General features: G+C 61.0%; 112 protein-coding genes, 2 tRNA genes and 2 riboswitches (1 of these 116 cut by a window edge). Of the genes, 56 read left to right on the forward strand and 58 right to left on the reverse strand.

Annotated features, from left to right (window positions below; genetic code table 11):
* A protein-coding gene (locus ACFSDX_RS15400; protein ID WP_382315066.1) for an NAD(P)/FAD-dependent oxidoreductase crosses the window boundary here: on the forward strand, positions 1-796 show its 3' portion. 533 nt of this gene lie to the left of the window's left edge; the window shows 796 of its 1,329 coding nt (coding positions 534-1,329); its start codon lies off the left edge, out of view; it ends in the stop codon at positions 794-796.
* A 67-nt stretch (positions 797-863) separates the two neighbouring features.
* On the opposite strand, the gene ACFSDX_RS15405 is transcribed toward ACFSDX_RS15400, so the two are convergent.
* The 13 genes from ACFSDX_RS15405 to ACFSDX_RS15465 form a co-directional block, all read right to left on the reverse strand.
* The gene (locus ACFSDX_RS15405; protein WP_382315068.1) at positions 864-3,764 is read right to left on the reverse strand and encodes a TolB family protein; all 2,901 of its coding nucleotides are present in this window, start codon (positions 3,762-3,764) and stop codon (positions 864-866) included.
* A 66-nt stretch (positions 3,765-3,830) separates the two neighbouring features.
* Positions 3,831-4,586: a DUF2490 domain-containing protein gene (locus tag ACFSDX_RS15410; RefSeq protein WP_382315070.1), complete on the reverse strand. Its 756-nt coding sequence runs from the start codon at positions 4,584-4,586 to the stop codon at positions 3,831-3,833.
* Between the two features lie 55 nt (positions 4,587-4,641).
* The gene (locus ACFSDX_RS15415) at positions 4,642-5,025 is read right to left on the reverse strand and encodes a DMT family transporter (RefSeq protein WP_382315072.1); all 384 of its coding nucleotides are present in this window, start codon (positions 5,023-5,025) and stop codon (positions 4,642-4,644) included.
* Positions 5,022-6,065 (reverse strand): sterol desaturase family protein, encoded by a 1,044-nt coding sequence (locus tag ACFSDX_RS15420; RefSeq protein ID WP_382315074.1) that lies wholly within the window; start codon positions 6,063-6,065, stop codon positions 5,022-5,024. Before ACFSDX_RS15420 ends, ACFSDX_RS15415 begins: the two co-directional genes overlap by 4 nt.
* Before the next feature lie 216 nt (positions 6,066-6,281).
* Positions 6,282-7,166 (reverse strand): N-acetylneuraminate synthase family protein, encoded by an 885-nt coding sequence (locus ACFSDX_RS15425; protein WP_382315076.1) that lies wholly within the window; start codon positions 7,164-7,166, stop codon positions 6,282-6,284.
* A gap of 131 nt (positions 7,167-7,297) precedes the next feature.
* Positions 7,298-7,825: a KdsC family phosphatase gene (locus tag ACFSDX_RS15430; protein ID WP_382315078.1), complete on the reverse strand. Its 528-nt coding sequence runs from the start codon at positions 7,823-7,825 to the stop codon at positions 7,298-7,300.
* Positions 7,826-7,959: 134 nt separating this feature from the next.
* Positions 7,960-8,766 carry an SDR family oxidoreductase gene (locus ACFSDX_RS15435; RefSeq protein ID WP_382315080.1) on the reverse strand — a complete coding sequence of 269 codons (807 nt, stop codon included), beginning with the start codon at positions 8,764-8,766 and terminating at the stop codon, positions 7,960-7,962.
* Positions 8,767-9,010: 244 nt separating this feature from the next.
* Positions 9,011-10,309 carry an aminotransferase class III-fold pyridoxal phosphate-dependent enzyme gene (locus tag ACFSDX_RS15440; protein ID WP_382315082.1) on the reverse strand — a complete coding sequence of 433 codons (1,299 nt, stop codon included), beginning with the start codon at positions 10,307-10,309 and terminating at the stop codon, positions 9,011-9,013.
* Positions 10,310-10,477: 168 nt separating this feature from the next.
* Complete coding sequence (locus tag ACFSDX_RS15445) at positions 10,478-11,431, reverse strand: transketolase family protein (protein WP_382315084.1); 954 nt, start codon at positions 11,429-11,431, stop codon at positions 10,478-10,480.
* Positions 11,432-11,725: 294 nt separating this feature from the next.
* Entirely contained in the window at positions 11,726-12,583 is an 858-nt protein-coding gene (locus ACFSDX_RS15450; protein WP_382315086.1) for a transketolase, read from the reverse strand.
* A 98-nt stretch (positions 12,584-12,681) separates the two neighbouring features.
* Entirely contained in the window at positions 12,682-13,476 is a 795-nt protein-coding gene (locus ACFSDX_RS15455) for a cytidylyltransferase domain-containing protein (protein WP_382315088.1), read from the reverse strand.
* A gap of 66 nt (positions 13,477-13,542) precedes the next feature.
* A complete protein-coding gene (locus ACFSDX_RS15460; protein WP_382315090.1) occupies positions 13,543-14,604 on the reverse strand; it encodes a hypothetical protein in 1,062 nt (353 codons plus the stop codon).
* 93 nt (positions 14,605-14,697) lie between these two features.
* Entirely contained in the window at positions 14,698-15,174 is a 477-nt protein-coding gene (locus ACFSDX_RS15465) for a hypothetical protein (RefSeq protein ID WP_382315092.1), read from the reverse strand.
* Between the two features lie 130 nt (positions 15,175-15,304).
* A riboswitch (SAM riboswitch) is annotated at positions 15,305-15,398 on the forward strand.
* A 300-nt stretch (positions 15,399-15,698) separates the two neighbouring features.
* Here ACFSDX_RS15465 and ACFSDX_RS15470 point away from each other — a divergent pair.
* The 7 genes from ACFSDX_RS15470 to ACFSDX_RS15500 all read left to right on the forward strand — a co-directional run bounded on the left by ACFSDX_RS15470 (position 15,699) and on the right by ACFSDX_RS15500 (position 27,217).
* Positions 15,699-16,460 carry a phosphoadenylyl-sulfate reductase gene (locus ACFSDX_RS15470; protein WP_382315094.1) on the forward strand — a complete coding sequence of 254 codons (762 nt, stop codon included), beginning with the start codon at positions 15,699-15,701 and terminating at the stop codon, positions 16,458-16,460.
* A gap of 9 nt (positions 16,461-16,469) precedes the next feature.
* On the forward strand, positions 16,470-17,366 hold the full coding sequence (gene cysD / locus ACFSDX_RS15475; protein WP_382315096.1) for a sulfate adenylyltransferase subunit CysD: 897 nt from the start codon (positions 16,470-16,472) through the stop codon (positions 17,364-17,366).
* Positions 17,367-17,457: 91 nt separating this feature from the next.
* Complete coding sequence (locus ACFSDX_RS15480) at positions 17,458-18,753, forward strand: sulfate adenylyltransferase subunit 1 (RefSeq protein WP_382315098.1); 1,296 nt, start codon at positions 17,458-17,460, stop codon at positions 18,751-18,753.
* 160 nt (positions 18,754-18,913) lie between these two features.
* The gene (locus ACFSDX_RS15485; RefSeq protein WP_382315100.1) at positions 18,914-20,728 is read left to right on the forward strand and encodes an assimilatory sulfite reductase (NADPH) flavoprotein subunit; all 1,815 of its coding nucleotides are present in this window, start codon (positions 18,914-18,916) and stop codon (positions 20,726-20,728) included.
* A gap of 298 nt (positions 20,729-21,026) precedes the next feature.
* Positions 21,027-23,930, forward strand: a complete 2,904-nt coding sequence (locus ACFSDX_RS15490; protein WP_382315102.1) for a TonB-dependent receptor domain-containing protein — start codon at positions 21,027-21,029, stop codon at positions 23,928-23,930.
* Between the two features lie 166 nt (positions 23,931-24,096).
* On the forward strand, positions 24,097-25,803 hold the full coding sequence (locus ACFSDX_RS15495; RefSeq protein ID WP_382315104.1) for an NADPH-dependent assimilatory sulfite reductase hemoprotein subunit: 1,707 nt from the start codon (positions 24,097-24,099) through the stop codon (positions 25,801-25,803).
* A gap of 154 nt (positions 25,804-25,957) precedes the next feature.
* Positions 25,958-27,217, forward strand: a complete 1,260-nt coding sequence (locus tag ACFSDX_RS15500; RefSeq protein ID WP_382315106.1) for a TSUP family transporter — start codon at positions 25,958-25,960, stop codon at positions 27,215-27,217.
* 102 nt (positions 27,218-27,319) lie between these two features.
* Here the strand turns inward: ACFSDX_RS15500 and ACFSDX_RS15505 are convergent, their stop codons facing one another.
* The 11 genes from ACFSDX_RS15505 to ACFSDX_RS15555 form a co-directional block, all read right to left on the reverse strand.
* The gene (locus ACFSDX_RS15505) at positions 27,320-28,468 is read right to left on the reverse strand and encodes a T9SS type A sorting domain-containing protein (RefSeq protein ID WP_382315108.1); all 1,149 of its coding nucleotides are present in this window, start codon (positions 28,466-28,468) and stop codon (positions 27,320-27,322) included.
* A 135-nt stretch (positions 28,469-28,603) separates the two neighbouring features.
* A complete protein-coding gene (locus ACFSDX_RS15510; RefSeq protein WP_382315110.1) occupies positions 28,604-29,128 on the reverse strand; it encodes an XrtX-associated membrane protein in 525 nt (174 codons plus the stop codon).
* Positions 29,115-29,684, reverse strand: coding sequence for an exosortase X (xrtX, locus tag ACFSDX_RS15515; RefSeq protein ID WP_382315112.1), 570 nt, complete (start codon positions 29,682-29,684; stop codon positions 29,115-29,117). The genes ACFSDX_RS15510 and xrtX overlap by 14 nt, the downstream gene beginning before the upstream one ends.
* Before the next feature lie 108 nt (positions 29,685-29,792).
* Positions 29,793-30,032: a PID-CTERM protein-sorting domain-containing protein gene (locus ACFSDX_RS15520; protein WP_382315114.1), complete on the reverse strand. Its 240-nt coding sequence runs from the start codon at positions 30,030-30,032 to the stop codon at positions 29,793-29,795.
* A 769-nt stretch (positions 30,033-30,801) separates the two neighbouring features.
* Positions 30,802-30,875, reverse strand: a tRNA-Asn gene (locus tag ACFSDX_RS15525).
* A 91-nt stretch (positions 30,876-30,966) separates the two neighbouring features.
* Positions 30,967-31,398, reverse strand: a complete 432-nt coding sequence (locus ACFSDX_RS15530) for a hypothetical protein (RefSeq protein WP_382315116.1) — start codon at positions 31,396-31,398, stop codon at positions 30,967-30,969.
* Positions 31,399-31,480: 82 nt separating this feature from the next.
* Positions 31,481-32,458, reverse strand: coding sequence for a signal recognition particle-docking protein FtsY (ftsY, locus tag ACFSDX_RS15535; protein WP_382315118.1), 978 nt, complete (start codon positions 32,456-32,458; stop codon positions 31,481-31,483).
* A gap of 154 nt (positions 32,459-32,612) precedes the next feature.
* Positions 32,613-32,768: a DUF4295 domain-containing protein gene (locus tag ACFSDX_RS15540; protein ID WP_173116529.1), complete on the reverse strand. Its 156-nt coding sequence runs from the start codon at positions 32,766-32,768 to the stop codon at positions 32,613-32,615.
* Between the two features lie 8 nt (positions 32,769-32,776).
* Entirely contained in the window at positions 32,777-32,959 is a 183-nt protein-coding gene (rpmG, locus tag ACFSDX_RS15545; protein ID WP_208133098.1) for a 50S ribosomal protein L33, read from the reverse strand.
* Between the two features lie 212 nt (positions 32,960-33,171).
* Complete coding sequence (gene rpmB / locus ACFSDX_RS15550) at positions 33,172-33,411, reverse strand: 50S ribosomal protein L28 (protein ID WP_382315120.1); 240 nt, start codon at positions 33,409-33,411, stop codon at positions 33,172-33,174.
* A 174-nt stretch (positions 33,412-33,585) separates the two neighbouring features.
* Positions 33,586-33,762 carry a DUF5522 domain-containing protein gene (locus tag ACFSDX_RS15555; RefSeq protein WP_382315122.1) on the reverse strand — a complete coding sequence of 59 codons (177 nt, stop codon included), beginning with the start codon at positions 33,760-33,762 and terminating at the stop codon, positions 33,586-33,588.
* 302 nt (positions 33,763-34,064) lie between these two features.
* Here ACFSDX_RS15555 and ACFSDX_RS15560 point away from each other — a divergent pair, with 302 nt between their 5' ends.
* The 5 genes from ACFSDX_RS15560 to ACFSDX_RS15580 all read left to right on the forward strand — a co-directional run bounded on the left by ACFSDX_RS15560 (position 34,065) and on the right by ACFSDX_RS15580 (position 37,902).
* Positions 34,065-34,457, forward strand: coding sequence for a DUF2314 domain-containing protein (locus ACFSDX_RS15560; RefSeq protein WP_382315124.1), 393 nt, complete (start codon positions 34,065-34,067; stop codon positions 34,455-34,457).
* A gap of 36 nt (positions 34,458-34,493) precedes the next feature.
* Positions 34,494-35,747, forward strand: coding sequence for an ornithine--oxo-acid transaminase (gene rocD, locus ACFSDX_RS15565; protein ID WP_382315126.1), 1,254 nt, complete (start codon positions 34,494-34,496; stop codon positions 35,745-35,747).
* Positions 35,748-35,759: 12 nt separating this feature from the next.
* Positions 35,760-36,308, forward strand: coding sequence for a hypothetical protein (locus ACFSDX_RS15570; RefSeq protein ID WP_382315128.1), 549 nt, complete (start codon positions 35,760-35,762; stop codon positions 36,306-36,308).
* An 83-nt stretch (positions 36,309-36,391) separates the two neighbouring features.
* Positions 36,392-37,384, forward strand: coding sequence for a porphobilinogen synthase (gene hemB / locus ACFSDX_RS15575; RefSeq protein WP_382315130.1), 993 nt, complete (start codon positions 36,392-36,394; stop codon positions 37,382-37,384).
* A 2-nt stretch (positions 37,385-37,386) separates the two neighbouring features.
* A complete protein-coding gene (locus ACFSDX_RS15580; protein WP_382315132.1) occupies positions 37,387-37,902 on the forward strand; it encodes a GNAT family N-acetyltransferase in 516 nt (171 codons plus the stop codon).
* A gap of 86 nt (positions 37,903-37,988) precedes the next feature.
* Here ACFSDX_RS15580 and ACFSDX_RS15585 read toward each other — a convergent pair whose 3' ends face one another.
* The 3 genes from ACFSDX_RS15585 to ACFSDX_RS15595 form a co-directional block, all read right to left on the reverse strand.
* The gene (locus ACFSDX_RS15585; RefSeq protein ID WP_382315134.1) at positions 37,989-39,401 is read right to left on the reverse strand and encodes an APC family permease; all 1,413 of its coding nucleotides are present in this window, start codon (positions 39,399-39,401) and stop codon (positions 37,989-37,991) included.
* 123 nt (positions 39,402-39,524) lie between these two features.
* Positions 39,525-41,564 carry a vWA domain-containing protein gene (locus ACFSDX_RS15590; protein ID WP_382315136.1) on the reverse strand — a complete coding sequence of 680 codons (2,040 nt, stop codon included), beginning with the start codon at positions 41,562-41,564 and terminating at the stop codon, positions 39,525-39,527.
* Positions 41,565-41,648: 84 nt separating this feature from the next.
* Complete coding sequence (locus ACFSDX_RS15595) at positions 41,649-42,008, reverse strand: DoxX family protein (RefSeq protein WP_382315138.1); 360 nt, start codon at positions 42,006-42,008, stop codon at positions 41,649-41,651.
* A gap of 72 nt (positions 42,009-42,080) precedes the next feature.
* Here ACFSDX_RS15595 and lptB point away from each other — a divergent pair, with 72 nt between their 5' ends.
* A complete protein-coding gene (gene lptB, locus ACFSDX_RS15600) occupies positions 42,081-42,818 on the forward strand; it encodes an LPS export ABC transporter ATP-binding protein (protein ID WP_382315140.1) in 738 nt (245 codons plus the stop codon).
* Between the two features lie 137 nt (positions 42,819-42,955).
* Positions 42,956-44,485: a GH3 auxin-responsive promoter family protein gene (locus tag ACFSDX_RS15605; protein ID WP_382315142.1), complete on the forward strand. Its 1,530-nt coding sequence runs from the start codon at positions 42,956-42,958 to the stop codon at positions 44,483-44,485.
* 174 nt (positions 44,486-44,659) lie between these two features.
* Here the strand turns inward: ACFSDX_RS15605 and tal are convergent, their stop codons facing one another.
* On the reverse strand, positions 44,660-45,811 hold the full coding sequence (tal, locus tag ACFSDX_RS15610) for a transaldolase (protein WP_382315144.1): 1,152 nt from the start codon (positions 45,809-45,811) through the stop codon (positions 44,660-44,662).
* A gap of 194 nt (positions 45,812-46,005) precedes the next feature.
* Here tal and ACFSDX_RS15615 point away from each other — a divergent pair, with 194 nt between their 5' ends.
* On the forward strand, positions 46,006-46,311 hold the full coding sequence (locus ACFSDX_RS15615) for a hypothetical protein (protein ID WP_382315146.1): 306 nt from the start codon (positions 46,006-46,008) through the stop codon (positions 46,309-46,311).
* 286 nt (positions 46,312-46,597) lie between these two features.
* Positions 46,598-47,113 carry a DUF2306 domain-containing protein gene (locus ACFSDX_RS15620; RefSeq protein ID WP_382315148.1) on the forward strand — a complete coding sequence of 172 codons (516 nt, stop codon included), beginning with the start codon at positions 46,598-46,600 and terminating at the stop codon, positions 47,111-47,113.
* Between the two features lie 217 nt (positions 47,114-47,330).
* Here ACFSDX_RS15620 and ACFSDX_RS15625 read toward each other — a convergent pair whose 3' ends face one another.
* Genes ACFSDX_RS15625 through ACFSDX_RS15635 form a run of 3 tightly spaced genes read right to left on the reverse strand, consistent with a single transcriptional unit; the run spans position 47,331 to position 49,453 of the window.
* Positions 47,331-47,663 carry a hypothetical protein gene (locus ACFSDX_RS15625; protein WP_382315150.1) on the reverse strand — a complete coding sequence of 111 codons (333 nt, stop codon included), beginning with the start codon at positions 47,661-47,663 and terminating at the stop codon, positions 47,331-47,333.
* A 50-nt stretch (positions 47,664-47,713) separates the two neighbouring features.
* Positions 47,714-49,027, reverse strand: coding sequence for a site-specific integrase (locus ACFSDX_RS15630; protein ID WP_382315152.1), 1,314 nt, complete (start codon positions 49,025-49,027; stop codon positions 47,714-47,716).
* Positions 49,028-49,039: 12 nt separating this feature from the next.
* Complete coding sequence (locus tag ACFSDX_RS15635; RefSeq protein ID WP_382315154.1) at positions 49,040-49,453, reverse strand: hypothetical protein; 414 nt, start codon at positions 49,451-49,453, stop codon at positions 49,040-49,042.
* 27 nt (positions 49,454-49,480) lie between these two features.
* Here ACFSDX_RS15635 and ACFSDX_RS15640 point away from each other — a divergent pair, with 27 nt between their 5' ends.
* The 11 genes from ACFSDX_RS15640 to ACFSDX_RS15690 all read left to right on the forward strand — a co-directional run bounded on the left by ACFSDX_RS15640 (position 49,481) and on the right by ACFSDX_RS15690 (position 60,651).
* Positions 49,481-49,759, forward strand: coding sequence for a helix-turn-helix domain-containing protein (locus tag ACFSDX_RS15640; RefSeq protein WP_382315156.1), 279 nt, complete (start codon positions 49,481-49,483; stop codon positions 49,757-49,759).
* Positions 49,760-49,763: 4 nt separating this feature from the next.
* Positions 49,764-50,168, forward strand: coding sequence for a hypothetical protein (locus ACFSDX_RS15645; protein WP_382315158.1), 405 nt, complete (start codon positions 49,764-49,766; stop codon positions 50,166-50,168).
* A 94-nt stretch (positions 50,169-50,262) separates the two neighbouring features.
* Positions 50,263-50,742, forward strand: coding sequence for a hypothetical protein (locus ACFSDX_RS15650; RefSeq protein ID WP_382315159.1), 480 nt, complete (start codon positions 50,263-50,265; stop codon positions 50,740-50,742).
* 23 nt (positions 50,743-50,765) lie between these two features.
* On the forward strand, positions 50,766-51,716 hold the full coding sequence (locus ACFSDX_RS15655; protein ID WP_382315161.1) for a hypothetical protein: 951 nt from the start codon (positions 50,766-50,768) through the stop codon (positions 51,714-51,716).
* Between the two features lie 22 nt (positions 51,717-51,738).
* Positions 51,739-52,269 carry a hypothetical protein gene (locus tag ACFSDX_RS15660; RefSeq protein WP_382315163.1) on the forward strand — a complete coding sequence of 177 codons (531 nt, stop codon included), beginning with the start codon at positions 51,739-51,741 and terminating at the stop codon, positions 52,267-52,269.
* Positions 52,256-53,464, forward strand: coding sequence for a hypothetical protein (locus ACFSDX_RS15665; protein ID WP_382315165.1), 1,209 nt, complete (start codon positions 52,256-52,258; stop codon positions 53,462-53,464). Before ACFSDX_RS15660 ends, ACFSDX_RS15665 begins: the two co-directional genes overlap by 14 nt.
* Positions 53,465-53,617: 153 nt before the next feature.
* Positions 53,618-54,301 (forward strand): hypothetical protein, encoded by a 684-nt coding sequence (locus ACFSDX_RS15670; protein ID WP_382315167.1) that lies wholly within the window; start codon positions 53,618-53,620, stop codon positions 54,299-54,301.
* 709 nt (positions 54,302-55,010) lie between these two features.
* Positions 55,011-55,250: a hypothetical protein gene (locus tag ACFSDX_RS15675; RefSeq protein WP_382315169.1), complete on the forward strand. Its 240-nt coding sequence runs from the start codon at positions 55,011-55,013 to the stop codon at positions 55,248-55,250.
* 400 nt (positions 55,251-55,650) lie between these two features.
* Positions 55,651-56,202: a hypothetical protein gene (locus ACFSDX_RS15680; protein WP_382315171.1), complete on the forward strand. Its 552-nt coding sequence runs from the start codon at positions 55,651-55,653 to the stop codon at positions 56,200-56,202.
* A gap of 53 nt (positions 56,203-56,255) precedes the next feature.
* Positions 56,256-57,074 (forward strand): hypothetical protein, encoded by an 819-nt coding sequence (locus ACFSDX_RS15685; protein WP_382315172.1) that lies wholly within the window; start codon positions 56,256-56,258, stop codon positions 57,072-57,074.
* 118 nt (positions 57,075-57,192) lie between these two features.
* Entirely contained in the window at positions 57,193-60,651 is a 3,459-nt protein-coding gene (locus tag ACFSDX_RS15690; protein ID WP_382315174.1) for a coiled-coil domain-containing protein, read from the forward strand.
* A 201-nt stretch (positions 60,652-60,852) separates the two neighbouring features.
* Here ACFSDX_RS15690 and ACFSDX_RS15695 read toward each other — a convergent pair whose 3' ends face one another.
* Positions 60,853-61,665 carry a hypothetical protein gene (locus ACFSDX_RS15695; RefSeq protein ID WP_382315175.1) on the reverse strand — a complete coding sequence of 271 codons (813 nt, stop codon included), beginning with the start codon at positions 61,663-61,665 and terminating at the stop codon, positions 60,853-60,855.
* An 86-nt stretch (positions 61,666-61,751) separates the two neighbouring features.
* On the opposite strand from ACFSDX_RS15695, the gene ACFSDX_RS15700 reads away from it, so the two are divergent.
* A complete protein-coding gene (locus ACFSDX_RS15700; RefSeq protein WP_382315177.1) occupies positions 61,752-62,015 on the forward strand; it encodes a helix-turn-helix domain-containing protein in 264 nt (87 codons plus the stop codon).
* Between the two features lie 5 nt (positions 62,016-62,020).
* Here the strand turns inward: ACFSDX_RS15700 and ACFSDX_RS15705 are convergent, their stop codons facing one another.
* The 4 genes from ACFSDX_RS15705 to ACFSDX_RS15720 all read right to left on the reverse strand — a co-directional run bounded on the left by ACFSDX_RS15705 (position 62,021) and on the right by ACFSDX_RS15720 (position 64,141).
* Positions 62,021-62,329: a hypothetical protein gene (locus tag ACFSDX_RS15705; RefSeq protein WP_382315179.1), complete on the reverse strand. Its 309-nt coding sequence runs from the start codon at positions 62,327-62,329 to the stop codon at positions 62,021-62,023.
* 167 nt (positions 62,330-62,496) lie between these two features.
* Positions 62,497-63,429, reverse strand: coding sequence for a hypothetical protein (locus tag ACFSDX_RS15710; RefSeq protein ID WP_382315181.1), 933 nt, complete (start codon positions 63,427-63,429; stop codon positions 62,497-62,499).
* A gap of 5 nt (positions 63,430-63,434) precedes the next feature.
* Positions 63,435-63,932, reverse strand: coding sequence for a hypothetical protein (locus ACFSDX_RS15715; protein WP_382315183.1), 498 nt, complete (start codon positions 63,930-63,932; stop codon positions 63,435-63,437).
* A gap of 135 nt (positions 63,933-64,067) precedes the next feature.
* Positions 64,068-64,141: transfer RNA gene (locus tag ACFSDX_RS15720), tRNA-Val, on the reverse strand.
* 139 nt (positions 64,142-64,280) lie between these two features.
* Between ACFSDX_RS15720 and ACFSDX_RS15725 the strand changes: the two genes are divergently transcribed.
* Entirely contained in the window at positions 64,281-64,796 is a 516-nt protein-coding gene (locus tag ACFSDX_RS15725; protein WP_382315185.1) for a DUF6992 family protein, read from the forward strand.
* Between the two features lie 82 nt (positions 64,797-64,878).
* Here ACFSDX_RS15725 and ACFSDX_RS15730 read toward each other — a convergent pair whose 3' ends face one another.
* The 6 genes from ACFSDX_RS15730 to ACFSDX_RS15755 form a co-directional block, all read right to left on the reverse strand.
* The gene (locus ACFSDX_RS15730; protein WP_382315187.1) at positions 64,879-65,403 is read right to left on the reverse strand and encodes an acyl-CoA thioesterase; all 525 of its coding nucleotides are present in this window, start codon (positions 65,401-65,403) and stop codon (positions 64,879-64,881) included.
* 67 nt (positions 65,404-65,470) lie between these two features.
* Entirely contained in the window at positions 65,471-65,836 is a 366-nt protein-coding gene (locus tag ACFSDX_RS15735) for an STAS domain-containing protein (RefSeq protein WP_382315189.1), read from the reverse strand.
* A gap of 404 nt (positions 65,837-66,240) precedes the next feature.
* Complete coding sequence (locus ACFSDX_RS15740) at positions 66,241-66,891, reverse strand: response regulator (protein WP_382315190.1); 651 nt, start codon at positions 66,889-66,891, stop codon at positions 66,241-66,243.
* 160 nt (positions 66,892-67,051) lie between these two features.
* Entirely contained in the window at positions 67,052-68,305 is a 1,254-nt protein-coding gene (gene kbl / locus ACFSDX_RS15745; protein ID WP_382315192.1) for a glycine C-acetyltransferase, read from the reverse strand.
* 162 nt (positions 68,306-68,467) lie between these two features.
* The gene (locus ACFSDX_RS15750) at positions 68,468-68,665 is read right to left on the reverse strand and encodes a hypothetical protein (protein WP_382315194.1); all 198 of its coding nucleotides are present in this window, start codon (positions 68,663-68,665) and stop codon (positions 68,468-68,470) included.
* Positions 68,666-68,854: 189 nt separating this feature from the next.
* Entirely contained in the window at positions 68,855-69,031 is a 177-nt protein-coding gene (locus ACFSDX_RS15755) for a patatin-like phospholipase family protein (protein ID WP_382315196.1), read from the reverse strand.
* A gap of 165 nt (positions 69,032-69,196) precedes the next feature.
* Here ACFSDX_RS15755 and ACFSDX_RS15760 point away from each other — a divergent pair, with 165 nt between their 5' ends.
* From ACFSDX_RS15760 to ACFSDX_RS15775, 4 genes are all read left to right on the forward strand, one after another.
* Positions 69,197-70,180 (forward strand): NAD-dependent epimerase/dehydratase family protein, encoded by a 984-nt coding sequence (locus ACFSDX_RS15760; RefSeq protein ID WP_382315198.1) that lies wholly within the window; start codon positions 69,197-69,199, stop codon positions 70,178-70,180.
* Between the two features lie 43 nt (positions 70,181-70,223).
* Positions 70,224-71,492: an AAA family ATPase gene (locus ACFSDX_RS15765; protein ID WP_382315200.1), complete on the forward strand. Its 1,269-nt coding sequence runs from the start codon at positions 70,224-70,226 to the stop codon at positions 71,490-71,492.
* Positions 71,493-71,496: 4 nt separating this feature from the next.
* Positions 71,497-72,090: a hypothetical protein gene (locus ACFSDX_RS15770; RefSeq protein ID WP_382315202.1), complete on the forward strand. Its 594-nt coding sequence runs from the start codon at positions 71,497-71,499 to the stop codon at positions 72,088-72,090.
* Between the two features lie 90 nt (positions 72,091-72,180).
* Positions 72,181-73,911, forward strand: a complete 1,731-nt coding sequence (locus tag ACFSDX_RS15775; RefSeq protein WP_382315204.1) for an alkaline phosphatase D family protein — start codon at positions 72,181-72,183, stop codon at positions 73,909-73,911.
* A gap of 149 nt (positions 73,912-74,060) precedes the next feature.
* Here ACFSDX_RS15775 and ACFSDX_RS15780 read toward each other — a convergent pair whose 3' ends face one another.
* The 3 genes from ACFSDX_RS15780 to ACFSDX_RS15790 form a co-directional block, all read right to left on the reverse strand.
* Entirely contained in the window at positions 74,061-74,825 is a 765-nt protein-coding gene (locus tag ACFSDX_RS15780) for a DUF475 domain-containing protein (RefSeq protein ID WP_382315205.1), read from the reverse strand.
* Between the two features lie 24 nt (positions 74,826-74,849).
* Positions 74,850-75,572 (reverse strand): DUF2490 domain-containing protein, encoded by a 723-nt coding sequence (locus ACFSDX_RS15785; protein ID WP_382315207.1) that lies wholly within the window; start codon positions 75,570-75,572, stop codon positions 74,850-74,852.
* Positions 75,573-75,689: 117 nt separating this feature from the next.
* On the reverse strand, positions 75,690-77,147 hold the full coding sequence (locus ACFSDX_RS15790; protein ID WP_382315209.1) for a CitMHS family transporter: 1,458 nt from the start codon (positions 77,145-77,147) through the stop codon (positions 75,690-75,692).
* A 138-nt stretch (positions 77,148-77,285) separates the two neighbouring features.
* Between ACFSDX_RS15790 and ACFSDX_RS15795 the strand changes: the two genes are divergently transcribed.
* From ACFSDX_RS15795 to ACFSDX_RS15820, 6 genes are all read left to right on the forward strand, one after another.
* On the forward strand, positions 77,286-77,966 hold the full coding sequence (locus tag ACFSDX_RS15795; RefSeq protein ID WP_382315211.1) for a response regulator transcription factor: 681 nt from the start codon (positions 77,286-77,288) through the stop codon (positions 77,964-77,966).
* A gap of 101 nt (positions 77,967-78,067) precedes the next feature.
* On the forward strand, positions 78,068-79,354 hold the full coding sequence (locus ACFSDX_RS15800) for a sensor histidine kinase (RefSeq protein ID WP_382315213.1): 1,287 nt from the start codon (positions 78,068-78,070) through the stop codon (positions 79,352-79,354).
* A gap of 206 nt (positions 79,355-79,560) precedes the next feature.
* Positions 79,561-80,316, forward strand: a complete 756-nt coding sequence (locus ACFSDX_RS15805; RefSeq protein WP_382315215.1) for a DUF3891 family protein — start codon at positions 79,561-79,563, stop codon at positions 80,314-80,316.
* A 173-nt stretch (positions 80,317-80,489) separates the two neighbouring features.
* Positions 80,490-81,458 (forward strand): YihY/virulence factor BrkB family protein, encoded by a 969-nt coding sequence (locus ACFSDX_RS15810; protein WP_382315217.1) that lies wholly within the window; start codon positions 80,490-80,492, stop codon positions 81,456-81,458.
* 193 nt (positions 81,459-81,651) lie between these two features.
* On the forward strand, positions 81,652-82,620 hold the full coding sequence (locus tag ACFSDX_RS15815; RefSeq protein ID WP_382315218.1) for a hypothetical protein: 969 nt from the start codon (positions 81,652-81,654) through the stop codon (positions 82,618-82,620).
* A gap of 155 nt (positions 82,621-82,775) precedes the next feature.
* Entirely contained in the window at positions 82,776-83,240 is a 465-nt protein-coding gene (locus ACFSDX_RS15820; RefSeq protein ID WP_382315220.1) for a hypothetical protein, read from the forward strand.
* Between the two features lie 80 nt (positions 83,241-83,320).
* Here the strand turns inward: ACFSDX_RS15820 and rlmN are convergent, their stop codons facing one another.
* Complete coding sequence (gene rlmN, locus ACFSDX_RS15825; RefSeq protein ID WP_382315222.1) at positions 83,321-84,394, reverse strand: dual-specificity RNA methyltransferase RlmN; 1,074 nt, start codon at positions 84,392-84,394, stop codon at positions 83,321-83,323.
* A 693-nt stretch (positions 84,395-85,087) separates the two neighbouring features.
* Positions 85,088-85,185: riboswitch (TPP riboswitch) on the forward strand.
* 82 nt (positions 85,186-85,267) lie between these two features.
* On the opposite strand from rlmN, the gene thiS reads away from it, so the two are divergent.
* From thiS to thiH, 6 genes are all read left to right on the forward strand, one after another.
* Positions 85,268-85,471 (forward strand): sulfur carrier protein ThiS, encoded by a 204-nt coding sequence (thiS, locus tag ACFSDX_RS15830; protein WP_382315224.1) that lies wholly within the window; start codon positions 85,268-85,270, stop codon positions 85,469-85,471.
* Positions 85,472-85,576: 105 nt separating this feature from the next.
* Positions 85,577-87,454, forward strand: a complete 1,878-nt coding sequence (thiC, locus tag ACFSDX_RS15835; RefSeq protein WP_382315226.1) for a phosphomethylpyrimidine synthase ThiC — start codon at positions 85,577-85,579, stop codon at positions 87,452-87,454.
* An 89-nt stretch (positions 87,455-87,543) separates the two neighbouring features.
* Entirely contained in the window at positions 87,544-88,308 is a 765-nt protein-coding gene (gene thiD, locus ACFSDX_RS15840; RefSeq protein WP_382315228.1) for a bifunctional hydroxymethylpyrimidine kinase/phosphomethylpyrimidine kinase, read from the forward strand.
* Positions 88,295-88,927 (forward strand): thiamine phosphate synthase, encoded by a 633-nt coding sequence (locus ACFSDX_RS15845; RefSeq protein WP_382315230.1) that lies wholly within the window; start codon positions 88,295-88,297, stop codon positions 88,925-88,927. The genes thiD and ACFSDX_RS15845 overlap by 14 nt, the downstream gene beginning before the upstream one ends.
* Entirely contained in the window at positions 88,924-89,706 is a 783-nt protein-coding gene (locus ACFSDX_RS15850; protein WP_382315232.1) for a thiazole synthase, read from the forward strand. The genes ACFSDX_RS15845 and ACFSDX_RS15850 overlap by 4 nt, the downstream gene beginning before the upstream one ends.
* Positions 89,707-89,779: 73 nt before the next feature.
* A complete protein-coding gene (gene thiH / locus ACFSDX_RS15855) occupies positions 89,780-90,889 on the forward strand; it encodes a 2-iminoacetate synthase ThiH (protein ID WP_382315234.1) in 1,110 nt (369 codons plus the stop codon).
* An 8-nt stretch (positions 90,890-90,897) separates the two neighbouring features.
* On the opposite strand, the gene ACFSDX_RS15860 is transcribed toward thiH, so the two are convergent.
* The 3 genes from ACFSDX_RS15860 to ACFSDX_RS15870 form a co-directional block, all read right to left on the reverse strand.
* Positions 90,898-91,911 (reverse strand): hypothetical protein, encoded by a 1,014-nt coding sequence (locus ACFSDX_RS15860; protein WP_382315236.1) that lies wholly within the window; start codon positions 91,909-91,911, stop codon positions 90,898-90,900.
* Between the two features lie 178 nt (positions 91,912-92,089).
* Positions 92,090-92,704, reverse strand: coding sequence for a thiamine phosphate synthase (locus ACFSDX_RS15865; RefSeq protein WP_382315238.1), 615 nt, complete (start codon positions 92,702-92,704; stop codon positions 92,090-92,092).
* A complete protein-coding gene (locus tag ACFSDX_RS15870) occupies positions 92,701-93,135 on the reverse strand; it encodes a thioesterase family protein (RefSeq protein WP_382315240.1) in 435 nt (144 codons plus the stop codon). Before ACFSDX_RS15870 ends, ACFSDX_RS15865 begins: the two co-directional genes overlap by 4 nt.
* 14 nt (positions 93,136-93,149) lie before the next feature.
* On the opposite strand from ACFSDX_RS15870, the gene mnmC2 reads away from it, so the two are divergent.
* From mnmC2 to ACFSDX_RS15890, 4 genes are all read left to right on the forward strand, one after another.
* On the forward strand, positions 93,150-93,881 hold the full coding sequence (gene mnmC2 / locus ACFSDX_RS15875) for a tRNA (5-methylaminomethyl-2-thiouridine)(34)-methyltransferase MnmC2 (protein WP_382315242.1): 732 nt from the start codon (positions 93,150-93,152) through the stop codon (positions 93,879-93,881).
* A 187-nt stretch (positions 93,882-94,068) separates the two neighbouring features.
* Positions 94,069-94,371, forward strand: a complete 303-nt coding sequence (locus ACFSDX_RS15880; protein WP_382315244.1) for a hypothetical protein — start codon at positions 94,069-94,071, stop codon at positions 94,369-94,371.
* Positions 94,361-95,626, forward strand: coding sequence for a DUF2157 domain-containing protein (locus tag ACFSDX_RS15885; protein ID WP_382315246.1), 1,266 nt, complete (start codon positions 94,361-94,363; stop codon positions 95,624-95,626). Before ACFSDX_RS15880 ends, ACFSDX_RS15885 begins: the two co-directional genes overlap by 11 nt.
* Entirely contained in the window at positions 95,626-96,168 is a 543-nt protein-coding gene (locus tag ACFSDX_RS15890; protein ID WP_382315247.1) for a GDYXXLXY domain-containing protein, read from the forward strand. Before ACFSDX_RS15885 ends, ACFSDX_RS15890 begins: the two co-directional genes overlap by 1 nt.
* Here the strand turns inward: ACFSDX_RS15890 and ACFSDX_RS15895 are convergent.
* The 3 genes from ACFSDX_RS15895 to galK are packed head-to-tail and all read right to left on the reverse strand — an operon-like array spanning position 96,152 to position 98,487.
* Positions 96,152-96,688 (reverse strand): biopolymer transporter ExbD, encoded by a 537-nt coding sequence (locus tag ACFSDX_RS15895; protein ID WP_382315249.1) that lies wholly within the window; start codon positions 96,686-96,688, stop codon positions 96,152-96,154. The genes ACFSDX_RS15890 and ACFSDX_RS15895 overlap by 17 nt on opposite strands.
* Positions 96,689-96,708: 20 nt before the next feature.
* Positions 96,709-97,323 (reverse strand): 5-formyltetrahydrofolate cyclo-ligase, encoded by a 615-nt coding sequence (locus ACFSDX_RS15900; protein ID WP_382315251.1) that lies wholly within the window; start codon positions 97,321-97,323, stop codon positions 96,709-96,711.
* Positions 97,324-98,487, reverse strand: coding sequence for a galactokinase (gene galK / locus ACFSDX_RS15905; RefSeq protein WP_382315253.1), 1,164 nt, complete (start codon positions 98,485-98,487; stop codon positions 97,324-97,326).
* A gap of 166 nt (positions 98,488-98,653) precedes the next feature.
* Between galK and ACFSDX_RS15910 the strand changes: the two genes are divergently transcribed.
* Positions 98,654-98,842: a hypothetical protein gene (locus ACFSDX_RS15910; RefSeq protein ID WP_382315255.1), complete on the forward strand. Its 189-nt coding sequence runs from the start codon at positions 98,654-98,656 to the stop codon at positions 98,840-98,842.
* Between the two features lie 71 nt (positions 98,843-98,913).
* Here ACFSDX_RS15910 and ACFSDX_RS15915 read toward each other — a convergent pair whose 3' ends face one another.
* The 3 genes from ACFSDX_RS15915 to ACFSDX_RS15925 form a co-directional block, all read right to left on the reverse strand.
* Complete coding sequence (locus tag ACFSDX_RS15915) at positions 98,914-99,570, reverse strand: sterol desaturase family protein (RefSeq protein WP_382315257.1); 657 nt, start codon at positions 99,568-99,570, stop codon at positions 98,914-98,916.
* 59 nt (positions 99,571-99,629) lie between these two features.
* Positions 99,630-100,175, reverse strand: a complete 546-nt coding sequence (locus tag ACFSDX_RS15920; RefSeq protein ID WP_382315259.1) for a shikimate kinase — start codon at positions 100,173-100,175, stop codon at positions 99,630-99,632.
* A gap of 150 nt (positions 100,176-100,325) precedes the next feature.
* A complete protein-coding gene (locus tag ACFSDX_RS15925; RefSeq protein WP_382315261.1) occupies positions 100,326-101,387 on the reverse strand; it encodes an ABC transporter permease in 1,062 nt (353 codons plus the stop codon).
* Positions 101,388-101,615: 228 nt separating this feature from the next.
* Here ACFSDX_RS15925 and ACFSDX_RS15930 point away from each other — a divergent pair, with 228 nt between their 5' ends.
* Both ACFSDX_RS15930 and ACFSDX_RS15935 read left to right on the forward strand, forming a co-directional pair.
* Entirely contained in the window at positions 101,616-102,386 is a 771-nt protein-coding gene (locus ACFSDX_RS15930; RefSeq protein ID WP_382315263.1) for a hypothetical protein, read from the forward strand.
* Between the two features lie 112 nt (positions 102,387-102,498).
* Positions 102,499-104,691, forward strand: coding sequence for a tetratricopeptide repeat-containing sensor histidine kinase (locus ACFSDX_RS15935; protein WP_382315265.1), 2,193 nt, complete (start codon positions 102,499-102,501; stop codon positions 104,689-104,691).
* Between the two features lie 131 nt (positions 104,692-104,822).
* Here ACFSDX_RS15935 and ACFSDX_RS15940 read toward each other — a convergent pair whose 3' ends face one another.
* Together ACFSDX_RS15940 and ACFSDX_RS15945 are read right to left on the reverse strand one after the other, a co-directional pair.
* A complete protein-coding gene (locus ACFSDX_RS15940; protein WP_382315266.1) occupies positions 104,823-105,938 on the reverse strand; it encodes a BT_3928 family protein in 1,116 nt (371 codons plus the stop codon).
* Between the two features lie 115 nt (positions 105,939-106,053).
* Entirely contained in the window at positions 106,054-106,593 is a 540-nt protein-coding gene (locus ACFSDX_RS15945) for a DUF1599 domain-containing protein (RefSeq protein ID WP_382315268.1), read from the reverse strand.
* A 182-nt stretch (positions 106,594-106,775) separates the two neighbouring features.
* Between ACFSDX_RS15945 and folP the strand changes: the two genes are divergently transcribed.
* Positions 106,776-107,654, forward strand: a complete 879-nt coding sequence (gene folP, locus ACFSDX_RS15950; protein WP_382315270.1) for a dihydropteroate synthase — start codon at positions 106,776-106,778, stop codon at positions 107,652-107,654.
* 24 nt (positions 107,655-107,678) lie between these two features.
* On the opposite strand, the gene ACFSDX_RS15955 is transcribed toward folP, so the two are convergent.
* Complete coding sequence (locus ACFSDX_RS15955) at positions 107,679-108,158, reverse strand: carboxypeptidase-like regulatory domain-containing protein (RefSeq protein WP_382315272.1); 480 nt, start codon at positions 108,156-108,158, stop codon at positions 107,679-107,681.
* 151 nt (positions 108,159-108,309) lie between these two features.
* Between ACFSDX_RS15955 and cdaA the strand changes: the two genes are divergently transcribed.
* Together cdaA and ACFSDX_RS15965 are read left to right on the forward strand one after the other, a co-directional pair.
* Positions 108,310-109,122, forward strand: coding sequence for a diadenylate cyclase CdaA (gene cdaA / locus ACFSDX_RS15960; RefSeq protein ID WP_382315274.1), 813 nt, complete (start codon positions 108,310-108,312; stop codon positions 109,120-109,122).
* 117 nt (positions 109,123-109,239) lie between these two features.
* Positions 109,240-111,252 carry an FAD-dependent oxidoreductase gene (locus tag ACFSDX_RS15965; protein ID WP_382315276.1) on the forward strand — a complete coding sequence of 671 codons (2,013 nt, stop codon included), beginning with the start codon at positions 109,240-109,242 and terminating at the stop codon, positions 111,250-111,252.
* Positions 111,253-111,381: the final 129 nt, after the last annotated feature.

Here is a 111,381-nt window from a genome sequence, read left to right on the forward strand (position 1 = left end):
GATGGCGGGCGCCCTGGCCGAACTGCGGGCCCACGTGTTTCCGCGCGACTACCGCGAGCTCGACCTCAAGCAGATGGACATCTACGTGGTGCAGAGCGGCCCGGTGCTGCTCAAAGGCATGTCGGCCGAGGTGTCGGAGAAGGCCAAGGAGTATTTGCAGGACCTAGGGGTGGAAGTGCTGCTCGATACGCGGGTGAAGTCATACGACGGCTACACGGCTACCCTTAGCTCGGGGCGGCAACTCATTACGCGCACGCTCATTTGGGCGGCGGGCGTCACGGGCGCGCCCATCAAGGGCCTGGCGCCTGAGGCCCTGCTCAAATCGAACCGCTACCAGGTAAACGAGGTCAACCGCGTGGTGGGCTACGACACCGTGTTTGCCATCGGCGACATTGCCCAGATGGCCACCGAAAAGTACCCCGACGGCCACCCGCAGGTGGCGCAGCCCGCCATTCAACAGGGCCGGTTGCTAGGCGACAACATTATTCGGGCGGTGGGCGGCCTGCCCATGCAGCCTTTCGAGTACTACGACAAGGGCACGATGGCCACCGTGGGCCGCCACCGCGCCCTGGCCGACATCAAGGTTTTTGGCAAGCAGTACCACCTCACCGGCTGGCTCGGCTGGCTGGCCTGGAGCCTCGTGCACGTGCTGGCCCTGGTGAGCTTCCGCAACCGCTTCGCCGTGTTCATCACCTGGGCCTGGAACTACGTGACCCAGGACAAAGGCATGCGCTACATCATCGGCAAGGTAAAAGCACCCCTAGCCGAAAAAGAAGTCAGCAAAGCCATCGTGTAAGTAATGAGCAATTATCAATGAGCAGACCGATTAGTTAGTCTGCTCATTGATAATTGCTCATTGACAATCAAAGTCGTACGCTGAAGGCGAGCGGCTGCACCACTACGCGCTGCAAATAGCTGCTGTAGGCCACCCGCACGCCCGCCTCCACGGGTGTGCGCAGGTGGAAGACGTTGAACAAAGCCATCACGTCGGCGCCCACGTTGCGGAAGTCCTGGTAATAGACCCGCGCGGGCGTTTGGGCGGTGGCCGGCAGGCGCAAATTGCCCTGCGCAATATCGAAAAAGGCCGTGGCGCGGAAGCGCTGCACGTAGAGCACCCGCCCCAGCGTGAGGTGCGTGAAGGCCAGTGGTAGGCTATAATCGACGCTGGCCGCCGCGAGGTTGTCGAAGCTGATGTAGCTGGTTTCGGCCCTAGGGTACGAGATGGCGGCCGTGAAATTGTACTGGTCCTGCTGCTGGTACTGGTAGCCGCCGCGCAGGCGCAGGCTGTGGTGGCGGGCCAGGCCGGGCAGGTACACGGCGCCCTGCACGCCCACTTGGCTGGCTTGCAGGTTGGTGCCAAAGGGCGTGGTGCGGTAGGTGGCTAGCAGCGTGGCGCCGCCGCGCGGGGCCACGTCACGGGTGCTTTGCTTGAGCTGGCTCACGTAGGCCAGGCTGGTTTGCAGGGCGTGCAGCGGCGTGTTGGGGCCCGTCTCGCTGCGCTTGCGCACGGGCAGGTCGTAGCCCGATACCCGCTCGTTGAGATAGTAGGCCCCTAGGGTCAGGCTTTGGAGGTATTTCGAGCGCGTGAGCACCAGCGGCAGGCGGGCGCCGGCCAGCACGCGCGCCACCTGCCACTGGTCGCGCAGGGTTTGGCCGCGCTCATTCACGATGCTGGCATCGCGCCCGCCGTAGCTGCCCTCCACGTCGAGCACCGGCCCGAGGCCCTGGTAGCTGAGCGCGCCCGTGGCGGCAAACGTGCGCTCGGTCTGGTCGTAGGTGAGGCCCGCGAAGGCCTGGGTGGTACTCAGAAAATCCTGCGAGCGCACGCCCACGCTCACGGCGTTGCCGGCCGGGCTTTGCACCACGCCGTAGCTAAACACGCGAAACGCGTGCGCCAGCGGCCGGTAGCGCCGCACCCCGTAGCGCGGCCCCGCCGAGTCGGGCGAGGCTAGGAGGCTGGCGATTTGCTTGGCAGCGGGCTCGCCGGCGGCCAGGCGCTCGGCGAAGGGGTCGGCGGGGGCCGCGGCGCGCGCCGGCGCCGGCAGGGCTAGCCAAGTGGCGGGGTCGAGCGGCATCTCAACCACCCGCGCGCCCGTGGCCCGGAAGTCGTGGAAGGCGAGGTGGCGACCGTCGGGGCTCACGGCGACGTGGTAGGCACCTAGGGGCCGGCTGGTGACCTGGTAAGTCAAGCCATTTTTGAGGCTGACGACGTAGATATTATCCACGCCCGACTGCGGCGAGTTGTAGAGCACGTAGTCGCCCCAGGGCTGCGGGTTGGTCAGGTTCACGTTGGCTGCCGGCAGCAGGTCAGTGGCGGCGCCCGTACCTAGGTCCAGCAGCTGCAAGGTTTTGCCGGCGGCGCGCAGCGTCACGGTCACCAGCTGGCGGCCATCGGGCGTGAAGCGCGGCTGCTGGTAGAAATCGTTGCGCGGGTTGGGCAGCGTTTGCAGCTCCTGGCCGGTACTCGCGTCCAGCACCACCAGCGCGTGGTGGTAGCTGGCATCGGTGCGCACAGCCACCAGGCGCGCGCCATCGGGCGAGAGCGCGGCGGCCGCGTAGCGGCTGCGCGTGCCCACGCGCACCAGCCGGCCGGTTTTCAGGTCCAGCACTTTCAATTCCGAATACACGCGCTGCCCCCAGCGCGGGCTCTGCCGAAACTCGGGCCACACCGCCTTGCCCCCGCCCACCGACAGCAGCTCGGGAATATTAATGGCGCCGGGCGTAAATACCCGTTTTTCCTGCCCGAGGTGGCCTAGGAGCACCAGCTGCGCAATGTTGTTGAGCCCGGTTTTCAGGGTTAGCACCGTGCTGTCGTTCACGTACTGCGGGTACTGGTACTGCGTGAAGATGCGCGTGCCCACTTGGCCAGCCAGCTCGCGCACCGGCGTGGGCGCGGGCCGTGCCGCCTGCTCGGCCCGCCAGGTCGAGTCCAGCTCGCGCATGGTGCGGGCGTACAGGTCCTCCACGCGCAGGCCGGTGGTGCGCCGCAGGCTATTCGAAAACGAGAACGGATAGAACGGAAACCGGTAGTACTGGTCGAGCACGCGGCCCCACACGGCGGGGCCGTAGTGCGCCTTGGCATACGAGGTGAGGTGATAGCCCAGCACGTACCAATCGGGCACGTTGTCGCGGAACGAGCCATTCACCGCCTTTTGGTACGAGTACTGCCGCCCGCTCAGCAAATTGGCGCGCAGCCCCAGCCCGAAGTACGGAATGCGCCCGCGCCCGCTGCGCGTCAGGGCCGTTTCGGTGCCCACCGCGTCGCCCTCAAAAAACCACTGCGGCACGCCCACCGCCGCCACGCCTAGGCCACCCTCGCCCAGCAGCGGCACCAGCACCCGCCCAAAGCCCTGGCGTGCCTTGTCGAACTGATTAACGTGCCGAAACTCGTGCACCACCAGCCCATCGAGCCAGTCCACGGTACCTAGGGCCTGGCCCTGCTCGGGGGTGGTGAAAAACTCGGCGTGGCGCGGCAAAAACGTTACGAAGCCGTTGCTGACCGTAGTTTGGTTTTGCAGCACCACCGCAATGGGCGGGGCGCTCACGCCCAGCGTGGCGCCGTTGGGCGCGTGCACAGCCTCCAAGCGCTGGGCCGTGCGCTGGGCCGCCGTGTCGAGCCCCGCCGGATACAGCACCCGAAAGTGAGGCGTGCGCACCTCTTGCCAGCGCAGGCTAGGCGGGTTTTGGCTGATGATGGGCAGGCTCTGGGCGGCGCTGGTAGCGGCGGCCAGCCCGAAGGCTAGCGAAAAAAGCAGACGTGGCATTACGGCCCAAGTTACTGCCGCCAATGCGCTCAGCCGCAGCAAACGGCAGCGCTTTTTTTCAGCGGCCTAGTCGGCGGCTCGCTGCGCCGCCGGCCGCAGGTCGGGCGTGAAATACAGGGATAGCTGCGCGGTGTGGTTGCGCTCGAATACCACGCCATCATCGTGCTGCACAATCTGGTTGAGGTAGCTGGCCTCTACGGATAGCGCTTCGCTAAATTGAAAACCCAGGCCACCGTATAAGCGGTTCTGGTTGAATACATTGGCCTGCACATTTTCCCCGTAGCTCATAAAAATCTCGTCCGAGGCCAGCGCGTAGAGAGTGCCGGGACCTAGCTCGGGCTTGGTGAGCGCCAGCTTGAGCTGCGCCCGGTAGCGCGAGCGGTTCTGGAACAAGTACCGGTCCTCGCCCTCGGCGCGCAGCCAGCGCTCATCCTGAATGAAACGATGCGCCACGCTGAGGCGGCCAAATTGCTGGCCCAGCGACACCAATTGGTAGATGCGCCGCTCGAAAGTGCGCCCCGCATCGGGGTAGTCGCCGTAGGGCAGCGACAGCAAATACGTGCCCCCTAGGGTAACCAGCACGTTCTTAGGCAAATGATAGTTTATGCCCGCCCGGTAGAAATACTGCTGCGGGTCGCGCAGGCCGTTGGTGCGGCGGTACTGAAACTCGGTGTGCAGGCCCCAGCGCCCCGCCAGGCGCGCATCGCTAGAGTAAGTCAGCCACACATTGTGGTTCGGGTCCCAGCGGCGGGGCGGGGCGGTTTGCGCGTGCGCCCCGGTGCCCGCCAACAGGCACCCCAAGGCCAAATACCACTTTTTCATGAGTCGCTATGTAAAAAATGTAGCGACCAACCAGCCCGCTTAGCCCCTAGGTACGCTAAGCCGTGCGTTTGAGGCCGATGATGCCGACCAAAATGCAGCCGATGTAAAAGACGTGCGCCCACTGAAAAGCCTCCTTCAGCACCAGCGTATCCACTATTTTGATGCCCACCAGCGCTACGCCCATCCAGATGGCAAAGGCAGTGGAAGCCGGAATAACGTTGAGCGCCTTCGAGAAAAAGAACACGTTGGCCACGCCAAAAGCCACGTAGCCAATGGCCGGCAGCAGCGTCGCCGCCCCCGTCGAATTGGCAAAAAACTGCGACCAGTCCAGCGCCTTTATTTTGGCAACGCTCGTGTATTTGAGGCTGTAGTTCCAGCACACCTCCATCACGGAAGCCAGCAGCAGATACAGCCAAGCAGGGTTAAAATTAAAGCTCAAGAGACAGGAGAAGCAACGGGGCGGGAAGAATCGGTGGTAGCTGCGGCAACGGCGGCGGCGGGCTCAGGGTTGCCGCCGGGGCGCGGGGCGGGCACGGTTTCCAAGGCGCCCTGGGGCACCTCCCAGCCTTGCAGCACTTTGGCGGCGGGCAGGCGCTCGCCTACCCAGCCCAGCAGGCGCCAACGCACGCCGTGGTAGGCGCGGAACACGGCCGACTTCTCGGCCAGCGCCTTTTCATCGAAGCGCACCACCGAAAAGGCGTGCTGCGCAAAGTAGTCCTTGGGAAAAGCGTATGGCAGGCCCCAGCGCTCGGGCTTGCGGTCCTGGGGCAAAAAGGCAGTGCCGAACATCCAGTCCCAGAAAGCGAATTTGGTCGAGAAGTTGGCGTAGTACACCTCCTCGTGGTCGGCGTGGTGCCAGAGGTGCATTTCGGGCCCGTTGATAACGTATTGTAGCTTACCCGATTTCACGTCGATATTGGCGTGAATGTACATGCCCCACACAGCATCAATTAGTGCCTTAATGGGCACCACTATCGGGTTGGCACCTAGAAGAATGATGGGCGCAAACTCAATACTTTGATTGATAATAATCTCGACGATGTGCGAGCGAGAGCCGGCCAGCCAGTCCACGTGCTTACCCGAGTGGTGCGCCTCGTGGGTGCGCCAAAAGAAGGCGCTGTTGTGCTGGAAACGGTGAAACCAGTAGATATAAAAATCGTGGGTAATCACGAAAAAGCCTACCTGCGCCGCCACTGGCCAGCTGCTCACCAGGTCGAACCGCGTGCCGAAGTGCGCCGCCAGCGGCGCGATGATGAAGCCAAAAATCAGGATTTGCAGGAAGTAGCTCTGCACCAGCGTGTACCAAAAGAGGTCCACGAACAGCCCCTCGCGGAAAAATGGCAGCCCTTTGCGGTACGGAAACTTGCGCTCGAGCACCAGCAGCACTACCACCGCCAGCAGCAGGATGGGAGTGGTAATCATTGTGGTGCGCCCCACAGCGTTGAGGCTGTAGTAAAACGTGCTTATCGGCTCCAGCATAGCGTATTCGATAGAGTAGTATCTGTGCCCCTAACTGCCTGCGCGGGGCGAATGTTCGCCTTTCAAGGAAAGTTAGCAGCCTAGGTATAAAAATGTCATTGCGAGCGCAGCGAAGCAATCGCACCCGAACGGCAACCGAACAGGTGCGATTGCTTCGCTGCGCTCGCAATGACAGACGTTTGAGGCATAGCGCCTCCTAACTCAAGGAGGGGGAACCTAGGCGGCCGTCACCTCGCGGCGGAGGCGGCGCAGGGGCTCTTTCTCGCTCTCGTACACCACTTTCACGCCGTCGCCGAGGCCGGCTTCGGTGTCGCGGATGTCGCGCACGAGCTTGGCCATGCCACCGGGCTCCACGCTAGCGGCATGGTCCGAGCCCCACATGGCCCGGTCAAGGGTGAAGTGACGCTCCACAAACGTAGCGCCCAGGGCCACCGCCGTTACGGTAGTGCTGAGGCCGGTTTCGTGGCCCGAGTAGCCGATGGGCGTGCCGGGGAATTGGGCTTGCAGGGTTTGCACCATGCGCAGGTTCAGCTCCTGGGGCGGGCAGGGATAGGCTGACGTGCTGTGCGCAATCATCAGGTTATCAAGGCCTACGTAGGCCACGGCGTCCGTGATTTCCTGCTGGGTGCTCATGCCGGTGCTCAGCATGAGGGGGCGGCCGGTGGCGCGCACGCGGTCGAGCAGGGGCTTATCAGTAAGCGAAGCCGACGCCATTTTGTAGAGCACGGGCTGGAATTGCTCCATGAAATCTACCGACGGCTCATCCCAGCACGAGGCAAACCAGTCGATGCCGCGGGCCTTGCAGTAGTCGTCGATGGCCGTGTATTCTTCGAGGCCAAACTCGGTTTTGCGCTTGTAGTCGATGTAGCTCATGCGGCCCCAGGGGGTGTCGCGCATTTTCTCCCACTGGTCTTTGGGCACACACAGCTCGGGGGTACGCTTCTGAAACTTCACCGCATCGCAGCCAGCCGTCACGGCCGCATCGATGAGCTGCTTGGCAATGTCGAGCGAGCCGTTGTGGTTAATGCCGATTTCGGCAATGATGTAGCACGGCTGGCCGGGGCCAATGGCGCGGTTTTTCTTGATTTGAACGACTGACATAACGAGTAGGTGGTGGGGCAAAAAACGAAAGAGCGAATGAGATAAAAGCAACCTAACAGCGGCGCAACCAGTTGGTTTAGCCCATTGATTTCCCAATGACGTAAGCCGCCGCTTTTTATTTTAAAACGCAGCTATTCGGCGCCGCGGTTGGGCACCGGCGCGCCGCCCTTGTGGCTGATAATCAGCTCGGCCAGCTCCCGAAAAGCGCCCTGCCCGCCAAAGGCCTGGCACTGATAATCGGCCGCCTCACGGGCAAAAACAGTGGCATCGCCGGGGCAGGCCGCCAGCCCTACCAATCCCAGAATGGCCACGTCGTTGGTATCGTCGCCAATGAAAGCAACCTCCTCGGCTGTGAGCCCCAGGCGAGTCAAAATCTCGGCCAGCAGTGGCGCTTTATCCTTAATGCCTAGGTGCAACTCCGTGATTTTAAGCTTCTCGGCGCGCTTGCTCACCGAGGGCGAGCGCTCGCCGGTCACGATGCCCGTATCCACCCCCACGGCGCGCAGGCGCTCCACACCCATGCCATCACGGATGTTGAAGCGCTTGAGCACCTCGCCGCTTTCGCCGTAGTAAACGCCGCCATCGGTGAGCACCCCATCGCAGTCGGTGAGAACGAGCTTGATGCGGCGAGCTTTGGCAACCAGGTCAGCGTGCTTCATAAGCAGTAGTCAAATAAAATCCAGTTTAAAAATACTACCTAGGTCGTCAATACGCTCGTACCGCGTGCGTTGCGGCGGGCGTCTCGCGCCCTAGGCACCTTATCAAAAAGCGCACCACGCGGTGCTACATGGCTCTAAATAGCCGTCCAGCCGCCATCCACCACGAGGTTAGCGCCCGTCATGTAGGCCGAAGCGTCGGAGGCCAGGAACACCACCGCGCCCTGGTAGTCGGTGGGCGCGGCCATGCGCCCTAGGGGCGTTTTGGCGCTGTACTGCTTCACAAAAAAGGCATCCTGGCTGTTCTCCACGCCGCCCGGCGAGAGTGTGTTTACGCGCACGCCCTTATTGCCCCAGTAGGCAGCCAGGTAGCGGGTAAAGTTTACCACCGCGCCCTTAGTCATGGGGTAAGAAGGTGATTTATAGAAGCTTTGCTCGCCGGCCTCGTTGCGGTAGATGCTCTGGTCGGGCCCCACGATGCCGTAGGTGCTGGCCACGTTAATGATAGAGCCGTGGCCCTGCTCGGCCATCGGCGTGCCAAATACCTGCGCGGCCAGGAAGATACCGGTCACGTTCACCTCCAGCACTTTCTGGAACGTCGCCAACGGGAAATTCTCAAACTTGCTGAGTTCAGCCGCGAGGGCCGGATTCTCAAACATGTCGTTGATGGCCGCATTATTCACCAGCACATCGAGGTGGCCAAAATGGATAATAATTTCATCACGCGCCGCCGCCAGCGACTCGGGCGAGGTCACGTCCACGGCCAGCGGCAGGTGGATGGCACCGGGCAGGCCGGCGGCTACTTCGCGGGCCTTATCGAGGTGCAGGTCGGCCACGACCACGTTGGCACCGGCCAGGGCCAGGGCCTCGCAGTGCTTCTGGCCGATGAGGCCGCACGCGCCGGTGACGATGGCAGTTTTGTTGGTTAAGTCGAAGAAATTCATGAGGATTCTCGCTGCCCGCAGACCTCACCCCCTAGCCCCCGAAAAATGCTTTTGACGCATTTCCAAAAAAGAGGGGGAACTAGTTTCTAGTTTTGGTTCTAGAAACCTATTACAAGTGAGCAGTTTACTGCGGGAATAGCAAATAACTAAAGCTAAAACTAAAAGCTAGTTCCCCCTCTTTTTCGGAAATGCGTCAAAAGCATTTTTCGGGGGCTAGGGGGTGAGGTTCGCGGGCGGCAAGCAACTATTTCTTCACTGGTGCGGCATTGGTCACCTTGCGGAACACGGCTTCCAGCGGCTCGCCTTCGAGGCGGGTGCTTACGTCGCCCTTCTCGATGGCATCTTTCAGCAGCGGCAGCACCGCTTCGTAGGCAGCCAGGGTTTTGGCTACGTCCTCGTCGGTGTGCGAAAAGCTCATGTTGTGGAAACCGCCCCACAGGATGCCCTGTTTGAACAGCTCCTGCTGTACGTAAGCCTTAGTTTCCAAGGGATTGCCGGCGCTGGCGTCGAAGGTCACGATGCTGCGGCAGTCGTAGCCGTAGCACTTGGTGTAGCTGCTCAGGCCGAGGTCGGCGGCGATTTTGTTGTAGCCTTCCTTCAGCTTGTTGCCCTGGCTAGCCAGGAACGCGGGCACGTTTTTCTCGCGCATTTCGCTGATAGTGGCGATAGTAGCGGCCAAACTCAGCGCCTCACCGCCGAAGGTGGTGAAGAAAAACACGTCCTGCTCAAACAGTTGCAGCACGTCTTTGCGGCCCGTGAGCAGCGCGATGGGCATGCCGTTGGCGCACGCCTTGGAGTACACCGCGAGGTCGGGCGTGATGCCGAAATACTCCTGCGCGCCGCCGATAGCGATGCGAAAGCCGGTCCACATCTCGTCGAAAATCAGCAACGTGCCGTTTTCTTTGCAGAGGCGGGCTACTTCGTGCAGGAAGTTGTCCTTGGGCGCGTCGAAAATAAACGGCTCCAGGATGACGCAGGCCACATCTTCGGTCAGCAATTCCTTGAACGAGTCGAGGTTATTGTACTCGAAGGCGCTCACCAGGTCCTTGCTTTCCTGCGGGATGCCCTTATCGCGGCTCGTGGTGCCGATGTACCAATCGTGCCAGCCGTGGTAGCCGCAACACAGCACGTGCGGCCGGCCCGTGAAAGCGCGCGACACGCGCACCGCCGCCGAGCACACATCGGCGCCAGTTTTAGAGATGCGGATGCTCTCAGCGTTCGGGATAATCTCGTGAATCAGCTCCGCTACCTCGACTTCCAACTCGTGCATCATCGAAAACGTGATGCCGTCTTCGAGCTGCGCCTTGATTGCTTCATCAACCCTGGGGTAGGCGTAGCCCAGGCTCAGCGGGCCGATACCCATCTGGTAGTCAATATATTCGTTGCCATCGACGTCCCACACGTGGGCACCTTTGCCGCGCTTCACGTACTTCGGGCTGGCGCCCTTGGTGTACTGGCCCGGCCCCTTGGCAAGGGTCTGGGTGACCGGGGTCATGATTTTCTGCGCCCGGGCGTAGAGGTCGTCAGATTTAGAGAAATTCATAAGGATTGTTTAGGCTATTACTAAAGACCGTCATGCTGAGCATTCTGCGCATTAAGCAGAGACGTAGCGGATTCGAAGCATCTCGCGTGGCGCAGTAATTACCTACGCCTATCAACGAGGCGGTAGAGATGCTTCGGCTACGCTCAACATGATGGTTTTAACTAAAAATTACTCGGCAAATTCGTTTTCAACTACCTCAGTTTTCTCGTTGAAAACGTGCTGCTTATCACCCAGCTTCTTGCCGATGCGGCGGGCAATGTGCTGGCCCGTGAAGCCTTCGTATTCGAGCACTTCGCTCAGGCGGCCGGGCTTGTACCACTTTTCCTTGAGTGCCAGCGGCAGCACTTTGGCGGTCAGCTCGTTTTCGAGCAGTAGCTCGGCCACGATGGAATATAGACCGCCCGTCTGGAAGTGGTCCTCTAGGGTCACTACGAGCCCACCGCTACGCACCACGTTCAGCACTGCTTCGCTGTCGAGCGGCTTGAGGCTGCGCAGGTTCACAAGGCCCACCGAGTAGCCGGCTTCGGCAAGTAAGTCCTTGGCAACGAGCGCCTGCTCGAACAGCATACCGTAGGTAAGGATGGTCACGTCGTGGCCTTCGCTCACGATTTCGGCCTTGCCGATTTCAAACGGCGCGTGCTGGTAGGTGGCGGGGCGGGTGTTGACGCGCACGTAGGCCGGGCTAGGCGAGGCCCAAATGGCGGGCAGCATGGCGAGCATGTCCTGCTCGTCGGCGGCGGCAAAAACCGTCATGCCCGGGATGCCGCGCATCAGCGAAATATCCTCGATGGCCTGGTGCGTAGGCCCGTTGCCATCCGACAAAAAGCCGGGCACGAACGAGCTGATTTTCACCGGCAGGTTGGCAATGCCTACGTCGGTGCGGATAAACTCGAACGCCCGCAGCGTGAGGAACGTGGCCAGGGCGTGCACTACCGGCACGCGCCCGCGCAGCGCCAGGCCGGCGGCCGCGCCAATCATGGTTTGCTCCGTGATGCCGGTGTCGATAAAGCGCAGCCCCAGCGGCCCCGGCAGGTTGCGGATGAGGGCGCGGTTTTCGGCCGTCATCACAATGAGACGCTCGTCGGCCAGAGCCGTTTCGTGGATAAGCTGTTCGTAATTCATGACCGCAGATTTAACGGATTTAACGGATTTCGCAGATACGCCCCGCTGCGCGGGGCTGACTAGGCGAGTGAAATCAGACGAGAGAATGGGGAAGAATCGGCTCTGCTTGACTCAACTCAGCTCGATTTGAGTTCAGTTGAGTCAAGCAGAGCCGACTTAATCTTACTACTTGCAGCGCTTTTATCGCCTGCATGACAGACAGCAGACAGCAAACAAACGGCCAACGCCCACATAGTCAGCCCCGCGCAGCGGGGCATATCTGTGCAATCCGTTAAATCCGTTAAATCTGCGATTTTAGCGGACGGTGAGGGTTTCGCTGGTGAGCGTGGTGGCTTCCTGGCTGTGCAGTTCCTTGAGCAGCTCGGTTACCTCGTCGCTGCTGAAGTTGCAGAACCAACGGTCAGCGCGGCGCTCGATGCTGGGCAGGCCGCGCCCGCGCACTGTGTCGCAAATGATGACCGAAGGCTTGGTGTCGCTGAAGGGCAGGGCCAAAAACGCTTCTTCCAGCGCCACGAAGTCGTGGCCATCAATGCGGCGCACCTCGGCCCCAAACGCCTCGAATTTAGGACCTAGGGGCTCCAGCGGTATCAAATCTTCGGTAGCGATGTTGGCCTGGAAGTGGTTGCGGTCAACTACGAAGGTCAGGTTGTTGGCCTTGTGAGCGCTGGCTACCAGCACGGCTTCCCAGCAAGTGCCCTCGTTCAGCTCGCCGTCGCCGGTGATGACGATGACGTGCTGGTTCTGGCCGCGCATCCGCGCATCCAGCGCCACGCCCAGGGCCACGCTCGGCAGGTGGCCCAGCGAGCCCGAGTGAAACTCGACGCCCGGCACACTCCGGTTAGGGTGCCAGTAGATGCTGTCGCTGGTTTTCAAGTGGTTGTTGAGCCGCTCCTTGGGCATGAAGCCCAGCTCGGCAAATACCCCGTAGAGGGCCGGCACGTCGTGGCCTTTGCTCAGGAAAAGGTAGTCGCGCTCGGGGTCTTGCAGGTTGCCGGGGTGCACGTTAAGAAAGTCGGCGTAGAGATACACCAGCAGGTCGGCGCAGCTCAGCGAGGCGCCCGTGAAGCAGCCGCCATCGGTGCTGAGGCGCACGATGTGCTCGCGCACGCGCAGGGCCAGTTCTTTTAGCTCGTTTTGTTTTTCAGAAGTCATACGTAGGGTGCGGGGCTTGTCCCCGCCCGTCGTTGAACGGTAAAATGAAAGTACTTTATTGCCAACCCAAGCGACTGGGCGGGGGCAAGCCCCGCACCCTACTTAGCTTTAGTTTGGGCAGAATCCACGGTTTTAAGCTCGTCCAAATGATTGCGGTACCAGTTCACGCCGGCCAGGTCGGCGTTCAAGGCGTAAATGTCCGGCCTTTGTTTTAATAAAGCCAGGATATCGCCCAGCCCAAACCGAGGATTGGCAGAATAAAGCGCTTCGTACACGGCCTTTATAAAGTCGTAGTCGGCCGGATAATCAATCGTGAGGCGGTGCGACATCGAGTAGTCGAGGCCCGTTTCCCAGGCCACGTTGGCCAGCCGGAAACGCGCGGGGTTTTCCCAAAAAAACGGCGTGGTGTGCTCGCGCTCCAGCGGGCGCCGGGCTTCGCGCCAAGCGGTTTCGAGCGCCGCGAAGGTCATTACCTCCACGTCATTGCCGTCGGGATAAGTAGCGGGGTGCAGGTTACTCACGAAGTCGTACTGCCCTTGGGTGGCGTCGAAGTAACCTAGGACCTTATCGATAATGGCGGGGTCGATGAGTGGGCAATCGCTCGGAATTTTTACTACGGCCTCCGTTTCGCCAAAGTGCCGCGCGGCCTGGTAGTGGCGGTCGAGCAGGTCGAGGGCCGAGCCCCGAAACACCGCAATGCCATGCTGCGCACACAGCGCGGCCAGGGCATCATCGCCCGCCTCATCGGTCGTAATCACGGCTACCCGGCCTACTTTAGCCGCCTGCTGCACCCGCTCGACTTGCCGCACCAATAGCGGCTGGCCGCACAGGTCGAGGCTTACTTTGTCGGGCAGCCGGGAGGAACCGCGGCGGGCCTGAATTAGCGTGAGCATGGGTTAGAGTATAAAACGTAATATATTTGGCACAAAACGCAACATGCTTCGTTGTTAAGTTCCCAGCTAGTGAGCCGCGGCGCTCATGAGCGTGGGCTGGGCGCTGGCGGACTGGTACTGGCGCAAAAACTCGGGCCCGGTGCCCGCAAACTGCCCGAACTGGCGGCAAATGTCGGCAATGCGCTGGGCGCTAATGCCGCCGTTTTGCACGGGCAGCTTGCGCTTGAGGTCGTCCACATCAAAGTAGGAGTGCACCGGGATACCTAGGGCCAGCCCCACGTAGGCCACTGTACTGTACTGCGTTACGAGTTCTACCGAGTTCGCAATCATCTCTTCGGTATTACCGCTGGTGTAGATAACGGTGCCGGGCGGCGCGTACTTCTTGACTTCGGCCGTGGCGCGCTCCATGTTCTCATTGGGGTGAAACTTGAAAACCATGGGCCGGCCGGCCGCAATGCGCGTGGCGTGCTGGATAAACTTTTTGCGGTTGTCGGGCCGGAAGGTTTCGCGCATGTCGGTGGTGGCCACCAGTACATAACCACGGTGCGGAAACGAGTTATGGCGCAGCCGCTCGATATTGTCGAAGTTGGGAATGCCCGTCACGACCAGCTTGTGCTTGTCGACCCCGATTTTGGCGAAGTGCTCGGCGTAGCCCGGCGAGGCCACGCAGTAGATATCGCAGCAGTTGTTCATCCCGTTCAGCGCCGTGCTGATGGTGAGGATAGGGAAGTTGGTGAACTTCTTCACGAACCGCGCCCACAGGTTGAGCGGGTCGGTCATGCCTTCCTGCACAAACACCGACTTGGTTTTGGCGAGCAGCGGCCAGGGCACGATAATGTCGGAGCAGCACACGATGAGGTCGTAATCGTGGCCGAATACGCGGTTTTCGAAGTCGTTGCGCAGTTCGTGCTGCGCCAGGTACTTGTCGGCCTTTTCCTTGATGTGGCCCTGCACGATGGTACCGGTCAGGACATTATTGCGAATCAGCCACTTGTAGAAGCCCCGCATCCAGCCATCGTAGTAAAGCTGGCTGAAATACGGCTCGTATTCGTCTTCGAGTAGCTGGGCCACGCCGCGCATCTGCGTGGTTTGGTTGGGCGAACCAATTAAGTAAAGTGCTTTCTTCACTGAAAATTACGTAAAAGCAACACAAAAGTACAACGCACCCCGCCCGTTCGGGCGGGGTGCGCGCGGCGGCCACTACATAGGCCGCGGCTGTAGCTATTGCGTGCGGTACGTGAGGCTGCCGCCCAGCATACCGGCCGCTTTCACCAGCTCTTCCCAGGCTTCGGAAGCGCGGTCGTGGCGCTCCTCCCCGGTGTAGCTAATGGGTGTGGAGCGGCGGCTGGCCAGCTCCGGGGCAAACGCCCCGGTGAGCACAAATTGCCGGCCCTGCACGGCACCAGTCAGTACGACGGCCCCCACCTCCGACACGGCGCGGGGCTCGGTGCGCACCGTCAGTTGCTCGCGGTTGACATCCTTAATAACATAGCCGCGATTAACCAGGCCTTGCATAAGAGCGGTAAGAGCCACAAGGCCACTGTCGCGGCGCTGCACCAAGATGGCATTGGCCTTTTTGGGCGGCAGCACAATAGGCGGCTTGGCGCCAGCGACAGAAGCTGGGCTAGGCGCCGGCGCCTGCTGCGCGAAGCTGGCCACCGGCAACAGCAGCCAGCCAAAAATCAGGAAGGGTTTCATGAAGACTAAGATAAGAGCGCGGAGGAAAGTAAGCTGGAGCGGAGATAAAAAGCGAAATTTAGCTGGCTTGGCAGTTTAAAATCCGGCGCCGTACCTTTGCCCCATCAATTCCTCATCACCTGAAGGATTGTTTTTATAAAGAGGCGTGGAGAGACAGGCTCGACGAAACGCCGGCAACCCCTAGCTACCTGCTAGAACGGTGCCAAGTCCTGGTCATATAAAAACAAGTTTGCCGTGCGCTGCTTTTCTACCCTCCGTCCCGTGTACCTGTCCGCCCCCACTTTGCTGCTGGCGTGTTGTTGTACGTCGGGGCCGGCCGCTTGTGTAGCGAGCGGCGGGGCTGGCTGTCGCGCATAAACCTTTTCATTTTTAGCGGGTTTACTAGCTTCTTCCGCCGCGGCCGTCCCACCGAGCCGGCGGCGGGTCGCCGGGCTGTAGTTGCCGCTACGGGCTGGTTTCGCGCTCTGGTCCCGGCTCGCCCCTAGCGGGGGCCGGGCAGCCCCTCCCCTCTTCTCATCGTTGTTATGGAATTATCTATTCAGGAACAGGTCGATGACCTGCGCCGCTTCGTACCTGAGCACTCGGTGCCCGAAACGCTGGCCCTACTGGCCGAGCGTTTCCCCGGCAAGGTGTCGTTCTCGACCTCTTTTGGATTAGAAGACCAGATACTTACGCACTTTATTTTTGAGAACAACCTGCCCATTCGGGTATTTACGCTCGACACGGCCCGCAATTTTCAGGAGACGTACTCGACCTGGAATAAGACGCTGCTGCGCTACGACAAGCCCATTGAAGTAGTGTTTCCGCAAACGGCGAGCGTGGAAAAGCTGCTGCGCGAAAAGGGCCCAAATAGCTTCTACGAGAGCATCGAAAACCGCAAGGAGTGCTGCTACATCCGCAAGGTGGAGCCCCTAGGTCGGGCGCTGGCCGGGCAGCAGGCCTGGGTCACGGGCATCCGCGCCGAGCAGTCGCAGAACCGCCAGACGATGGACCCCGCCGAGTGGGACGCGGGCCACAACCTAGTGAAAGTGCACCCGCTGCACGACTGGACCTGGGCGCAGTGCGTAGCCTTCGCCCAAGAGCACGGCGTGCCAGTTAACCCATTGCATGCTAAGGGATTCGTAAGCATTGGCTGCGCGCCGTGCACGCGGGCCATCAAGCCGGGCGAGGATTTCCGGGCCGGCCGCTGGTGGTGGGAGGAAGCCGCCGCCAAGGAGTGCGGCCTGCACGGCACGGCCGGTGAGCACCAAGGCTTTGACCCGGTGGTAGAATCAATTAAAGAATAACGAACTACGATGGATTATTTAGATAGATTAGAAGCCGAGGCCATCCACATTATGCGCGAGGTGGCGGGCCAGTTTGAGCGGCCGGCGCTGCTGTTTTCGGGCGGCAAGGACTCGATTGCCCTCACGCGGCTGGCCGAAAAGGCGTTCCGGCCGGGCAAGTTTCCATTTCCGCTGGTACACGTCGATACGGGCCACAACTTCCCCGAGGTGCTGGCTTTCCGCGATAAGCTGGCGGCTGAGCTGGGCGAAAAGCTAATCGTGCGCAAGGTGGAAGACACCATTCGGGAGCGCGGACTGGTGGAGCCGGGCGGCAAATACCCCAGCCGCAACCCACTGCAAACGTACACGTTGCTCGACGTGATTGAGGAATTTGAGTTTGATGCCTGCATCGGCGGGGCGCGGCGCGACGAAGAAAAGGCGCGGGCTAAGGAGCGCATTTTTTCGGTGCGCGACGACTTTGGGCAGTGGGACCCCAAGCGCCAGCGCCCCGAGCTGTGGAACATCTACAACGGCCGCATTCGGAAGGGTGAGAACGTGCGCGTGTTTCCCATTTCGAACTGGACGGAGCTCGACGTGTGGAACTACATCCAGCGCGAGAACATCGAGCTACCCAACATCTACTTCACGCATGAGCGCGAGTGCGTGGTGCTGCCCAGCGGCCAGCTCCTAGGGCTGAGCGAGCACATCACCATCGATGAAGACGACGAAATTGTGACCCGCCAGGTGCGTTTCCGCACCGTGGGCGACTCGACCTGCACGGCCGCCGTGGAAAGCGACGCCGCCACGATTGACGACATCATCCAGGATATCCTGGTAGCCAAGGTGAGCGAGCGCGGCGCCACCCGTCTCGATGACAACCTCTCGGAAACGGGCATGGAAGACCGTAAGCGCAACGGATATTTTTAACTGGTGAGATAGTGAGTAATGAGTCGGTGAGTTTTCTGCCGTTCGCTTCTCCCGCCTTCACTCATTAATTCACCACCTCACCATTTCACCAATGGACCTCCTACGATTTATCACCTGCGGCAGCGTCGACGACGGCAAGAGCACGCTCATCGGGCGCTTGCTCTACGACAGCGACTCGGTATCGCTCGACGTGCTGGCGACGCTTGAAAAGAAGCGCAACGCCACCAACAGCGACTCGGTAGACTTGGCGCTGCTCACCGACGGCCTCAAGGCCGAGCGCGAGCAGGGCATCACGATTGACGTGGCGCACAAGTACTTCACTACGCCGCGCCGCAAGTTTATCATTACCGACGCGCCGGGCCACGTGCAGTACACCCGCAACATGGTGACGGGCGCCAGCAACGCCGACCTGGCCATCGTGCTGGTCGATGCGCGGCAGGGCGTGATTGAGCAGACGCGGCGGCACACGCTGCTGGCCTCACTGCTGGGCATCCGGTACTTCGTGCTGGCGGTGAATAAGATGGACCTGGTGGGCAACGATGAGGCCGTGTTTGAGCGAATCAAAACCGAATACGAGGCCGTGGCGCAGCAGCTGAAGCTGCCGCACGTCATCGCCATCCCGCTGAGCGCCCTGAATGGTGACAACGTGGTACGCCACTCGCCCAGCTTGCCCTGGTACGGCGGCCCCAGCCTGCTCCAGCACCTGGAGAGCGTGCCCACCGTGGCCGACGCCAACCCGCACGAGCCGCGCTTTCAGGTGCAGTACGTTATCCGGCCCCAGACCGAAGAGCTGCCCGACTACCGCGGCTACGCGGGGCGCATCCAGAGCGGCGTATATAAGGTAGGCGACAAGGTGCGCATACAGCCTTCGGGCCTGGAAACGGCCATCGAAGCCATCGAGGTGGGCCAAAAAGAGGTGCCCAGCGCCGAAGCACCGCAGGGCGTAATCCTGCGCCTGCGCGATGACATCGACATCAGCCGCGGCGATTCTATTGTGCCAGTGCACACGTACCCAGCCGTGGTGCGCGAGTTTGAGGCTACGCTCTGCTGGATGGACGAGCGGCCCCTAAAGGCCGGCCGCAAGCTGCTCGTGCAGCACCATTCGGCGGTGGTAAAGGCTTCGGTAGCCGCCATTTTGCAGAAAACCAATATCGAAACCTTCGAGAGCGTGGGCACCGACGAGGCCAAGCTCAACGACATTGTGCGGGTGCGCCTGAAAACCGCCGTGCCGCTGGTGGTAGACGAGTACCGCTCGAACCGCCAGACGGGCGCATTCATTCTAGTGGACGAGCAGACGGGCAGCACGCTAGCAGCGGGACTGGTGACGGCTACGGACGCGGAGTATTTCACGCAGGAAATGGCGGTGGAGCCGGCGTTTTCGATTTAGACGCATAACCCCACCCCCGGCCCCTCCCCTTCGGGAGAGGGGAGCTGACCGCCAACCGACGTTCGCAGTCGTCAGGCTCCCCTCTCCCGAAGGAGAGGGGCCGGGGGTGGGGTAACACGAGCGACGAGCTCACAACTTTTATAACAGACTATCAACTAAGATGCTTCCTATCCTACCTGCCACCCTCGACGAAGCGGCTTTGCAAAACCTTACGGCGGGCCTCTCGCCGCAGCAGCTAGTGTGGCTGAGTGGCTACCTCTACGGCCAAGCCACGGGCGCGGGCGGCGGAGTAGCAGCGGCCCCGGCGGCCGTAGCGGCGCCAGTTACCGCTGCCCCGGCCATTGAGAAGCTTACGATTCTCTACGGCTCCCACACCGGCAACGGCAAGAAAATAGCTCAGCAAACCGCCGATGCCGCCACCGCCAAAGGCCTGAAAGCCGAGGTAATCGACATGAACGACTACGCCCCGCGGCAGCTGGCGCAGGAGCAGAACCTGCTCGTGATAGTGAGCACGCACGGCGAGGGCGAGCCACCCATCTCGGCCGAGGAGCTGCACGCCTTTATCAACGGCCCTAGGGCACCCAAATTACCGAAGCTGCGCTACGCCGTATTCGCCCTAGGTGACAAAAGCTACCTGCAATACTGCCAGACCGGCAAGGACTTCGACCAGAAACTGGCCGAGCTAGGCGGCACCCGCCTGCTTGACCGCGTGGATGCCGACGTGGCGTATAAAGCGCCCGCCGCCCAGTGGGTAGAAGACGTACTGAACGCGCTGACGAGCGCGGGCACGGTTGGTGAAACCGCTACTACTACGGCTACTTCGACCGCCCCAGCTGCTGTGGTAGCGGATGTTGTTACCGAGTACACCGCCGAAAACCCCTGGCCAGCCAAAGTACTTGAAAGCATTCAGCTTAACGGTCGCGGCTCGGACAAGGAGACGTACCACATCGAGCTGGACTTGGCCGGCTCGGGCCTGCACTACGCGCCCGGCGACGCGCTGGCCGTGGTGCCCGCCAACCACCTGCCGCTGGTGGAAGAAGTGCTGCTGGCCGCCCGCCTCAGCGACACCACCGCCGTGCAAGTGGACGGCGAAAGCCTGCCGCTGGCCGCCGCCCTGGCCACTCACCGCGAGCTCACCGTGCTGACCCGCGACGTGCTGGAGCGCTACGCCGCCCTGGCCCCGCACGCTGGCTTACAAGAGCTGCTGACTGACCAAAATCGCCTGCAACCATACCTCTACGGCCGCGATGTGGCCGACTTGCTCACAGAATTTCCCTCCGGCGCGCTCACCGCGCAGGCCCTGGCCGATGTACTGCGGCCGCTGCCCAGCCGGGCGTATTCCATCGCGAGCAGCCTGCTGGCGCACCCCGAGGAGGTGCACCTCACGGTGGGCGCGGTGCGCTACGAGGCCTTCGGGCGGCAGAAGCACGGCGTGTGCTCGTCTTTCCTGGCCGACCGCGTGGCGGTGGGCGACACAGCGCGGGTGTACGTGCAGCACAACGAGTACTTCCGCCTGCCGGCGGATGGCGACACCGACATTATTATGATTGGCGCGGGCACGGGCATTGCACCTTTCCGAGCCTTTGTAGAAGAGCGCGTGGAACTCGGCGCGGCCGGCCGCAACTGGCTACTCTTCGGTAACCCGCACTTTACCACCGACTTCCTCTACCAGGCCGAGTGGCAGCAGCACCTTAAAAAAGGCACGTTGAGCCGGCTCGATGTGGCTTTCTCGCGCGACCAAGCCGAGAAAGTCTACGTGCAGGACCGCCTGCTCGAAGCTAGCCGTGACGTATTCGGCTGGCTCGAAAACGGCGCGCAGCTCTACGTGTGCGGCGATAAAAACCGCCTAGGTGGCGCCGTGCAAGCTGCCCTTACCCAAGTGGTGCAGAAGGAAGCCGGCCTCTCGGCCGAGGATGCGACCGCCTACGTGAAGAACCTGCGTAAGCAGCGCCGATATTTAGAAGACGTGTATTAGCCGGCGAGCCGTAGCTCGAAGCCCTGCTTCGCGCTACGGCGCCCGCACTAGCCACACTACCCATTCCCACCCATCCAACTAGCACATTACTCAACAACGGGCAGAGCTAAACTCCGCACCTTATACCATGAAATCCGCTTTCCTCCTGAATCCACTTGCCACTTTCTGCCTCGCCGGAAGCTGTTGTTGTTGAAGCTGCCACTGGCGCGCCGGGGTACCTAGGGTATCGGTCAGCCATTTGCTAGCCCGACCTTGAAATTGGGCTTATTCAACTCAACTAGTGCAAGTTATATTCAGGATGAAACTACATTATTCCGCCTTTTGGTTGCCCGTGGTGGTGGCCACTGCTAGCGCCACGCCGGCGTTCGCCCAAACCGAATTGATTGCCATCAGTGGCGTAGTGCGCGAAAAAGGTGGCCAGGAAGGGCTGCCCGGCGTGAGCGTCAGCGTGAAGGGCGGCAGCGTGGGCACCCAGAGCGATGTGGATGGCAAATTTGCCTTTAAGGCCAAGCTGCGCTACCCATTTGTGCTCGTGTTCAACGCCATCGGACACGATACCCAGGAGCTGGAGATTACCAGCGCCCAGCAGCCCATTTCGGTGGCGCTCGACTCGCGGGGCGTGCTCACGAATGAGGTCGTAGTGTCGGCCTCGCGGGTCGAGGAAAGCCGGTTGAAGTCGCCGGTGGCGATTGAGAAGCTCGACATTCGGGCCATCAAGGAAACGCCCGCGCCGAGCTTCTACGACGCGCTGGAAAGCGTGAAGGGCGTGCAGATGCTCACTAGCAGCCTAACGTTTAAAGTGCCGAATACCAGGGGCTTTAATATTCCCAATAACTTCCGCTTTATGCAGCTCGTGGATGGCGTGGACATGCAGGCGGCCACCCTAGGCGTGCCGCTGGGCAACGCCATCGGGCCGACCGAGCTCGATATTGCCAGCGTGGAAATCACGCCCGGCGCGGCCTCGGCCCTCTATGGCATGAACGCCATCAACGGCATGGCCAACCTCACCACCAAGAGCCCCTTTACCTACCAGGGCCTCAGCGTATACCAGAAAGTGGGCGTGAACCACGTGGACGGCCGCGACCGCGACCCGAGCGTGCTCACCGAAACCGCCATCCGCTGGGCACAGACCCTGGGGGCCGATAAGCGCTGGGCCTATAAGGTGAACCTCGACTACCTGCGCGGTACCGACTGGCTCTCCAACACTCAAACCGACCAGAACCCGCAGGGGCTTTCGACCTCTAACCCAGCATTCCCAGAGCTATCAGGCGCCTCCAACCCAGCCGCCGACCTGTGGAACCGCTACGGCGACGACACCAACTCGTCGCTGTCGATAACGATTCCTTACCAGGGTCGCAACCAGGCGTTTACCGTGACGCGCACGGGCTACTACGAGCGCGATTTGGTGAACCCCATCGTGCGCAACATCAAGGCCGATGCCACGGTAGCTTATAAGCTGACCGACGCCCTGGAGCTAAGCTACGGCTACCGCTTCGGGCTGATGGATGGCGTGTTTCAGCGCGGCAACAAGATTCAGCTCAATGGCGTGACGGTGCAAAACCACAAGCTGGAGCTGCGCGGCAAAGACTTTACTGTGCGCGCCTACACGCTGCTGGAGAACACGGGTAACTCGTACAACCTCAACCCGCTGGCGCTGAACCTGGACCTGCAAAACGGCTCGAACGCTGTGTGGGGCAACAAGTTTAGCACCGCGCTGCAAAGCCAATTGGCCGCCGGCACCGGCCTGGGACCAGCTATGCAGGCCGCCCGCGCCGCCGCCGATGCCGGCCGCGCCGAGCCCGGCACCGCCGCCTTCGACGCCCTCAAAGCACAGATTATCAGCACCAATAACTGGGACAGCGGCGTGAACGTGAAGGGTGCGCCCATCCCCGGTGGGGCGGCGCTCTCGCAGCACAGCCGCACCTACCACGCCGATGGCGTGTGGAACCTCGGCGAGCGCATCAAGTTCCTGGACGTGCTGGTGGGCGCCGATGCCCGCATCTACCAGATTATCCCGGATGGCAACAACTTCGTGGACTTTACCTTACCGCTGGCCGAGCGTAACCAGCCGGGCGGCAACTTCGTGTATTACAAGAAATTTGGCGCTTTTGCCCAGGGCTCTAAGCTCTTGCTGGATGACAAATTAAAGCTAACTGCCTCGGTGCGGGTGGACTACAACCCCGAGTTTACGGCCAAGGTCAACCCGCGCCTGGCGGCCGTGTACACGGTGGCCGAGAAGCACAATTTCCGGGCCTCGTACCAAAACGGCTGGCGCTTCCCCTCGCTTTTTGAGGCGCTGTCCTTCGTGAACAACGGCAACGTGCGCCGCGTGGGCGGCTTGGCCCGCGTGAACGAGGGCCTGAACTACCTCCAAAACTCGTACACCCGCACCAGCATCGACCAGTTTAACGCGGCCGTGAACGCCTACGTGGCCGCCAACGCCGGCAGCACTGCTGCCCAAGCCGCCGTACTGGCCCAAAACCGCAGCTTACTAGTAGTAGCCAACCTGCCCACCGAACAGCCCGAGCAAATCAACGCCTTCGAAGTTGGCTACCGCAGCGTGCTGTTTGACAATCGCTTATCCATCGACGCCGATGCGTATTACAACGTCTACTCGGGCTTCCTAGGTCAGGTAGAAGTGAGTGTGCCCAAGGACGCCACCGGCGGCCAGGTGGCCGTGGGTACCGATGCCGCCGTGCTCGCCGCCCTGCGCGCCAACCGCGACGCCCGCCAGGACCGCTACCGCGTGTACACCAACTCGCGCCAGAATTACAACAGCTACGGCTCGACCCTAGGGCTGACCTACAATTTCTTCCAGAAATACACCGTCGGCGGTAACATCAATTATAATAACCTCTCGAAAAACACCCAGCAGGACGTGTTTGTAACCGGCTTCAACACCCCGAAATGGGCCGGCAGCGCCTCCTTCGGCAACCGCGAAATCGTGCGCAACGTGGGCTTCAACGTGGTGTATCACTGGCAAACCAGCTTCTACTGGGAAAGCCCGCTGGCCAACGGCCAGGTGCCCGCCTTCAACACCCTCGATGCCCAGGTAAACCTGCGTGTGCCGACGCTAAAAACGACCATCAAGCTCGGCGCGACGGACGTTTTCAACCGTCGCTACGTGCAATATGCGGCCGGCCCGACGCTGGGGGGATTGTATTACGTGACGCTGACGTTTGATAATACTGTTTTGCACTAGGGTCAATTATCAATGAGCAACTATCAATTATCAGCCTTTCGAGCGGTCGCAACAGTCGCCTCGCGGTACGCTGTAATTACCAAGCGACTAGCTCCCAATGCTCATTGATAATCAGCCACTGACATACCCCCTGATAATTGCTCATTGATAACTGATAATTAAAATAATGTCCATTCCCTCCAACCACTCCGAAGTAGAGCACGTCAAAATCGCCAGCCGCTACCTGCGCGGTACGCTCGCCGATAGCCTGCGCAACCGCCTCACTGGCGCGCTCAACCCCGATGATACGCACCTCATTAAGTTCCACGGCTCGTATCAACAGGCTGACCGCGACCTCGATAGCGAGCGTAAGCGCCAGAAGCTAGAGCCGCTGTTCTCGTTTATGATGCGGGTGCGGGTGCCGGGCGGCGTGTGCTCAGCCAGCCAGTGGGCGCGCATGAGCGAGCTCAGCGACCGCTTCGGCAACGGCACCCTCAAGCTGACCACGCGGCAGGCCTTCCAGCTACACGGCGTGCTCAAGCGCAACCTAGCGGCCACGGTGCAGGGCTTCGACGAGGTGCTGCTCGACAGTATCGCGGGCTGCGGCGACGTGAACCGCAACGTGATGTGCAACACCAACCCGCATGAGTCGCCGCTGCACGAGCAAATCGTGGGTGTGGCTCAGGAAATCAGCCGGCACCTCACGCCGCGCACCACGGCCTACCGCGAAATCTGGATTGACGGCGGCGGCGACTTGCAAGAAACCACCGAGGCCGTGGACGACGAGCCTATCTACGGCCACACCTACCTACCGCGCAAGTTCAAAATCGCGCTGGCCCTGCCGCCCTACAACGATACCGACATCTACGCCAACGACCTAGGACTCATTGCTATCGAGGAAGATGGCAAGCTCTTAGGCTTCAACGTGGCCGTGGGCGGCGGCCTAGGTATGACCTTCGGCATGAATGAAACCTACCCGCGCCTGGCCGACCTCATCGGCTTCGTGGCCGTGGACGACGTGGTGGATGTGTGCGAAAAAATCGTAACCATCCAACGCGACTGGGGCAACCGCGAAAACCGCAAGTTTTCGCGCGTCAAGTACACCCTCGACCGCGTGGGCCTGCCCGCCTTCGTGGCCGAGCTGCACCAGCGCCTAGGCTACGCCCTAGCCGAAGCCAAGCCGTTCCGTTTCACCAGCTCAAGCGATGCCTTTGGCTGGGCGCCGGGCCTGAGCGGCCGCTCCAACCTCACGCTCTTCATCGAAGGCGGCCGCATCCTCGACCGTCCGGGCTATGGGGTGAAGTCGGCCCTGGCCGAAATCGCCACCTTCCACACCGGCGATTTTCGCCTGACCGGCAACCAGAACCTTATCGTCGGCAACATCGAAGAAGGGCACCGCCTGCGCGTGCAAGAGATTTTGGAAAAGCACGGCGCGGCCCCCAAAGCCGAGCAACTCACGGCCCTGCGACGCGACGCGCTGGCCTGCGTGGCCCTCAATACCTGCTCGCAGGCCTTCGCCGAAGCGGAGCGCTACCTGCCCAGCCTGCTCGACAAGCTCGATACCGTTATCCGTGCCCACGGCCTGGCCGAGGACAGCATTCTGATTAGAATGACGGGCTGCCCCAACGGCTGCGCCCGCCCCTACCTCGGCGAAATCGGCCTAGTAGGCAAGGCACCGGGCCGCTATAACCTCTACCTGGGCGCCAGCCACCACGGCGACCGCCTCAACAAACTCTACCGCGAAATGCTCGACGAGGACGGCATCCTGCGCGAGCTCACGCCGCTGCTCGCCGCCTATGCCACCGAGCGCGAAGCCGGCGAGTCGTTTGGCGACTTTGTGGTGCGGACAGGCGTGGTAAAGGCGACCGTGGCGGGGCTCGATTTTCACGCTTAACGCAGATTGATGGACGGGGTATGGTTGTCAGCGAGCGTAGCGAAGCAATCGCATTAAGACGAGGCTTAATAGGTGCGATTGCCTCGCTGCGCTCGCAATGACAATTGTAGTCTTACCCCAAAACCACATCCAAGCACTACTTTACCAGTCAATTATGTCTACCGACCTGCTTATGCCCGCTGCTGCCGACGCTGCCGCCCCCGCGGGCGCAGCCGTGCCGGTATTTCTGGACCTTAATCAGCGGCGGGTGCTGCTGGTGGGCGGCGGCACCGAAGCCCTGGCGCAGCTCAGCACCGTGCTCGCCGAGCACCCCACGGCCTGCGTAACGGTGGTGGCCCCGCGCCTGCTGCCCGAATTAACGGCCCTCACCCAGCGCCACCCGCAGGTGCAGGTGCTGCGCCGCGCCTTTGAGCCCACCGACCTAGCCGGGCACGACCTGGTGCTGGTAGCCACCCCCGATACCGAGTTGCACGGCCGCGTGCGGGCCGGGGCTGCCGCCCGCCGGCTGCACGCCGTGGCCGCCTTTGGCCCCGCCGAAGAGACGGAGGCCACCGTCTTCTGGCGGCGCGTGGCTACTTGGGCGCTGCTGGCGTTTGCGGGGTTTTTGGTGCTCAATATCCTGTCGTATTACTTCACCTGGCAGCAGGCGTGGGGCGTGGCGCGCAGCTCGGGTACGTTCTACACGTTTGTGGCTGTGGGCTTTATAGCCCAAATGATTGATGGCATGCTGGGCATGGGCTACGGCATCGTGTCAGCCATCAGCCTGATGACGCTGGGGCTGAACCCGGCTTCGGTGAGCGCCAGCATTCACACGGCTGAGATGTTTGCCAGCGGCGCCTCGGGCTACAATCACTACCGCTTCGGCAACGTTAATAAGAAGCTATTCAAGGTCTTGGTGCTGCCCGGCGTGGCCGGCTCCATTGCCGGCGCGCTGCTGCTGGCCCGCCTGGGCGAGAAGCATGTGGCTTATCTCAAGCCGGTACTGGCGCTGTACCTGCTCATCCTGGGCATCCGCATTATCAGCAAGGCCATCAAGAAGCAGACGCAGCAGCGCAAAAAGGTGAAGAATGCCGGCTGGCTAGCCGGGGCGGGCGGCTTCCTCGACTCGTTTGGTGGGGGCGGTTGGGGGCCCCTGGTCACGAGCACACTCATCGCCAACGGCCGCACGCCCAACTACGTCATCGGCACCGTGAGTCTGGTCGAGTTTTTCGTGACCTTCGCCAGCGCCGTTACGTTTTTCTCAGTGCTGGGCCTCAAGCATTGGCAAATCGTGCTAGGCCTCATTGTGGGCGGCGTGGCGGCTGCGCCCATCGCCGCCCGCCTCGCCGGCCGCCTGCCCACCCGCTGGATGTTTATCGGCGTAGGCAGCATGGTTATTTTTTGGAGCCTCTGGACACTACGCAAGCTGCTGTAGGCCTGCTTGGCTCTTTGCAGGGCAGGGGGCACTGCGCTAGCTTGGGGCAGCCTAGGTGGTGAGGCCGGCATCTTGTGATGCTCGGCAACCGGGGCCGGCTCGTTATGGCCTCGATACCTTCACAAACTGCTGCTGCGCCCCTTGCTGCACGTGCACGAGATACAGACCGGGAGCCCATTGCGCGGCCTCCGGCAACGTAATGGTGCTGGTTCCAGCTGCTGGAGAGAGAGCTCGCTGCCCGACCCGGCGCCCTTGCGCATCAGTGATGTGCAGCCAGGCTGGGCCAGCCGTGGCCGTGCGCACCAGCACGTGCAGGGGCTGGCCCGGCGGCACGGGGCTTGGAAAAGCCGTAACCCCGAGTGCCATGGCCGGCACGGCAAGCAGGCGCACCGACGAATACACGCCAGTGCCATCCGTGTCGACCTGCCGCAGGCGATAATAGACCTGAGCTACTGCGTAGCGGGCCAAGTCTGCATCCCGAAACTGATAGGTATGGCGCCCGGTGCTCGTGCCGGTCCCGGCTATTTGCCCCAGCGCCGTGAAGGTGCGACCATCCGAACTGCTTTCTACTTGGAAATAAGCATTTTGCTGTTCCGAGGCCGTGGTCCACTCCAAAAGACCGTCGCCTCCCTGGCGCTGAGCGGTGAAGGCCACCAGAGTTACGGGCAAAGGAGTGGGTGCGGTAGGCTCAAAAACCAGCGAAAACCGCGTACTAGTGGCGTAGCTACCCCCGGGCACCGCCTCCGCCAAGGAAAAAGAGAACGTAGTTCCGAGCGTCAATAGCTGACGGGTTTGCTGCTGCGCATCAATTAGAAACACCTTAGCCGAAATCAAACTTAACCTACTGACCACCAAAGTATACTGGTCATCTCTGGGAACGCCCACAAACAAGCTAATCGTGAGCGGGGCGGCGAGCGTCGGCAGCGGCAGCGCATTAATGGCCAGCCGCTGCCCGTCTTGGGTAAAGCTAGCCAAGTTCAGGCCGCTGCTATTCAGCATTTTTACCGCGTCGTATTCAGAGTCGAAGCCCGTGGTAGCGCCGCTTTGCTCATAAACGTAAGCTTGGTCGACAAGCTCATCGGCCGCGCCTTGCAAATCGAGTTGCAGCTGCGGCTTTACTTGCGCCTGGGCAGCCAAAGCCAGCAGGCCCAGGCAAAGCCCGAGCGCCGCCCGCCGCACGGTATTTCTTAGGTGCGCGCGGGCGCCAACGCGCTGAGCATAAGCAAATAGGCTAGCGTATAGAATAATCATTGCGCAAGAGGTTCAGATACTAGCTGCGCCCCGAAGACCCGCGTCCTCAGGCACCGCAGCTGGTCCAGCGCCTCCGTAATAGCTGATGAGCCGGCAGTTATTTTGCCTGGCTACTTCAATCTGGCTACGCCCTGCCTAGGTTACTCGTGCGCCAGGCCACCGCAGCAGCGGCACCAGCACCATCACGGGCAGCGGCGATAAAAGCCCGTGCAAGAGCCGGCTGGCCAAGACCGTGAGCAGCGGTTGCCCCGCCGCGCGGCCCGCCAGCAGCAACACCAGGCTAAGCAACCCAATGCCGCCGTACAGACGCAGCCCCCACCGCCAGCCTTCACCCTTGGGTAGCAGCGCACAAAGCAGGCCCATGCTTAGTGCCACGTAGCCAGCGGCAAAGAGCAAGACGGCTGCCACGGTATGGGGGCGCTCCATGAGCGGCCGCACGCTACTGCCCGCTACTTGGTCGAGGTAAGCCGCCGCCGGTAGCAACTGCGTAAGCTGCTGCCAAGCCGCATCCAACCACGCGTAAAGTGTTTCCTCATACAGGCGCGTACTCAGCAGCAGCCCTAGTAACACGAGACTGATGGCCAGCCGCGTAGCCGAAAGTCCCCCTAGGGCATGGGCCAGCCGAGACTCCGAAGCCGGCACCGGACTAAGCGGCGGCATACGACTCCGTGGCCGGGCGGCGCGCGGCCGTAGCTCCCCGCGTGGCCCACCACATCCAGAGGGCAAAGATACCAGCGTACACCACAGCCGTGAAGGTATAGTGGTGGTTGAAATCAGCCGACTGGTAATCGTAATACTTGTTGAAACTCAGCGCAATAACGCGCAGCACGTTAAGGCTGTAAATCAGAAACAACCCTAGGGGAATGAACCATAGCTTGCGCCGGAATGGCCCCGGAAAGGCCACAATAAAGCCACTGAACAGCGCGTAGAGCACCAGCCCGTTGCACGGATGCCAAATAAACACCACCGGCCGCCCAGCCAAGCTGATGAGTGGTTGGGCTCCGCCCGATATGGTGGCATCGTAGCCCAGCAGCCGTAGCCCAGCCGCGCACACGGTGGCCAGGTTATGAGTCAGGGCCGCATCGAGGCGGCCATCAGCGGCCAGGTAGTGCTCATACCCCAAGAACCAGAGTAGGTAGAGCCCCCCAGCCAGCAGCGCAAAGCGGAGCAGCGGCGACGAGACCCGAGGCGAAGAAGGTGGCAGAGTGGGTGACATACGCAAGAAAAGCCTTGGCGCCCAGAGCCGCAGCAAGATTAAGCAAGCTACTATCTCCCTAGCCAGCTACCGTTTCAGCAGCCAGCTAAGGAGATGAGTATGAAGAAGCTAGGCGCGGCGTTTGCGCAGCCGACGGACTGCGTAGGCTGCCCCGCCTGCAAGCAGTACCGAGATGCCACCATCAATAGGAACGCCCGTGGGAGTGGGGCCACCCGACCCAGGCTGCGCGTGGCTAGTCAAGGCAAACAGAAGCAGTGCTACGAGCGGTAGAAAGCGAAGCATGAGCAGAGGGTTTAAGGGTAAAATTTGAGAATGTAAATAAAGCAACAAAAACTTATAAAAAGACATGTTAATTATTCGGTAACAAGTTATTTAGTTACCGCCTACCCGCTAGTGTTCAGCTAGTAGCTGCCAATTTTCCAAGCAAAATTCAATTACCTTGCAATCAAGCAGGTTTTTGCTCGTGCTCAGCGGGCCGGCCGCAGCAACACTAAGTTTTGGAAATAGGTCACTGGCTGGGTCCAAAATAAACGTGCACCTAGCCTGAAAAGCTGCCTATGTCAACGGCTACCGGGTGCAGCCCTCAACCACTGGCACCACCCGAACTACCGTTAAGGACGTGCGAGACAGAGCCGTGGCCGCTGCCAACCTCACCCGGTCATTAGGGCGCCGCCGGCTACGCAGGGGTACGCTGCATCGACCGAGCCACTGCCCACGGCTTCTTACTGCCCGAGTTTGCGGTGTGCGACACCACTACCACAGCCCGCCTGCCGCAGGCTGCGCCAGTGGCCGCCCAGCCGCAGAGCTTAACCATCTACCCTAGCTCAGCCAGCGACTAATTTACCGTCGCCTAGCCTCAAGCTAAACTAATGCCCAACTACCCCTCAGTAATCACCTAGGGCTAACTAGTACACCGCCAAGACTTAATTAGGTCGAACATGTCGTTGACCTGCATGCCTTGGCCACCAGCGTCCATCTACTCGCCCTCACCAACCCGCAGGGCTAGGTTACCCGCAAAATCAGTAAGCAGAAAATCCGCCTCGCGGCCCCTAGGGGGCCAGAACTGGCTATAAACAACAAGACCCGCTGAGTTTCAGCGGGTCTTGTTGTTTAAAAGCGCTCCCTCCTGGGCTCGAACCAGGGACCCTCTGATTAACAGTCAGATGCTCTAACCGGCTGAGCTAAGGAAGCTTTTTGTATCCGAAACCGGCGCTTTCGGGCTGCAAAGATAGGAAGGGCGTTTTTGAATTTGCAAGCAAGACAGCAAAAAATGTTCGCTAAATCAGTTTGTAATCGTTAACAAGTTGCCGCTCAAACTAGTAGAATACTGGCGCAAGGGCCGCTGGGCCGGCCCACCCGTCACGTTGCCCCGAAAGTCGAACTGTGAATTGCAGCAGCTATCCCGAAAAAACAGCCGCGAGCGGTCAAGACTCACCGTGGAACAAGCATCGTAAGGCTGGTAGGGGCAGTTACGGTCGAAGGCCAAGTAGGTGCTCGCGTTCTGCCGCACCACCAGCAGTCCCTTCACGCCGCCGCCGTTGAGGCCGCTGGCAGGCAATGCCACCACACCGTTGTCGAAGCGCAGGGCCTGGTACTGCTGGTTGGTTATGTTGAGCTGGGTGCTGAACGAAATCGACGGAATCGTCTGGGTCGTGGTGGCCGAGCCACAGGCGGCGAGGAGCAGCGCCAGGGGTAACAGAAGGGAGCCGCGCATAAATAAAAAAAAGTAGACTCGGCCACAACGCCGGCCGCCACCAAATTATTCCTTGGGCTGCCGGACAGGCCGGCGCCCTAGGCTACTTTTTGAACAGCGAATTGACGAAGGTGTGCCGGTCGAAGAGTTGCAAGTCGGTCATCTTCTCCCCCACCCCGATGTAGCGCACCGGGATGCTGAACTGGTCACTGATACCAATAACCACGCCGCCCTTGGCCGTACCATCGAGCTTGGTGATGGCCAGGGCCGATACTTCAGTAGCGCGAGTGAACTCTTTGGCTTGCAAAAAGGCGTTCTGGCCGGTACTGCCGTCGAGCACCAGCAACACCTCGTGCGGCGCCTCGGGAATGACCTTCTGCATCACGCGCTTGATTTTGCTGAGCTCGTTCATCAGATTCACCTTGTTGTGCAGGCGGCCGGCGGTGTCGATGATGACCACGTCGGCGCCCATCTCCACGCCTTTCAGCACGGCATCGTAGGCCACGGCGGCGGGGTCGGTGTTCATGCCGTGCGAGATAACGGGCACGCCCACCCGCTGGCCCCACACGATGAGCTGGTCCACCGCAGCCGCCCGGAAAGTGTCAGCGGCCCCTAGGACTACCTTTTTGCCGGCCGAGTGGAAGCGGTGCGCCAGCTTGCCGATGGTCGTGGTTTTGCCCACGCCGTTCACGCCTACCACCATAATCACGAAGGGGTGGCCGGGGCTATCGGGCCGGTCCAGGATGGCGCGCGAGCCGGTGGTATCGCCGTGCGCATCGAGCAGGCCCACAATCTCTTCGCGCAAGATGCGGTCGAGCTCGTTGGTGCTCACGTACTTGTCGCGGGCCACGCGCTTCTCGATGCGGTCGATGACTTTCACTGTCGTGTCTATACCCACGTCGGCGTGCACGAGCAGCGTTTCAAGGTCGTCGAGCACGGACTCATCCACCGTGTTCTTGCCCACTACGGCCTTGCTGAGCTGGTCAAAGAAGTTAGTCTTCGTTTTCTGCAAACCTTCGTCGAGGGCCTGCTGCTGCTCCTTATTTTCCTTGTCTTTCTTAAAAAAGTCGAAGAGTCCCATATAGCTGTAGCGCGAAGCTCTGCTTCGCGGGTCGTTGAATGCGAAAGAAAGACGCTGGTAACGGAAACGCGAAGCGGAGCTTCGCGCTACTACCTAACACGAAAAAAGTCCCACGAAGGTGGGACTTTTTCACGTCATCAGACAGTGGCGCGGCTTATTTGCCAGCCAGCACGTCTTGCACTTTGTCTACGGGTACCATTTCCTCCTTGAAGGTGTAGGCACCGGTTTTCTCCGATTTTACGGCGCGAATTACTTTCGCCCAGTCTTTGCCCGTGGCAGTTTTCAGCGTTGCTACTACTTTCTTAGCCATGACTCAGGTTATTTAATTTCCTTGTGAACAGTCATTTTACGCAAAACCGGGTTGAATTTCTTCAGCTCGATGCGCTCGGGGGTGTTCTTACGGTTCTTGGTGGTGATGTAGCGCGAGGTGCCCGGCATGCCCGAGTTTTTGTGCTCGGTGCACTCCATGATAACCTGCACCCGGTTTCCTTTCTTGGCCATCGTGACGGGGGGTTTACTTTTTTGATTTTAGGACTGCAAAGGTACGGCTTTTTTGGGAAACCGCAAAACCCTGTCGGACTGGCTCCTGCGCGCCGCCAAGCAGCAAGCTAGGTGCCCCGCTTACGCAGCCGCAGCGCCGACGCCAAGTAGTACCTAGGGCAACTTGGCGCCGGCGCTGAGATTAGGCCCGAGCAAACAGCAGAAGCTGCTGACTAGTAGGTGATAAAGCCTTGCTCCTTAGCCTTCTTCAAGGTGGCCATGATGCCATTCTTGTTGATGGTGCGGATGGTCGAGGTGGCTACTTTCAGCGTCACCCAAGCATCTTGCTCAGGGATGTAAAAGCGCTTTTTCTGCAAGTTGGGGTAGAACTTACGCTTGGTCTTGTTGTTGGCGTGCGACACGTTGTTACCCACGCGGGTACGCTTGCCGGTCAAATCACAAACTCGGGCCATGATATCGAAGGGTTAATAGATGCTATTCCGAAACGGGCCGCAAATATCGGAAAATTTTAGCCAACTACCAAATTAGTAAGGCGGTGATTGAGAAATAAGGGGCGCGGTGAGCCCGTAGCCAACGCTAAAAAGACCCTAGGTACTGGCCCTTTCTTCGCTCATCTCCTCACCCTTTTACTGCTTCTCCTCCTTGCGCCACGGGCAGTGGCGGCAGCCATTACCGCAGCAGAAGCCGCGGCGGCGGTGATACTGCTCAGTGAAGACCATGTAGCCTTCCGGCGTGTAGTAAAAGTCACCGGGCTCAAGCGGCTGGGAAGCAAAGGCGGCTAGGCGAGGGTCAGCAGACGGCATGGCAGCAGGCAGGTGCTGACAGTGAAGCTTACTGTGGAGCACCGTAAAGGTAGTTGCCCGGCGGCGGGCCTACTGGGTGGTAGCTTTCGGCAGCTAAGCGCTTGCTAAATTTTGCTTTGCGGCTACAAAGCGCCGGCTTATTGCACCATCGCTTTCCTCAAAACCCACTAGTAAATATGAAGCAGTTAGTGCTACTGTGCACAGGGCTTGGGCTGTTGCTCGCATTGCCGGCCGCGGCTCAAAAAAGCCCTTCACCGGCTAACAATGCGACGCTAGCGCCCAATGCCCCGGCCGACCGGCCCGTGAAGATAGCCGCTCAAGAAAATGAGGCGGCGGCCACCCTAGCGGCATTCGACCGCCACATTGCGCCGGCCGTAAAGCAGGCGCGGGCTACCCTGCCGCAGGCCAAGCGGCGCTTTTTGAAGGGACTGCCCAGCGGCCAGGCGTTCTTTGTCACCACGCGCCTCAACGACCCCGACGGGGTGATGGAACAAGTTTTTGTGCGCGTGCGGCAGTGGCAGGGCGCACAGGTAAGCGGGGAAATAGCAAGTGAGCTTGGCACTGTAAAAACCTATCAGCAAGGCCAGCCTATCAACTTTACTGAAGCCGCCATCCTCGATTGGACTATCAGCCGCCCCGATGGCACCGAGGAAGGCAATTACGTTGGCAAACTGATAGAGGGCAGCAACCGTTAAGCAGTAATAATTGCACGCTTATTTTCAATAGCCATTATGTCTAGCCAGCCCGCTCCCACCCACTTCGTCACCCACGCCGAGCGCCTGATGGCGCTTGAAGACCAGTACGGCGCCCACAACTACCACCCGCTGCCCGTGGTGCTCACGCGCGGCAAAGGCGTGCACCTCTGGGATGTGGAGGGCAAGCGCTACGTCGATTTTTTATCGGCCTACTCCGCTGTTAACCAAGGGCATTGTCACCCGCGCATCATTGGGGCGCTGGCCGAGCAGGCGCAGCGCTTGACGCTCACTTCCCGGGCGTTTTTCAACGACCGGCTCGGGCCGGCCGAGCAGCAACTCTGCGAGCTTTTTGGTTATCAAAAAGCCCTGCTGATGAACTCGGGCGCCGAGGCTGTGGAAACGGCCCTCAAGCTGGCCCGCAAGTGGGGTTACCAGGAGAAAGGCATCGCGCCCAACCAGGCGCGCATCCTCGTGGCCGAGCACAATTTTCACGGGCGCACCACGGGCATCATTTCCTTCAGCACCGACGGCGAAAGCACCGGCGGCTTCGGCCCCTTCGTGCCGGGCTACCAGGTGGTGCCCTATGACGACCTAGGCGCCCTGGCCGAGGCCTTGGGGGACCCGCACGTGTGCGGCTTCCTGGTCGAGCCCATTCAGGGCGAAGCGGGGGTGGTGGTGCCCGGCGCCGGCTACCTCAAAGGCGCCGCGGAGCTTTGTAAGCAGCACAACGTGCTGCTCATCACCGACGAGATTCAAACCGGCCTAGGGCGCACCGGCCAGCTGCTGGCAACTGATTACGAAGACGTACGCGGCGATATTCTCATCCTTGGCAAGGCGCTGAGCGGCGGCGTACTGCCCGTATCGGCGGTGCTGGCCGATGACGTAATTATGCTCACCATTCAGCCTGGCCAGCACGGCTCCACCTTCGGCGGCAACCCGCTGGCCTGCGCCGTAATGCAAGCCGCACTCGACGTGCTGGTCGATGAAAACTTGCCTGGTAACGCCCTGCGCCTGGGCGAAATATTCCGGGAAGAAATGCGCCTGCTACAAGCCGAATGCCCTGAGTTGGTAGACGCGGTGCGCGGCAAAGGCTTACTCAACGCCGTGGTTATCAAGCCTACACCCGACGGCCGCACCGCCTGGGACGTGTGCGTGGCCCTCATGGAGCGCGGCCTGCTGGCCAAGCCCACCCACGGCGATATCATCCGCTTTGCGCCGCCGCTGGTCATCACCGAGGCCGAGCTGCGCGACGCCTGCGCCCTGATTGCCGACGTTATTCGGGCTTTTTAAGTATAAGGCTCCATGAGAAAACCTTTATGGCTGGCTCCGGCCCTACTGCTGGCGAGCTGCCGCAGCGAGCAACTCGTGTTTCAAACCCCGCCCGCTACCTCGGTGCCGGTAGCTGCCACCGCCCCTAGGGTGCTGGCTGACACTACGCTAACGGCAACCGTGGCCGCGGCGCGGCCTTCGGAAACAGCCGCTACCGCCGCCCCGCTGGCTGCGCCCGCCAGCCATTCGCTGGTGCCACTGCCAGCGGAACCGCGGCCGCCGCGCAAAGCCCAGCTACGGCTACCTGCTTTGTCAAACGTGTTCATTACCAAGCCGTTGGCTAAGCAGCTGGCGCACCGCCTGCGCCAACGCCGCTCGACCGAAGGCACGGCTGAGAGCGGCCTAGGGGGTATTGGGTTGTTTGTGATTGGGGTGGTGCTGGCGCTGCTGGCGGGCCTAGGGGCGCTGGTCAACGTTATTTTTAGCGTGGGCTTCTTCACGGGCGTGGGCTGCGCAGCCGCGGGGCTAGTGGTGCTGTTCCTACTGTACTCGCTGTTTAGCGGCGGCAAAAAGAAGAAGTAGCCGGGCCACCGATGGGTATTGCAACGATACCGAGCTTCGCTTGTTGAGAAAAGAGTACGAGCTAGTTTTTTAGATTTTTTAGCATGCCGATTCTCCCCACGCAGCGGCCCCGCCGCAACCGTAAGTCGCAGGTAATCCGCGACATGGTGCAGGAAACCCGCCTCACTACCCACGATTTTATCTACCCGGTCTTTCTCATTGAAGGCCAAAACCAGCGGCTGGAAGTAAGGTCGATGCCGGGTGTGTACCGCTACTCGGCCGACCGCCTCATCGACGAAATCGGCGCGGCGGTGGACCTAGGGATTAACTCTTTCGCGCCTTTCCCGGCCATCAACGACGGCCTGAAGGACCGTTTGGCCCGCGAATCAACCAATCTCAACGGGCTTTACCTCAAGGCAGTAGCTGATATCAAGCGGCAGTTTCCGGACGTGGCCATCATGACCGACGTGGCCATGGACCCCTACAGCAGCGACGGGCACGATGGCGTGGTAGACGTGGACTCGGGCGAGATTCTTAACGACGCTTCGCTGGAGGTACTTGGCCAAATGGCCTTGGCGCAGGCCCGCGCCGGGGCCGACATCATCGGGCCCTCCGACATGATGGACGGCCGCGTGGCCTGGATACGTGAGGTGCTAGACAGCAATGGTTTCAGCAACGTGAGTATCATGAGCTACACCGCTAAGTATGCCTCGGCATTCTATGGCCCGTTCCGCGACGCGCTGGACTCGGCACCCAAGAAGGGCGACAAGAAAAGCTACCAGATGAACCCCGCCAACCGCCTTGAAGCCCTGCGCGAGCTGGCGCTCGACGAAGCCGAAGGCGCGGATATGGTGATGATTAAGCCCGCTTTGAGCTACCTAGACATTATTCGGGAAGTGAAAAACCACACCAACCTGCCCGTGACGGCCTATAACGTGAGCGGCGAGTACGCGCTGGTGCGCGCCGCCGCCCTCAACGGCTGGGTCGATGGCGAGCGCACCATGATGGAAGTGCTCATGAGCATCAAGCGCGCCGGCGCCGACGCCATTCTGACGTACTTCGCCAAGGACGCGGCCGAGGTGCTGCGGCGCGGGTAAGCATGGCACCAAACGTAATCATTCGCCGCGCCGCGCCCGCCGACTTGCCCGCCATTCTGCGCCTCATCCGGCAAGTAGTGCCGCTGATGAATGCCAGCGGCAATTTTCAATGGACGGAGGAGTACCCGAACGCGGCCATTTTCGAAAAAGATATTGCCCAGAACTACCTGTGGGTAACGTACCTAGGCGACCAGCTGGCCGGCGTGGCTGCCCTGACCCAGGACCAAGACGCTGAGTACGCCGACGCCGATTGGGACGCCGCCGAGCCCGCGCTCGTGACGCACCGGCTGGCCGTGGCGCCCGCGGCCCACGGCAAGGGCGTGGCGCAGGCCCTGCTGGCGCAAGCCGAGCAGGAGGCACGGGCCCTGGGGCTTCGCACGCTGCGGGTCGATACTAACTCAGAAAATGCGGCTACGCAGCGGCTGTTTCCGAAGCTGGGCTACCGGTTTGCGGGCGAGATACAGTTGGCATTTCGGCCGGGGCTGCGGTTCTTTTGCTACGAGAAACAGTTGGCCTGAGCGCTTACGTAAGCTTAATTGAAAAGCGGTCATCCTACCACGCTGTGCGTGGTAAGGCGACCGCTTTTTTTTACGGATAGCGCAGTTTATACAGTGGTTGGCTTGGCAAACGGCCACCGCCCCAGCCGGCGGCTCCAGAGCAGAAAGGCCACGGAGCCCAGCGCCATCATGCCAATGGCAGCGAGTTGGAAGTAAAGCTTGAAATGCAGGCCGCCCCAGCTCACCTCGACTGGCGCGATGCTCCAGAACACGGCCAGCCACACGGCTATCGCCAAAATGACGGGCAGGGGGTAGAGCGGCATTTTGAAGGGCAAATTAGCCGTGCCTCGGCGGCGGCGCAACAGAATCAGGCCTACCGCCTGGCCCACAAACTGCACCAGAATGCGCATGGCCAGGATGGCCGAAATAACCTCCCCTAGGCGAAACAGCAGACTGAACACGAAGCCCACGCCGCCCAGCAGCAGCAGCGACACGTAGGGAAACTGCTTGGTGGGGTGCAGCTTGGCAAACACGGGCAGAAACTCGCCATCGGCCGCCGCCGCGTAGGGGATGCGCGAGTAGCCCAGCAGCACTGCAAACAGCGACGCAAACGCCACCAGCAGCACCAGCCCCGTGGCTACCGTGGCGGCCCCGTGCCCGTAAAGCCGCTCCACAAACACGCTCACGATAAACTGCGACTTGTCACCGGCGCCGGCCTGCCAGGCCTGCACCTCCTGCCACGGAATAACGGTGCCCACGCTCCAGTTTAGCAGCAGATAGAGCGCCGCAATGCCTAGGATGCTCAGAAAAATACTGCGCGGAATAACGCGCTGTGGGTTCACTATTTCGGCCCCTAGGTGGCACACATTGTAGTAGCCTAGGTAGGAGTAAATGGCTTTCACGGCCGACTGGCCCATGGCAGCCGACAGCAGCAGGCCCGGCAGCGCCCCCACCCCACCCGCCGGAAAAATGGCCACCGGGTGGTTGGGGTGCGTGACGCCCCCGATAATCAGCCAGCCCATGAGGCCGAGCACGCCCACCCACAGCGCCACGCCGAGCTTACCAATGTCCTCGATGCGACGGTAGAGCAAGACTATCAGCAGTAAAACCACCGTGCCGGCCACCACCTTGGGCTGCCACCACTCGGTCATCGGCACGAGGTAGCCAAAGTATTGGGCGAAACCGATGGCGCCCGAGGCCAGCACCAGCGGCGACTGAATGAGCGTTTGCCAAACGTAGAGAAACGACATGTAGCGCCCCCAGCTTTGCTCGCCGTAAGCCAGCTTGAGGAAGCGGTACGAGCCGCCCGCCTCGGGGTAGGCCGCGCCCAACTCGCTCCAGATAAGGCCATCGACCGAAGCCAGGGCCGCGCCCACCAGCCAGGCCAGCAAGAAGTTGGGGCCCATAAAGCCCATGATGAGCGGCAGGGTCACGAAGGGCCCGATGCCTACCATGTCAATCATGTTGAGGGCGGTGGCTTGCACGAGCCCTAGGCGGCGCTGGAGAGAAGGTTGGGACATAGGCGGCGAAGGTACCGTGTACCGTGGACCCTGCGGGTCCGCGCGGGGAATGGTTGCTGAGCAGGCTACTCCTTGAGCAAGCTATTCCCTTCGCGGACCCGCAGGGTCCACGGTACACCAACCCTAGCGCACGCCCACGGTTTTGGCGGCCGGCGTCAGGCCCTCGGCCAGTTTAATCAGGCGCAGCAGCTCGGCGCGGTAGCCGTCGGCATCGGGGCCGCGGCCGGCCTGGGCGAGCTGGGCGGCGGTGGCGTAGGTGGCGGTGCCGCGCTGCTCGCTCTGGCGCAGCAGCAGCCCAAACTCGGCCACGGCGGCGGCGAATTGCTGGTCGGCCGAGGCTTGGGCGATGGGTATCGCCGCGCCGGCCAGCGGCTGGGCCAGCAGCTTGCTGCGTAGGCCATGCGGCTCTTTGTAGCGCAGCTTCACGGTGAGCACTTCGCCGGCGCCGGTGCCGGGTAGGTGCGCGGGGTTGACCTGGTATTTTAGCTTGTCCACCAGCGGGTTATCGGCGTTCACCGGCACCAGTTCGTAGAGCGCCGTTACGGTGTGGCCGGCGCCTAGCTCGGCGGCGTCTTTGCGGTCGTTGTTGAAGTCTTCGTTGGCCAGCAGGCGGTTTTCGTAGCCGATGAGGCGGTAGTTGGCCACGCGGGCGGGGTTGAACTCGACTTGTAGCTTCACGTCTTTGGCCACCGTGAAGAGCGTGCCGCCAAACTGCGCCACCAGCGTGCGGCGGGCCTCGTCAAGGTTGTCGAGGTAGGCATAATTGCCGTTGCCTTTGTCGGCCAGCAGTTCCATGCGGCTGTCGCGCAGGTTGCCGCGGCCCACGCCCAGCACGGTCAAAAACACGCCGGTTGCGCGCTGCTGCACTATGAGTTGCTCCATCGCTTCATCTGAGCTTTCGCCCACGTTGAAGTCGCCATCGGTGGCCAGAATCACGCGGTTGTTACCCGTTTTCAGAAAGTTTTGCTGCGCTACTGAGTAGGCCAGCCGCAGGCCCGCGCCGCCCGCCGTGGAGCCGCCCGCTTCGAGCCGGTCGATGGCTTCGAGTATCGCGTTCTGCTGCGAGCCGGCGGTGGGCGGCAGCACCAGGCCGGCCGCGCCGGCGTAGGCCACCAGCGCTACGTGGTCTTGGGGCCGCAGCTGCTGCACCAACAGCTTCAGGCCGGCCTGCACCAGCAGCAGGCGGTCCTCGCCCATCATCGAGCCCGACACATCGACCAAAAACACGAGATTGGCGGGCGGCAGCTGCGCGGTTTCTACCTTTTTGGCCTGAATGCCGATGCGAGCCAGCTGGTGACCGGGCGCCCAGGGGCACTCGCTGAGCTCGGCGCTGATGCGCACCGGGTCGGGGCTGGCGGTGGGCGGCGCGGGCAGCTGGTACTGAAAGTAATTCAGCATTTCTTCGACCCGCACGGCATCGCGTGGGGGCAGTTGGCCTTCGTTGAGAAAGCGCCGCACGTTGGTGTAGCTGGCATTGTCGACATCGAGCGAGAAGGTGCTCAGCGGCTCCTTCGCCACCGGGCGAAAGGCGTTTTCCGCCACCTTGGCGTAGGTATCGCCCGCGCCTACTTCGGGCCGGGCGGGGTAGCCTAGAGCAGGCGCCGGGGCCAGGTAGCCAGCGCCAGCTGGCTGCGGCGCTGCGGGCGCATGTTTAGCTCGCCGGGGCTTTCGTTCGGTGTTGCTGATGGCCACGCCCGCTACCCGGCCTTCCAGAGGAGCAGCTGTCACAGTACTCACGCTATACGAAGCCTGGCTGCGCTGCACCGACGGGGCAACGCCCGTGACGACCACCTCCTGGAGCGCCTCCTGGCTGGCCCGCAGCACCACGTTCAGCACCGGTGTTTTGAGCGGCGCCGGGCGCTCCTGCGTCACGTAGCCCACGAAGCTGAAGACCAGCACGGCGCCCTTGGCGGGCACGCCGGCCAGGGTATAGCGGCCGGCGGCATCGGTGGCGGTGCCCGTTTGGGTGCCTCGCAGCAGCACCGTCACGCCGGGCAGGGGCTGGCCGTAGGCGTCCTGCACGCGGCCGCTCAGGGTGCGGGTGCGGGCAGCCGGGGCCCCTAGGTGCACTCGCGCGGGCTGGTGCGGCTGAGCCAGCGCCGCGGGGCTACCCAGGGCCAGCAGCCCAACCAGAACGGGCAAGGGGAGAAAAGTTTTTTTCATGGCAGCAGCAGGGGGAAATAAGTGAACATCTATTCCTGCTGATGCCGATGGCCGCGCAATTGCACAAGCCCCGCCGCTACCTACCTAGCGGCCCGCGCGCCACACCCACCACATCAGCAGCGGTTGCAGCGGCAGCCGGGCCCACAGCGCCCAGGCCGGCAGGTGCAGCTGCCCGGCTAGTTGCAGCATGTAGATATTGGCCGGAAATACGGCCAGCAACAGCGCCAGCAGGCCCCAGGCGGCCGCGCGCCGGGTGGCGGGTACCAGCAGCCCTAGGCCGCCCGCCACCTCGGCCGCGCCGCTCAGCAGCACCAGCAGCCGGGGCGCGGGCAGCGCGGGCGGCATGATGCGCAGGTAAGTTTCGGGCCGGAGAAAATGCAGCACCCCCGCGCCGACAAAGAGCGCGGCCAGCACGTAAAGCGACCAAGACGAGCGAGAGGGCATGATAGGCCGCCGCTCGGCGTTAGGGCCAGAGCCGGCAGGGCTGCCTACCTACGTTTTACCTTTGCCTCCGTTATGATTCTTCGCGCCGAGCACCTCATCAAGCAATACAAAGCCCGCACCGTCGTCAACGACATGTCGCTCTCCGTGGGGCAGGGCGAAATCGTGGGGCTGCTAGGCCCCAACGGCGCTGGCAAAACCACCTGCTTCTACATGATGGTAGGCATGGTGAAAGCCAACTCGGGCCGCATTTATATTGATGATGAGGATATTACCCGCCTGCCCATCTACCAGCGGGCGCGGCGCGGAATGGGCTACCTGGCCCAGGAAGCCAGCGTGTTCCGCGACCTAAGCGTGGAGGAAAATATCTTGTCGGTGCTCGAAATGACCACCATGCCCAAAAAAGCCCAACGCGACAAGGTGGAGGAGCTGCTCGAAGAATTCAGCCTCAGCCATGTGCGCAAGAACCTGGGCAAGGTGCTGAGCGGCGGCGAGCGGCGGCGCACCGAAATAGCCCGCGCCCTGGCCGTGAGCCCCAAATTTGTGCTGCTCGATGAGCCCTTTGCGGGCGTAGACCCCATCGCTACCGAAGAAATCCAGGGCATCGTGGCCAAGCTCAAAAACCAGAATATCGGCGTGCTCATCACCGACCACGACGTGAACTCGACCCTCGAAATCGTGGACCGCGCCTACTTGCTCTTCGAGGGCAAGCTCCTCAAAGCCGGCACCGCCGAAGAGCTGGCCGCCGACGAAACCGTACGCCGCGTGTACCTAGGCAAGAATTTCGAGTTCAAACGCAAGGTGTTTGAATAGAAGACAAGTATGCAAAGGCGGCTGTCATTGCGAGCGCAGCAAAGCAATCGCATCAGAACGAGTTGCCAACGAGCCGAACAGGTGCGATTGCTTCGCTGCGCTCGCAATGACAGGCGTTAATCAAGTTTTTCTACCCCGTGCTCGACCTTGCCATTGCCGCCGCTACCCAGCTCACCAGCCTACCTAGGCTGGCGCGGGTGCGCCAGCAACCGCACGAGTTGCAGGCCGCCGTGCTGCGCTACCTGCTGGGCCGGGCGCAGGGCACGGCCTGGGGCCGCCGCTACGGCTACGCGGCCGGGCTGCCGGCCCAGGAGTTTGCGGCCCGCGTGCCCGTGAGCACCTACGAGCAGCTGTATCCTGAGCTGGAGAAAGTGTTGCGCGGCCAGCCCGACGTGCTGTGGCCCGGCCCGGCCCCGCAGTGGCAGGCCAAGAGCAGCGGCACCACCAACGCCCGCAGCAAGTTCATCCCCCTCACCCGCGAAGCGCTGCACGACAACCACTACCGCGCCGGGCGCGACATGCTGGCCCTCAGCACGCACCTCTACCCCCAGCACCGGCTTTTGCAGGGCAAAACCCTGAGCCTAGGCGGCACCCACGGCCCTAGTCCCTTCGGGCCGGCGCGGGCCGGCGACGTGTCGGCCCTCATCATGCAGAGCCTGCCGGGCTGGGCCGAGTACCTGCGCACCCCGCCGCTGCCGCTGGCCCTACTCGATGAGTGGGAGGAGAAAATCGAGCGCGTGGCCCGCCACGTGCTGCGCCAGGATGTGCGCGTGCTGGCCGGTGTGCCCACCTGGATGATAGTGCTGCTGCGCCGCGTAGTGGCCTTGGCCGGCGCCGAGCACATTGCCGAGGTGTGGCCCCACCTAGGGCTGTTTTTGCACGGCGCGGTAGCGTTTGGACCCTACCGCGAGCTGTTTCAGCAGCTCATTCCGAGCGCGCGCATGCGCTACCTCGAAATTTATAATGCCTCGGAGGGCTACTTCGCCCTGCAAGACGAGCCCGGCGCCCCCGACCTGCTGCTGCTGCTCGACCACGGCATTTACTACGAGTTTTTGCCCGCCGCCGAGTTCGACAAGCCCCACCCGCGCGCCGTGCCGCTGGAGGCCGTCGAAATCGGCCCGAGCTACGCGCTGGTCATCAGCACCAGCGCCGGGCTGTGGCGCTACCTGGTGGGCGACACCGTGCGCTTTACTTCGCTGCGGCCCTACCGGGTGCGCATCACGGGGCGTACCAAGCACTTTCTCAACGCCTTTGGCGAAGAGGTGGTGATTGAAAACGCCGAGGCCGCCATCACGGCGGCCGCCCGGGCTACCGGCGTGCAGGTGCGCGACTTCACGGCCGCGCCCATCTACTTTGGGGTGGGCGCCACCTCACGGGGCGGCCACGAGTGGGCCGTGGAGTGCGCCGGCCCGCCGCCCGCCGACCCAGGGCGCTTTGCCGAGGTGCTCGACCACACGCTACGCCAACTCAACTCCGACTACGACGCCAAGCGCCACCGTGACCTGGCCCTGGGCCCGCCCCGCGTGCACCTAGTGCCCGCTGGCACCTTCGAGGCGTGGCTGCGCCGCCAGGGCCCCCTAGGTGGCCAGCGCAAGGTGCCCCGCCTCAGCAACACCCGCGACGTGCTGGAGGCGGTGCTGGCGGTGGCCGCCCAACCCGCTTCCTGATGCCGGGCCCGCGCAAAGTACTGGCTGGTCATCGCGGGCGGCTTCGTGGCGTTGCCCATACGCCAGGTAGTCAGACGGCACACTAAGCCCCTAGGAGCTTAGTTTTCGCTGCTACCCGGACATAAGAAAGCCCCGGTTTGCGCTGGCGCAAACCGGGGCTTTCTTTGCTTCAACCTACGAAACCTTCTTCAGCTCTTCTGCGCCTTCAACGGCCTGCTTGCGCTTCTTTTCTACCGAGTCAATCAGCTTACCGAAGGGCTCGATGAATTTTTGCACGCCTTCGTCTTCGAGCTGCTGAGTGCTGGCGTTGAGGTCAATGCCCACTTTGGGCAGGTCGCGCAGCACTTGCTGGGCCTTCTCCAAGTCCTGCTCCAGCGTGTCGGCCGATTTGCCGCGCTCCTTGAAGATGTCCATCGTTTCGACGGGCACCGTGTCCACCGTTTTCGGGCCGATGAGGCCTTCCACGTACTTCAAGTCGTCGTATTTCGGGTTTTTGTTGCCGGTGCTGGCCCACAACAGACGCTGCGTGTTGGCGCCTTTGTCGGCTAGCTTCTGCCAGCGCTCGCCGTTAAAAATCTCTTTGTACATCTGGTACGCCTGCTTGGCGCTGGCGATGGCTACCTCGCCCACCAGCGATTCGGCTAGCTGGCCTTTTTCGCCGCCTTCGGTCACGAATTTTTCTAGCTGCGGGTCAATCAGCACGTCGATGCGGCTCAGGAAAAAGCTGGCCACCGAGTCGATGCGCTCGAGCGACTGGCCGGTTTTGGCGCGGTCCTCGAGGCCCCCGATGAAAGCTTCGGTCACGGCCTTGTAGCGGTCAAGCCCGAAAATAAGCGTCACGTTCACGTTGATGCCCTCCGAAATGGCTGTGCGGATGGCGGGCAGCCCGGCCTGCGTGGCCGGAATTTTAATCATCACGTTGGGCCGGTCCACCGCCTTCCAAAGCTGGCGCGCTTCGGCAATGGTGCCTTCGGTGTCATTGGCGAGCTTGGGCGATACTTCCAGGCTCACGTAGCCATCGCTGGAGTTGTCGTGGCTGTCGTAGAGCTCGCGAAACAGGTCGCAGGCGGCCTGCACATCGGCCACGGCCAGGCCCACGTAGATGTCCTCAGCCGACTTGCCCTGCCGGGCCTGCTCCTTAATGGTATCGTCGTAGTCGGCCGAGCCGCCGATGGCCTTTTCAAAAATGGCGGGGTTAGAAGTGACGCCGCGCAACGCATCCTCGTCGATTCGACGCTTCAACTCACCGTTGGTGAGCACTTTGCGGCTAATAAAATCGAGCCAAAGGCTCTGGTCCAGGCGGCGGATGTCAACTAAAGGATTCATACAAAAGAAAGAAAACTTGGTGTAAAAGCAAACGGCAACGCCCTCAGGAAGTTACTGTGGCGGTAAAAGGCCCGTCGGTTAAACAACTGCTGAGGCGCGCCCAAGTTACTACCGCCAAAGGTCAGGACTGCTGCTGTGGCACAACCTTACGCTCCCTTTTAGGGTACAATTGCTTCCACCTCCTACTTTATTTTATGAAAATCTTAGCCCTCCTACTGGCTGGCAGCCTGTGCAGCATCAGCGTGGCGCAAGCCCAAACCACCCCGACCCAAACCACCCCAACCCAAGGCGCTCCCCGCAACGCAGCAGTTCTGACGCCCAGCAGCGCTGCCCCGGCGCTCAGCCCCAATAGCACCGACAACACGCGCGGGCTGCCCGCCACCGGAGCACCCGACGCTATCGACAACACTACGCCCACCAGCGACAAAGGCATGACCAAGGGCAAAAAACAGAAGAGCACTATGTCTTCGGACAAGCGCAAAGTGAAAAGCAAGATGTAAGTGCCCCGCGCCCTTCTTTTTTTCATTAAAAAGAGCCCGGTTTCCAAGCGGAAGCCGGGCTCTTTTTTAGGAGCTATCAGTGCTGGCTACCGGCCTTTTAGTACTGGGCGCTAGGCCCCGGCACCAGGCTCGCAGCCAGTTGGCCACCGCTTGTTTTAGCCGGCAACGGCTACCCGGCGGTATCCATCTGCGTGGCGGCTACTTTGCTGGCCGGGCCGGGTTTATGGGGACCTAGGGCCCGCCCGGCCGCGGCAACTTGCTGCTAGCCGGGGCGGTACCAGGGTGCATGGCTTTCTTGCTGTTCTCGCCGGTTAGTACCCTGCACCTGCTGGCGGCGCTGGCCGCGCTGGTTACTGGCACAGCCGTTTTGTATCGGCCCAAGGCCACCAGGGCGCACCGCCGCCTGGGCTGGGCCTACGTGGGCAGCATGGGCGTGGTGTTGCTAACGGCTTTTCGCATCTACACGCTGTTTGGGCGGTTTGGGCTGGTGCACTGGGGCGCCGTGGGCAGCGCCGGGGCGCTTTTGCTGGGCGTAGGGGCCGCCGTGGGGCGGGCGGCTATTCCGGCGTGGCTGCGGTGGCACTACCTGGGCATGGGCGTGTCGGTCACGGGCCTGTACGCCACTTTCGTGGTCGAAAGCACCTATCGCCTTTTTCCGGCGGCCTACTTCTGGTGGAGCACGCTGGGGTCGGGCAGCGTGGTGCTAGCGGTGGGTGGGTGGCTGCTAAGCCGGCAGTACGCGGCGTGGGCGGCCGCATATGGCGTTGCGCAAAAGCCGGGCCGCCGGCTGGCCCCTAGCTAGTTTTCAGCTTTCAGCGCCTTGCAACGGAGCTAAAAACGAAACGCCCTCCGGCGTGAGGCCGAAGGGCGTTTGCAGGGTGGGCAGTATCGTGCTCAAGCATTTGCCGGACGGTGCGGCTAAATGCTGCCAGAAGTGCGTTTCTGAGTAGTTGGGCAGGGCAAGCACTGAACTAGCTGCAACTTTCGGCACCGTTCTACTAAAAAAGCGGGGGCAATTTTCACTTCTGCCCCCGGTCAGTTTCGCCCCCGGTAGCAGGTTCCTCACCTGGTAGGTCAGCCCAGGACCGAACCCAGTCATAGGCGCCGTGACTGATGTCATTTTCCTTAGCGAAGCTCAGCCAGAAATCATGTTCAGCTTGGTTACGGAATGTATTAAATGAATCATGTGAGCCATAGGGGCCAAGGATAAAAACAGCCCTGTCCTTGTTTTCCAGCCTTGCCAAGCGAGCTACATCAGCCAAGTCTTTATTGATAGCTGGCTGCCCAAAGTCGGGCCTGATTAAGCGAACCGACCTGCCTTGAAAAAACAGGTCTGCGAAATGGTAGAACATGATTTTCTTTGCTTTGATGAAAGTTGACTCTTATTGGCTTTTGTAAGTTCTTACGCGCTCGTTAGCTGCGCCGGCTCGGCTACCGCTAACGAGCCGAGGGCAGCTGCCCAGGCATCAAGCAGCCGCGGGCCGTAGCGCTCTAGCGTATCGTAGCCGTAGACGCTGGCCGAGACGTGGCCTAGGGCAATCTCTTTCAGGGTCTGGTCGCCTTCGCTGCCCAACACGAGCAGCCCGGCGCCGCTGTGCCGGGCCGTATGCGTGGTGAGCACCTGCCACATCGGGTGCACCTGCTCGCTGCGGTTCTTACCGGCAAAAATCACCTCCACGAACTCGCGCTCCAGCCCGACAGCCTGGCCCAGCACCTTGAGTCGGCGGTTACGTTCCTGCTGGGTGGGCAGGTTGAGCTGGCCACCGTAGCGCTGCCAGATGGCCGCGGCCGCCGGCGGCAACGGTACCAGCACCGGCTCGCTGGTTTTCTGCTGGTAGAGCTCGACGCACAGCGTTGGGCCGTGGCCGGGCAAGTCGTGGGCGCTGACGTGGTGCGGCTTGAGGGCGCGCAGGTCCACATCGCGTAGTAACAGCAGCAGCTGGAGCAGGAAAGCATCGCGCTCGGCCAGTAGGTCGGTGGGCAGGTCGGTGGCGGCGGCCAGCGCCAGCACCTCGACCCGGCGCAGGGCGGGCGAGCGGCCCTGACGCACCGTGAACTTGCCGAGCCACTTGGGCACTACTCGGCCGGCCATGCGCTGGCACTCGCGCAAGAAGATGTAGTGGCGCTGCACCGTCGACTCGCGCTTTCCATCAGCAAAGAGCCAGGCCACGTACTGCGCCAGACGCTCGCGCGTGAGCGTGGCCAGCCGCAGCTTCGGGTCGAACTCCGTGAGACTGCTCACCACCTGCCTGTACATGCGCAGGTAGCTATCGGCCAGTAGGTGCTCGTTCTCGGCCCGCCAGCGTACTTCGAACTCGGCCCACGGTGCGGTATCCTTCATCGGGGCATCGGCCGCCGCTATGGCCTCAGCCTGCACCTGTTTGGCTCGGCGCTGACTACCGGCGCCCACGGCCGCCAGGGCAGCCTCGAGCTCGGCCTGCGTAACGCTAGCCTCAGGCTTGCCTTGGCCCTCGGCAGTGGTGAACACGCCCTGTACAGCCGTGAGCAGGCGCGTCAGGCGTAGGTTGAGTTGGGCGCTGTTCTCGGCGCTGGTATGGATGCGCTTCGTTTTGGTGGGCTGCCAGTGGGCAGGTAGCACCTTGACGCCCGTGGGCATCTTCCAGCGGTGGCCGCCGGCCCAGTGAAGGTCCCCAAAGATGGCCGCGCGGCCCAGCTTGTCGGGGCGGTCCAGGCGCTGGCGGAAGATGAGCTCCATGAGAACAGTAAACTATGGTTTCCTAGTTAATGGTACCCCTCCCTTCTCTAATCCATCTTTAAGCTTTTTAGATTGGTCTGAAGGGAGTAAATCCAGAAATATTCCCATCTGCTTTTGCACGACAGAAAAAAGGTCATCAACCTTGTCATTACTTGTTGCAATAAACTCTGCCTGAGACTCTCCATCGTTAATCATAGGACCACGTCCAAAAAGCAGCCACGTAGGATTGACTGTAGGATATGCTGTCAATAGCTTTTGCAAAATCTCGAAGCCTGGCTTACTTTCTCTACCACCAACTATACCAGCCAAAACACCTGACTGAATATCAGCAGCACGCCCAAATGCTGTTTTATTACCTTGGCAGAAGTGTTCTACTAGTTTCATAATACGCTCACTGATAGAACCTATCTCATTAATCTGTAGCATTTGCAAGGTAATGTCTTGAATTTTCTTGTGAATTTAGAAATTACTTGTATCTTTGTAATTACTAATGCAAAGATAAGCAAATTCAAGCACATGAAAACAGAAGGCCAGAATATTCGAGCCCTTGTACCCCATGGTGGTGTCAAGAAAATTGCGCAGGAATTAGGCATTACTCAGCAGGCTGTCAGCCTCGCTCTTAAAGCTGGCAAGCCTTCGCACCCTGCCGTACGCCTAGCTCTATCTAAAGCGAAGGATTCGGGTACAATTGAGGCAGCCCAGACGCTGGCCACCATTCCTCAAGCCGCCTAGTTGCATGCAGCCCACGCGTCTCAACCGCCGAGCAGCCGATGCTGCCCCTGCCATCGAGGTGGCAGGGCTGCCCACGCCCGCCCTGCCAGTGCTGCGCTTCACGATGGCCAACGGCGTATTGGAGCTGCAGGACGCGCCCTTAGTGCAGGTCCTACTGGCAAATGAGCAGCGCGCCCGCCTGGCTGCTGAGGTCGAGCAGGCTGCCCTCGCGGTGGTCTACCGACTGAGCGGCGAGCCAGACCCTACCCGTCCGTACGGTGGCCTAGTTACTCAGCGCCTCGACATCAGCGAGCGCACAGCTGGCGAGCTTATCCGCCAAGGCAAGCTACGCTACACCTGCGCCGGCAAGAAGAACTACCGCGTCAGCGAGCTAGCTGTACGTGAGTTCCTAGGCGACGCGCCTAGTTGACACCTTTGATTTTGTGGATTTTACCTCGGCTGACTCTGCTAGCCTGGCCACGCCTTTGCCCAATTTCTCACCCCTCACTCAACCTTTTTCACCCATGATTGCCCTACACGCCACCCCCGCTACCCCAGCTCTTTCCTGCGCTCGCTTACTGTGTGATGAATTTGTGCGCCGCGTCGATTTAGCTGACGACCGAGCAGAAGAGCTGGCCGAGAAACATAACGGCTCAGCAGCCAAGTACGGCGAAGAAATCATTTGGCACCTCAGCTTTCCAAAGGCCTTTGTCGAGCTGGTAACGATGACGCCGTTGCAAGAGGTAGTCTCGATACTAGATGGTGATTGCCCTTGGTCAAATTGGGGCGATACGCCTGAGTTGGGCCTGGTAGATTACTGCTACTTAGCCGACATTCTGCGCGACGCGCTGGCCGATAAAATAACGGCGCAGGCACACTTGCGCTTAAGCCGAGCGCTGGCTTGGGTAGAAGAAACAGGCACAGTGCTGCTGGCTGAGCAAGCGGTATTGACACCCGTGGCCAGCGCCACCAACGCACCCCTTATGACCGCCTCGGCGGCCTAACAGGCTGCCTCCTGCCCTACCCTGTGACCTACCTCGATTACATCGTCTTTTTTGAGAAGCGCGACCATGTGCAAGCATTCTCGGGTAATGCCACGCGGCTTTACCTGAAGCTGCTACACCTAGCTAATCTAGCTGGCTGGCCGGAAGAGCTTGCCAAGCCCGACCCCTACGTGGCGGCCGTGTGCGGCTTCTCGATTAATACGATGAAGGACTGCCGAGCGCAGCTAGTAGCAGGAGGGCTACTGAGCGCCACTTCGGGCGGAACTGGGCGCAACGCAGCCACTACTTACCAGCTTTTAAACCCATCAAAATCTGACGCCTTATCACACGTAAACCCATCAAAATCTGACGGGTTTAGGTCGGGCAATTCAGTAAACCCATCAAAATCTGACGCCTTTGGGGAGCTAAACCCATCAGAGAACCCATCAAATTTTGATACCCTTAATATAGATAAAGAAAAAGAGAGTAGTAGTGCGGCTAGCGCCGCCACCGCTCCCGATTCTTTATCAGGTAAAAAGCCAGCTACTAAAAAGCCCAGCACGAAGGGAGCCAGTCACGAAGGAATTGCTGCCCTACCGCCCCCCTTCGACGGGGCCGACTTCGCCGAGGCCTGGCGCACCTTCTACACCACCAATACCAAGCAGGCGGGCAAAAATCTTTCGGCTTTCGAGCTGATGCTAAAAAAGCTGGCCAAGTACCCCGAAGCTTTTGCCGTGCTCATGCTGGAGCGGGCCATCATGGGCAACTGGCAGGGAGTCGAGCACGGGGGCACGCCCCGCGACTTTGCCGAGTGGCAAGCAGAGCAGGCCCGGCTGCCCGCCACGCGCCCCACGGCCATACCGACTACCACCGGCCCACCCATCTCGCTGGAGCTCGAGGTGAACGAAGAATTCGAAGCTCAGCAGCGCGCCCGCCAGCAGGCTGAGGCCACCGAGCGCGCCCGCCAGTTCCGCGCCACCTACGCCAAACCCTAGTTCTACCCTGCCCCTATCGTTTATGTCCGTCACGCCCTCCCCCATTCCGCCCGACCTCGACGAAGCTGGCCACGGCCTGCGCCAGGTGCTGCTACGTCTCAATCGTTACGCCCAAAACCAGGTGCAGCGCCTCGACCCCGCCGCGCGCTACGCTGCCGGCACCATGGACCACGTCAAGGACCTGGAAGCGCTGCTCACAGCCGTCGAGCAATACGAGCAGGCGGTGCTGGCCAGCCTGCCGCCGGCGCCCGTGGACTTGCGGCGTCTGACACCCGCCCAGCTGCTGGCTCACCGCGAAGCCGACCCCGTGTACCGCCTCGGCTACGTGCGGGGCCACCAGGCCGGCGTCGCACAAGCGAAGCGCTCGCTAACGCCCGCCCTGGCTGCATACGCGCAGCATGCTACGTTGCCCGCGCCCACGGTGGCCCCACCCGCGGCCCATACCGACCTAGTACAGCACGTGCGCGGCCTGCTCGCGCAGATGGCCCAGCGCTACGGCAAGGGGCCTCTTTCTCAACATTATTCTACTGCCCAGCTTTATGGCACTCACTGACGGCATGGGCGGTTTCACCGCCGGCGGCGCGCCCCCGCCTCCCAAAGTTGACCCCGCCAGCGCCCTACTGCGCCTCGATGAGGCTACCTGGGGTCGGATGGAACACGACTACACCCACGGCCGCGTGAAGGGCGAAACCACGCACATTCCGGAGCTCGACCAGCATTTTAAATGGATGCCGGGCTACTGCAACGTGTGGACAGGCTGGCCTGGTGACGGCAAGACAGAATTCCTCTACCAACTGCTCCTGCTGCGCGCCACCTTCACCGGCCGTAAGTCGGCCATCTTCTCGCCCGAGAACATGCCGGCCGAGCACATCTACGACCAGCTGATTCACGCCCTGACCGGCCAGCAGCCCGACCGCAGCCTGAGCAGCCACCTCTCCTTCGCCCGCTACCAGCTGGCCCGTGATTTCGTGCGCGAGCACTTCATCGTGGTGTATCCGGGCAAGGGCCAGGGCCGCACCCCACTTGACTTGCTGAGCTACTTCGAGGCCGCCGTGGCCAAGTTCGGCGTCAGCCACTGCCTGCTCGACCCCTGGAATAAAGTAGACCACTCGGCCATGGCTGCGCTGGGCGGCTACGAGCCCTACCTGGTCAACGTGCTGGGCCAGCTCACCGATTGGACCGTGGACACCAAGCAGAGCCTGAGCATTACGGCCCACCCGCGCCGGCTCGACGGCATGAAGTTCGGCACCGCTCGGCCCATTCCCGACGGCACCAGCATTGCCGGCGGCCAGACGTGGGAAAACATGGCCCACGTCATCGGCGCCGTGTACCGCCCCTACCGCCACCTAGGTAGCCGCAGCGAGCTCAGCAGCGAAGTAGGCATCTACCTGCACAAGGTCAAAAGCCACAAGCTGGTGGGCTTCCCCGGCAGCATCGGCCTCGACAGTGACCGCCCCGACGTGCGCCTGCGCTACGACTGGAAGTCAGCCCGCTACCTGGTCAATGACCGCAGCCCGCTCGACTGCCGCGAAGCCGAGCAGTTCTACCTCACCGACGCCGAACTGCGCGCCCGTGACGACATGCGACGGGTGCCCACGTCAGCCTTGACGCCTACTGACTACCAACCAAATACGATTCGCACGGCCACGCCTAACAGCTTCGACGACATCCCGTCAGCTGAGCAGTTACCGGCCGACTGGAGTCTGAACGGCCGCCCTATCACCTTGTCGCCAAACACCCACTTTTGAACTGGCTGACACCCCCCCAAAAGCCTATCCGTCGGCCCGCCGAGCAGCTACCACCAAAATCAGTAACAACACGCTGATTATGAGCCTTGTCAATGCTTACCCCTGTTAACAATTGTTAACATCATTTTTCACCCTTTTTCTAACCCTAATCCCATGTTAACCCAAATTGAAAACCAGGCCGCCCGTACGGCGGCCACCGACTTCCTTACGGCGGCCACCGCTTACAAGGCCTTCCTCAAATCGCACGAGTTGCCCCTCTCGCTCGATACCACCAAGCTGCTCGACATCTACCGCGGGCGCCTGTTCGAGCAACTAATAGCCGCGGACACCGGCCTGCAGGCTCGCTACGACCTGGCCCGCACCAAGGAGGGCAAGCAGCGCATTCAGGCCGACACCATGGCCGGCATCAGCCTGAAAGGCCACGAGCTACCCGAGCAGCTGGCTGAGGCCATAGCTGACCTAGAAGCGGCCTACCGCACCATCCCGCAGGTTAGCGACGTGCCTTACATCGCCCTAGGGCAGATGATTGGCTACGGCCTCGACTACGGCCAGTACATCGACCGGTACACGATGAACTGGGAAGGCAAGGAGCAGGCCCGCGCCTACTTCGAGCAGTTGGCCACGACGCTGACGCAGTGGCGCAACCTGGTGAAGGCCACCAATGGCTCGACACGCACGCTAGCTGAAGTTATGGAGCAAGTGACGCGGCCGTTCACCCAGCAGCTGCCTGAGCATGGCCCTATCACCATTGATGAAAAGGCGCTGTACCAGTACCTAGGTTATCACCCGCAGCTACTCGACGTGCTGACGGGGCCGCCCGTCCGTCAGGCCGCCTAGGCAGTCCGACACGCCGTCCGTCAGCCTTGACGGGCGGCGCTGTCAGTACTGACACCCACTGCGTCAGCCTGCGATACCGTACACAGCCGTACACTCTAAAAAGGGCCACGCACTGCGCAAGCGCACGAAAATGGCACAAATGGCACAGCAAAAAAGAGCGCTGAACTGGACACAGCTGGACACCCTAAAAAGGACCTAGCAGCTACGTCAGCCCATGGTTTATGCACACAGCTGCACACCTAAAAAGGGCGCTATCGGCCCAAAGTGGAACAGATGGCACATTTAAAAAGGGCTGACACCCGCTCGATACCGCACAGTACCGCACACTAAAAGGGGGGTGCACGACCCTGTCAGCTCTATTTCGGACCCTGTGTTAGGCCTCTCCTCAATCTCTTTGCAACACATTGATAGTGAGCCATGCGCAAGCCCTGTCAGCTACTGCCCCTGTTGACATTTGTTGACATGTTTTTGGGTAGTAATGACGACAAATGACGACACCCAAAATCCGAGTTTTCCGAGTCGTATAAAAGGAGCAAAATCGGAGTTTTCGGAGTCCTTAAAAAGGGCAGATATTCTAGTTCATAGCACATTACCGCGATACTACGCTTTTCTCACCTCGTCCTGCATGCTTACCCCTGTTGCTGTCGCTTCCCCCCGTCACTTGTCACCCGACGCCCCAGCCTGTCAGCCTTGCCCCTGGCCCGCACTGATGCGCACGCCCGTTTTCAATCCGTACCAGCACCGTTTTCACGCCGCTGACGTGCAGCGCGCAGCCCAGCGCTGCGCCGAACTGGCTCAGGAGCGCCCGACGTGGCCACAATCGCGAGTGCGCGCCCTAGTGGCACGAGAGATGAACCTAGCCACTACGCAGCTGCGCTACCTACTCAGGCAGGCGGCTGAGCCCAGCGAAGCACCTGCACCACCGAACGAGCACGCCCAGGCAGCTTAGCATGTGCCCTATGCCATTCATCAGCTACACCGCTGCCGATGTGACCCGCGCCGCCCGTCGGTGCGCTGAGCTGGCTAGAATCAGGCCGTACTGGCCCCGTGCACGGGTGCGCAGAGTAGTGGCCGGTGAACTCGGCGTGAGCACCACCACGCTGCGCTACTTGCTTCGACAGGCCGCCGCACGGGAGCAGCTAGCACCCGACGCTGACGCCCCGTCACTAGCTGCCTGACGGGGTGCCGTCAGCCCGTCACTACCTGAGAAAACCTGAAGCTTTACCCTCATCCAGTCTATGAATCCTCTTACCTGGTTACTCGCGAAACTGCGCCGCACCTCTACCCCGTCAGCGCTAACACCCCATTCCTCAAGGCCGACACCCACCCCCGTCAGCCCGCCGGCACTATTGACAGAGGCCGAGCGCACGGCGCGTCAGCAGCGCCGAGAGCAGGCCTTTATGCTACGGCTGGCCGAGCACTTTAACCAAGCTGTCGAGGAGGGGCGCGACATCACCGACGAGCCACCCGCCGAGGTGCTGCGCCTCACCTGCCTGCTGGAGCATAACGCGGCCGACCAACAGCACGCCCGCCAGTGGGGCTATTGGGCCGAGGAGCTGCGCCTGGCCACGGAGGCCCAGGCACTCGATGCTGCGCTGCGGCATGAGGCTTGGAAAGAGGCCCTGTGCACGAACTACGGGCGGCTCATGGGCCGCAAGCTGGCAGCTTACTGTATTGAGCCAGGCATGACGCTGGAGATGGTGGCCGCAGCCTTTGGCGCGCCGGGCCCTGGCGGCATGACGGTACCGCTTGACGCCCCTGAGCTGTGCGTGCTGCGCTACGGCAGCCCGCATACGGCCACCGTCATCGAACTGCGCCACGGCGTGGTAACGCGTGCTCAGGTCGGGGCTGTTGGCTTCCCGGAATACGTATACGACTGGCCTGACGTCAGCGGTAGTTGATGGCTAGCGCTGGCCCCGGCTGAAGAGTCGGGGCTTTTTTGTAGCTTGTTCCCATGGAAGACTTAGAATACATCAAACAGGAGACTGATAAGCTGGTAGCTGAAATACATTCGCACCCTCTATCAACTGATGACATTAGAAGGTCATTTCTTGAGCTTATCCTTCACACATTTAATTTATATTATATCCAATGGGACACAATACAATCTGCAAGAATTATACAGCCAAAACCTATTCCGGTAACAAAAGAAGAAAGGTATATTCTTAATGTATTTGTTAACAGCGTTGTTGAAAAACAATATTATCAAATGAGAAGCAACAGCAATTACAGAAATTTATTCCTTGAATCCTGGTCAACTTTTGAGTTCTGCCTTACTTATTTATGCGAAGAACTTTTAGATGAAGTAACTAAGAAGGAATTACTTGAATATGATTTGAAAGAGATAAATAAAACTCTTCTGAAATATAATTTATCCGACGCTGATAATCAGAAAATTGAAAAGATATTCTATAGAAACCATTTAACCCATGTACCTGTAACAAGAAAATATAATAAGCTGTATTCTTTGTATAAAAAGTTTTATACTGGTAATTGGACTGAAGACAGCGCCTTCCTAGAATTCTATGGAAAGTACAGGAATTGCATGCACACAAATTATATATATCATGGCAAGGATAAAGAATATACATTTTTTGGAATCACGTATTTCTTTATCGATAGTGAGGTAGTTTCTCAAAATAAAGAAGCAACCAGCAGCAATAAGCTTGACCTTGCTATACAATTGAAGAATATTTGCAGAAGGTTATTTGATGCTATTCAGCATCCAGGCTTACTGCCTTTTCCTGCTGATAAGGTAATTCAGCCTTCGTAGCTGCATAGTAATTAATAGTGCGACAAGGTCGATATTTTGTTACGCTTTTTGCAGGTTAGTTACGTTTTTGCCTATCTCAATTTGCTGCCCTGCTTAGCTGGACCGGAACTTGTAGGCTATGGCCGACAACACTACCAACGAAGCGATACTGTTCGAAGTACGCATTAATTCTGAGCAGTATAAAGCTGAGCAGAAGCTTATTCGAGAATCCCTAGGGCAAGTCACACTCGACATCGAGAAGACTAGGGCCGCCCAGGTGGCGCTCAAAAAAGAGCGCGATGCGGGCAAGCTCAGCGATGCGCAGTACGCCCAGCAGTCAGTGAAGCTGCGTGAGGAGTTGAATCAGCAGCGCGCCAGCCAGCGCGAGCTAGAGAAGGGGCTACGCACCAGTCAGCAGGCATACAACTCGGCCGCCGGCTCCGTCGACCAGCTCAAGGCTCGGGCCGCCGAGCTCACCACCGCCTACAACGCGATGGGCAAGGAAGAGCGCACCGCCAGCGAGGCCGGCCAGCTCCTCACGGCTGAGCTACTGGAGGTGAACAAGGCGCTGCTCGGCGGAGGCGTGGCCGTGAACGACTTCCGGCGCAACGTCGGCAACTACCCCAAGGGCGAAAGCCTGGCCCCACTCATTCAGCAGCTAGTGAAGCTGGAGGAGCTGCAGAAGTCGGGTATCCTGACGGCCGAGCAGGCGGCGCAGGCTGACCAAGACGCCGTCGGCTTTAAGCAGCGCATTGCCCAGGCCGGCGCCCAGGAGGGCAAGAGCTACGAAGACACTACCGCCCTGGTGAAAAGCTACGGCGACGCCATCCGGCCCGCCACGGCGGCGCTGGTGCAGCTGGAGCAGGAGCAGCAGCAGGTAGTCGAGTCGGGCAAGGCCACCAGTGAGCAGGTGGCGCAGATTGGCTTCCGCTTTGGCCAGGCCCAGAAGTCCATTAAGGACGCCACCGACGCCCTGAAAGAGGTGCCGGCCGCGGCCGAGGAAGGGGCCCAGGAAACCAAGAGCCTAGGCGCGGGCCTGCTCGATGCTGCCCAGAGCAGCAACGTGCTCGGTGGGGCCGTCGAGGTGCTGAGCGGGGCCAAAGAGAAGTACACCACCGCCGTCAACCTAGCTAAGGCGGCCACGTCCGCCGAGGTGGGCGTGCTGGGCCTACTCAAGCTGGCGCTGTTGGCCACTGGCCTAGGACTGTTTGTCGTAGTGCTGGGCTCCGTGGTGGCGTTCCTGACGAAGACGCAGGCTGGCACCGACTTCCTAAACCGCAAAATGGCTGCGCTCGGCGCTGTGACCCGAAGCATCACCAGTCTCTTCGTAGACCTAGGGGGCAAGATGGTAGCCGCGGCCGAGGACCCGAAGCAGGCGTTTTCGGACTTGGTAGATTTTATCGAAACCAACCTAGGCAACCGCCTCAAAGCATTCGGCGTGCTGCTCGACGCCGTGGGCAACCGCGATTTTAGTAAGCTGGTTGATGGCACGGTGCAGCTGACCACCGGCATCACCAACGCCACAGCGAAGGCCAAGGCCTTCACGCAGCAAGTGCACGCGGCAGCCGACTCGGCCGAGCGCCTGGCGCAGATGGAGCGCGAGCTACAGCGCGCGGAAGATGACAACATTGCCACCAATAAGACGCTACTCAACCAGGTCGAGCGGCTTAAAAACGTGCGCGACAATGAGTTCAATACCATTCAGCAGCGTCAGGCGGCCAATGAGGCGGCCTTCCAAGTAGAAATGCAGCGCGAAACGACCCTGACGAAGCTGGCTAGCCAGCGGGTAGAGCTGCTGCGGGCCCAGATTGCGCAGGAGGGCGGCCGGGACCGGGTAAGCCGCGAGCGTTTCCAGGAGTTGAAAAACGCTGAAAACGAGTTGGCTGACATTCAAGAAGATGCCGCCGGTAAGCAAAACGAGCTAATCACCAATCGCTACCAGCTGGAGCAGGAGGCACTAGATAAAAGCATCGAGCGCAAACGCCAGGCCCTAGCCGTAGAGGCGGCCCTGCTCAACAAGCAGCTACCCAAAACGCAGGAGGGCAGCGATGAGGAGCTGAACCTGTTGCAGCGCAAGCTCAAGAACGGGTACGAGGCGGAGCTGAATGTGAAAAAACTCACGGTCGACCAGAAGCGGGCGATTGACCTCAAGTACGAAACCGACTCCACCGCGCTGCTTATCAGCCATCAGCGCCAAGCCGCCGTACTCACGTTGCAGGCCGAGCAGGAGCGCAACAACGCCAGCCTAGCAGCCAATAAACAGGCGCAGTCGGAGCGCGCCGCCCAGAGTCTGGAAGCCACCCAGGAGCAGCTTGAGGAAGAATACCAGTTGCAAACCAGGGCCGCCGGCCTCGAGCGCGAGTTGGCCCTAGCCAGCCTCAACCAGCGGGCCGACAACACGGCCGCCGAGCTGCACATCCGGGCCGAGGCCAGCCAGAAGCTGGCTGACCTCAACGCGGGCCAAGCCGACGCTGACCGTCAGCGCCGCGCGAAGGAGTTCAGCGATGAGGCGCAGCACTACACGTTGCTGGCTGATGCGATGCTGGCCGGTCGCAACCAGGCCGAGCAGTTGCAGGCGCAGGCCAGTGAGGAGTACAAGGACCGTCGTGTTGCGGCCGTGCTCGATGAGCAGGACGCCAGACTAGCCCTGGTGACCAAGGGCAGCCAGGAGGAGGCCAACATCCTGCTCGATGCCGAGAACAAAATCAAGCAGATTCGGGCCGACTCGGCGCAGGCCCAACTCGACCTACTACAACAGCAAATCACCAAAATAGCCAGCGTCGTCAGTGGCTCGCTCTCGTCATTGGCGGCCCTGCAGGATGCCGATAGCCAAGCCAAGCTCGCGCGCCTCGATGCTGAGATGAATGCGGAAGGGGTGTCAGCTGCTCGCAAGGCAGTGCTTGAAAAGCAGAAGCTGCGTGTAGAGCAGCAGGCGGCTGAGCAGCGCAAGCGGATTGCTAAAGCGGAAGCGGTCATCAACCTAGGGGCGGCTATTCTTCAGATACTGAAAAGCCCCGCCGCGCCGTTCGTCGAGCCCGCGGCCAGCATCATACGCGGCATTGAGATTGCGGCGGCCACAGCCACGGCAGCTGCGCAGTTTCGAGCTATTGACAACGCCAAGTTTGAGCAAGGGGGCGTGCTTCGCGGGCCCAGCCACGCACAGGGCGGCATTCCTTTATTCAGCCGACGCACTGGCCAGCACCTAGGTGCTGAGGCTGAAGGCGATGAAATTATTCTCACCAAGGGCGTGTACCGCAACCCATGGCTGCGGGCGCAGGCCTCGGCGCTGAACGTCGCCGGCGGTGGGCGCCCTTTCTACCAAGACCCGATGCCTGCCGAGCGCATGGCCCGCTACGCTGCCGGCGGCGTGGTGAGTAGCTCCGCGATGTATCTGCCCCAGGTGCGCACCGGTGGCGTAGTGCAAGCCACTACTGCGCCGATTGACTACGACCTGCTGACGGACATGATGGCGGCCAAGCTAGGCCCAGCCTTTGTATCGGGCGCCCGGTCGCTGCCAGCGCCCCAAACCAACATCACGGACCTACGCGAGCGCATCAAGAAAGAAGAGTACTGGGACAGCCAAACCGACATCAGCTAAGCCGTGCGCCTCATCCAACTACTCAACCAGCTGGAGCAGCAGGGCACCCTAGGGCAGCTCTATCAGGCCGGTGCCATCACGCTGACCATGTACTCCCATCGGGAGATTTACAACTAATACCAGACGCTGCTCAGCACGCCGCGCTACCTCGACCAGCCGAGCACGGCCCTAGAATTAATTCGGCTGCTATAGTTTGGTAAGCTATACTAATGGAATCTTTTGAACGATGTCATTCCAAAGAGTGTAAACTTGCTCATTTTTATCTTTAAGAACGGATAGTATTTCATTTATCTGTCCTAAATCCTTAGCTGTTAAATTTGAAACCGCTCGGAGGAATGGTAGCCCTTTTAAAAGAAAACCAATACCGCCATCAGGTTCTTTCACCTGTCTTTTGGCAAGAACTAGGAACATCCGTAATGCAAAAGGTGCTTCGCCTTTCGCAAGCTCCTCCTTGGCTTCAATAAGCTTGAATTCACGCCAGTAGTCACTAAGACGTACTGTAATATCCTTCACCTCTTTACGCCACAATCCCTCTTGCTTCAATATTTCAGCTTGATGAGTGAGAGCATTTCGCTCAATAGATATTTGCAACTGTTTCTCAATGGCCTCAGCTCTCGTTTCCAAAGTAGCTATATTAGACGCCCCCAATTCACTCATTCTACGCAATAAAGCTGTTTGTACTTCAGCTATTTGCGCCTGCATATCAGAACGTATAGCATCAGTCTCTCGCTCGCCCAGGCGGTAATTAAAAAATATCTGCCCTCCAATTACCAAAACGATAATGCCCGCGACGCTTGCCAACGTCCATTGCGTAAGCGTATTAGCAGCAGTACTAGAAGCTAATGCTTGCTCATACATCATTTTATAATAATCTTTCTCGCTCATCACAGGAGCGGTTACTGAAACAGCTTGCGTTGACTTGGCTGATATGCTGTTAGCTATTGAAGCGTTAGGTGTAGACTGAGCAAGGGCTAGTCTTGAAAGCAGCAGTAGAAGAGCAAGGATATATTTCATGCTGCCAAGCTACGGAAAGGTGACGGAGCAGCCGGTATCGTACTAGCTGAGCTATCGTACGTTCCAGGGGAACAAGCCATGAACCTATGATGCTCAGATTTATCTACCCCAACGGAGTTATCCTTGAAGCTACCGATGAAGCCAGCCAGCAGCTACTCCTCGAGGAGCAACAGCACCACCAGGTATACACCGTAACTGAACTGGCTGTGCGACTCAGAATTAGCGAGCGCAGTGCCTACGACCTCGTGCGCAACGGTGAGATAGCTTACGCTTGCTGCGGGGCAAAGAACTACCGCATTGGAGAGCCGGCGGTGCGACGCTTTTTGCTGGGGCTAATACCGTTGAAATAACGACACTAAGTAAGAGACGGCAAGCCTAGCTTGCGCTGGGCATAGTCGATACAGCTGGATTGCAGGTACTCACACTTACGACCCACCTTGCGGTAGGTGATGCGCCCTTCCTGCTGAGTACCTGGGTGCACGGCCCGCACGTAGCGCTCCAGCGTTTCACGGTGGCGTACCCGGGACTTTTCCAGCGCCTCCTCGGTGTCGAGCCAGCGCTCTTCCTGGCGCACGTAGGCGTTGAGTAGGCCGCAGAATTTGGCCTCTAGCCGAGCTAGGGCAGCTTCGTGCTCCTCAGAGGAGACAAAGGAGATGGTAGGCATGGTGATGTTGAGCGTTACACATGATGGAGCAGCAGGTGACCTAGGCTGCTAAACTAAAAAGCCCCGCTGGCATGTGCCGGCGGGGCTTTTTAGTTATATAACAACAGTATTAATAACAAATCCAGAAATGGCAATCTCTCTGCATTTGTTATTGAGGTTCATTTCTACTATAAAAAAATTCTCTTTTTTACGTCTGCTATAATCTCATCCTGTAATAACATGTAAGAAAATTGAAAAATAGTATTTCCACTAGCCTTTGATATGCTAAAGAACAATATCATCTCGCCGCGGTACCCAAGCTTCTTGTATGTAAGCCCATCTTGCAACAAAGTGCTTTCATTTTCTACTTTTCTTTGAAGAAAAAAGCTTTTTTTAACCCCCTCCAAATTGATTTCATTACCATACTCATTAACTCCCTGCAAAAACATTCTTATTGGCGATGAAACCCGCTTATTAGACTGCTCAAAGAAAAAGCAACCCCATGCATGTAGCTCTAATGGCTTATCAGTCGACTCAACTAAATCAGTCAAAACAAAGATATCTTTGTTTTTGACTCTCAATTTAGACGAGACAAGATAATGTTTAACACCATCTGCCGGATAGCTTCCTGACCTTAAATCAATCAGATGTATTTTTTCCGGGTGCTTTATACTATACAAATAACTTGGCACTGTAACTCCTATAGAGTCTATCACTGCACGAACAAAATTATTTGCCTTTGAATAGCTTCTAAATGCATCTATCCCTTCATTTTTTAAAGCATTGTCAAGGTTATTTTTTAAATAATCTTCCTTTGAAACTTCTTGAGCAGTCTCTATTAACTCAATTTCCTCCTTCAAAGAAGAATTAAAATAAGATTCTTTTATTACAGCAATAAGTTTATTTTGAAGATGCTCGCCATATTCCAATAATCTATCTTCAGATTCTATTGAAGCCAAGTCTAACCCATATTGCATCTTTATCTCATCATTTATAGACAAGGCCACTGGGCTTTCTAGAATATCAATTACATCTTCATTGACATGAAAACGTTTACTTTGAACGAACCTGCTCAATGCAGCAACCGTATCAATATATTCCTTTACAAGTGAAGAATTCATATTTACTAGAAAACAAGTATTTCAAATTCTCCTTTTAACAAATTCTCCACCATGTACTCTGTGCTCAAGGGATTAGCTTGCGCAGAAACGGAGACGCGCTTAATCTTATTAGCTACCATAGACTCAGGAATCAGATAGATAAGTGGCGCAAAATCCGTAATTAGAGCTGCATCGACTATATCGTTTATCATCTGATATTCATCTCCATCGATAATATCTTCTTTGAGTTTATGCGCTGCCCCAGATTTGAGACCTAGGCGGTTTCTCTTGATAGCATCGCTATGCAAATCTCCTGAAGCAACATCATCTTGATATGTTTTGTAAATACTGAGCGGAGAGGAGCTTTTAGGAATTCTGCGCCTAGGGTCTTGTGCTTCAAGCCGTGTTGGGTCAAATACAGGAGAGCACCATACAAAATGCTGGTCATTATAAAACGTAGTGTTTATATAATGAGACAAGTAGGTGTTTGCAGAGTAGTAAAGTAAAGATTTGGCAACTGCCATAATAGCTCTAGGTTGCAAGTTGCCAAAAAGGCGGCGGGAAGCTTACTTAAATTACTGCACGAAGTCTAAACCGGGGGCAGAACCGGGGGCATACAAACAAAAAACCCCTCTAACGAGGTGCTAGAGGGGTTTAAGTGGGCAGTATCGGAATCGAACCGATGACCTCTACCATGTCAAGGTAGCGCTCTAACCAGCTGAGCTAACTCCCCAAGCTAGGCGAGTGGGGCCGCGAAAGTACGCCGCCGCCGGGGTTTGTGCACGTTCGAGCCATTATTTTTTGGCGTGGGCTACCTAGGGCGAGCCGCCGGCCGGGCCCGGCGCGGGGCTTTCGGCAGTTTCTTTGTGCCCATGATAAGCGCAGTACTTCTGGCGGCCACGGCCGCCCCGGTGGCGGGCTGGCTGGCCGCCTACCAGGCCCGCGAGCTGCTGCTGGGCCGGGGCCTGGCCCTGCTCGGCGTGTGGGCGCTGGCCAACCTCATTGGTAGTGGCTACCAGCTGCCGCGCACCGACCGGCGCACGGTGCCGCACCACTTCCACTTCATGAACTGCTGCTGGGGCTTTATCAATGCGGTGCTGGCGGCCGTGGGCATTCTGCGCACGCACCCGGGCGCGCCCCCCGCGGGCTTTTCGGCTCTCGACGCGGCTTTCGACCAGCAGCACGTGGTGCTGATATTTCAAGTAAACGCCCTGCTCGACCTAGGCTACCTGCTGGTGGGCTGGTGGCTGGTGGCCCGCGCCGCGCGGCCCGCGCTTCAGCCCATCACGCCGGTGCGGCTGCGGGGCTACGGCCACGCCATCTGGCTGCAAGGAGGCTTTTTACTGGTCTTTGATGCCGTTATGGCTTGGGTAATAAGTACTGGGTAATGAGCGTAATTGGGGTAATAGGTAATGAACAAGATAAGTCCTTTCATTACCTATTACCCCAATTACGCTCATTACCCAGTACTTATTCCTCCTGGCCGGCGGTGCGGCGCAGCTTCTTCAGCTCCTGGCGCACGGCTTTCACGCGCTCATCAAAGCCGTCGGGGTCGTAGTCGATTTGGGGCACGTCGACCTCATCGAGCATGTCCATCAGGGCATCGGAGTGGTCGAGGCGCGTGCCGGCGGGCAGCTGCACAAACGTCATTTCTGACCATAGCAGCGCCAGCAGCCGGTGGCCATCGGCCGAGCGCATCTGCATCTCTACCACCAGGTTGGAGTTGTCGAAGTGAATGAGCTGGCTGAGAATGCGCACCGTCACGCCCTGCCGCGCGGGCTTGAGGTAGCTGAGGTGGTGCTTGGTGATAACCCAGGCCGCCCGCTGAGCCAGGGCCAGCTCGCCCATATTGAGGGCGTAGTGCTCGGCCACGTGGTCTTCACGGGCGTTGAGGAAGTAATCGACGTAGCGGGCGTTGTTGAGGTGGCCCAGCATGTCACAGTCTTGAAAATGAATGCGATGCTGGGTTTCGGGGGTGCGAACGAGGCGCGACATAAGCAGGCGGGCGTACTGGTTTGGGCCCGCGAAGGTAGGCGCGCCGGGCAGCCCACCTGCCCGCCCCCTAGGCAGTAGCCCCCGCAATCAGAAACTGAGGTCCCTGGAAATCGGCCGCCGGGCGCAGCGCCAACTCCGAGCCCAAGCCACTGGCCTTGAGCTGGCTGAGCAGCTCTTTTGACAAGCCGCACCAGTACAGCTCCGTGCGGTTAACCCGCGCCTTGCTGCTGGCTTGCAGCAGGGCTTGCTGGCCCAGCCAGTTTAAGGAGTGCAGCCCGCGGCAATCAATCCAGGCCTGCGGCACGGCCCGAACCAGTAGCTGGTTAACGGCCTGCTCGAGGTGGGCGGCGTCTGCGGGCGTGGTACAGCTCCCCCGCAAGCTGAGTCCCATACAGTCGCGATGCCCACCTAGGTGGATGGTTAGCGTTCTCATCGGGAAAACGAGGAGTAGAAAGGTATCAGCCATAGCGAGCGGCAATACTTGATGGATTCGACGCAAATGTACCTCGCTTCCGTCCTATAATATCCGGCCTTAATACTCAATTTTTGCGCGTTCGTTACACTTATTCAATAAATAAGTAAAGTTACCTACGTACTCTACGCAGTTACTATGCTTACCGCGCTAATTGGTTGTCCGCAATACGTATATTCCCCCTGATAAAGCGGTACATACCGCGGGGCGTGCACCTAGGTACCACAGACCTAGCCCGGCCCGCATCAAAAAGCCTTTCGGGTTCCGGGTTGCCCAGCCGGTCAATCAGCTGGGCAACATGGAACCCGAAAGGCTTTATTGAAATAATACTACTCCTGGCATTGGCCGGCCCGCAGCCGGCGGGGCTAGTCGAGCAGGCCCTGGGTCATGGCTAGCTTGATGAGCGCGGCGGTATTTTTGGTTTGCGTTTTCTCCAGAATATTCTGGCGATGGGTTTCGATAGTCCGCTTGCTGGTAAATAGCTTTTCGGCCATCTCACTGGTAGTCAGGCCTTCGGCCAGCAGGCGCAGAATTTCCGTTTCGCGGCGCGTCAGTTGGCCAGGCTTTTTATTTTCGACGGGCTCACTGTGCTCCTCTTTCGCCAGCACTTTGTGCAGCATGGCCAAGCCCAGCTCGCTGCACAAAAACTGCTTCCCGTTGGCTACCGTCTGGATGGCAATCAGAATTTCGCCCTTGTCGGCACTCTTCAGGATGTAGCCGTGCGCGCCAGCATTGAAAAGCTGCCCAATGTAGCGCTCGTGGTTAAGCATGGACAGTACCAGAATTTTTATATCCGGGTATTCGGCGTGCAGGCGCAGGGTGGTGGCCAGGCCATCGAGCACGGGCATGTTGATGTCAAGCAACACAATATTGGCCGGCGTAGCTGGCAATTGGTCGAGTAGCTCCTGGCCGTGGCCGGCCTCGCCCACTATCTCCAGGCCGGGCTCCTGCGCCAGCAAGGCCCGGATACCGTCGCGCACGATGGCGTGGTCATCAACTAAAAAGATACGATTCATGATATTCTGGGCGCTAGTATCTTTTGTGGCAATACATGCGGTATTGATACTGCTAGCCGGCAAACTTCGGTGAAAAACCTTAAAACATTTGCACAGAGGAGCTTATATACATAGCTTCCAGCCCCCGGAGCGGGGAGCCGAAGCTACGGGGCGGATGGCCCTAGGGAGTGTTTTCAACTACTTGCGGGCCGGTGGGCGCCGCCGCTTCGGCGGCCTCGTCCTTGAGGGTGCCAAGTTCACGGCCCACTTTCTTAAACGCGGCGATGGCTTTGTCGAGGTGGGCGTGGGTGTGGGCGGCGCTCAGCTGCACCCGGATGCGGGCCTTGCCCTGCGGCACCACGGGGTAGTAGAAGCCCACCACGTAGATGCCCTCGTCGAGCATTTTGGCGGCAAACTCCTGGGCCAGCTTAGCATCGTAGAGCATGACGGGCACGATGGGGTGCTCGCCGGGCGTGATGTCGAAACCGGCGGCCGTCATGTGCTCGCGGAAGTACTTGGTATTCTCTTCGAGCTGGTCGCGCAGAGTGGTGCTTTCGGTGAGCAGTTCCAGCACACGCAGGCTGGCGCCCACAATGGCCGGGGCCAGCGTGTTGCTGAACAGATAGGGGCGCGAGCGCTGGCGCAGAATCTCGATAATTTCCTTGCGCCCGCTCGTGAAGCCGCCCATGGCGCCGCCCAGGGCCTTGCCTAGGGTGCCGGTGATGATGTCGACGCGGCCCATTACGTTGCGGTACTCGTGGGTGCCGCGGCCGGTTTTGCCCAAAAAGCCCATTGAGTGGCACTCGTCTATCATCACCAGGGCATCGTACTGGTCGGCGAGGTCGCAGATTTTGTCGAGCTGCGCGATGGTACCGTCCATCGAAAACGAGCCGTCCGTTACGATGATACGGTGGCGCATGCCGGCGGCCACGGCGTCCTGGAGCTGCTTTTCCAGGTCGGCCATGTCGTTGTGGGTGTAGCGGTAGCGCTTGGCCTTGCACAGGCGCACTCCGTCGATAATGCTGGCGTGGTTGAGCGCGTCCGAGATGATAGCATCGCGCTCATCAAAGAGCGGCTCGAACACCCCGCCGTTAGCGTCGAAGGCCGCCGCGTAGAGAATGGTGTCTTCTGTACCTAGGAACTCGGCCAGCTTGGCTTCGAGCTGCTTGTGAATATCCTGGGTGCCGCAGATGAAGCGCACCGAGCTCATGCCGTAGCCGTGGCTGTCGATGGTGGCTTTGGCGGCGGCCAGCACCTCGGGGTGCGAGCTGAGCCCTAGGTAGTTATTAGCGCAGAAGTTGAGCACATCGCCCGCTTCGTCGGTATGAATTTCAGCGCCCTGAGGCGAGGTAATAACACGCTCCTTTTTGTAGAGGCCGGCGTCTTTTATGTCTTGCAGCGTCTGCTGAAGGTCGGCTTGAAGGGTTCCGTACATGGGTAGGTAGGTTGATAATGAGGCGCCTGTTTTTGCGAGTGCAACAAAGCAATCGCACCAGAGCGAGAATGAGTAGACGAAGCTAGTACGCCAGTCGTATTACGATGGCTCGTTTTGGTGCGATTACCGCGCTGCGCTCGTAATGACAAACGCTTTTTCTGCCTAATTTCTTCTACCAAAAAACACCTGCGCGCCCACCCGGCCGCTGGCCACCAGCTGCGCCTTTTGCTCATCCGAAATCCGCTTTACTTTAGGGCTGAAACCCATGGTGTTGATGCTGATGGTACGGGGCCAGTCGCTGAGCAGGGCGGGGGTGAGGTTTTCGAGGGCCACGGTGTAGAGCGCTCCGATGTAGGACAAAAAACCGCGGATGTCATCCGGGGCCAGGGCCAGGCGGCCGGTAGGCAGGGTATCGAGGGCGATTTGCTCGGCGCGGTCGAGGCGCAGGCCTAGGGTTTCGGGGTTGGCGGTAGTGCCAGGCGGCAGGCAGGCGGGCGGGTATTGGAGCTGGTCGAAGAGGTGCAGCGGGTAGCTGGCCAGCAGCGCCGCCTAAATGGCGCCCGCCGACGTGCCGCCCACCCGCGTAATGTGCGTCAGCACGCCCTGCTTTTCTAATTCCTGCAAGGCCCCGCCGTAGGCGATACCGCGGATGCCGCCGCGCTTCATAAGGAGGTTGCGATAGGGCAAAGCCGGGGCTTGGGCGTAGCTGGCCGGAGAAGCACCCATAGCAACTAACAAACTGATTACAAGAGGTAAGCACTTGGTTATTGGCCCTAAAGATAGCGCCCGTCCTGGGTTGGTTTGCCCTAGGGGCAAACCTCGCCCCTGGCCCCAGCCGTATCTTTGCAGTACCCCACTTCCCTCCCCTTCCCGCCTTCTGCTTTTTATTAAATGGAAACTTCGCCTAGTGCCACTGGCCTCCCCGGCACCGTCCTCGTTATTGGTGCCTGCGGCCAGCTCGGGCTGGAGCTTACGGCCGCCCTACGCCAGCGCTACGCGCCCGAGGCCGTAATCGCGGCCGACGTGCGCGCCCCCAAAAACCCGGAGGCACTGGCCGGCGGCCCTTTCGAGCTGCTCGATGTGCTGGATAAAAATCGCCTGGAAGAACTGGTGCAGCAGTACCGCCCGGTGCAGATTTATAACCTGGCGGCGCTGCTTTCGGCCACGGCCGAGAAGGACCCGGCCTTTGCCTGGAAGTTGAATATGGACGGCCTGCTCAACGTGCTGAACGTGGCCGTACAGTACCAGGTGCCGCAGGTGTACTGGCCCAGCTCCATCGCGGTGTTCGGCCCCGATACGCCCCGCGAGCACACGCCGCAGGTCACCATCATGAACCCGAATACGGTGTACGGCATCAGCAAGCTGGCCGGCGAGCAGTGGTGCGAGTGGTACCACCGCCACCACGGCCTCGATGTGCGCAGCCTGCGCTACCCCGGCCTCATCGGCTACAAGAGCCTGCCCGGCGGCGGCACCACTGACTACGCCGTGGACATCTACCACAAGGCCGTGGCCGGCGAAAGCTTCGAGTGCTTTCTGAAGGAGGACACGTACCTACCCATGATGTATATGCCCGACGCGCTCAAAGCCACCCTGGATTTGATGCACGCGCCCGCCTCAACCATCAGATTTCGCACCAGTTACAACCTAGGGGCCATGAGCTTCTCGCCGGCCGAAATCACAGCCAGCATTCAGCAGGAGCTACCCGACTTTCAGGTTACGTATAAGCCCGACGGCCGCCAGGCCATTGCCGACTCGTGGCCGGCCAGCATTGACGACTCGGCGGCGCGGGCTGATTGGGGCTGGGCGCCGGAATTTGACCTAGGAAAAATGACGCACGATATGCTGGCTCATTTGCGGGTGCCGGAGTTGGCGTAGGCGGCCGGGTTACCTTCGCTCAGAAGATTTACTGCTTTTCAAAATGGCTGATTCAGTTGAAACTCCTGCTGCCGAGGTGTCGCCCTATCTCAAGCAGGTGCGGGTGCGGGACTATCCGCCTTTGCGCGATGCGAAAGTAGCTTTTAAGCCGGGACTGAATATTATTATTGGGCCAAATGGGTCGGGAAAAACCCGATTTATAGAGTTGGTGAGTGAGTTAATACATCCTTACCAAGTTCATGAGCGAGGGGCGGAGTGTGAATTGGAGTTAGGCGGATACGATGGTGGATTGACAATTACTTTTCACGAGCCAGAGCAAGACCTAGACCCACTAATTTCCCAATATGGTCCAACGCCGCCTTTAGAAGTCAGGGTTCAGGCTGAAGCCAGCAGCGGCAGCAGCGACGACTTTCTTAGTGCAATAAGAGAAGCGGGCTTGAATTACCGCCACCTCTACCCTATTTTGGCGCACCACGGTGTGCCCTTAAAGGGGCTGCCACTAGTGGCTGCGTCGGCAACATTTGCGTTTGGTGAAATGGGCAGAATTCGGCTAGAACCTGCCTTGAATTCGTCGCCGGAGGCTGCCCCCTTACTAGTGGGGGAAATATTCAACGCTTTTGCACTAGTAAACGCTAAAAGACCCAAGCGAGTAAATGGGAAAGCAGTTCCGGCTCCTTCAACAACGGAAGCCCAAGCGCTGACAGAGCGGATACTCACGGCTTACCTGGCTTTTCTCAATCCATTTTTAAAACAGCACTCTCCGATTGAAGAAGCTCGGCTCAGCCGGCCTTACCAAATTTTTGAGAATCTGACACAGAGAGAGACATTAGTTAAAGGTCTGGTTTTTGAATACTTTGTAGCCGCCAGTTGGCTACCTTTTGAAGCTTTGTCAGATGGCACGAAGCGGATGCTCTACCTCATCTCGCAGTTGGTGATGCCGTGGGCCACGTCTACAAGCTCGACAACCGCGCCGCCCGAATTTTCCCTTCACATTCCGGTCCGTATCATCTTTCTGGAAGAGCCGGAGCTTGGCATTCACCCAGTACAACTTACCAAGTTACTGAGCTTGATTAAGGAAGTGGCGCAGACGCAGCAAGTAATAATGACCACGCACGCGCCCCAAGTATTAGACATGCTTGGCGCCGATGAACTCGACCGCATCACCGTCTGCTCGCTCGACCCTGAAAAGGGCACCCAGTTTCACAAGCTGACGGAGGAAAAGCAAGAGCAGGCCCGCGTATACATGAAGGAAGTAGGCTTCCTGAGCGACTACTGGCGCTACTCGTACTTGGAGGAAACAGAAGCCGAATAACTCGATGGCGAACGAGACGGCACAATCGACTTCTTTGGTGGGTTTGCTGGGCGAGTCGCCCAATGATACCAGTTCTTTGCAGGCGCTGCTGGGGAAGCGCTACGGCGAGCGGGTGCGCTTCGTCATTATCAGCCCCGAGATTACAGGCACGCAGCTGGATAGCCCTAAATTCCAGCACATCATCCGGGCCAACTATCGGTTTAAAAAGCCGGATTTGATAGTAGTTACCCGCGACCTAGACGCGCCGGAAAGCGACCGGCCGAAGCGGCTGGAGCGGCTACTTTTCTTCCGCAAGATGAATCGGGGATTCGAACAAAGGAGTGTGTTTCTGCTCAACGTGCAGGCAATGGAGGCGCTGATAGCAGCTGACATTACGCCATTTAATAGAAAATACGATTGCACCTGCCCGGTACCAGCCGACCCGATGACAATTGTTGACCCCGCGAAATTTTTAAAAGACGCGACTGCCCGCTGTCGCAAGCACTACGACGAAGGCCACTGCGCCGAACTGCTGGCCGAAGCTGACTACGATAAGCTACTTGCTAATTGCCGCTACTTCGCCGCCTTTGACCAAGAGTTTAGTCAACGCCTAGCATAAAAGCTCGACCATCCCCAAAATCATAAAACTGCGGTAATTTCTGCCTAATAAGCCACGGTCACCTTTGCCGGGTACTAATCCCTCCTGGCAATGGCTAATTTCGACAACTCAATTACGCGCCGCAAATTCGTGCGCTCGACGGCCCTAGTTTCGGGGGGCGTAGCGCTGCTGCCGGCCCTGCTCAGCGCTTGCAAAGACGACGAGCCCGGCGTGGTGTACGCCGGCGATTTTGGCTTTCGCGAAGGCGTGGCCAGCTTCGACCCCTCGGCCACCAACGTCATTTTGTGGACGCGCTACACCGCCGCCACCAACGAGAGCGGCGACGCCGCCATCCGCTGGGAAGTAGCGGAGAGCAACACGTTTGCCCCGGCCGTGGCCAGCGGCACCGTGCAGGCCACCGCCGCCACCGACTACACGGTGGCCGTGGATGTGCCCGGCCTCACGGCCAATAAGAAGTACTACTACCGCTTCAGCAGCGAGCGCACCGCCGCCACCTCGGTGGTGGGCGAAACCCGCACGCTGCCCACCGGCGCCCAGGCCAGCAGCGTGAAGCTGGCCGTGGTGTCGTGCGCCAACTACCAGGCCGGCTTGTTTAATGTGTACGGGGCCGTGGCGGCCTCCGACGCCGATGCCGTGGTGCACCTCGGCGACTACATCTACGAGTACGGGGCGGGCCAGTACGGCAGCAACCCAGCCACCGCCGCCCTCAAGCGCGACCACCTACCGGCCACCGAAATCGTGAGCCTCAGCGACTACCGCACCCGCTACCGCCAGTACCGCTCCGATGCGCAGCTGCAGCGCGCCCACCAGCTCAAGCCGTTTATCTGCGTCTGGGACGACCACGAATACGCCAACGACGCCTACACCACCGGTGCCCAGAACCACCAGCCCGCCACCGAAGGCAGCTTTGAGGACCGCAAGCGCGTGGCCAACCAGGCGTGGCATGAGTACCTGCCCGCCCGTGGGGCCGACAAAGCCAAGATTTACCGCAGCTTCGCCTTCGGCAATCTGGTGAATTTGCTCATGCTCGACACCCGCATCACGGGCCGCGACAAGCAGCTCAGCCTGAGCGACTACACCAGCAGCACCGGCGCGTTTGACACGGCCACGTTTGGCGCCGCCTGGCAGAATCCCAACCGCTCGATGCTGGGCGCCGACCAGCGCACCTGGCTGGCCAGCGCCCTAGGTGGCAGCAGCGCCCAGTGGCAGGTATTGGGCTCGCAGGTACTTATGGGCAAGATGTACATTCCGGTGGAGCTGCTGGCACTAGTGGGCCAGCTGGCCAACAATCCCACGCCCGCCCTGCTGGCGCAGTACAACACGCAGGCCACGCAGCTCAGCGCCATTAAGTTGCGCATTCTCAGCAACGACCCCACCGTGACGGCCGCCGAGCGCGCCCGCGTGAGCACCGTGCTGCCCTACAACCTCGACGCCTGGGACGGCTACCCCGCCGAGCGCGAAAAGCTCTACGCCGCGGCGGGCACTAAAAAGCTGATTTCTTTGGCCGGCGACACCCACAACGCCTGGCACAGCGACCTCACTACCAGCACCGGCCGCCGGGCAGGCGCTGAGTTTGCCTGCTCCTCCGTATCGTCGCCGGGCTTTGAGGCGCTACTGGCTGGCAACGCCGCTGCCATCGCGGGCTTCGAGCAGTCCAACCAGCTGCTCATCGACGATTTACAGTACCTCGATGCCTCGCGGCGCGGCTATATTCTGGCCACCTTCACCACTACCAATGCCACGGCTGAGTACCGTTACGTGGGCGCCCTCGACGTAGTGAACACGACCACTACTACCGGCAAAACCGTGGTGGAAGTGTAACCTAGGATGCTTTTAGCGGCCCGGTAGCGTGGTCTTTCAGCCCGCAACGCTGTACACCTGCTCAACTCGGGGACTAAAAGCCCGCGCTACATTAAACCAAAAAGGCCCCGACCGCAGTGTGCGGTCGGGGCCTTTTTGCTACTTGCTACCTAGCTACCGCCCATGCGCCTAGGGTAGTTGAACAGCGCCGACGTAACCCAGGGCACCAGAAACACGGCCACCGTGAGCACCGTCAGGCCCACGTCGGCGCCCTCGCTCTTGAGGAAAGTAGTGAACGGACTATTCGGCTGGTAATGCTCGAACAGCGACAGCAACAGCTTGAGCCCCAAGATGCCAATAACTACGAAGGCTGCCGTTTCCAGAAACGGGTACTTACCCATGAGCAGCACAAAGGCCTGCGCCACCAGCCGCATGGCCAAAATGCCGATGAACACGCCCGCGATAATGAGAATCAAATTATCAGTAAAGGCGACTACGGCAAATACGTTGTCGATGGAAAAGGCCAGGTCCATCAGTTCAATCAGCGCCACGGTAGCCCAGAATTTCCCGAACAGCCCCAGCGTGTTGCGGTAAAGCCAGCTTTTTTCCTTCTCCACGTGCTCCTCATCGTGCGCGGGACCGGCCCGGAAATGGTCCCACACCAAGTACAGCAAGTAGAGCCCCCCTAGGGGCTTCAAATACCAGAAATCGATGAGAAAAGAGGCGAACAGAATGCAGATACCCCGAAACACGTAGGCCCCGAAAATGCCGTAGCGCAGGGCTTTTTTGCGCTGCTCGGGCGGCAGGTCGCCGACCATCGTGGCGAGCACGGCCGCGTTATCGACCGAAAGCAGGCTTTCGATGATAACGAGGTTGCCCACGATGGCCAGCGCCGCCAACGGATTGTCGAGTATTTGCTGGATGTGTTGGTTCATGCCGGGGAAATAGGGTCCGTAAAATTACTGGGGCAGGAAGCGCACGCGGCGCTCGGGGTGGTCGGCGGACCAGCCAAAATCGTGGCGTAGGATGAAAGCCACGTAATTAGAGCGGTTTTGGCCACCATCAAATTGGGTCATCCACAGTAATTCGCCGCCTAGGTTCTTGGTAAAGATGCGACCTACGCCACCCCAAACCCGATTGCTGTCAAACGGATTGGGCTGGTCGCTGATGCGGATTTCATCTTTCAGCGCCAGGTACCACTTCGGGTTCAGGTCACTTTTAGGGCCTAGGGGCAGGCGCAACGAGGCCAGGTAGCGAAAGCGCAGCCGGAAGCCGGCGGCCGTCCAGCGCTCCTCGATGCGGTAGCGGTGGATGAGGCGGGCGCGGTTAAACTTCTGCGTAGCAATTAATTGCTGATAGAGGCGATTTTCGCGGTTATCGAACTTCTCTACCTGGTCGGCGGTGGTATAGGGCTGCAATTGCAGGTACATGTAGCCCGCGCCCACCGAGAGCGGTAGGTTTTTGAGGTTGTACTGCAAGTTGACCAAGCCCAGCAGCAAGCGCTTGTCGGTGAGGCCGCTGTAGGCGCGGTACTGGGCACCTAGGTTGATATCGAAGCGCTCATTGAGCGAATACGTGCCCGTGTATTGGAGCCAGCCGTTGTAGGCAGCGCGGTTTTTTTGGGCCTGGGCGCTGGTGGCGAGGAGCAGCAGGCAGGCGAAAAAGAGTAGAAGCTTTTTCATTGGGAATTAAATGGTTGGGTGGGAAATACAGTAGGGTGCGGGGCTGGTCCCCGCCCGGCGTTCGGACTCGCGTTGGTTTTTGCTCGGCTGGCGTAGGGCGGGGGCAGGCCCCGCACCCTACACCGGTACCACGCCCAGAATCAGGCAGACGACCAGCATCACGAGCACGGTGCCGCAGGCCCATTTCAGGGTGAAGCGCTGGTGGTCGCCAAAATCGACGCCAGCCAGGCCGGCCAGCAGGTAGGTGCTGGGCACCAGCGGGCTCAGCAAGTGCACCGACTGCCCTAGCAGCGAGGCGCGGCCCATGGCCTCGACCGACACGCCGAACTGGGTGGCGGCCTTGGTCACGAGCGGCAGAATGCCGAAGTAGTAGGCATCGTTGCTCATGAAGAAGGTGAAGGGCGCGCTCGTGATGCCCGTAATGATGGGCAGGTGCGGCCCTAGGGCATCCGGAATCAGCGTAACGATGGTTTGCGACATGGCATCGACCATCTTGGTGCCGGCCAGAATGCCGGTGAAAATGCCCGCCGCGAACACCATGCCTGCCACAATCATGGCGTTGCCGGCGTGGGCGTTGAGGCGGTTGCGCTGCTCGCCCAGGCGCGGGTAGTTAATGAGCATCCCGAGGGCAAAGGCCGTCATGAAGAGCACCGGCAGCGGCATCACGTCCATAAACAAGCCAACCAGCAAGGCGATGGTCAACAAGGCATTCAACCACAGCAGCTTGGGGCGGCGCAGGCTTACGTCTTCGTGGTTGGCTTCGGCCACCAGCTCGTCGGCATCTTCAGTAATGGTGACGATACCTAGGCGCTTGCGCTCACGCTTGCCGAAGATGTAGGCTACGAACAGCACCCAGCCCGCGGCCACTATCATGGCCGGAATGAGGGGCGTAAAGACCTGGCTGCTATCGAGGTGCAGGGCCGAGAGCACGCGGGCCGTGGGGCCGCCCCAGGGCAGGATATTCATCACGGCGCTCGACAGAAAGGCGGTGGCGGTGAGAATGAGCGGGTTCATCTTCAGCCGCTTGTAGAGCGGCAGCATAGCCGCCACCACGATGATGTAGGTGGTGGTGCCGTCGCCATCGAGCGAAACCGACAGGGCCAGCACGGCGGTGCCGATGACCACCTTGAGCGGGTCGCCGCCCACTACTTTGAGGATTTTGGCTACGATGGGGTCAAACAGACCCGCATCGGTCATGATGCCGAAGTACATGATGGCGAAAATGAGCATGACCCCGGTGGGGGCAATTTTCTTGACGCCGTCAAGCATCATATCCCCGATTTCGGCCCGAAACCCGCCGATGAGGGCGAACAAAATCGGAATCAGAATGAGCGCCGTCATGGCGAACATACGCTTCGACATGATGAGGTACATGAATGTACATATCATCAAAAAGCCAAGGAGAGACAGCATGGGCAGGGTGGGAAAGGGCGAAAAGTGAGGGCTTACTAACTGCGGGCCCGAAGACAGGGGCGAAGTAGCGAGTCGATTTAGAATACATTTGGAAGAAATTGGCTTCTTGGTGAAAAAAGCCACTATTGTCATGCTAAGCGCAGCGCAGCGGATTCGAAGCATCTCTACCGTTTCGTTGCTAGCGTTCAGGTTTACTACACCACGTGAGATGCTTCGACTCCGCTGCGTCTCTGCTTGATGCGCAGAATGCTCAGCATGGCGGACGTTTTCTCACCTTGTACCCACCCCCATTCCCACCCCATGAAGCTGCTGCTCGTCGAAGACGAACCCGACCTACTGGCCAGCGTGGTCAGCTACCTGCAAGCGCAGCAGTACGTGTGCGAAGTGGCCACTACTTACGCCCAGGCGCAGGAGAAAATGCTGCTCTACAGCTACGAGTGCATCGTGCTCGACCTGACGCTACCTGGCGGCGATGGGCTGGATTTGCTGCGCGAATTGCAGCGGCAGCAGCGCGGGGCGGGCGTCATCATCACCAGCGCCCGCGCCGGGGTCGATGACCGCATCACGGGTCTGGAATTGGGGGCCGACGACTACCTGCCCAAGCCGTTTTACCTGCCCGAGCTGAGCGCCCGCATTGCGGCGCTGGTGCGCCGCCGCCACTACCAGGGCACCAACTTGCTGGTGGTGGGCGCGCTGAGCGTGGACGTGCCCGCCCGCCGCGCCAGCGTGGCCGGGCAGGCGCTCACGCTCACGCGCACCGAGTTCGATTTGCTGCTACTGCTGCTGGCCAACCAGGGCCGCGTGATTACGAAGGGCGCGATAGCCGAGCACCTCTCGGGCGATGCGGCCGAGCAGTTCGACTCGTTCGAGCACGTGTATGCCCACGTCAAAAACCTCAAGCGTAAGCTGACCGAGGCGGGCGCGGCCAACTACATCCGCATGGTGTATGGCCTAGGGTACCGGTTTAATGTAAGCGAGTAGTACCGTGGACCCTGCGGGTCCGCGAGTGAGTAGTGACAACGCAATAACAACAGAACAGCCGCCTCACGCGCGGACCCGCAGGGTCCACGGTACACCCCGCCATGAAGCTCCTCGCCCGCACCACGTTTATCCTACTCCTCTACGCCAGCGTGGTGGCGGTGGGCGGCACGTTCGTGTACTACGCCGTTATTCACCGGCTCTACTACGATTACGTCGACCGCACCCTAGGGCGGCGCAAGCTGCGCGTAGAGCTGGCGCTGCGCAACGAGTTGCGCACACCCGCCGACCTGGCTTTCTGGCACCGCCTCGACCACAACGTGGAGTTTACCCCGCTGCCCGGCCCGCCGCCCGCTGCGCCGGGACCGAACGCCTTTCAGGACCGGTTGATGTACAACACGCTTACTGGCAAAAATCAATTCTACCGGCAGGTGGCGGGCCTGGAGGCTTTTCAGGGCAAGCGCTACCGGCTGGAGGTACGCACCTCGCTGCTCGACGGGCCGGCGCTGCTGGGCGGCATCGTGGGGGCGGGCGCGCTGCTGTTTGGGGTGCTGGTGGGCGGTATGCTCCTGATTCAGCACGTGCTGGCGCGGCGCTACTGGCGGCCATTTTTTGCCACCCTAGGCGTGTTGCAGCAGTATAAGCTCGACCAGCACCACGCGCCCGCGCTGCCGCCCACGCGTATTCCCGAATTTCAGGCCCTTAACACGGCCCTAGGGCACGTGCTGGGCCGGCACCAGCGCCTGTACCAGCGCCAGCGCGAATTTGCCGAAAACGCCGCCCACGAGCTGCAAACGCCCCTGGCCATCCTGCGCACCAAGCTTGATTTGCTGGTGCAGGCCCCCGGCCTCACCGAAGAGCAGGCCGGCCACATCGAGCCGCTGCTGGCCGTTACGCAGCGCCTCACGCATCTCAGCCGCAGCCTGCTGCTGCTCACGCACCTCGACCAGCAGCTCTTTTTCGCCACCGAAACCGTGGACCTCGCCGCCGTGGTGCGCACCCAGCTCGGGCAGCTGGCCGAGCAATTGTCGCTGGGCAATATCCGCCTCGAAACGGCCCTGGTGCCCCGCCTGCTGGTGTCGGCCAACCGCTCGCTCATCGACATTTTGGTGAGCAACCTGCTCAGCAATGCCATTCGGCACAACCTGCCCGGCGGGGAGCTGCGCGTGGAGCTGACGACTCAGTCATTGACCGTGGAGAATACTGGCCGGCCCCAGGCGCTGCCCGCCGACCAGCTTTTTGCGCGCCTGCGCCCGCGCCCCGACCGGCCGCCCGGCAGCGTGGGCCTGGGCCTACCCATTGCCCGCCAGATTAGCGAAACCTGCGGCTTCCTGCTCAGCTACCACTACCAGGAGCCCGGCCGCCACCAGCTGCGGGTGCGCATGGGGTGAGTGGCGTACCTAGCGCGCCGTGCGCTAGGTACGCCACGCATAGCTTCGTCGGCCGCGCCGCGGAGCTTAGCGCTACAGCCACAATCGGCGGTAAGCTTTAGCCTGCCAGCGGCCGGGCTACGTAGGGGCAGTGCTGCGCGAACTTGGTAGTCCGCGTATGGCTGTATAATGTCGCGGACTACCAAGTCCGCGCAACACCACTTCGAATGATAGTAAACCCCTCCCCCACTGGCTGGCAGGTTATCTACCAGCAGGCGCACGCCCTGCTGGCCATGCAGCTGGCCTGGGCCTGGCCGCCCTTTTTGCCCGCCGACCGCTGGGTGGGCCTGCTGGCGGCCGTGGCGCAGCACGACGATGAGCAGGCGCCCTGGCACGGGCGCGGCGGCCACCACGGCCTCACGCCCGCCGGCGCCCCGGCCAATTTTACGCAGGTAGCTTTTTCCATTGAGCAGGCTACGGGGGTGCTGCGCGCGGCGCGCTTCCAGGGGCGCTGGCGCAGCCTGCTCACCAGCCTGCACCTAAGCACGCTGTATGAGCCGCTGCGCGGCAGCGAGGCCAAGACCACGGCCTTTCTGGACGAGCTGCGCGCCGACCAGGCACGCTGGCTCAAGGAGCTGCACCTCACCAAAGCCCAGGCCCGGCAGGCCTACGACCTGCTGCACTGGTGCGACCGGCTCTCGCTCATCCTGTGCCGGCACGAGCTGCCTGAAATGGGCCGGGCGGTCGAAATTTATCCCGACCCGCTGGGCGGCGGCCACCGGACGCCGCACCTGGTGCGGCAGCCCGCCGGGCCAGGCACGGCGGTGGTCATCAGCCCCTGGCCCTTTACGGATAAAGAACTAGTGGTGAGCGTAGAAACCCAGGAGCTGCCCCAACTGCAGTTCCGGGACGATGCCGAGCTGGCGGCGGCCCTGCACCACAGCGCCATCCAAAATCTAAGCTGGACGCTACGACCGACCTAGGTTATTTTTTCGTGCACTTTTCGGGCAAAAAACATTTACATCCGTATCTGTCAGTTGGGCTAGAGTTGCGCGAGCTGCGCCCCTGGCTCGCGTCCGGCGCTTGTTTTTACCCGGCGCGCTGGCTCCGGTTCTTTTGATAAACTGCTATTACCACGCTTTTTCTGCTTCCTCGAATGGCGCATTATAAATTATCAGACATCTTCCACGTGCTGAAGTCATCGGCCACGGAGTTTACCACCAATAACTCGTTTCGGCACGCGGCGGCGCTGTCGTACTACACCATTTTCTCGTTGCCGCCGCTGCTGCTCATCGTCATCACCTCGGCCAGCGCGGTGTATGGCGGCGAGGCCCTTACCGGCCAGATTTACGGGCAATTGAAGGGGCTGGTGGGCGCCGACGCGGCGGCTTTTCTGCAAGAGAGCATTGCTAAGTTTACGCTCCAGCAAAAAACCGGGCTTGCCACGGCTATCGGATTGGGAGCGCTCATTTTTGCCGCCACTACGTTCTTTGTTACGCTGCAAGAGAGCATCAACGACATCTGGAACCTGCAGGTGAAAACCCAGGGCATCGGCGTGTGGCAGTACGTGCAGCAGCGGCTGCTTTCGTTTGGGCTTATCCTGAGCGTGGCACTGCTACTGCTCACGTCCTTCATCGTCAGTGCCGTGCTCAGTATTTTCACGGGCTGGCTGCAACGCTACATTCCGGAAGCGGGCGTGCTGGCCATCAAGCTCGTCGACTTTGGCTTGTCGCTGGTGGTTACCACGCTGCTTTTTGCGCTCATCTACAAGTTTTTGCCCGATGCCATCATTCGCTGGCGCGATGTAGGTGTAGGGGCTTTCATCACGGCTTCGCTCTTCATCCTGGGTAAGTACCTGATTGCCTTTTATATATCGAAGTCTGACCCTGGCTCGGCGTTCGGGGCGGCGGGCTCGGCTATCGTGCTATTGGTCTGGATTAACTACTCGTCGCTCATCATCTTCTTCGGGGCCGAGTTCACCCAGGAATTTGCCGATGCCTTCGGGCAGCGCGTGCAACCCAAAGTGCACGCCGTGCGCGTGAAAATGATGGAAATTCCCCCAGCCGAAACCGAAGAAGCAAAGGCGACCGGCCGCCCGCAGGCCACCGGCCGCTGGCGCGCCTAGATGCGCAAAACCGGGCTGGTGGCCCTACAGCAAGGTATTATCCAGCAGATTTTTATAACAAGTTTAAGAACGGGCTGGCGGTCTGCAAGCCCGTTGTTTAAAAGTCAGCAATAAGACTATTTAGGCTTGCAACCGGGCCGGGTAGCCGACGCATCTTTGCAGCAGCCGAATCATTCATCGGCGCTTCATGGCTATGCGCTTCCTACTACTGCTCGGGGGACTTTTGGTGGCGGGCTCGGCTTGGGCGCAGCAACCCGCTTTGCCGGGGGCGCCGCAGGTGCCGGCGTCCCCGCCTACCCCCGCGCCGGGCTCGGTCAAGACGGCCGAGCTGCCCGTAACCAGCGTTACGGGTCGACATGAGGTTATTGGGCAGATTTACAGCGTAGAAACCGCTGGGGGCACGCTCTTTAACGGCACACTACGGGCCGCGACCGAGGAAGAACTGACCTTCGAAACCAAGGAGCTGGGGGTGGTTACGGTGCAGCGCGCCAACCTGCGCCAGCTCTCGTCGCTGACGCCCGAGCAGGCGCGGCGCGGCTTCGACTACGTGGGCAACGGCACGCGCATGTTCATCGCCCCCACGGCCCGCAACCTGCACCGGGGCGAAGGCGAGATTAAGGTCATTGACATCTTTCTAACGGGTATCGATTATGGCATAACCGACAATGTGTCGGTGGGCCTGCTGGTGCCGATTATTCCGGTGGTGGGGATACCTTTTGTGGCCGTGACGCCCAAGGTGAGCGTACCGTTGAGCGACAAGTTTCACGTGGGCGCGGGCGTGCTCTACGGCTTTGCCACGGGCATCGATGGCGGCAGCGGTAGCGGCGGCGTGGGCTATGGCCTAGCTACTTACGGCTCGGCCGATACCAACCTGACCTTTGGCCTGGGCTACGGCATTGGCAGCGACGGCATTGGCGGCTCGCCGGTGGGCGTTATCGGGGCCAACGTGCGGGTATCGCGGCTGTTTTCGCTGGTCAACGAAACCTACCTCGCCAGCTTCGACTCCAACAGCGGCTTTGGCGGCCTGGCGGGCGTGCGCTACGCTTCGCCCCGCTTCAGCGGCAGCCTAGGTATGCTGTACTTCACCTCCCGCAACAACGGCGGCATCTACCCAGCTTACCTGGATGTAGCCTACCGGTTTGGCAAAGTCAAGCTGCGGTAGGTGGCTTTTGGTGTTGTTTTCGAGGTGGCTTGGCCCCTCGCAGCGGCGGCCGACGAGTCGCGGGCCGCTATCCTCTCATCAGCTGGCCCGCGCTCTTTCGTTCTACTAGTAAGCTGCACCAGACGGAGGCCGAGCGCTTACGCTACATTTACTTTATGAAGAAACTCCTACTCCTTTTCGCCGCCAGCCTGGCCCTGCTCAGCCAGAGTGCCCAGGCGGCTGGCCACCCCACCGCCCCCGCCGATACCCTCATGGGCCACAGCCGCATGGTCCGCCGCATGAGCAACGAGATGTGCACGGCCCTGAATGCCGACCACACCACCAATTTCCAGGCCCTGACCCAGGAGCAGGCCATAGCTTACATCCAGAAGCTGCTGATGCCCGCACTAATGAGCGACTCTACCAGCCTGATGAAAATGGCCCAACTGGGCGCTCTGCAAAACATAACCCCGCAGGACATCGGCCGCCAGGTCGGCCAGGATGCCTTTTTGATGCTGCGCCGCGACTGCCCGGCCGTGCTGCCCCTCGCCAACCGCTTTGTCCAGCAGCCGGCCGCCGCCCCTGCGCCCGCCGCCGACCCCAAGCGCAAGCCAGCAGCCCGCCCGGCCGGCAAGAAGTAGCCGCCAACCCACCCCACGCATAAAAAAGCCCAGCTGGCCATACGGGCCAGCTGGGCTTTTTAGTACTCATCAGAAATGCTTTACGCTGCCTCGGCCTTCTCCTTGTTGGCGAGCTGCCCGCAGGCCGCGTCGATGTCCTTGCCCCGGCTGCGGCGGATGTTGGTTTGCACGCCGCGGTCGGCCAGGTACTTGTGGAAGGCCGTGATTTTGTCGGCCTCCGCGTTCTGATAAGCTGCGTTCTCGATGGGATTATATTCGATGAGGTTAATCTTGCAGGGCAGCCACTTCGAGATGGCGTGCAGCTCGGCGGCATCTTCCAGGCCGTCGTTAAAGTTCTCGAACACAATGTATTCGTAGGTTACTTTGCGGCCCGTTTTCTCGTGGTAGTACTGCAAGGCTTCCTTGAGCGCGGCGAGCGAATTGGCCTCGTTGATGGGCATAATCTCGTTGCGCTTCACGTCGTTGGGCGCGTGCAGAGAAAGCGCCAGGTTGGCTTTCACGTCATCATCGGCCAGCTTCTTTATCATCTTGGCGATGCCGGCCGTACTGATGGTGATGCGCCTAGGGGCCATATTCAGGCCATCGGGCGCCGTGATGCGGCGCACGCTTTCCACCACGTTGGCGTAGTTGAGCAGCGGCTCGCCCATACCCATGTACACGATGTTGGTGAGCGGCGTGCCGTATTGGGCCTCGCACTGCTCCCGAATGCGCACCACTTGGTCGTATATCTCGGCCGCGTCGAGGTTGCGCTTGCGGTCCATGTAGCCGGTAGCGCAAAACTTACACGTGAGCGAGCAGCCCACCTGGCTCGAAATGCAGGCCGTCATGCGCGTATCGTGCGGGATGAGCACGCCCTCCACAATGTTGCCATCGTGCAGGCGAAAGGCCGACTTGATGGTGCCATCGTTGCTGAGCTGCTGGTTCTGCACGGCCACGCCATTTATGACGAAATGCTGGGCCAGCAACTCGCGGGTGCTCAGCGAGATATTGTTCATTTCCTCAAACGAGCCGGCCGTGTTTTTCCAGAGCCACTCTGTCACCTGCTTGGCGCGGAAGGGCTTTTCGCCGTGCTCAACCATAAAGGCCTTGAGCTCGTCGGGTGAGGTTTTGCGGATATCACGCTTGGCGGGGGCGAGTTCGAGTTCCAGTAACATAAGTACAAAAATACAACGGCTCAGGGGTTTGGGTTCCCCTAGACCTAGAAAGCTTGTGGGCTATTACAGCGCATCAAACAATTTTACTGCGAGCTCTACCGTCACACGCTGGCCATTTTGGCTACCTGGCTTAGCCCTAGCTAGTTTGCGGGCAGCGGTGGCAATCGCCACTTCGCACGAAGCTGATAACTCGGGCAAAGTGCGTTTAGCAGTTGGGTGTAGAATAGTTACTGCTCTATTAAAGCTTATTGCATCATAAATAACCCCGCTGGGCCCCACTACCAGCCACACAACTACCGGGCGGCCTGGATTGGCGCAGCTAACGCCCCCGCTGGCCGCCAAAAACTCGCGGCGCAAGTCTGCCGTGAGTGCTACCAGACCACCGCCTGGGTAAACAGGCATGTGCTCAACGAATATGTACACTTTGCTCGAATCGCTGGGCGGTCGCTGCGCAACGGCGGGTAGAGCTAAGCCTAATAGGGCGGCTAAATAGCAAATTAAGGTTCTCATAAACAATGGGATTATTGCTTCTGACAGATGCCGCTAACGCCAATAATGCATAAGTAACCAGACAATAATTGTGAACTGTTATTCTTGCCAACCCAGACCTAGCAGTTGTACAACGAGCAATAAAATTTCGGCAAAACCACCCAAATTCAACCGTCACACAGCTTCCGCCGCCTACCTTCGCCCCGTAAACTTTAGGGGTGCTTTGCTACGGCAAGGCTGAGACGATACCCTCCGAACCTGAACCAGATAATGCTGGCGAAGGGAAAAGTACTGGTCCGCTGCGCGGCTGCCTTTTGGGGCACGCCGTGGCCGGCACCGCCTATTGCTTACGGCCTTTCCTTGTCCCAACTACCCCCTAGTTGCATGGTTTGCTACGTAAACAATTTGGCCCACGAAGCCACTGACAATCAGCCGCTGGCCGACCTACTGGCCACCCTAGGGCAGGCCCAGACGCGCGGCCTCGCCGTGGCCGTGAATGACGCCGTGGTGCCCCGCGCCAAGTGGGCCAGCCACGCCGTGCAGCCCCACGACCGCATTCTGCTCATCCGCGCCACCCAAGGCGGGTAGGGGCGGGGCTTGCCCCCGCCCGGCGGCCAGGGCGCTTCCCACAGTATCAGTTCAGGTTCAACTAGTTCGACCAGCAGGCGGGGGCAAGCCCCGCCCCTACTCGTTATGAAGAAAAAAGACCAAGCCCCCCAGCAGACGCTGGTGGAGCGCCAGCCCCTGACGGGCTCGCGCAAGATTTACGTGCCGGGCAAGCTCTTCCCGAATATTCGGGTGGCGATGCGCGAAATCGCGCTAGCCGACACCGAACGCAAGTTCGATTTCGGGTTTCCATCGGAGCAAAACCCGCCCGTGACGGTCTACGACACCAGCGGGCCCTACACCGACCCTAGGGTCGAAATCGACCTCAAAAAAGGCTTGCCTAGGTTGCGGGAAAGCTGGATTTTGGAGCGCGGCGATGTGGAGCAGCTCGCTGGCACTACTTCCGACTATGGCCAGCAACGCGCCGCCGATAACAGCCTTGACCACTTACGCTTCGAGCACATCGCGGTCCCGCTGCGGGCCAAGCCGGGCGCCAATGTGAGCCAGATGCACTACGCCAAGCAGGGCCTCATCACGCCCGAGATGGAGTACATCGCCATCCGCGAAAATCAGCGGTTTGACGAGCTGCCCGCCGACGACCCGCTGCGCACGCAGCACCGCGGCCACAGCTTCGGGGCCAACACGCCGGAGGGCCACATCACGGCCGAGTTTGTGCGCCAGGAAGTGGCCGCCGGGCGGGCGGTTATTCCCAGTAACATCAACCACCCGGAGAGCGAGCCGATGATAATCGGGCGCAATTTTCTGGTGAAAATCAATACCAACATTGGCAACTCGGCGGTGACCTCCTCCATTGAGGAAGAGGTGGATAAGGCTGTGTGGAGCTGCCGCTGGGGCGGCGACACGCTCATGGATTTGAGTACCGGCAAGAACATCCACGAAACCCGCGAGTGGATTATCCGCAACTGCCCCGTGCCGGTGGGCACCGTCCCCATTTACCAGGCCTTGGAGAAGGTGAACGGCAAGGCCGAGGACCTGACTTGGGAGCTGTTCCGGGACACGCTGATTGAGCAGGCCGAGCAGGGCGTCGACTACTTTACTATCCACGCGGGCGTGCTGCTGCGCTACGTGCCAATGACGGCCAAGCGCGTGACGGGCATCGTGTCGCGCGGCGGCTCTATTATGGCTAAATGGTGCCTGGCGCACCACCAGGAGAGCTTTTTGTACACGCACTTCGAGGAGATTTGCCAGATAATGAAGGCCTACGACGTGGCCTTCTCGCTGGGTGATGGCCTGCGCCCCGGCTCCATCGCCGATGCCAACGACGAGGCGCAGTTCGCGGAGCTCGAAACCCTAGGCGAGCTCACCAAAATAGCCTGGGCCCACGACGTGCAGGTGATGATAGAAGGCCCCGGCCACGTACCCATGCACCTCATTAAGGAGAACATGGACAAGCAGTTGCGCGAGTGCCACGAGGCGCCCTTCTACACCCTAGGGCCACTGACGACGGACATTGCCCCCGGCTACGACCACATCACCTCGGCTATTGGCGCCGCCATGATAGGCTGGTTTGGTACCGCCATGCTCTGCTACGTGACGCCTAAGGAGCACCTGGGGCTGCCCAACAAGCAGGACGTGAAGGACGGCGTAATCGCCTACAAAATAGCGGCCCACGCCGCCGACCTCGCCAAGGGCCACCCCGGCGCCCAGTACCGCGACAACGCCCTGAGCAAGGCCCGCTTTGAGTTCCGCTGGGAAGACCAGTTCAACCTCTCGCTCGACCCCGACACGGCCCGCGAATACCACGACGAAACCCTGCCCGCCGAGGGCGCCAAAGTGGCGCACTTCTGCTCGATGTGCGGCCCGCATTTCTGCTCCATGAAAATCACGCAGGAAGTGCGCGACTACGCGGCCAGTCAAAAGCTTACGGCGGCCCAGGTTTTGGCCGAAGGGCTGCGCGAAAAGTCGCGTGAATTCGCAGCTAAGGGCAGCGAGATTTATCTGTGATGTACCGTGGACCCCGCGGGTCCGCGAGTATTCCTCTTTAAACAAACCATTCACGCGCGGACCCGCAGGGTCCACGGTACTTCTCCTCCATGCGTCCCTACGCCCTCACCATTGCCGGCTTCGACCCCAGCGCCGGCGCGGGCGTGCTGGCTGATGTGAAAACCATGGAAGCTAATAGCGTATATGGCCTGGCCGCCTGCACCGCACTCACGGTGCAAAACGACGTCGTGTTTGAGCACGTGAGCTGGGTGCCGCTGGCCGACGTGCAGGCTCAAATTCGACTCCTAGGTGCCCGGTTTACAATTGGCTTTGTCAAGGTTGGCTTAATCGAAAGCTTGCCGCTTTTGCTGGAGCTAATCGGCTGTCTGAAAGAGCAAAATTCGGCCGTACGCATTGTTTGGGACCCGGTGCTGAAGGCTACTGCGGGCTACGAATTTCACGCCCGGCCCGATGCTGGGCTGCTGCAAAGCATCTGCCGCGAGCTAACGCTCATCACGCCCAACCGGCCCGAGGCGCGGCGGCTTATTGCGGCTGCTTCGGCCGAGGCGGCGGCCCAAGCGCTGGCAGCCTGGTGCCCGGTGCTGCTGAAGGGCGGCCACGACACGGCCACCCTGGCAACCGACCTGCTGCTAGCCGGCGGCGAGCGCCACGAGTTTAGCGCGCCCCGCCTGGCGCACGGCGAGAAGCATGGCAGCGGCTGCGTGCTCTCGGCGGCGGTGCTGGCGCGGCTGACGCTAGGCGACGACCTGCCCGCCGCCTGCCGGGCTGGCAAAGCTTACACAACGGCCTTCCTAGGTAGCACCGACACCTTGCTGGGCTACCACTACGATAATCAACCTCATGCTAATCAATAAGCTACACTACCTCACTACCAACGCCCAGGCGGCCGAGCTGGCCTGCCGGGGCGGCGTGCGCTGGGTGCAGCTGCGGGTTAAAAACCTGCCCGCCGCCGAGTGGCAGCAGCGCGCCCTCGCCGTGCAGGCGGTGTGCCGCCACCACGGCGCCACGCTCATCATCAACGATAACCCCGCGCTGGCGCTGGCCATCGGGGCCGACGGCGTGCACCTGGGCCAGCAGGATATGGCCCCCGCCGAAGCGCGGGCGCTACTGGGGCCGCAGTTCATTATTGGTGGCACGGCCAACACGTTTGCCGACGTAGCAGGGCTGGTGGCGGCGGGCGTCGATTATATCGGCCTAGGGCCATTCCGCTTCACCGCGACGAAGGAAAAGCTGAGCCCGATTCTGGGGCTGGCGGGCTACGCCGAGCTATTGGGGCAGTGCCAGGCCGCGGGCTTTACGACGCCCATTATTGGCATTGGGGGAGTGGCGCTGGCCGATGTGCCAGCACTGCTCGCCACCGGCCTGCACGGCGTGGCCGTGTCGGGCGCCATCGGCAGCGCTGCCGACCCAACGGAAGCAGCCCAGCTTTTGGTAGCCGAACTAGCTAAAAACCAACCGGTAGCAATCCTATGAAAACCCAACCTTTGGTTATTGCGGGCCGCACGTTTACCTCGCGGCTCTTCACGGGGACGGGCAAGTTCAGCTCGTCGGCCCTGATGGAAGAGGCGCTGCTGGCCTCTGGCTCGGAGCTGGTGACGGTGGCCCTCAAGCGCGTGGACGTGACCGATGCCCACGACGACATTTTGCGGCACCTAGGGCACTCGCAGTTGCACCTGCTGCCTAATACCTCGGGCGTGCGCACGGCCAAGGAAGCAGTTTTTGCCGCCCAGCTGGCCCGCGAAGCGATGGAAACCAACTGGCTCAAGCTTGAAATTCACCCCGACCCCAAGTACCTGCTCCCCGACCCCATCGAGACCCTGCGCGCCGCCGAGGAGTTGGTGAAGCTGGGCTTCGTGGTGCTGCCCTACATCCACGCCGACCCGGTGCTCTGCAAGCGCCTCGAAGAAGTGGGCGTGGCCGCCGTGATGCCCCTAGGGTCGCCCATCGGCTCTAACAAAGGCTTGCTGACCAGAGAGTTTTTAGAAATCATCATCGGCCAAAGCAAGGTGCCGGTGGTGGTCGATGCCGGCCTGGGCGCGCCTTCGCACGCCGCCGCCGCCCTGGAAATGGGCGCCGATGCGGTGCTCGTGAACACTGCCATTGCCGTGGCCGGGCAGCCGGTAGCCATGGCGGTAGCTTTCAAAATGGCCGTGGAAGCCGGGCGGCTGGCTTATGAGGCGCGGCTGGCCGCGCCAACGGTCCACGCCGAGGCCGTGGCGAGTAGCCCGCTCACCGCGTTTCTGGATATATAAAACGTCCGAAGACGGTCGTCATGCTTCGCTGCGCGCTGCATGACGACCGTTTTTAGAAAAACTGCTACAAACCATGAGCTTTCGCCCCATTTTCGAAGCCCATTTATGGGACGACATCAAAGCTAGCATCTACGCCAAAACGGCGGCCGATGTGGAGCGGGCGCTAGCTGCGCCGTGTCGCACGCTTGACGATTTTAAGGCGCTGATTTCGCCCGCCGCCGCGCCGTATCTAGAGCGGATGGCGCAGCTCAGCCACCGGCTTACGCGCCAGCGGTTTGGCAATACCATGCAGTTGTATGTGCCGCTTTATCTGAGTAATGAGTGCCAGAATATCTGCACCTACTGCGGCTTTAGCCTCGACAACAAGCTCAAGCGCCGTACGCTCAGCAGCGTGGAAATGCTGGCCGAGGCGGCCGTGCTTAAAGGCTGGGGCTACGACCACGTGCTGCTCGTGACCGGCGAGGCCAACCAAACGGTGGGCGTGGAATACCTAGAGAAAGCGTTGCAAACGCTGCGCCCGCACTTCGCGCACCTCTCCATGGAAGTGCAGCCGCTCGACCAAGCCGACTACGAGCGCCTCATTCCGGAGGGACTGAATACGGTGCTCGTGTACCAGGAAACCTACCACCAGGAGGATTACAAAAAGCACCACCCCAAGGGCAAAAAGTCGAACTTTCAGTATCGCCTCGACACGCCCGACCGCCTCGGCCGGGCCGGTATCTACAAGATGGGCCTAGGCGTGCTTATTGGGCTGGAGGACTGGCGCACCGACTGCTTCTACACGGCGCTGCACCTCGATTACCTTGAGAAAACCTACTGGCAAACCAAGTACAGCCTTTCTTTTCCGCGCCTGCGGCCGGCCCAGGGCCTGCTGCAACCCAAGGTGGAAATGAGCGACCGCGAGCTGGTGCAGCTCATCTGCGCCTACCGCTTGCTGAATGAGGAGGTCGAGCTGTCGCTCTCAACCCGCGAAAACCCGGCTTTTCGCGACCAGGTTATCAAGCTGGGTATCACGAGCATCAGCGCGGGCTCGAAGACCAACCCCGGCGGCTACGCGGTGGCGCCCGAGTCGCTGGAGCAGTTCGAGATATCGGATGAGCGCAGCCCGGCCGAAGTCGCGGCTATGCTGCGCCGCCAGGGTTACGAGCCGGTGTGGAAGGACTGGGACGCGGCGTTGGCCTGAGGCAACGGTTAGCCCAACACCGGAGCCGACGGCCGGGAGCTACGTACCAAATCGGGGCGGCACCAATGTAGCGTGCCGTCTTCGCCCAGCAGGTTGCCGGCCATGCGCTCGCCCAGCTCGTGGGTGAGCATGGTGAGGCCGGGGCTCCAGTTCACCTCCAGGTCGGGCTCGGCCAGGGCTTCAAACTTGGCCCACCAGCGGGCAGGCGGATGGCAGTCGGGGCGGAGCAGGTTGCCGGTTTCGGCCACTACCACGCGCTGGCTCGGAAAGAGCCGGCGGGCCGCTGCCAGCATGCCAGCCAGGTCGTTTTCGAAGTAAATATTGAGCCCCACAATATCGAGCAGTCCGGCGTGGCCCTGCTGCCAGGTAAAGCAGCCGTTCGCCACGGCGACCTCATCGGGCTGACCCAGGATGGTGGCAAAGGGCCGGGCCTGGTCGGCCCAGGGCACGGCGGGGTTCCAGCCCCAGGGCTCGCTCATGGCGGTGCGGCAGGTGGGGTCGCCAGCCTTGAGGCCCTTGGCGATGGCGATGGTGATGGCACTGGTTTGGCGGTACACCTCCCACCACGAGCGGTTGCCGAAGGGCCACTGCCGGTTGCTGGGCGCCGCAATCCAATCGGTCCAGATGCCTAGCTCGGCGCCTAGGTTGTAGCTACGAAACGCGCCCGCGTAGCGCCGCGCCACTTGGTAGCTTAGCTCGTACATGGCGGCAGCGGCGCCTTCGCCCCAAAAGCTCGCCTCATCCAGCCACTCGGGCAGGGCGTAGTGATTGAGCACCAGCTCAATCTGGCCCTGGCTAAGCGCGTGCAGCCGGTCGAGCCAAGCGTAGTCGGGGCGGCGCCGCGCTTCGTCCCAAAGCACCGTATCGCGGAAGAGGGTGAGGCCCATTTGGCGCGCCCGGTGGTAGTGAAACTCTGCGTGCTCGACGTGGCCCGTGGCGCGGGTATTGGAGAAGTGCAGGGCGCGCCCGTCGTCGCCCCGGCCGCGCACTACGCTGCCATCGAAACACATGCCGTATTGCATTGAGAAGAGGTAAATTAATATCAATTAAGCGCTTGCTACGTAGTAGTAGCTACCGCGCCGGCACTGAAGCGGCCGGCCCCCGTGATACGGCAACGGCGTATAGATGGGTTTATTGGGCCCACTCAGCTGCTGCTGCTGCGCCCTGGCTAGGCTAGCGGCCAGCACTACCGTGGCCGCCCTAGCTACCGTGCAAGGCTCGGAAAGCGGCCACCGGGTCGGGGCTTTGCCACACGGCCCCGAGCACGGCCGCGCCCGCGAAGCCCGCTTGGCGCACCAGGCTGATAGTCTGCGCCTCCACGCCACCTAGGGCCAGCACCGGCGGGTGGTAGCCGGGCCGGGCCGCTTGGGTCCAGAAGAAGTGTCTCAGCTCGCCTAGGTCGAACTTACTGGCATAGCCGGCCTTGCTGAGGCTATCGAAAATGGGGCTCAGAAATACGTAGTCGTAGCGGCGGCGCGCGCGGGTTATTTCGGCCAGCGAGTGGAAGGAGGTCGAGAGCGTTTGGCCCGGCAGCAGCGCCGGGCGCCGCCGAGCGGCAGCGCGCTGGCTAGCGGTGAGGTGCAGCCCGCCGAGCTGATACTGGCGCACTAGGTGCGGATAGCCGTGCAACACAACACGCGGATAAGACTGCGGCGGCAGCGCCTGGATAAGGGCTTCGAGCTGGGCGGCGGGCCAGCCGGGCTTGCGCAGGTGCAGGCGCCCTAGGTCCTGCGCCAGCAGCTCGGCGAGCAGGCGCGGCTCGTCGAGCTGGGCGGTGGGGGCGCTGAGCAGCAGCAGCCGAAAGGGCGCGCTCACGGCTGCGGCGGGGCAACTTGGGCAGCCAGCTCGGCCGGGAGCGGGCGCAGCTTGCGGGTGTTGTAGTCGAAGCAGAGCATGCCGGTTTTGGCGCGGGCCACTTCGCGGCCGGCCTGGTTTTTAACCAAGTACACGAGGTCGAAGCCGTACTTGTTGAGGTCGGCGGCGCCGATTTCGATGTGCAGCACGTCGCCGTAAAAAGCCTCGGCTTTGTACTCCACGGCCACGTCGGCCATGATGAAGCCGAGCTTGGTGGCGTAGTCTACTTCGGCCGTGCCTAGGTGGGCCAGCAGTTGCACCCGCGCCTCGTGTAGCAGGCTCAGCAGGGCATCGTTGCCGAGGTGCGCGCCGTAGTTGAGGTCGGTGATGCGCACCGGCAGCTGCGTGGCGAAGAGAAACGTGCTGGGTAAACCTATTTTTACGCGGGCCATATTTTCAGTTATCAGTGAGCAATTATCAGTCATCAGTTAATCAAGAGCAGCCCGCCGAGGCCCCAAAAATAGAGGTGCGCACCACGGCCGACGGCTCGCCCACGCTCTACGTGCCCGCGCTCGACGAGCACTACCACTCGCACCACGGCGCGGCGCAGGAGTCGCGCCACGTCTTCATCGCGGCGGGCTTGCAGCCGCTGCTGGCGGCGGGCCTGGGGCAAGAGCAGCCGCTACGGCTACTGGAAATAGGCCTTGGCACTGGCCTCAATGCCTTGTTGACCCTAGGGGCAGCCCAAGCTGCCGGGGCAACTATCACCTACGCCGGCTACGAAACGGTGCCCCTACCCCCCGCTACCGTGGCGGCGCTGGCCCCGCAGTGGGCCGAGGACCCGACCCTAAGCCAGGCCTTTGCCCAACTGCACGCCGCCCCCTGGAATGAAGAAACAGCGCTAGGTCCTAATTTTCGGCTTACCAAGCTACTAGCCGAAGTACAGGCCGCCGCGCTGCCCGCCGGCTACTACAACCTGATTTATTTCGACGCCTTTGCCCCTGAAAAGCAGCCCGAACTGTGGACCGAAGACGTATTTGCGAAGCTCTACGCTGCTGCTGCGCCGGGCGCGGTGCTGGTGAGCTACTGCGCCCAGGGCCAGTTTCGGCGCAACCTGCGGGCCGCCGGCTGGCTCACCGAAAAGCTGCCCGGCCCGCCCGGCAAGCGCGAAATGACCCGCGCCCGCAAAGCAGGGTAGAAAGGAGTGGCACTCCGTTTCCGCGTTTGGGTACTCATTCCGCCAAACGGAGTGGTACTCCGTTTTACCCACCGTTTTCATTTCTGAGCTAAAAAGCTTATCTTCATCGCGCAGGCTGCGTTGAAAAGGGCATTTACCTAGGCGCGGCAGCCAGCGCCGGGCACTCACCGCTTACTTTTCTGCAGCCATGACTTCTGATTCACAAGTAGAGATTTATTGCCCTTGCTGCCACTGGGAGCCCGACGGCCGGGCGCACTGGCAGTGCACCTGCGGCTACGTCTGGAACAGCTTCGAGACGGCCGCCGTGTGCCCCAAGTGCCAGTACCGCTGGAAAATATCGCAGTGCCCGGCCGCGGCTGGGGGCTGCGGCGTGGTGTCGCCGCACGTAGACTGGTACCACGGGCTCGATGATTTGGTCGAGGAGTTAGTGGAGGAGCTTGACCACGCCACCGCGCATATTGCCGTAAGTTGCGCGGCCAATGAGTCGTAAATTTCTCGAAACTGAAAGCCCAGCCTGGGTAACTGAGGGCCTTATCACGGCCGAGCAGCAGCAGCGCCTGCTGGCCCGCTACCCGCCCGAGGCCGTGCAGGCGGTGGGCCTGCTGCCGCTGCTGGGCAGCATTTTGCTGCTGCTGAGCGCGCTCAGCGTAGTGGCCGCCAACTGGCAGAGCTTGCCCACGCAGATGCGCCTAGGGTTGCTGCTGGCCACCCTGGCGGCCACCTACGCGGGCGGCGAGTACTTCCTGCGCCGCGGCAACCGGCGGGTGGGCCACGGGCTGGTGGGGGTGGGGCTGGTGTTTTTTGGGGTCAGCATTATCCTTACCAGCCAGCTCTACCAGCTGGTGGGCTACGATGTGAGCGGCCTGCTGGCCTGGGTAGTGGTGGGAGTGCTGCTGAGCTATCTTTATGAAAGCCAAGCACTAGCGCTGCTGCCCATTATCATTGGGGCGGCGGTGCAGACGTATTGCACGCAGGCTCTAGGTACCTTCAGCTACGCTACGATGGGGCTGGTGGCGCTGGGCAGCGGCTACCGCTGGTGGCGGCGGCCCGATACTATTGTAGCCTCGGTGCTGGCCACGGGGCTGCTGTGGCAGGCGGCGCTGTGGGTGGCGCTCTCGCACGCTAAAATCACCTGGTTTTTCATCCCGGCCATGCTCGTGTACGCGGCCGGCGACTGGCACCCCGCGCGCCCAGCCAGCCGCGCCCTGCAAGGCCCGGTGCTCATTGCGGCCTATTTATTTGCGCTCGGCCTGGCGCTATTTGGCGAGACTGACCAGTACGCGGGGCTGCTGCGCCCGCCGGTGCTGGCTTACCTAGGGGCGCTGGCGGCGGTGTTTGGGCTGTCGGTGGCGGGCAAGCGCCAGCGCGGCCGGCTGGCCTCGCTACCCGACTGGCTGCTGCTGCTGCCAGGCTTCTACCTGCCGGGCGGGCTGCCGCTGGCCATTGCCACGCTGGTGGTGCTGTATGCGCACGCCGGCTCGGTGCTGGCCCGCGCTCACCGTTCGGGCGAGGCTGAGCAGCTTACCCTAGGTACTGTGCTGTTCGTGGTGGCCACGATGGTGGCGTACTTCAAGCTCACCTGGGCCTTCCTTGATAAATCGCTGTTCTTCCTGATTGGGGGCGTGCTGCTGCTGGGCTTGAGCTGGTTTTTGCGCCGCCGCAATGCCCAGCGCCTCGCGGCGGGCGTGGCCACCGTGGCGGGCGCCCCCACACCCACCTCTCCCGACCAAAATCCCGCTGCCTGATGCCGACCCGCTCCACTCCCTCCCACCGCATGCTGGTGCGGCTGCTGGTGGCGGCCCAGCTGCTCTACGTGCTGGGCGTGGCCGGGGCCGGCTACGCCACCACCGCCTACGGCCAGCACATCGTGCTGGCTACCAGCCCCGTCGATTTGCACAGCTTGCAGTACGAGAGCTATGTGCGCCTGCGCTACACCATTGCCGAGGCGCCGCTCACGGCCTGGCGCGGCCCTACCCGGCCCCAACGCCGCCAGAGCGTGTACGTGCTGCTCAGCACCGGCGCCGACAGCCTGGCCACCGTGGCCGGCGTGTACGACGCGGCTCCGCGCCCCGCCGCCGGCCAAGCCGTATTGCGTGGCTGGGTCACCGATGTATTCCCCCGTAGCCTGGGCCTGCGCTATAACCTGGAGCGCTACTACGTGCCCGGCGACAGCCCCCTGCGCCTCGGCAAAACCAGCCCGGCTGTGCGCGTGCGCGTCAGCATCGCGCCCTGGGGCCAGGCCCGCATCGAGCGCGTCGAGCTGTCCAGACCTACCGCTGGCCGTTAGCCAGCAGCAATTGGCGGTCGGCGGCACCTAGGGGCACGAGCGCATATTTCTTTTGGCTTGTAATATTCATTTCATCCAGAATATCAACCATATCCTTGTACGTAGCCCCCGGCGCAGGCTTTATCAGAATCACTGGTTCCGGTTGTTGCGAACGGCGCACTAATAGCATCTGGCGAATGCCTAAGGCGCTAAAATCAGTGGTGCGCAATTCGGGAGTAGGTACCGACGGGTCAAGCGGATTATTCATTCCGTGGTAATAATGTAACTGATGATTATCACCTAAAATAATCGTCATCGTCTCGCTAAGGAGGCAAATGCCTATACCGTAAGTATCTGACTTATCAGCAACTGGCATCGTCAGTGGCAGTATCCGCGGCTTGGCCACGCCCGCGTGCAGCAGGAAAAATGTCAGCAGCAAAAACGCCAGGCCCACCATCGGCGTCATGTCGAGGTGGAAGCGGTGCCAGCTTGTGCGAAGCCGGGCGCTGACTTTAAAGGTGGAGGTAGGAGATGTAGCCATCAGTATAGAAGCAATTACTCCTACCTGATGCCTAGCGCCTGGAAATTCCACACCCCGCCGGGCGTCAGGCAGGCGTGCAACGGCACATCGGTCGGCAATACGTCGGCTATTTCTGCTACGGGTTCTCCTTCTAAGATACTCAGCCCGATAAACTGCGTACCGGGCCGGCACTGCGCCAGAAAGCGGTCGTAGAAGCCCCCGCCGTAGCCCACGCGGTGGCCGCGCTGGTCGCAGGCCAGCAGCGGCACCAGCACGGCATCGAGCTGCGCGGGCAGTACTTCGGCACCTAGGGCGGCCACCGGCTCCGGGATGCCCCAGCGGTTAAGCACCAGCGGCGTGGCTGGCGTCAACTCGTAGTGCCGCAGCGAGATACCGTCGGGCTGCACCACGGGCGCGGCGAGCTGTAGGGCCCTTTGCTCAGCCCACACCCGGCGAATAATGGCCCAGGTATCGGGCTCGTTCTGGCTGGCCAGCGGCAGAAACACGTGCAGCCAGCGCCACTCAGCCACCGAAAAATGCCGAAAAAAGCCCGCGCACAGCTGGGCGCTGCGGCGGGCTATTTCTTCGGCGGGTAAGGCCCTGCGCCGCGCCAGGGCGGCGCGGCGCAGGGCGGCTTTGGTAAGCTCGGCAGCCACCTAGGCGAAGATTTCGCCTACGCCGTCGGCCAGGGTCGTGATGTAGGTTTCGAGCTTCAGGCCCAGACGGTCCTGGTAGCCTTGGGTCATAAAGGCGATGAAATTATCGACCTCGGCGGTGGCTACCAGGTTGATGGTGCAGCCGCCGAAGCCGCCGCCCATCATGCGGGCGCCGTAGGCGCCGGGCGCCTCGTGGGCCAGCTCCACGAGCACGTCCAGCTCGGCGCAGCTCACTTCGTAGTCGTCGCGCAGGCCGTTGTGGCTGGCATAAATCAACTCGCCTACTTCGTGCAGCTGCCGGCCAGCCGACAGGTGCTCGGTAAGCTCCTCTACGCGGGCATTTTCCTCCACCACGTAGCGGCAGCGGCGCGCGATTACCTCGCCCAACTCTTCCTTGGCGGCTTCGATTTCAGCCAGCGTAGCATCGCGCAGCGACTTGATATTCGGGTTTTTCTCCGCCAGAATGCGGGCGCCCTCGCCGCACTCCTCGCGGCGCGTGTTGTACTCGCTGTCGGCCAGCGCGTGCTTCACGCCCGAGTTGCAGAGCACCAGGCGGCAGGCGGCCGTATCGAGCGGAAAGTAGGCGTACTCGAGCGTGCGGCAGTCGAGCCGCACCACGTGCCCGGCCCGGCCAAAGAGGCTAGCAAACTGGTCCATGAGCCCGCACTGCACCATAGCGTACTCGTGTTCGGCCTGCTGCGCAATGAGGGCCAGCGCCATCGTATCGTGGCCTAGGTCCAGCATTTTATTGAGGCCCCAGGCCACGCCGCACTCCACGGCGGCCGACGATGAGAGGCCCGCGCCCGACGGAATATCACCCCCAAATGCGCAGTCAAAGCCCGGCACCTGGGCGCCGCGCTGCACCAAACCAGCCACCACGCCCAGCTGGTAGTTGGCCCAGTGCCCCTGCTCGAGGGGCTTGATGTCGCCCACGGCCACCTCGTAGTCACTGTCAAAATCGAGCGCCCGCAGCCGGATTTTGTCGGTGCCATTGAGGCGCAGCCCGAAGCTGACGGCCTGCGTGATGGCGCCGGGCAGCACCAGGCCCTGGTTGTAGTCGGTGTGCTCGCCGATGAGGTTGAGGCGGCCGGGGGCGCGCACTAGCAGGGCCGGCGCGGCGCCAAAGTGCTGAGTAAAAGCGTGGGTGAGGGCAGCAGCAGTCATAAGAAAATAACTAACAGAAGTGGGTGGGTAGGCCGCAACTACTGGCGCGCCAACAGTTACAGGGGCGAAGGTAGCGCCCAACCTTTTGCCCCCGGACACAGTAAGCCTGACTAGCGCTAAGCGCAGAGCCGCAGCGCCCTCCTTCTTTACTTTCTGACCTCTTCTAATGACTACTTCCCGGTTATCTCTCCTCTTTGTGCTGGCAATGCTGGCCACCACGCTCACGGGCTGCGAGCTCGCTGGCAACCTCGTGCAGGGTGGCATCTGGATTGGCGTCATCGGCGTGTTTATCGTCGTAGCCCTCATCTTCTGGCTCGTAACCAAAATGGGCGGCGGCAAGAACCCCAATGCCTAAGCACTGCTGTTGACACAAAAAAGGCGCGGCCCCTAAGTAGGGGCCGCGCCTTTTTTGTGGCTGCTACGCTGCTAGGCGTTGCGCTTGGTGGGCATAGTGCCGATAATGTGGTCCCAGAGGGTGCTGCTCACGCCAAAGGCTACTTCATCCTGGCGGTAGTGGTGCTGGGCGTGGTGCGTCCACCACACTTTAAGGAAGTTTTTGGGCGGCGCGTACACGTGAATGGCGTAGTGCACAAATAGATACATGGCGTACCCAAACGTGAAGCCCGCCAAAATACCAAAGGCCCAGTTACCGAACGCAAACCGGAAAATGAAAAACAGCAGCGACGCCACAAACACTGTCAGGATGGGCGGCATGGCCAGCCGGGTTTCGTCCTTGGGGTACTCGTGGTGCACGCCGTGCATGGTGTACTGAAACTTGGCCCGGCCGGCCGTGGTGGCCGGAATGTGGTACACGTAGCGGTGCACCAAGTACTCCACAAACGAGAAAAGCAGCAGCCCACCCAAGAACAAGCCCAGCCCCGACAACCCCGCCACGAAGCCGTGCGTGATGCCGTAGTACAGGCTCACCAGGGCCGTAGCAATAAAAATACTGACCGGCAAGGCGATGTGCGTGTGCGAAAGCCGCTCCAGCACCGGGTTTTTAAACAGCTGCGCCGAGCCTTTGTGCTTGGGCCGAACTGGTGCGGCAGCCACTTTGGCGGGCTGCTCAGTAACAGTGTCCATATCCATACGAAAGCTAATAAAATCAGGTAGTAAACGGCAAATTTACGACCAACTTTGGTTTAGGTTGAAGTCGGGCTAAAGCCCGCCTCGGCCAGCGCCGCCGTGATGGCCGCTACCGTGGCGGCGCCCGAATGGCGCAGCCGAGCCTGACTATAGAACCGCTCGCGGGCGGCCAGGGTTCGGGCGAGCTGCTCAAAAAGTGCAGCTTCGGGACTTTCCTGGGCGGCCGTGGCGGCCAGCAGTGGCCGCGTGCCGCTGCCGCGCACCAGGCGCCGCACCAGCTCGGGCAGCGGCACATCGAGCCACAGGGTGAAGCCCGTACGGTGCAGCACGTCCAGGTTATCGTGAAAGCAGGGCGTGCCGCCGCCCGTGGCCAGCACCAGCGGCGGGCCACTGCGGGCGGCCACGGCGCGCAGCGCATCGGCCTCGCGCTGCCGAAAACCCGCCTCGCCTTCGGCCGCAAAAATCTCCGGCACCGTGCGCCCCGCCTGGGTTACAATGTCGGCGTCGAGGTCCCGGAACGCGCGGCCGTAGTGCGCCGCCAGGCGGCGGCCAATGGTCGTTTTGCCCGAGCCCGGCAGGCCGATGAGGTAGAGGTTATTCATTTTTTTTCGGGAAGGCGGAGAGCATCTGTCATTGCGAGCGCAGCGAAGCAACCTTTCCTTTCCGCATAGCAGACGTTCACTTACGTAAGTCAACGCGAAGGAAAGATTACTTCGCTGCGCTCGCAATGACAGACGCTTTTTACTCCTCTTTCAGTTGATTTTCACCCTAGGGTCGAGCAGGGCATACAGCATGTCCACGGCGATGTTGACGAGCACGAAAATGGCGGCCACGAAGAGCGTGGCGCCCATCACGACCGGGAAATCCAGGTTCTCGACCGCCCGCAGCGTCACGGTGCCCAGGCCCTTCCAGTTGAAGATGTATTCGATAAAGAAGGCGCCCGCCATCAGCGAAGCCAGCCAGCCCGACACCGCCGTAACCACCGGGTTGAGGGCGTTGCGCAGGGCGTGGCGCCACACGGTGCGGCCGGGGCTCAGGCCCTTGGCCCGCGCCGTGCGGATGTAGTCCTGGCTCAACACGTCGAGCATGCTGGAGCGCGTGAGCTGCATGATAATGGCCAGCGGCCGCACCCCTAGGGCCACGGCGGGCAGCAGCAGGTTGCGCAGCACCAGTTGGCGCTCGCCCGTGAAGGGGTCCGTTTCGTAGAGCTGGCCCGTCAGGCTCAGGCCCGTCCAGTGGCTCCAGTAGAAGCCAAACGTGACCGCGATGAGAATGGCCGCCACGAACGAGGGTACTGAAATACCCAGCACCGAAGTGGTCACCAGCACCCTATCGAGCCACGACTGCGGCCGCAGCGCCGCCGCCACCCCCAGGGCCACGCCGCCCACCGCCGCCAGCAGCATGGCCGCCAGCGCCAGCCACAGCGTGCCGGGGAAGTAGCCGAGCAGCAGCGTCAGCACGTCCTGGTTGCTCTGAAACGAGCGGCGCAGGTAGGGCCACTTCAGCACCAGGGCGCGCGGGCCGCCCAGCGGCAGCAGCGCCACGCCGCCGTAGCGCGCCACGCCAGCCGAGTCGCGCGGGTGCACGCCCAGCGGCGAGGCATCGTTGAGATAGCCGAGCAGGCGGGCGGGCAGCGGCTCATCCAGCCCTAGGTCGGCCCGGATGGCGGCCTGCGTGCCCACGTCGGAGCGCTGGCCCGCCAGCAGGGCGGCTGGGTCGCCGGGCAGCACATTGAAGAGGAAAAACACCACCGTGGCCACGCCCACCAGCACGAGCAGGCCCTGGCCCAGGCGGCGCAAAAGAAAGGAAAGCATAGATGCAACTAGACGCAATGAAAGGGCCGCGCCATCCCGTTTGCCACGGCGCGCCCGGTGGAGCCGCCCGCCGCTCCGAAGTCACGAAATTAGGCTGTTGCAGCAGTAATCCACCGCGCCGCCCGCGGGGCCGGCACGCCTGGGCGCCGCTTTTTGCGCTGCCTTTGACGAAAGAAACGGACAGATTACCCTGCGGCAGGGCCGCTGCCTGGTTACTACTAAAATAAGATGCCGTTGAATTATTTGTGTATATCTAAAAAATATGTACATTTATATATTACTACTCTATGTCGGTATTTAGCTCCCCGCAAGCGGGCAGCGCTACCCGTTTTTCACTTACCATTTCCCCATGCCCGCGCCATGCTACTACCCGACCACCTAGGTGCCTTCGCTATTACCCGACTGGGCAAGGGGATTAAGCTACCCTACCGGGCAGCTTCGTTCGTGATTAGGTTTTCTACTGAGCAGCTCTACCTAGACGCGGTTGCTTTTTACACGGGCACTCGCCCGGCGCCAGGGGGCCCGCTGCCCCAGCAAACCAGCTTGCAGATAGGCAGCTATGGCGAGATGGAGCTCCTGCTGATTTGGGGAGACGGCTCGCATGCCAAGCGGGACTGCATAATCGTATATTACGCAGTATCTACTGGCTCATCCGATAGCCATAAAGACCTCGAAAAGGCCCACCGCAAGCTCTTAAAAGACAACGCTAAATTCAAAGAAATAGACCCGCCACAGCCTGACTCACCAAAGCCCAGCGCGCCGAATAGCCCGGCTCCGCAAGGCGAAAAAGATGACGTACCCGAACGCAGCGCGATTGAATCTGAATCCGGCGACCAGTTTGGGCTGATGGTGAACCCGCCTTATCCGCACGGCTTTTTGCCGGGTCCGCCGTTGCCAAGGAAAGGCCACTTGCTCCCGTTGCTGCTAGGCTTTGTGGCGGGTGCGCTCGTGTGGCCAGCCCTTCGGAAGCTACTCTTTAAGAAGAAAAACCGACGCTGAATCCTTTTGAAAAAGGACCGGGGGCACGTTTCGCCGGGCGGCGCTACCCCGTAGCCCTTACGCACCGTCACGGCTCTTTTTTGGGCCACTCGCTACCTCTATTAGCTTGGTTATGAAGCGCTGGCTGGCTTTTCTACTGGCGATTGGCTGGCTGCACGCCTCCCCGCTGCGGGCCCAGACGAGCCTGACCGACAGCTTGCGCGCCTTGCTGCGCACGCACGCTACGCCGGACACTACCCGCGTGCAGCGGCTCCACGCCTTATCCAACGAATTTCTGGCGACCGACCTGCCCCAGGCAATCGGCCTGCTGCGGCAGGAGCTGGCCCTTAGCCGGCACTTGCACTATGCCCGCGGCGAAGGCCGCGCCCTGATTAGCCTAGGCACCGCGGCCCGCCTCCAGGCCAACTACCCCCTGGCGCGGCGCTACACCGCGCAGGCCCGCCAGCTCTTTACCAGGGAGCGCAACCGCAGGGGACTCGCCCAGACTTACTTGCAGCTGAGCTTAATAGAGAGCGTGCCCGGCAACAACATGGTAGCGGCCATGCGGGCCGCGCTGCAAGGCATTTCGTATGCCGAGCAGGCCGGCGACCGCGTGACCCAAGTGCAGCTGCAAGCTACCCTAGGCGGCATCTACGTGCAGCTGGGCAATTACACTGATGCCATCCCGGTGCTGCAAGCCGCGCTGAAAAACGGGCGGGCCGTGGGCGACGACTACGTGGTGGCCTCGGCGCTCAACTACCTGGGCAACACTTACAAGCTACTCAAAAAATGGCCGCGGGCCATCACTTATTTCCAACGGTCGGCGCGGCTAAACCACCAGCTGGGCGACCTCAAAAGCGCTACTACGGATGAGATAAACCTGGCGGAGCTTTATGCGCAGCAAGGCGACTATGCGCAGGCGCTGGCGCATGGCCGCACCGCCCGGGCCCTAGTGCAGGCCAACCACGACGGCTACAACCTGCCCGGCGCCGAACTGGCGCGGGCGCGGGCATATTTGTTTTTGGCCCAAACCGATAGCGCCTTGCCTTTGGCCAAGCATGGTTTTGCGCTCAGCCAGTCCGCCCACGACAACCTCAATCTTTACAACGCCAGCGACATCTTGGCCCAGGCCTACGCCCGGCTCGATTCTTTTAAGCAAGCCTACCACTACCAGCGCCTGGGTATCGGCTACCGCGACTCGCTCTCGGGCGAGGAAACGCAGCGCCGTACCAGCGCCCTACGCTACGGCTACGAGCTGGACAAAAAGCAGACGGAAATAGCCCTACTCACCAAGCGCCGGCAACTGCAGCGGCAGCAGCTGCTGGGCTTGCTAGCGGGCCTGCTGGGCACGGTGCTGGTACTGGGCTTGCTGGGCCGCAACATGTACCTCAAGCAGCGCGCCAACCGCGAGCTGAACGCGAAGAATGAGCACATTGCCCAGCAGCGCGATGAGCTTAACCAGGCTTTGCTGGCGCTGAAAGCCACCCAGGGCCAGCTGGTGCAGAGCGAGAAAATGGTGGCGCTGGCCGCCCTCACGGCGGGCGTGGCCCACGAGATTCAGAACCCGCTCAACTTCGTCAACAACTTCGCCGAAGTGAGCCTGGAGCTGGCAGCCGAGCTGGAAGAGGAGGTGCAGGAACCCGCCCGCGACGCGGCCCTCGAAGCCAGCCTGCTCAGCGACCTAAAGCAAAACCTGCGCAAGATTCACCAGCACGGCTCGCGAGCGGGCGACATTGTGAAGGGCATGCTCGAGCACGCCCGCGCCGACGCCGGCCAGCGCCAGCCCGTGGACCTGAATGCCGTGGTGCCCGACTTCCTGCGCCTGGCCTACCACGGCCTGCAAGCCAAGCACCGCGACCTAGAGGTGGCGCGCACCCTCGACCTCGACCCCCACCTAGGGCTGCTGCACGTGGTGCCCCAGGAGCTGGGCCGGGTGCTACTTAACCTATTTACCAACGCGTTTTATGCCGTGCAGCAGCAAGCCGCACACCTAGGGCCCGCCTACGCGCCCGAGGTGCAAGTGAGCACCCGCCGCCGGGGCAAGCTCCTTGAGCTGCGCGTGCGCGACAATGGCACGGGTATTCCGGCCGCCGTAATCGAGAAAATCTACAATCCGTTTTTCACTACCAAGCCCGCGGGCGAAGGCACTGGCCTCGGGCTGTGGTTTAGCTACGACATCATCACAAAGGGCTACGGCGGCACGCTCAGCGTTAATACGCGGGAGGGCGAGTTCACCGAGTTTGTGGTGACGCTGCCGGCCGCCCCCGCGGCCCCGGCCGAGGAGGCGCTGCAGGCCCCAGCCGCCGCCCTAGGTTGGGCCGATTAAGCAACCAGAAGTAGCGTGGACTTTGTAGTCCGAGCGCTCGCGCAGCGAGCATCTACGTGCACAGACGTTCGCTTAGGTTCATGCGAGCTGCGCTCGCGCTCGGACTACAAAGTCCAAGCTACGGCTGACTATTACAGTGCCTTTTCGATTTGGTAGAGCGCCGGGATGTCGTGGTAATGGTATTTGGCCATTACGATGCCGTTGTGCAGCACCAGCAGGCCGGGGTTGGCCCGAATCATAGTTTTGAGCACCGTGGCGTCGGCAAAGTAGTAGGGCGTGGCCAGGTTCATATCGTGCCGAAACGCGTCGAACTTGCCCGCGCCGGTGCTCGTAATCGTCATCACACCAATGCTCTTGCGCGACTTGGCGGCGGCGGCAAACAGCTCGTTGAGCTGCTCGAACCGCTCGCGGTCGGTCTTGTTGGTGTTTTGCACCACCAGCACCAGCTTGTTGCCGGTCAGCATTTGCTGGGTAGCGTCGTTGCCCTCGGGGTCGGTCAGGCGCAGGTCCGTGATGACGGGACGCGACTCCTCGGGGTTCAGGATAGTCATGGCCTTGTACTTCCAGGTCGAGTCGGTCGGAAACTGGTCAAACTCCTTGGTTTCAGCGCCCCGCGTGAAGGTGTAGCGGTAGCGGGCCGGCGCGGCGGGCTTCATGAGCTGGCCGATGTTGTTGCCCACTTTGTAGGGCAAAAAGTCGAAGTACGGCAGGTGCCCCAGCGCCCGCACCCCAATGCCAATGATGAGGGCACTGGCAAAGGTCATGGTCATGAGGCCCGGCGTACCCTGCACAAAGCGGTGGCGCAGAAACCGTTGGCCCGCAAACACCACGCCCCACAGCACCAGCAGCAGCATATCCTTGACAAACGAGGTCCAGGGCGTGAGCTTGACGAAGTCGCCGAAGCAGCCGCAGTCCGTCACCTTGTTGAAGGCCGCCGAGTAGAAGGTCAGGAAGCCAAAAAACACTAGCAGCGCCAGCAGCAGGTAGAGCGTGCGGCGCAGGTACCAGCGCAGCAGCAGCGCCACCCCCAAAATGGCTTCGAGCGAGCTGAGCGCGATGCTCAAAAACCGGCTCTGGTTCTTAAACCACTCAAAAAAGCCCCCTAGGCTCGGCAGGTCGAGGGCAAAAACCTCGAAGTATTCTTCCAGCTTAATGGCCGTGCCCACCGGGTCGTTGAGCTTGATGAGGCCCGAGAAGATGAAGACGATGCCAAGCAGCGCCCAGCAAATGCGGGTGAAGAGGCGCATAGAGTGAAGGGGGGTGAATGAGTGAGTTGGTGAATTGGTGAAGGAGCGAGTTGGTGAATGAGTGAAGGAGCAGCCAGTAGCTTTTTACAATTCACTCAATCACTGATTCACCAATTCACTCCTTGTCTTCCCGCAGAATGAGGGCAAACACGGCATAGTTCAGCATGTCGCGGTAGCCGCCCTCCACGCCTTCACTTACGCGAGCGGCGCCGCCGAGGTCTTCAAGCTGCTTAATGCGGTGCAATTTCATCAGGATGAGGTCGGTAATGCTTGATACGCGCATTTGGCGCCAGGCTTCGCCGTAGTCGTGGTTTTTGGCCAGCAGCAGGTCGCGGTTGGCCTGCGCCTCGTGGTCGTAGGTGGCGGCCACTTGGTCGGCGGGCAAGTCGAGAGGCGCGTCGGCAGGCAGGCGCAGCTGCATGAGGGCAATGAGGCAGTAGTTGATGATGGCCACGAACTCGCCGTCTACGTCGTCGGCTATCATCTGCTGGCCCACTTCCTGAATCGTGCGAATGCGGTTGGCCTTGATAAAAATCTGGTCCGTGACCGAGGGCAGGCGCAAAATGCGCCACGCCGTGCCGTAGTCGTAGGTTTTGGCCAAAAACAGCTCGCGGCAGCGGGCCAGGATAAGGTCGTAGTGGGCGGCGGTGGTCAAGGGTAAACGAGCGACTGAGTGAATGAGTGAAGGGCTGCCCTAGGCGAGCTTCCGCGGCGCTCCGCGTATCCTTCCGCGCCTTCCGCGGTAAAAACCATCCGGCGGGCCGGCTGTGTTTAGCGGAAAGCCCCCGCAAGTTCGCCCGCAAAGCCGGATATTTAGCCCGCCGCACCCCGCCACCCATGCCCACCCATTCACCCATTCACTCCTTTACTCATTCACTCCGCAGCCCCCACGGCCGCCTGCTCGACCTGCGCCAGCCGCAGCTAATGGGCATTCTGAATATCACGCCCGATTCTTTTTACTCCGGCTCCCGCCTCAGCCCCACCGACGAAACGGCCCTGCTGCACCGCGCCGAGGCCATGCTGGCGGCCGGCGCGGCGGCCCTCGACGTGGGCGGCTACAGCTCGCGCCCCGGCGCCGACGACATTGCGCCCACTGAAGAATTGCGCCGCCTGCTGCCCGCCATTGCCGCGCTACGGCGCGCGTTTCCAGCCGCCTTTATCTCGGTCGATACCTTCCGGGCCGCCGTGGCCGCCGAGGCCGTGGCTGCGGGCGCCGACATGGTGAACGACATCGGGGGCGGCACCCTCGACGCCGACATGCTAGCCACCGTGGCCCGCCTAGGGGTGCCCTACTGCCTCATGCACCTGCGGGGCACCCCCCAAACCATGCGCACCCTCACGCACTACGACGAGGACCTGGTGCTGACCATCCTGCGCTTTTTCCGCGACCAGCTCGAACGCTTGCGCCTGGTCAACGGCGGCCACCCGCCCGCCGACGTGCTGCTCGACCCCGGCTTCGGCTTCGCCAAAAACGCGCCCCAAAACTTTGAGCTGCTGCGCCGCCTGCCCGAGCTGGCGCCCCTGGGGCACGGCCTGCTGGTGGGCCTCTCGCGCAAGGCCATGGTGCACAAGTTTCTGGACCTCAGCCCCGACACGGCCCTCAACGGCACCACCGCCCTGCACGCCTGGGCCCTGCGCGGTGGCGCCCGCCTGCTGCGCGTGCACGACGTGGCCGAGGCCCGCCAGGTGGTGCGCCTGCACGAGATGCTGGGGTAGGGTACTTGCCCCACCCCGCGCCGCTTAATTAATAAGGGGCCTAGGGTCTGATAGCAAACGGAAATCTACTCGAATAGAATCGCCTACCGCAACAAAGAGCGGCGGCGCCTGCGACCACAGGAAGCCGACGCCCCCGCCCCGCAGCGTATGCTGGCCCGCGGCCAACTCAACGGCGTAGTCGCCCGCATCATTGGCAATAATCCCTTGCTTATCAATAACAAGTAGCGCCCCCGGCTGCCTTACTACTTGGCCATTTTCGAGCAGTAGGTCCACGTGGCCCAGGAGCACCGCCGGGCTAGCTGGGTGGGCCCGGCGATACCGCTGCACTGGCGCGGGCGGCGGCCCTAGCCAGGGAGTAGAGCTTTGGTTTTTGCCGTGCTGACGCACATACTGAGGTACTAGCTTTTGGGCCTGCCCATAGCTTTCGATGAGCAGTGGCCGGGAAGACTGGCAGCTAGCTAAGTAGCTACCCAGTAGCAGAATAAGCGTGCGCGGGCTGGGCATGGCCGCAAGGTAACGCGCCCGGCTGCATCGTGAGCTGTGCCACTGGCGCCAGCACGCATCCTCTAGCAGGAGTTGGGTAGACTACTAAGCTGGGCTGCTGCTTAAGCGAGGTTGTAGGTTTCTTTGCTACTTCGATTGCCCTACTCCCCGCATGAACCTGCCCTATCCCTTTTACTTTCTGCACCTAGGCTTAGTTGATGTGGCCGATGTGCTGCTGGTAACGGTGCTGCTCTACCAGCTCTACAAGCTGCTGCGCGGCTCGGTGGCGCTCAACGTGGCACTCGGGGGCCTGAGCGTGTACCTAGTTTACCTGCTCGTGAGCGTGCTGGGGCTGGGGCTGCTGTCGTCCATTCTGGGCGAGTTTATGGACGTGGGCGTGCTGGCGGGCATCATCTTGTTTCAGCAGGAAATCCGGCGGTTTTTGGTGAATGTGGGCAAGGTGGCGCTGGAAGGCGGCGGCCCCCTAGGGTGGTGGCGCCGCGAAAGCAGCTCCGATGCCCGCCTGCCGCTGGCCCCTTTCGTGGAAGCCGCCAAAACCCTGGCCACCCAGGAAACGGGCGCCCTCATCTGCTTCGCCCGCGCCTCCGACCTGAGCGCCTACGCCGAATCGGGCGACCTGCTCGACGCCGAGGTGAGCAAGCGCCTGCTACTGGCTATTTTTCAGAAAACCAGCCCCTTGCACGATGGCGCCGTCATCATTGCCCAGGGCCGGCTGCGGGCGGCGCGCTGCATCCTGCCCGTGAGCCAGAACCCCGAGGTGCCCGCCGCCCTGGGTTTGCGCCACCGGGCCGCCCTGGGCCTCACCGAAGCCACCGATGCCATTGTGCTGGTCGTGAGCGAAGAAACCGGTCAGGTAAGCCTCGTGCGCCAGGGCGAAATCTACCGCAACCTGACGCCGACCGAAGTAAAAAGCCGCCTGGGCGAGTGGCTGCACCCCAGCGGCCTGGCTGCCACGGCCACCTAGGGCGTAGGCTGTAGCCCAGACTCGCAGAGTCCAGGCTACAGCCCTGGCAACTACTCGGCACGCCTACTATTTTTACTAAACGCGCCGTACTTTTGGGCTTCCTAAAAAGCCCGAATTATGTTTATTCTGACTGCCAGCCGCCGCGCGGTTCTCAGCGCGGTAGCCGATGCGTTTATTCCGGCCAGCGCGGGGCCACCAGCGCTGCCTTCGGGCTCAGCTCTGCTTGATTTTGAGCAGGCTACGCTGGCTATTCGGGCGCAGCCCCTAGGTACCCAGGCCGAGTTTGGCAAGCTGCTCGACCTACTCGATAAGCCCCTGCTGGGCCTGAGCTGGCTGGGGCCGCTGCGGCCCTTTTGGCAGCTCACGCCGGCGCAGCGCGAGCAGGTGCTGCTGAGTTGGGCGGGCTCGCGGCTCTCGCCCTTGCGCAAGGGGTTTCAGGCGCTGCGCAAGCTCTGCATGTTCTTGTACTACGGCAGCAGTCCGGCCGATGGCCGCCCCCACCCGGCCTGGGCGGCGCTGGGCTACCCCGGCCCCGCGCTACCGCTGGGCAGCGATGGGCCGCCGGTGACCGCCGCGCGGCCCATCCGGCCGCTCACGCCGCTAACTGACACTAGTTACGACTGCGAGGTGCTGGTAATCGGCTCGGGGGCGGGGGGCGGCGTGGTGGCGGGCGAGCTGGCCCAGGCCGGCCACGACGTGCTGGTGCTGGAAAAGGGCCCGTACTTCGACGGCGCCGACTTTACCCAGCGCGAGGCCGACATGCTGGGCCAGCTTTACGAAGCCCGCGGCGCCCTCAGCACCCAGGATGGCGGCATCAGTCTGCTGGCCGGCTCGTGCCTGGGCGGCGGCACCACCGTCAACTGGGCCGGAGCGTTTCGCACGCCCGACTACGTCCTCGACGAGTGGGCCCGCGAGCACGCCGCGCCGCACTTCACGTCGGCCACTTTTCAGGCCAGCCTCGACGCCGTGGCCCAGGCCCTGAGCGTGAACACCGACTACCCGCGCCACAACGGCCAGAACCAGGCCCTGCGCGATGGCTCGGCCCACCTGGGCCAGGCCACGCACCTCATTGCGCGCAACGAGAAGGGCCTGAGCGATTCCGACGCCCATTTTCAGGGCCTAGGGTACTCGTCATTGGGCGATGCGCAGGGCATCAAGCAAGGCACCCTCAACACCTACCTGCGCACCGCCGTGGCGCACGGCGCCCGCATCTTGCCCCGCACCCGGGCCCTGCGCGTGACCACCGCCGCCGGCCGGGCCACCGGCGCCGAGGCCGAGCACACCACGGCCGCGGGCCAGCCGGTGCGCATCACGGTGCGGGCGCGGGTGGTGGTGGTGGCCGGGGGCGCCGTGCACACGCCCGCCCTGCTGCTGCGCAGCGGCCTGCGCCACCCGCACCTAGGGCAGCATTTGCACCTGCACCCCACCGTGGTGGTGGCCGCGCACTACCCGCACGCCATGCACTCGTGGCACGGCCCGAGCATGAGCATCGTGAACGACACCTACACCCGGCTGCACGGCACCAACTACGGCGTGAAGCTCGAAACCCCGCCCACCCACCCCGGCCTGCTAGCCATGGTGCTGCCCTGGCGCGGCGGCCAGCCGCACCGCCAGCTGCTGCACGGCGCCGACCACCTAGGCTCGTTTATCGTGCTTACCCGCGACCGCGACGGCGGCCGCGTAACGGTAGATAAGCACGGCGCGCCGCTGATTGACTACGCCTTGTCAGACTTCGACCGGGCCAATATGCTGGTGGGCGTGCGGGCGGCGGCCAACATCCACGTGGCGGCCGGGGCGCACACCGTGTACCTGCCCCACGGCACCGGGCCCACGCTGCGCGCCGCCGCCGGCGTGCCGCACAACCCGGAGGTGCTCACCCAGCTGCCGCAGCTCGGCTGGCGGCCCAACCAGTTTGGCCTCTATAGCGCGCACCAGATGAGCAGCTGCCGCCTGGGCGGCCTGGCCGCCACCCACCCGGTGCGCCCCAACGGCGAAACGGTGGAAGTACGGGGCCTTTTCGTGGCCGACGGGTCGGCCTTCCCGGCGTGCAGCGGCGTCAACCCAATGCTCACAATTATGGCACTGGCGCACTATTTAGCCCAGGATTTAAAAAATAATCTGCCCTCTTAGGGCCTGCAGCGCCCTTTTGGTTGACCTGGCACCTAGGTCTGCCTGCGGGCGCCGTGCGGCGGCAAATTAATGCCACCACTTCACTGCCAGCGAGTAAGCTACCAGCACCCGCCAAAAGCAAGTTTTATC

Origin of the sequence: Hymenobacter bucti (genome assembly GCF_042681145.1) — a bacterium.
GTDB classification, from domain to species: Bacteria; Bacteroidota; Bacteroidia; order Cytophagales; family Hymenobacteraceae; genus Hymenobacter; species Hymenobacter bucti.

Coding starts and splice junctions, on each gene's coding strand:
- ACFSDX_RS15410 (WP_382315070.1), bottom strand. CDS start 4,586: ATGAAAAAGTGGTATTTGGCCTTGGGGTGCCTGTTGGCGGGCACCGGG.
- rlmN (WP_382315222.1), bottom strand. CDS start 84,394: ATGTTACTGGAACTCGAACTCGCCCCCGCCAAGCGTGATATCCGCAAA.
- ACFSDX_RS15615 (WP_382315146.1), top strand. CDS start 46,006: ATGAAAATCTTAGCCCTCCTACTGGCTGGCAGCCTGTGCAGCATCAGC.
- ACFSDX_RS15685 (WP_382315172.1), top strand. CDS start 56,256: ATGGAAGACTTAGAATACATCAAACAGGAGACTGATAAGCTGGTAGCT.
- ACFSDX_RS15795 (WP_382315211.1), top strand. CDS start 77,286: ATGAAGCTGCTGCTCGTCGAAGACGAACCCGACCTACTGGCCAGCGTG.
- ACFSDX_RS15630 (WP_382315152.1), bottom strand. CDS start 49,027: ATGGAGCTCATCTTCCGCCAGCGCCTGGACCGCCCCGACAAGCTGGGC.
- rocD (WP_382315126.1), top strand. CDS start 34,494: ATGTCTAGCCAGCCCGCTCCCACCCACTTCGTCACCCACGCCGAGCGC.
- ACFSDX_RS15425 (WP_382315076.1), bottom strand. CDS start 7,166: ATGTCAGTCGTTCAAATCAAGAAAAACCGCGCCATTGGCCCCGGCCAG.
- thiD (WP_382315228.1), top strand. CDS start 87,544: ATGCGTCCCTACGCCCTCACCATTGCCGGCTTCGACCCCAGCGCCGGC.
- ACFSDX_RS15915 (WP_382315257.1), bottom strand. CDS start 99,570: ATGGACACTGTTACTGAGCAGCCCGCCAAAGTGGCTGCCGCACCAGTT.
- ACFSDX_RS15765 (WP_382315200.1), top strand. CDS start 70,224: ATGGCTGATTCAGTTGAAACTCCTGCTGCCGAGGTGTCGCCCTATCTC.
- ACFSDX_RS15800 (WP_382315213.1), top strand. CDS start 78,068: ATGAAGCTCCTCGCCCGCACCACGTTTATCCTACTCCTCTACGCCAGC.
- ACFSDX_RS15725 (WP_382315185.1), top strand. CDS start 64,281: ATGATAAGCGCAGTACTTCTGGCGGCCACGGCCGCCCCGGTGGCGGGC.
- ACFSDX_RS15735 (WP_382315189.1), bottom strand. CDS start 65,836: ATGAGAACGCTAACCATCCACCTAGGTGGGCATCGCGACTGTATGGGA.
- ACFSDX_RS15500 (WP_382315106.1), top strand. CDS start 25,958: ATGTCTACCGACCTGCTTATGCCCGCTGCTGCCGACGCTGCCGCCCCC.
- ACFSDX_RS15530 (WP_382315116.1), bottom strand. CDS start 31,398: ATGCGCGGCTCCCTTCTGTTACCCCTGGCGCTGCTCCTCGCCGCCTGT.
- tal (WP_382315144.1), bottom strand. CDS start 45,811: ATGAATCCTTTAGTTGACATCCGCCGCCTGGACCAGAGCCTTTGGCTC.
- ACFSDX_RS15925 (WP_382315261.1), bottom strand. CDS start 101,387: ATGCTTTCCTTTCTTTTGCGCCGCCTGGGCCAGGGCCTGCTCGTGCTG.
- ACFSDX_RS15810 (WP_382315217.1), top strand. CDS start 80,490: ATGGCGCATTATAAATTATCAGACATCTTCCACGTGCTGAAGTCATCG.
- ACFSDX_RS15740 (WP_382315190.1), bottom strand. CDS start 66,891: ATGAATCGTATCTTTTTAGTTGATGACCACGCCATCGTGCGCGACGGT.
- rpmG (WP_208133098.1), bottom strand. CDS start 32,959: ATGGCCAAGAAAGGAAACCGGGTGCAGGTTATCATGGAGTGCACCGAG.
- ACFSDX_RS15430 (WP_382315078.1), bottom strand. CDS start 7,825: ATGAAGCACGCTGACCTGGTTGCCAAAGCTCGCCGCATCAAGCTCGTT.
- ACFSDX_RS15785 (WP_382315207.1), bottom strand. CDS start 75,572: ATGAAAAAGCTTCTACTCTTTTTCGCCTGCCTGCTGCTCCTCGCCACC.
- folP (WP_382315270.1), top strand. CDS start 106,776: ATGCCCACCCATTCACCCATTCACTCCTTTACTCATTCACTCCGCAGC.
- ACFSDX_RS15920 (WP_382315259.1), bottom strand. CDS start 100,175: ATGAATAACCTCTACCTCATCGGCCTGCCGGGCTCGGGCAAAACGACC.
- ACFSDX_RS15405 (WP_382315068.1), bottom strand. CDS start 3,764: ATGCCACGTCTGCTTTTTTCGCTAGCCTTCGGGCTGGCCGCCGCTACC.
- ACFSDX_RS15485 (WP_382315100.1), top strand. CDS start 18,914: ATGCTTCCTATCCTACCTGCCACCCTCGACGAAGCGGCTTTGCAAAAC.
- thiH (WP_382315234.1), top strand. CDS start 89,780: ATGAGCTTTCGCCCCATTTTCGAAGCCCATTTATGGGACGACATCAAA.
- kbl (WP_382315192.1), bottom strand. CDS start 68,305: ATGTACGGAACCCTTCAAGCCGACCTTCAGCAGACGCTGCAAGACATA.
- ACFSDX_RS15930 (WP_382315263.1), top strand. CDS start 101,616: ATGCCGTTGAATTATTTGTGTATATCTAAAAAATATGTACATTTATAT.
- thiC (WP_382315226.1), top strand. CDS start 85,577: ATGAAGAAAAAAGACCAAGCCCCCCAGCAGACGCTGGTGGAGCGCCAG.
- ACFSDX_RS15710 (WP_382315181.1), bottom strand. CDS start 63,429: ATGAATTCTTCACTTGTAAAGGAATATATTGATACGGTTGCTGCATTG.
- ACFSDX_RS15730 (WP_382315187.1), bottom strand. CDS start 65,403: ATGTCGCGCCTCGTTCGCACCCCCGAAACCCAGCATCGCATTCATTTT.
- ACFSDX_RS15455 (WP_382315088.1), bottom strand. CDS start 13,476: ATGCTCACGCTAATTCAGGCCCGCCGCGGTTCCTCCCGGCTGCCCGAC.
- ACFSDX_RS15715 (WP_382315183.1), bottom strand. CDS start 63,932: ATGGCAGTTGCCAAATCTTTACTTTACTACTCTGCAAACACCTACTTG.
- ACFSDX_RS15670 (WP_382315167.1), top strand. CDS start 53,618: ATGTTAACCCAAATTGAAAACCAGGCCGCCCGTACGGCGGCCACCGAC.
- ACFSDX_RS15510 (WP_382315110.1), bottom strand. CDS start 29,128: ATGCCGCCGCTTAGTCCGGTGCCGGCTTCGGAGTCTCGGCTGGCCCAT.
- ACFSDX_RS15755 (WP_382315196.1), bottom strand. CDS start 69,031: ATGGGTGCTTCTCCGGCCAGCTACGCCCAAGCCCCGGCTTTGCCCTAT.
- ACFSDX_RS15520 (WP_382315114.1), bottom strand. CDS start 30,032: ATGTCTTTTTATAAGTTTTTGTTGCTTTATTTACATTCTCAAATTTTA.
- ACFSDX_RS15540 (WP_173116529.1), bottom strand. CDS start 32,768: ATGGCTAAGAAAGTAGTAGCAACGCTGAAAACTGCCACGGGCAAAGAC.
- ACFSDX_RS15910 (WP_382315255.1), top strand. CDS start 98,654: ATGACTACTTCCCGGTTATCTCTCCTCTTTGTGCTGGCAATGCTGGCC.
- ACFSDX_RS15700 (WP_382315177.1), top strand. CDS start 61,752: ATGATGCTCAGATTTATCTACCCCAACGGAGTTATCCTTGAAGCTACC.
- ACFSDX_RS15465 (WP_382315092.1), bottom strand. CDS start 15,174: ATGAAACCCTTCCTGATTTTTGGCTGGCTGCTGTTGCCGGTGGCCAGC.
- rpmB (WP_382315120.1), bottom strand. CDS start 33,411: ATGGCCCGAGTTTGTGATTTGACCGGCAAGCGTACCCGCGTGGGTAAC.
- ftsY (WP_382315118.1), bottom strand. CDS start 32,458: ATGGGACTCTTCGACTTTTTTAAGAAAGACAAGGAAAATAAGGAGCAG.
- ACFSDX_RS15505 (WP_382315108.1), bottom strand. CDS start 28,468: ATGATTATTCTATACGCTAGCCTATTTGCTTATGCTCAGCGCGTTGGC.
- lptB (WP_382315140.1), top strand. CDS start 42,081: ATGATTCTTCGCGCCGAGCACCTCATCAAGCAATACAAAGCCCGCACC.
- ACFSDX_RS15845 (WP_382315230.1), top strand. CDS start 88,295: ATGCTAATCAATAAGCTACACTACCTCACTACCAACGCCCAGGCGGCC.
- ACFSDX_RS15595 (WP_382315138.1), bottom strand. CDS start 42,008: ATGCCCTCTCGCTCGTCTTGGTCGCTTTACGTGCTGGCCGCGCTCTTT.
- cysD (WP_382315096.1), top strand. CDS start 16,470: ATGGATTATTTAGATAGATTAGAAGCCGAGGCCATCCACATTATGCGC.
- thiS (WP_382315224.1), top strand. CDS start 85,268: ATGGTTTGCTACGTAAACAATTTGGCCCACGAAGCCACTGACAATCAG.
- ACFSDX_RS15635 (WP_382315154.1), bottom strand. CDS start 49,453: ATGCTACAGATTAATGAGATAGGTTCTATCAGTGAGCGTATTATGAAA.
- ACFSDX_RS15770 (WP_382315202.1), top strand. CDS start 71,497: ATGGCGAACGAGACGGCACAATCGACTTCTTTGGTGGGTTTGCTGGGC.
- ACFSDX_RS15580 (WP_382315132.1), top strand. CDS start 37,387: ATGGCACCAAACGTAATCATTCGCCGCGCCGCGCCCGCCGACTTGCCC.
- ACFSDX_RS15470 (WP_382315094.1), top strand. CDS start 15,699: ATGGAATTATCTATTCAGGAACAGGTCGATGACCTGCGCCGCTTCGTA.
- ACFSDX_RS15665 (WP_382315165.1), top strand. CDS start 52,256: ATGGCACTCACTGACGGCATGGGCGGTTTCACCGCCGGCGGCGCGCCC.
- ACFSDX_RS15660 (WP_382315163.1), top strand. CDS start 51,739: ATGTCCGTCACGCCCTCCCCCATTCCGCCCGACCTCGACGAAGCTGGC.
- ACFSDX_RS15860 (WP_382315236.1), bottom strand. CDS start 91,911: ATGCAATACGGCATGTGTTTCGATGGCAGCGTAGTGCGCGGCCGGGGC.
- ACFSDX_RS15940 (WP_382315266.1), bottom strand. CDS start 105,938: ATGCGCCTCTTCACCCGCATTTGCTGGGCGCTGCTTGGCATCGTCTTC.
- ACFSDX_RS15955 (WP_382315272.1), bottom strand. CDS start 108,158: ATGCCCAGCCCGCGCACGCTTATTCTGCTACTGGGTAGCTACTTAGCT.
- ACFSDX_RS15420 (WP_382315074.1), bottom strand. CDS start 6,065: ATGCTGGAGCCGATAAGCACGTTTTACTACAGCCTCAACGCTGTGGGG.
- ACFSDX_RS15890 (WP_382315247.1), top strand. CDS start 95,626: ATGCCGACCCGCTCCACTCCCTCCCACCGCATGCTGGTGCGGCTGCTG.
- ACFSDX_RS15490 (WP_382315102.1), top strand. CDS start 21,027: ATGAAACTACATTATTCCGCCTTTTGGTTGCCCGTGGTGGTGGCCACT.
- ACFSDX_RS15495 (WP_382315104.1), top strand. CDS start 24,097: ATGTCCATTCCCTCCAACCACTCCGAAGTAGAGCACGTCAAAATCGCC.
- ACFSDX_RS15705 (WP_382315179.1), bottom strand. CDS start 62,329: ATGCCTACCATCTCCTTTGTCTCCTCTGAGGAGCACGAAGCTGCCCTA.
- ACFSDX_RS15780 (WP_382315205.1), bottom strand. CDS start 74,825: ATGAACCAACACATCCAGCAAATACTCGACAATCCGTTGGCGGCGCTG.
- ACFSDX_RS15820 (WP_382315220.1), top strand. CDS start 82,776: ATGAAGAAACTCCTACTCCTTTTCGCCGCCAGCCTGGCCCTGCTCAGC.
- ACFSDX_RS15440 (WP_382315082.1), bottom strand. CDS start 10,309: ATGAATTTCTCTAAATCTGACGACCTCTACGCCCGGGCGCAGAAAATC.
- ACFSDX_RS15775 (WP_382315204.1), top strand. CDS start 72,181: ATGGCTAATTTCGACAACTCAATTACGCGCCGCAAATTCGTGCGCTCG.
- ACFSDX_RS15895 (WP_382315249.1), bottom strand. CDS start 96,688: ATGGCTACATCTCCTACCTCCACCTTTAAAGTCAGCGCCCGGCTTCGC.
- ACFSDX_RS15870 (WP_382315240.1), bottom strand. CDS start 93,135: ATGGCCCGCGTAAAAATAGGTTTACCCAGCACGTTTCTCTTCGCCACG.
- ACFSDX_RS15570 (WP_382315128.1), top strand. CDS start 35,760: ATGAGAAAACCTTTATGGCTGGCTCCGGCCCTACTGCTGGCGAGCTGC.
- ACFSDX_RS15695 (WP_382315175.1), bottom strand. CDS start 61,665: ATGAAATATATCCTTGCTCTTCTACTGCTGCTTTCAAGACTAGCCCTT.
- ACFSDX_RS15590 (WP_382315136.1), bottom strand. CDS start 41,564: ATGAAAAAAACTTTTCTCCCCTTGCCCGTTCTGGTTGGGCTGCTGGCC.
- ACFSDX_RS15435 (WP_382315080.1), bottom strand. CDS start 8,766: ATGAATTTCTTCGACTTAACCAACAAAACTGCCATCGTCACCGGCGCG.
- ACFSDX_RS15850 (WP_382315232.1), top strand. CDS start 88,924: ATGAAAACCCAACCTTTGGTTATTGCGGGCCGCACGTTTACCTCGCGG.
- ACFSDX_RS15935 (WP_382315265.1), top strand. CDS start 102,499: ATGAAGCGCTGGCTGGCTTTTCTACTGGCGATTGGCTGGCTGCACGCC.
- ACFSDX_RS15815 (WP_382315218.1), top strand. CDS start 81,652: ATGCGCTTCCTACTACTGCTCGGGGGACTTTTGGTGGCGGGCTCGGCT.
- ACFSDX_RS15645 (WP_382315158.1), top strand. CDS start 49,764: ATGCAGCCCACGCGTCTCAACCGCCGAGCAGCCGATGCTGCCCCTGCC.
- ACFSDX_RS15445 (WP_382315084.1), bottom strand. CDS start 11,431: ATGAATTACGAACAGCTTATCCACGAAACGGCTCTGGCCGACGAGCGT.
- hemB (WP_382315130.1), top strand. CDS start 36,392: ATGCCGATTCTCCCCACGCAGCGGCCCCGCCGCAACCGTAAGTCGCAG.
- galK (WP_382315253.1), bottom strand. CDS start 98,487: ATGACTGCTGCTGCCCTCACCCACGCTTTTACTCAGCACTTTGGCGCC.
- ACFSDX_RS15760 (WP_382315198.1), top strand. CDS start 69,197: ATGGAAACTTCGCCTAGTGCCACTGGCCTCCCCGGCACCGTCCTCGTT.
- ACFSDX_RS15805 (WP_382315215.1), top strand. CDS start 79,561: ATGATAGTAAACCCCTCCCCCACTGGCTGGCAGGTTATCTACCAGCAG.
- ACFSDX_RS15585 (WP_382315134.1), bottom strand. CDS start 39,401: ATGTCCCAACCTTCTCTCCAGCGCCGCCTAGGGCTCGTGCAAGCCACC.
- cdaA (WP_382315274.1), top strand. CDS start 108,310: ATGAACCTGCCCTATCCCTTTTACTTTCTGCACCTAGGCTTAGTTGAT.
- ACFSDX_RS15790 (WP_382315209.1), bottom strand. CDS start 77,147: ATGCTTCGAATCCGCTGCGCTGCGCTTAGCATGACAATAGTGGCTTTT.
- xrtX (WP_382315112.1), bottom strand. CDS start 29,684: ATGTCACCCACTCTGCCACCTTCTTCGCCTCGGGTCTCGTCGCCGCTG.
- ACFSDX_RS15555 (WP_382315122.1), bottom strand. CDS start 33,762: ATGCCGTCTGCTGACCCTCGCCTAGCCGCCTTTGCTTCCCAGCCGCTT.
- ACFSDX_RS15480 (WP_382315098.1), top strand. CDS start 17,458: ATGGACCTCCTACGATTTATCACCTGCGGCAGCGTCGACGACGGCAAG.
- ACFSDX_RS15625 (WP_382315150.1), bottom strand. CDS start 47,663: ATGTTCTACCATTTCGCAGACCTGTTTTTTCAAGGCAGGTCGGTTCGC.
- ACFSDX_RS15450 (WP_382315086.1), bottom strand. CDS start 12,583: ATGACTTCTGAAAAACAAAACGAGCTAAAAGAACTGGCCCTGCGCGTG.
- ACFSDX_RS15880 (WP_382315244.1), top strand. CDS start 94,069: ATGACTTCTGATTCACAAGTAGAGATTTATTGCCCTTGCTGCCACTGG.
- ACFSDX_RS15690 (WP_382315174.1), top strand. CDS start 57,193: ATGGCCGACAACACTACCAACGAAGCGATACTGTTCGAAGTACGCATT.
- ACFSDX_RS15885 (WP_382315246.1), top strand. CDS start 94,361: ATGAGTCGTAAATTTCTCGAAACTGAAAGCCCAGCCTGGGTAACTGAG.
- ACFSDX_RS15675 (WP_382315169.1), top strand. CDS start 55,011: ATGCGCACGCCCGTTTTCAATCCGTACCAGCACCGTTTTCACGCCGCT.
- ACFSDX_RS15650 (WP_382315159.1), top strand. CDS start 50,263: ATGATTGCCCTACACGCCACCCCCGCTACCCCAGCTCTTTCCTGCGCT.
- ACFSDX_RS15620 (WP_382315148.1), top strand. CDS start 46,598: ATGGCTTTCTTGCTGTTCTCGCCGGTTAGTACCCTGCACCTGCTGGCG.
- ACFSDX_RS15965 (WP_382315276.1), top strand. CDS start 109,240: ATGTTTATTCTGACTGCCAGCCGCCGCGCGGTTCTCAGCGCGGTAGCC.